Annotated in this window: 88 protein-coding genes, 1 pseudogene and 1 riboswitch; of the genes and pseudogenes, 23 read left to right on the plus strand and 66 right to left on the minus strand. The window is 37.5% G+C overall.

Going from position 1 to position 85,420, the window contains the following annotated elements:
• The 13 genes from ACEN4N_RS01200 to ACEN4N_RS01260 all read right to left on the minus strand — a co-directional run.
• Positions 1-217: transposase (locus ACEN4N_RS01200; protein WP_407089156.1), on the minus strand; the 217-nt coding region annotated here is incomplete at its 3' end.
• 182 nt (positions 218-399) lie between these two features.
• The gene (locus tag ACEN4N_RS01205; RefSeq protein ID WP_407089335.1) at positions 400-1,032 is read right to left on the minus strand and encodes a V-type ATP synthase subunit D; all 633 of its coding nucleotides are present in this window, start codon (positions 1,030-1,032) and stop codon (positions 400-402) included.
• 6 nt (positions 1,033-1,038) lie between these two features.
• Positions 1,039-2,439: a V-type ATP synthase subunit B gene (locus ACEN4N_RS01210; RefSeq protein ID WP_138404713.1), complete on the minus strand. Its 1,401-nt coding sequence runs from the start codon at positions 2,437-2,439 to the stop codon at positions 1,039-1,041.
• The gene (locus tag ACEN4N_RS01215; protein ID WP_138404714.1) at positions 2,423-4,201 is read right to left on the minus strand and encodes a V-type ATP synthase subunit A; all 1,779 of its coding nucleotides are present in this window, start codon (positions 4,199-4,201) and stop codon (positions 2,423-2,425) included. Before ACEN4N_RS01215 ends, ACEN4N_RS01210 begins: the two co-directional genes overlap by 17 nt.
• Positions 4,202-4,213: 12 nt before the next feature.
• Complete coding sequence (locus ACEN4N_RS01220; protein ID WP_138404715.1) at positions 4,214-4,525, minus strand: V-type ATP synthase subunit F; 312 nt, start codon at positions 4,523-4,525, stop codon at positions 4,214-4,216.
• Complete coding sequence (locus ACEN4N_RS01225; RefSeq protein WP_138404716.1) at positions 4,515-5,519, minus strand: V-type ATPase subunit; 1,005 nt, start codon at positions 5,517-5,519, stop codon at positions 4,515-4,517. The genes ACEN4N_RS01220 and ACEN4N_RS01225 overlap by 11 nt, the downstream gene beginning before the upstream one ends.
• 12 nt (positions 5,520-5,531) lie before the next feature.
• On the minus strand, positions 5,532-6,098 hold the full coding sequence (locus ACEN4N_RS01230) for a hypothetical protein (protein ID WP_138404717.1): 567 nt from the start codon (positions 6,096-6,098) through the stop codon (positions 5,532-5,534).
• A gap of 38 nt (positions 6,099-6,136) precedes the next feature.
• Positions 6,137-6,613 (minus strand): V-type ATP synthase subunit K, encoded by a 477-nt coding sequence (locus ACEN4N_RS01235; protein WP_138404718.1) that lies wholly within the window; start codon positions 6,611-6,613, stop codon positions 6,137-6,139.
• Between the two features lie 14 nt (positions 6,614-6,627).
• A complete protein-coding gene (locus ACEN4N_RS01240) occupies positions 6,628-8,601 on the minus strand; it encodes a V-type ATP synthase subunit I (RefSeq protein WP_407089334.1) in 1,974 nt (657 codons plus the stop codon).
• A complete protein-coding gene (locus ACEN4N_RS01245) occupies positions 8,549-8,914 on the minus strand; it encodes a hypothetical protein (protein WP_407089333.1) in 366 nt (121 codons plus the stop codon). The genes ACEN4N_RS01240 and ACEN4N_RS01245 overlap by 53 nt, the downstream gene beginning before the upstream one ends.
• A 300-nt stretch (positions 8,915-9,214) precedes the next feature.
• Complete coding sequence (locus ACEN4N_RS01250) at positions 9,215-9,622, minus strand: YccF domain-containing protein (RefSeq protein ID WP_138405451.1); 408 nt, start codon at positions 9,620-9,622, stop codon at positions 9,215-9,217.
• A gap of 101 nt (positions 9,623-9,723) precedes the next feature.
• On the minus strand, positions 9,724-10,476 hold the full coding sequence (locus tag ACEN4N_RS01255) for an esterase family protein (RefSeq protein WP_197104277.1): 753 nt from the start codon (positions 10,474-10,476) through the stop codon (positions 9,724-9,726).
• A 3-nt stretch (positions 10,477-10,479) separates the two neighbouring features.
• The gene (locus ACEN4N_RS01260) at positions 10,480-11,661 is read right to left on the minus strand and encodes an acetyl-CoA carboxylase biotin carboxylase subunit family protein (RefSeq protein WP_407093540.1); all 1,182 of its coding nucleotides are present in this window, start codon (positions 11,659-11,661) and stop codon (positions 10,480-10,482) included.
• Positions 11,662-11,834: 173 nt separating this feature from the next.
• Positions 11,835-11,908: riboswitch (Fluoride riboswitch) on the plus strand.
• Positions 11,909-11,952: 44 nt separating this feature from the next.
• On the opposite strand from ACEN4N_RS01260, the gene ACEN4N_RS01265 reads away from it, so the two are divergent.
• From ACEN4N_RS01265 to ACEN4N_RS01285, 5 genes are all read left to right on the plus strand, one after another.
• Positions 11,953-13,134 (plus strand): cation:proton antiporter, encoded by a 1,182-nt coding sequence (locus tag ACEN4N_RS01265; protein ID WP_407093541.1) that lies wholly within the window; start codon positions 11,953-11,955, stop codon positions 13,132-13,134.
• A gap of 139 nt (positions 13,135-13,273) precedes the next feature.
• Positions 13,274-14,011 carry a methionine ABC transporter ATP-binding protein gene (locus tag ACEN4N_RS01270; protein ID WP_407089330.1) on the plus strand — a complete coding sequence of 246 codons (738 nt, stop codon included), beginning with the start codon at positions 13,274-13,276 and terminating at the stop codon, positions 14,009-14,011.
• A complete protein-coding gene (locus ACEN4N_RS01275) occupies positions 14,004-14,690 on the plus strand; it encodes an ABC transporter permease subunit (protein WP_338487782.1) in 687 nt (228 codons plus the stop codon). Before ACEN4N_RS01270 ends, ACEN4N_RS01275 begins: the two co-directional genes overlap by 8 nt.
• Before the next feature lie 30 nt (positions 14,691-14,720).
• Entirely contained in the window at positions 14,721-15,620 is a 900-nt protein-coding gene (locus tag ACEN4N_RS01280; protein WP_407089329.1) for a MetQ/NlpA family ABC transporter substrate-binding protein, read from the plus strand.
• Positions 15,621-15,816: 196 nt separating this feature from the next.
• Entirely contained in the window at positions 15,817-16,776 is a 960-nt protein-coding gene (locus ACEN4N_RS01285; protein ID WP_407089328.1) for a DUF697 domain-containing protein, read from the plus strand.
• 54 nt (positions 16,777-16,830) lie between these two features.
• Here ACEN4N_RS01285 and ACEN4N_RS01290 read toward each other — a convergent pair whose 3' ends face one another.
• A complete protein-coding gene (locus ACEN4N_RS01290) occupies positions 16,831-17,265 on the minus strand; it encodes a DUF2188 domain-containing protein (RefSeq protein WP_407089327.1) in 435 nt (144 codons plus the stop codon).
• 111 nt (positions 17,266-17,376) lie between these two features.
• On the opposite strand from ACEN4N_RS01290, the gene ACEN4N_RS01295 reads away from it, so the two are divergent.
• Positions 17,377-18,018, plus strand: a complete 642-nt coding sequence (locus ACEN4N_RS01295; protein WP_407089326.1) for an NAD(P)-dependent oxidoreductase — start codon at positions 17,377-17,379, stop codon at positions 18,016-18,018.
• Between the two features lie 52 nt (positions 18,019-18,070).
• Here ACEN4N_RS01295 and ACEN4N_RS01300 read toward each other — a convergent pair whose 3' ends face one another.
• The 6 genes from ACEN4N_RS01300 to ACEN4N_RS01325 form a co-directional block, all read right to left on the minus strand.
• The gene (locus ACEN4N_RS01300; protein ID WP_407093542.1) at positions 18,071-19,147 is read right to left on the minus strand and encodes a serine hydrolase domain-containing protein; all 1,077 of its coding nucleotides are present in this window, start codon (positions 19,145-19,147) and stop codon (positions 18,071-18,073) included.
• A 125-nt stretch (positions 19,148-19,272) separates the two neighbouring features.
• Positions 19,273-20,052 (minus strand): formate/nitrite transporter family protein, encoded by a 780-nt coding sequence (locus tag ACEN4N_RS01305; protein WP_407089324.1) that lies wholly within the window; start codon positions 20,050-20,052, stop codon positions 19,273-19,275.
• Positions 20,053-20,226: 174 nt separating this feature from the next.
• Positions 20,227-20,652, minus strand: coding sequence for an acetyl-CoA hydrolase/transferase C-terminal domain-containing protein (locus ACEN4N_RS01310; RefSeq protein ID WP_407093566.1), 426 nt, complete (start codon positions 20,650-20,652; stop codon positions 20,227-20,229).
• Entirely contained in the window at positions 20,598-20,870 is a 273-nt protein-coding gene (locus ACEN4N_RS01315; protein ID WP_407089323.1) for a hypothetical protein, read from the minus strand. The genes ACEN4N_RS01310 and ACEN4N_RS01315 overlap by 55 nt, the downstream gene beginning before the upstream one ends.
• Positions 20,871-20,886: 16 nt before the next feature.
• The gene (locus ACEN4N_RS01320) at positions 20,887-22,068 is read right to left on the minus strand and encodes an acetyl-CoA C-acetyltransferase (RefSeq protein ID WP_407089322.1); all 1,182 of its coding nucleotides are present in this window, start codon (positions 22,066-22,068) and stop codon (positions 20,887-20,889) included.
• 350 nt (positions 22,069-22,418) lie between these two features.
• Positions 22,419-23,321, minus strand: coding sequence for a LysR substrate-binding domain-containing protein (locus ACEN4N_RS01325; protein ID WP_407089354.1), 903 nt, complete (start codon positions 23,319-23,321; stop codon positions 22,419-22,421).
• A 209-nt stretch (positions 23,322-23,530) separates the two neighbouring features.
• Between ACEN4N_RS01325 and ACEN4N_RS01330 the strand changes: the two genes are divergently transcribed.
• Positions 23,531-24,736, plus strand: coding sequence for an acyl-CoA dehydrogenase family protein (locus tag ACEN4N_RS01330; protein WP_407089321.1), 1,206 nt, complete (start codon positions 23,531-23,533; stop codon positions 24,734-24,736).
• Between the two features lie 23 nt (positions 24,737-24,759).
• Complete coding sequence (locus ACEN4N_RS01335; RefSeq protein WP_407089320.1) at positions 24,760-25,230, plus strand: MaoC family dehydratase; 471 nt, start codon at positions 24,760-24,762, stop codon at positions 25,228-25,230.
• Positions 25,231-25,278: 48 nt separating this feature from the next.
• Here ACEN4N_RS01335 and ACEN4N_RS01340 read toward each other — a convergent pair whose 3' ends face one another.
• Genes ACEN4N_RS01340 through ACEN4N_RS01355 form a run of 4 tightly spaced genes read right to left on the minus strand, consistent with a single transcriptional unit; the run spans position 25,279 to position 28,066 of the window.
• Positions 25,279-25,713, minus strand: coding sequence for a GNAT family N-acetyltransferase (locus ACEN4N_RS01340; protein ID WP_407089319.1), 435 nt, complete (start codon positions 25,711-25,713; stop codon positions 25,279-25,281).
• Between the two features lie 40 nt (positions 25,714-25,753).
• Positions 25,754-26,992, minus strand: a complete 1,239-nt coding sequence (locus tag ACEN4N_RS01345) for an ArgE/DapE family deacylase (protein ID WP_407089318.1) — start codon at positions 26,990-26,992, stop codon at positions 25,754-25,756.
• Positions 26,993-27,016: 24 nt separating this feature from the next.
• Positions 27,017-27,562, minus strand: coding sequence for a TIGR01440 family protein (locus ACEN4N_RS01350; RefSeq protein ID WP_138404590.1), 546 nt, complete (start codon positions 27,560-27,562; stop codon positions 27,017-27,019).
• Positions 27,563-28,066: an ECF transporter S component gene (locus ACEN4N_RS01355; protein WP_138404591.1), complete on the minus strand. Its 504-nt coding sequence runs from the start codon at positions 28,064-28,066 to the stop codon at positions 27,563-27,565.
• Between the two features lie 168 nt (positions 28,067-28,234).
• On the opposite strand from ACEN4N_RS01355, the gene ACEN4N_RS01360 reads away from it, so the two are divergent.
• The 3 genes from ACEN4N_RS01360 to ACEN4N_RS01370 all read left to right on the plus strand — a co-directional run bounded on the left by ACEN4N_RS01360 (position 28,235) and on the right by ACEN4N_RS01370 (position 29,784).
• Entirely contained in the window at positions 28,235-28,645 is a 411-nt protein-coding gene (locus ACEN4N_RS01360; protein ID WP_407089317.1) for a VOC family protein, read from the plus strand.
• An 84-nt stretch (positions 28,646-28,729) separates the two neighbouring features.
• Positions 28,730-29,233 carry a hypothetical protein gene (locus ACEN4N_RS01365; protein WP_407089316.1) on the plus strand — a complete coding sequence of 168 codons (504 nt, stop codon included), beginning with the start codon at positions 28,730-28,732 and terminating at the stop codon, positions 29,231-29,233.
• Between the two features lie 221 nt (positions 29,234-29,454).
• Positions 29,455-29,784, plus strand: a complete 330-nt coding sequence (locus ACEN4N_RS01370) for a DsrE family protein (RefSeq protein WP_138404593.1) — start codon at positions 29,455-29,457, stop codon at positions 29,782-29,784.
• A gap of 603 nt (positions 29,785-30,387) precedes the next feature.
• Here ACEN4N_RS01370 and ACEN4N_RS01375 read toward each other — a convergent pair.
• The 3 genes from ACEN4N_RS01375 to ACEN4N_RS01385 all read right to left on the minus strand — a co-directional run bounded on the left by ACEN4N_RS01375 (position 30,388) and on the right by ACEN4N_RS01385 (position 32,374).
• The gene (locus tag ACEN4N_RS01375) at positions 30,388-30,564 is read right to left on the minus strand and encodes a hypothetical protein (protein ID WP_407089315.1); all 177 of its coding nucleotides are present in this window, start codon (positions 30,562-30,564) and stop codon (positions 30,388-30,390) included.
• A gap of 113 nt (positions 30,565-30,677) precedes the next feature.
• Positions 30,678-30,890, minus strand: coding sequence for a histidine phosphatase family protein (locus tag ACEN4N_RS01380; protein WP_407089314.1), 213 nt, complete (start codon positions 30,888-30,890; stop codon positions 30,678-30,680).
• Positions 30,891-30,979: 89 nt separating this feature from the next.
• The gene (locus ACEN4N_RS01385; protein ID WP_407093543.1) at positions 30,980-32,374 is read right to left on the minus strand and encodes a 6-phospho-beta-glucosidase; all 1,395 of its coding nucleotides are present in this window, start codon (positions 32,372-32,374) and stop codon (positions 30,980-30,982) included.
• 209 nt (positions 32,375-32,583) lie between these two features.
• Here ACEN4N_RS01385 and ACEN4N_RS01390 point away from each other — a divergent pair, with 209 nt between their 5' ends.
• Positions 32,584-33,468 (plus strand): MurR/RpiR family transcriptional regulator, encoded by an 885-nt coding sequence (locus tag ACEN4N_RS01390; RefSeq protein ID WP_407089312.1) that lies wholly within the window; start codon positions 32,584-32,586, stop codon positions 33,466-33,468.
• Positions 33,469-33,500: 32 nt separating this feature from the next.
• Here the strand turns inward: ACEN4N_RS01390 and ACEN4N_RS01395 are convergent, their stop codons facing one another.
• The 5 genes from ACEN4N_RS01395 to ACEN4N_RS01415 all read right to left on the minus strand — a co-directional run bounded on the left by ACEN4N_RS01395 (position 33,501) and on the right by ACEN4N_RS01415 (position 37,812).
• Complete coding sequence (locus ACEN4N_RS01395; RefSeq protein ID WP_407089311.1) at positions 33,501-34,364, minus strand: ROK family protein; 864 nt, start codon at positions 34,362-34,364, stop codon at positions 33,501-33,503.
• Positions 34,365-34,385: 21 nt separating this feature from the next.
• Positions 34,386-35,339, minus strand: a complete 954-nt coding sequence (gene manA / locus ACEN4N_RS01400; RefSeq protein ID WP_407093544.1) for a mannose-6-phosphate isomerase, class I — start codon at positions 35,337-35,339, stop codon at positions 34,386-34,388.
• A gap of 293 nt (positions 35,340-35,632) precedes the next feature.
• A complete protein-coding gene (locus ACEN4N_RS01405) occupies positions 35,633-36,625 on the minus strand; it encodes a YhdH/YhfP family quinone oxidoreductase (protein WP_407093545.1) in 993 nt (330 codons plus the stop codon).
• 7 nt (positions 36,626-36,632) lie between these two features.
• Entirely contained in the window at positions 36,633-37,436 is an 804-nt protein-coding gene (locus ACEN4N_RS01410) for a CHAD domain-containing protein (protein WP_407093546.1), read from the minus strand.
• Between the two features lie 199 nt (positions 37,437-37,635).
• The gene (locus ACEN4N_RS01415) at positions 37,636-37,812 is read right to left on the minus strand and encodes a hypothetical protein (protein WP_197104304.1); all 177 of its coding nucleotides are present in this window, start codon (positions 37,810-37,812) and stop codon (positions 37,636-37,638) included.
• 206 nt (positions 37,813-38,018) lie between these two features.
• Between ACEN4N_RS01415 and ACEN4N_RS01420 the strand changes: the two genes are divergently transcribed.
• Positions 38,019-38,318, plus strand: a complete 300-nt coding sequence (locus tag ACEN4N_RS01420) for a YkvA family protein (RefSeq protein ID WP_407093547.1) — start codon at positions 38,019-38,021, stop codon at positions 38,316-38,318.
• 401 nt (positions 38,319-38,719) lie between these two features.
• Here the strand turns inward: ACEN4N_RS01420 and arcA are convergent, their stop codons facing one another.
• The 16 genes from arcA to ACEN4N_RS01500 form a co-directional block, all read right to left on the minus strand.
• Complete coding sequence (gene arcA / locus ACEN4N_RS01425) at positions 38,720-39,952, minus strand: arginine deiminase (RefSeq protein WP_407089306.1); 1,233 nt, start codon at positions 39,950-39,952, stop codon at positions 38,720-38,722.
• 75 nt (positions 39,953-40,027) lie between these two features.
• Positions 40,028-40,336, minus strand: a complete 309-nt coding sequence (locus tag ACEN4N_RS01430; RefSeq protein ID WP_171031310.1) for an AzlD domain-containing protein — start codon at positions 40,334-40,336, stop codon at positions 40,028-40,030.
• Positions 40,326-41,042: an AzlC family ABC transporter permease gene (locus ACEN4N_RS01435; RefSeq protein WP_407093548.1), complete on the minus strand. Its 717-nt coding sequence runs from the start codon at positions 41,040-41,042 to the stop codon at positions 40,326-40,328. Before ACEN4N_RS01435 ends, ACEN4N_RS01430 begins: the two co-directional genes overlap by 11 nt.
• 384 nt (positions 41,043-41,426) lie before the next feature.
• The gene (locus tag ACEN4N_RS01440; RefSeq protein ID WP_407089304.1) at positions 41,427-42,593 is read right to left on the minus strand and encodes a M20/M25/M40 family metallo-hydrolase; all 1,167 of its coding nucleotides are present in this window, start codon (positions 42,591-42,593) and stop codon (positions 41,427-41,429) included.
• A 10-nt stretch (positions 42,594-42,603) separates the two neighbouring features.
• Positions 42,604-44,214 (minus strand): peptide ABC transporter substrate-binding protein, encoded by a 1,611-nt coding sequence (locus ACEN4N_RS01445; protein WP_407089303.1) that lies wholly within the window; start codon positions 44,212-44,214, stop codon positions 42,604-42,606.
• Between the two features lie 307 nt (positions 44,215-44,521).
• On the minus strand, positions 44,522-45,856 hold the full coding sequence (locus tag ACEN4N_RS01450; protein ID WP_407089302.1) for a GntP family permease: 1,335 nt from the start codon (positions 45,854-45,856) through the stop codon (positions 44,522-44,524).
• Between the two features lie 121 nt (positions 45,857-45,977).
• Positions 45,978-47,489 carry a class I adenylate-forming enzyme family protein gene (locus ACEN4N_RS01455; protein ID WP_407089301.1) on the minus strand — a complete coding sequence of 504 codons (1,512 nt, stop codon included), beginning with the start codon at positions 47,487-47,489 and terminating at the stop codon, positions 45,978-45,980.
• 36 nt (positions 47,490-47,525) lie between these two features.
• On the minus strand, positions 47,526-49,574 hold the full coding sequence (locus ACEN4N_RS01460; RefSeq protein WP_407089300.1) for a 3-hydroxyacyl-CoA dehydrogenase NAD-binding domain-containing protein: 2,049 nt from the start codon (positions 49,572-49,574) through the stop codon (positions 47,526-47,528).
• A gap of 42 nt (positions 49,575-49,616) precedes the next feature.
• The gene (locus tag ACEN4N_RS01465; protein ID WP_407089299.1) at positions 49,617-50,864 is read right to left on the minus strand and encodes a thiolase family protein; all 1,248 of its coding nucleotides are present in this window, start codon (positions 50,862-50,864) and stop codon (positions 49,617-49,619) included.
• Between the two features lie 97 nt (positions 50,865-50,961).
• On the minus strand, positions 50,962-52,179 hold the full coding sequence (locus ACEN4N_RS01470) for an acyl-CoA dehydrogenase family protein (RefSeq protein ID WP_407093549.1): 1,218 nt from the start codon (positions 52,177-52,179) through the stop codon (positions 50,962-50,964).
• A 45-nt stretch (positions 52,180-52,224) separates the two neighbouring features.
• On the minus strand, positions 52,225-53,805 hold the full coding sequence (locus ACEN4N_RS01475; protein ID WP_407093550.1) for an acyl CoA:acetate/3-ketoacid CoA transferase: 1,581 nt from the start codon (positions 53,803-53,805) through the stop codon (positions 52,225-52,227).
• Between the two features lie 64 nt (positions 53,806-53,869).
• Entirely contained in the window at positions 53,870-54,727 is an 858-nt protein-coding gene (locus ACEN4N_RS01480; protein WP_407093551.1) for a 3-hydroxyacyl-CoA dehydrogenase family protein, read from the minus strand.
• A 190-nt stretch (positions 54,728-54,917) separates the two neighbouring features.
• Entirely contained in the window at positions 54,918-57,125 is a 2,208-nt protein-coding gene (locus ACEN4N_RS01485; protein ID WP_407093552.1) for a helix-turn-helix domain-containing protein, read from the minus strand.
• A gap of 171 nt (positions 57,126-57,296) precedes the next feature.
• Complete coding sequence (locus ACEN4N_RS01490; RefSeq protein WP_268951509.1) at positions 57,297-57,428, minus strand: hypothetical protein; 132 nt, start codon at positions 57,426-57,428, stop codon at positions 57,297-57,299.
• A gap of 161 nt (positions 57,429-57,589) precedes the next feature.
• The gene (locus ACEN4N_RS01495; protein WP_407093567.1) at positions 57,590-58,099 is read right to left on the minus strand and encodes a MepB family protein; all 510 of its coding nucleotides are present in this window, start codon (positions 58,097-58,099) and stop codon (positions 57,590-57,592) included.
• 135 nt (positions 58,100-58,234) lie between these two features.
• Positions 58,235-58,660 carry a GNAT family N-acetyltransferase gene (locus tag ACEN4N_RS01500; protein ID WP_407093553.1) on the minus strand — a complete coding sequence of 142 codons (426 nt, stop codon included), beginning with the start codon at positions 58,658-58,660 and terminating at the stop codon, positions 58,235-58,237.
• 338 nt (positions 58,661-58,998) lie between these two features.
• On the opposite strand from ACEN4N_RS01500, the gene ACEN4N_RS01505 reads away from it, so the two are divergent.
• On the plus strand, positions 58,999-59,940 hold the full coding sequence (locus ACEN4N_RS01505; protein ID WP_407093554.1) for a nuclease-related domain-containing protein: 942 nt from the start codon (positions 58,999-59,001) through the stop codon (positions 59,938-59,940).
• A gap of 346 nt (positions 59,941-60,286) precedes the next feature.
• On the opposite strand, the gene rpsI is transcribed toward ACEN4N_RS01505, so the two are convergent.
• Both rpsI and rplM read right to left on the minus strand, forming a co-directional pair.
• Positions 60,287-60,679, minus strand: a complete 393-nt coding sequence (gene rpsI, locus ACEN4N_RS01510) for a 30S ribosomal protein S9 (protein ID WP_218930972.1) — start codon at positions 60,677-60,679, stop codon at positions 60,287-60,289.
• A 15-nt stretch (positions 60,680-60,694) separates the two neighbouring features.
• A complete protein-coding gene (gene rplM / locus ACEN4N_RS01515) occupies positions 60,695-61,138 on the minus strand; it encodes a 50S ribosomal protein L13 (RefSeq protein ID WP_197104314.1) in 444 nt (147 codons plus the stop codon).
• A gap of 190 nt (positions 61,139-61,328) precedes the next feature.
• Here rplM and ACEN4N_RS01520 point away from each other — a divergent pair, with 190 nt between their 5' ends.
• Entirely contained in the window at positions 61,329-61,859 is a 531-nt protein-coding gene (locus tag ACEN4N_RS01520) for a transcription repressor NadR (RefSeq protein ID WP_407093555.1), read from the plus strand.
• 26 nt (positions 61,860-61,885) lie between these two features.
• Here the strand turns inward: ACEN4N_RS01520 and ACEN4N_RS01525 are convergent, their stop codons facing one another.
• Both ACEN4N_RS01525 and ACEN4N_RS01530 read right to left on the minus strand, forming a co-directional pair.
• Positions 61,886-62,290, minus strand: coding sequence for a hypothetical protein (locus ACEN4N_RS01525; RefSeq protein ID WP_407089289.1), 405 nt, complete (start codon positions 62,288-62,290; stop codon positions 61,886-61,888).
• A 42-nt stretch (positions 62,291-62,332) separates the two neighbouring features.
• Positions 62,333-62,737: a hypothetical protein gene (locus ACEN4N_RS01530; protein ID WP_138405549.1), complete on the minus strand. Its 405-nt coding sequence runs from the start codon at positions 62,735-62,737 to the stop codon at positions 62,333-62,335.
• A gap of 163 nt (positions 62,738-62,900) precedes the next feature.
• Between ACEN4N_RS01530 and ACEN4N_RS01535 the strand changes: the two genes are divergently transcribed.
• Together ACEN4N_RS01535 and ACEN4N_RS01540 are read left to right on the plus strand one after the other, a co-directional pair.
• A complete protein-coding gene (locus tag ACEN4N_RS01535) occupies positions 62,901-63,461 on the plus strand; it encodes an ECF transporter S component (RefSeq protein WP_407089287.1) in 561 nt (186 codons plus the stop codon).
• 51 nt (positions 63,462-63,512) lie between these two features.
• Entirely contained in the window at positions 63,513-64,781 is a 1,269-nt protein-coding gene (locus tag ACEN4N_RS01540; protein ID WP_407089286.1) for an NAD(P)/FAD-dependent oxidoreductase, read from the plus strand.
• 74 nt (positions 64,782-64,855) lie between these two features.
• Here the strand turns inward: ACEN4N_RS01540 and ACEN4N_RS01545 are convergent, their stop codons facing one another.
• On the minus strand, positions 64,856-66,409 hold the full coding sequence (locus tag ACEN4N_RS01545; RefSeq protein ID WP_407089285.1) for a LysM peptidoglycan-binding domain-containing protein: 1,554 nt from the start codon (positions 66,407-66,409) through the stop codon (positions 64,856-64,858).
• Between the two features lie 175 nt (positions 66,410-66,584).
• Positions 66,585-67,058 carry a peptidoglycan amidohydrolase family protein gene (locus tag ACEN4N_RS01550; protein ID WP_407093556.1) on the minus strand — a complete coding sequence of 158 codons (474 nt, stop codon included), beginning with the start codon at positions 67,056-67,058 and terminating at the stop codon, positions 66,585-66,587.
• Between the two features lie 260 nt (positions 67,059-67,318).
• On the opposite strand from ACEN4N_RS01550, the gene ACEN4N_RS01555 reads away from it, so the two are divergent.
• Entirely contained in the window at positions 67,319-68,149 is an 831-nt protein-coding gene (locus ACEN4N_RS01555) for a hypothetical protein (protein ID WP_407093557.1), read from the plus strand.
• 43 nt (positions 68,150-68,192) lie between these two features.
• Here the strand turns inward: ACEN4N_RS01555 and galU are convergent, their stop codons facing one another.
• Entirely contained in the window at positions 68,193-69,092 is a 900-nt protein-coding gene (gene galU / locus ACEN4N_RS01560) for a UTP--glucose-1-phosphate uridylyltransferase GalU (RefSeq protein WP_407093558.1), read from the minus strand.
• 165 nt (positions 69,093-69,257) lie between these two features.
• On the opposite strand from galU, the gene ACEN4N_RS01565 reads away from it, so the two are divergent.
• Positions 69,258-70,580, plus strand: coding sequence for a nucleotide sugar dehydrogenase (locus tag ACEN4N_RS01565; protein WP_407093559.1), 1,323 nt, complete (start codon positions 69,258-69,260; stop codon positions 70,578-70,580).
• Between the two features lie 231 nt (positions 70,581-70,811).
• Positions 70,812-71,690 (plus strand): YsnF/AvaK domain-containing protein, encoded by an 879-nt coding sequence (locus tag ACEN4N_RS01570; RefSeq protein ID WP_407093560.1) that lies wholly within the window; start codon positions 70,812-70,814, stop codon positions 71,688-71,690.
• Between the two features lie 483 nt (positions 71,691-72,173).
• On the opposite strand, the gene ACEN4N_RS01575 is transcribed toward ACEN4N_RS01570, so the two are convergent.
• The 9 genes and pseudogenes from ACEN4N_RS01575 to ACEN4N_RS01615 form a co-directional block, all read right to left on the minus strand.
• Entirely contained in the window at positions 72,174-72,539 is a 366-nt protein-coding gene (locus ACEN4N_RS01575; RefSeq protein WP_407089278.1) for a DUF956 family protein, read from the minus strand.
• Positions 72,540-72,545: 6 nt separating this feature from the next.
• On the minus strand, positions 72,546-73,496 hold the full coding sequence (locus ACEN4N_RS01580; RefSeq protein ID WP_407089277.1) for a PTS system mannose/fructose/sorbose family transporter subunit IID: 951 nt from the start codon (positions 73,494-73,496) through the stop codon (positions 72,546-72,548).
• Positions 73,497-73,511: 15 nt separating this feature from the next.
• A complete protein-coding gene (locus tag ACEN4N_RS01585) occupies positions 73,512-74,321 on the minus strand; it encodes a PTS mannose/fructose/sorbose transporter subunit IIC (protein WP_407093561.1) in 810 nt (269 codons plus the stop codon).
• A 17-nt stretch (positions 74,322-74,338) separates the two neighbouring features.
• Positions 74,339-75,313 (minus strand): mannose/fructose/sorbose PTS transporter subunit IIA, encoded by a 975-nt coding sequence (locus ACEN4N_RS01590; protein WP_407093562.1) that lies wholly within the window; start codon positions 75,311-75,313, stop codon positions 74,339-74,341.
• Between the two features lie 256 nt (positions 75,314-75,569).
• Positions 75,570-76,658, minus strand: a pseudogene (locus tag ACEN4N_RS01595) (glycoside hydrolase family 1 protein); the annotation flags it as partial.
• 79 nt (positions 76,659-76,737) lie between these two features.
• The gene (locus ACEN4N_RS01600) at positions 76,738-76,896 is read right to left on the minus strand and encodes a hypothetical protein (protein WP_407089273.1); all 159 of its coding nucleotides are present in this window, start codon (positions 76,894-76,896) and stop codon (positions 76,738-76,740) included.
• A gap of 276 nt (positions 76,897-77,172) precedes the next feature.
• Positions 77,173-79,356: a glucose PTS transporter subunit IIA gene (locus tag ACEN4N_RS01605; RefSeq protein WP_407093563.1), complete on the minus strand. Its 2,184-nt coding sequence runs from the start codon at positions 79,354-79,356 to the stop codon at positions 77,173-77,175.
• Between the two features lie 239 nt (positions 79,357-79,595).
• Positions 79,596-80,660, minus strand: a complete 1,065-nt coding sequence (locus ACEN4N_RS01610; RefSeq protein WP_407093564.1) for an acyltransferase family protein — start codon at positions 80,658-80,660, stop codon at positions 79,596-79,598.
• Between the two features lie 73 nt (positions 80,661-80,733).
• Entirely contained in the window at positions 80,734-81,321 is a 588-nt protein-coding gene (locus ACEN4N_RS01615; RefSeq protein WP_407090945.1) for a YdcF family protein, read from the minus strand.
• A gap of 136 nt (positions 81,322-81,457) precedes the next feature.
• Between ACEN4N_RS01615 and ACEN4N_RS01620 the strand changes: the two genes are divergently transcribed.
• Entirely contained in the window at positions 81,458-82,069 is a 612-nt protein-coding gene (locus ACEN4N_RS01620; protein ID WP_138404881.1) for a DUF2179 domain-containing protein, read from the plus strand.
• Positions 82,070-82,091: 22 nt separating this feature from the next.
• Complete coding sequence (locus ACEN4N_RS01625; RefSeq protein ID WP_407090944.1) at positions 82,092-82,949, plus strand: fructosamine kinase family protein; 858 nt, start codon at positions 82,092-82,094, stop codon at positions 82,947-82,949.
• 44 nt (positions 82,950-82,993) lie between these two features.
• Here ACEN4N_RS01625 and ACEN4N_RS01630 read toward each other — a convergent pair whose 3' ends face one another.
• Complete coding sequence (locus tag ACEN4N_RS01630) at positions 82,994-83,167, minus strand: tautomerase family protein (protein WP_338487665.1); 174 nt, start codon at positions 83,165-83,167, stop codon at positions 82,994-82,996.
• Positions 83,168-83,387: 220 nt separating this feature from the next.
• Complete coding sequence (locus ACEN4N_RS01635) at positions 83,388-84,626, minus strand: mechanosensitive ion channel (protein ID WP_407090943.1); 1,239 nt, start codon at positions 84,624-84,626, stop codon at positions 83,388-83,390.
• Between the two features lie 253 nt (positions 84,627-84,879).
• Between ACEN4N_RS01635 and ACEN4N_RS01640 the strand changes: the two genes are divergently transcribed.
• Positions 84,880-85,420, plus strand: a 541-nt coding sequence (locus ACEN4N_RS01640; protein ID WP_407093565.1) for a transposase, incomplete at its 3' end; no start/stop codon positions are given.

Genomic DNA, 85,420 nt, shown 5'->3' on the forward strand with positions numbered 1-85,420 from the left:
TATTTAGCATGAGGTCCCGTTCGTAATAGCCATTCCGCTGATCTTTTCGTTCCGAAGTCCGTTCATAGTTCTCTGCTTTAATGTAGCGATCACGTTCAACTTCCATATAAGCGTTAAAGACAGTGACAGCTAATGATTTCATCATCGCATTCATATCGCTATTCATGACTGCCTCTGTTAATTCTTCTAAATTTAAGGTAATATTTAATTGAGCCATAATAATCTTCCTTTCAATGTTTGTCTGTCAACTACATTGTACCAAAGAGATTATTATGGTTTTTTACTTTTACACAATTATATGGGCTTTATCGTCGCGACACTCCACGACGCCCCGCGACCCATAAATCCCTCATAAAACAAGAAAAAACCCACCGATCTGGTGGGTTTCCTCTTTTATAACTAATCTTCTTGATCGAAATCTTTGATTTTCATCAGACGTGTAATTTCTGCCCGTTCGTTTTCGTCAAGTTTCATTTGAATAGTTTTGATTGTTTCTTCCAAGTCTGGAATTGTTCGTTCGTGTAAGGCATTTACTCGGCGTCGCGTTCTTTCGATTTCATTCGCCAATAATTGACTCGTCTTTTCAAGTTCAGCGAGTTTTAACATTTTAGGTAGAACATCACTGAATTCTTGTAAAGTTTCATCTAAGTCTGCGTTCGAGTTGATGTAACCATAGTTCAGTGACTGATCATCTTGGTCATCTGAACTGAAGTGCATTTTAGGCACCTTTACACTCATCATATTTTCCTTACGAACATCTACCGTTACATCGTATTGAGGGACTAAAGAAATCTGTTCTAAATATTCCTCATGCAGTAAAGCTTTTGCCAAGGAAAAGTTTTGCATTCCTTTTTTCAGGTGGCCCTCAACTTCTTGACGATAGGCATTGTTCTCACGAATTAATTCGATAAAACTACGCATTAACCCGTCTTGTTTGTCTTTTAAGACATCATGCCCGCGTGTTGCTAATGCTAAACGGTCTTTCAGACGAGCAAGTTCCATTCTTGTCGGATTAACGTTTAGTTGTGCCATCGCTTATCACCCTTCCTCAGTCTTTGGTAAGTACTGATCCAAGTGTTCCTCACTAATACGAGTTAATTCTGTACGTGGCAAGATACCTAATAAGTCCCAACCAATTGCTAATGTATCTTCAATTGTTCGGTTTGTGTAGTAACCTTGGTTCACGTAACGTTGTTCAAATTCATCTGCAAACTCTAAGTATTTCAAGTCACTGTCCGTTAAGGCAGAGTCCCCTAATACAGAAGCTAAACTTTTCGCTTCTTTACCTTGAGCATACGCAGAGAAAATTTGGTTCATAGTAGATGCGTGGTCCGCACGTGTCTTACCTTCCCCAATCCCGTTATCTTTCAGACGTGATAATGATGGCAAAACATCTACTGGTGGTTCAATACCTTGGTTATACAACTCACGAGATAATAAAATTTGTCCCTCAGTAATATAACCGGTTAAGTCAGGGATCGGGTGAGTGATATCATCTTCCGGCATGGTAACAATTGGAATTTGAGTCACTGATCCGTTAGAACCTTCGATACGACCTGCACGCTCATAAAGTGTCGCTAAGTTTGTGTATAAGTAACCTGGGTAACCACGACGTCCCGGCACTTCACGTCGTGCTGCTGATACTTCACGTAATGCGTTCGCGTAGTTAGTCATATCTGACATAATTACAAGCACGTGCATGTCTTTTTCAAACGCTAAATATTCAGCGGCTGTCAGAGCCATACGTGGTGTTGCGATACGTTCAATAGCTGGGTCATCCGCTAAGTTGATAAATACAACTGAACGGTCGATCGCACCAGTTTCAGTAAAGTCATTAATGAAGAATTCTGCCTCTTCGAAAGTAACCCCGATAGCTGCGAAAACAACCGCGAACTTCTCATCTGAATTGACTACCGACGCTTGACGTGCAATTTGTGCAGCCAAGTCTTGGTGAGGAAGTCCAGATCCAGAGAAGATTGGTAATTTTTGACCACGAACTAATGTGTTTAAATGGTCAATCGTTGATACTCCTGTTTGAACAAATTCGTTTGGATACAGACGTTTAACCGGGTTAATTGCTTGCCCGTTAATATCTAATGATTTCTCAGGAATTAAATCTGGTCCACCATCAGCAATTCGTCCCATACCGTCAAAACGGCGTCCAATAATATCTTCAGACACATCTAATGTTAATGGGTGTCCTAAGAAACGGATTTTTGTATCCATTTTGTTGATTCCTGCTGAACCTTCGAATAATTGAACGACAGCTTTATCGTCTTTAACTTCTAGTACTTGGCCTCGACGTGTTTCGCCGCTACCTAATTGAACATCTACAAGTTCGTCGAATTTTACTCCTTCAACGTCTTGAACCGTAATTAACGGATCGACTATTTCAGTAATACCTCTATAATCTTTTAACACGTTAGACCTCACCTCCATCTTGCATCACTTGTCTTAACGTATCATCAATCGCTTTACGAATTTCTGCGTAAGGCGCTTCTGTGTTATCTTCGATATATTTCATACGTCCGATACGCTCTCTTAAGTTAACTGTTCCATTTAAGATACTGTTAATTGAAGCTCCAAGCTCTAAAGTCTCGCGACCTTTCTCTTCAAAATAAAGAATTGTTTGTAACATTTGAGCTTGTTTCTCTAAGTCCGTAAATGTATCCACATCATCATAAGCGTTTTGTTGTAAGTAGTCTGTACGAATCATTGCGGCTGTTTGTAATTTCAAGCGGTCTGTATCTGATAAAGATTCAACCCCTACTAAACGAACAATTTCTTCTAATTCAGACTCATCTTGTAGTAAAGCACGCGTATGTTTAACCATTGAATCCCAATCGATTCCTAAACGGTTACCCATAATAATATTCATATCTGAAGAATATAATGAGTATGATGTTAACCAGTTTACTGATGGGAAGTGACGACGGCGAGCAAGCGTTGCATCTAGTCCCCAGAACACTTTCGCTACACGCATTGTGTTTTGTGTTACTGGTTCAGATGTATCTCCTCCGGGAGGTGATACCGCTCCAATCGCTGTGATGTCCCCTGTACGTTCTGGTTTACCTAAAGTTTCTACTTTACCAGCACGCTCGTAGTATTCTGCAAGTCGACTACCTAAGTAAGCTGGGTAACCTTCGTCCCCTGGCATCTCTTCTAAACGACCTGAGATTTCACGTAATGCCTCTGCCCAACGAGAAGTTGAATCCGCCATAACGGCAACAGAGTAACCCATATCACGGAAATATTCTGCGATTGTAATCCCTGTATAGATTGACGCTTCACGAGCCGCAACCGGCATATCTGATGTATTGGCAATTAAGATTGTACGGTCCATAATTGATTTACCAGTATGTGGGTCAACTAGTTCTGGGAATTCGTTAATAACCTCTGTCATCTCGTTTCCACGCTCACCACAACCGATATAAACAACGATGTCCACGTCTGCCCATTTAGCAATCTGATGTTGTACAACAGTCTTCCCTGCACCGAATGGTCCAGGAACGGTTGCTGCTCCACCTTTAACTACTGGAAATAATGTATCAATGACACGTTGTCCAGTAATTAATGGCTCATCAGGTGTACGTTTACGTGCAGTTTTACGTCCTTCACGGATTGGTGAAGATTGAATCATGTTAAATTCTTTCACTTCACCATTTTCTAATTCAACAGTGTATAAAGTATCTTCTACTTTGAATTCACCATCTTGAATTGATTTAATTGTTCCTTTTGTACCTACAGGTACCATAATTTTATGTGAGATAACATCAGTTTCAGGAACTTCACCGATGATATCTCCTGATTCGACCATGTCTCCAACTTCAACATTTTTTGTAAAATTCCAAATTGTTTCACGATCTAAAGCTGGTAAGTGAACTCCACGGTCTAAGAATGAATTATTTGATAATTCTGCTAGTTTTTGTAGTGGTCTTTGAATACCATCAAACATTCCAGCAATTAATCCAGGTCCTAATTCAACTGATAATGGTTTTCCTGTAGGTTTTACAGGCTCTCCAGGACCGACCATTGAAGTCTCTTCATAAACTTGTACGTAAACATTTTCGTTACGAATTTGGATAATTTCACCAACTAAGTTAGCGTCACCAACGTAACAAATGTCACGAATTTTTGCGTTATCTAAGCCCTTTGCGACTACCAAAGGACCAGATACTGATACGATTGTTCCAGAATCCAATAATAATACCTCCTATAGAATATTTTGACCGACGGCTTTTTGCACATTTTCTTGAACGCGCTGTAAACCGATACTTTCAGAATCACAATCACTTGGGATTAGAATGAAGGCCGGCATGAATTCATCATCATATTTTTTAATAATATCTGGTATTTGTTGTGCCAGATTTTCAGTAATAAAAATCACACCGTAATCATCTTTTATGATATCTTTGACAACTTGACGTCCTTGTTTTGCGTCTGTTGTATAAAATACATTCATTCCTAACATCCCGAAAGCGTAAACTGTATCTTTCTCTCCTACGATAGCGATTTTATACTGCATAATCTAATCTCATCCTATCTCTAACAATATCTGATTCAATGTTATTAATTTTACCTGTTAAAACCAATCGGATATTCTTCACTTCAATCTCTTTCGCACTAATGAACGCTAAGACAGGTAACGGACCAAAAACAAGGAATCTTGCTTGTTGTAAATACGTTTCCGTTGCATTATCTATTGCTTGTTCAAAGCGTCTTAAGGAGAATTTTCCTTGATCATCCATTGCTTCAGCTACAATATCACGGTAATCAGGTGAGTCTGAAAAGACACGAATCGCATTCTCCATCCCGCCTTCAGCCACTTCAACAAAGTAATCTGTTGAAATCGCTCCTTCGTTAGTGATTGTTGCTTGTAAGTGTGTTCGACCACGATCATTAGCCATCGCTCTAAAGAATATCGACATATTTGTATTATCAATTAACTTTTCAATATAACGTGTTACGTCATGATCGGCAATCTCTTCCGATAATCGCTTCAAATGATGGACGTAAGCACGGTCTACGAAAATATCAATATCATTCAACCGAGGTGTCTCCGCAAATTCAATTCTTAGATTGTTGATGTTTTGCATATACCATTTTGGTAAAACATCCGATTGTCCTTGAGAAACCGCACGGCGAAATTCATAAATGGGATATAGCCCGATATCAATTAATGTTTGGTCAAAGTCTTTACCCGTAAGTTCTTCTTTGAATAACACTTTGATATTGTGATAAGCATAGCTTAAAGTCATTAATTCTGAAAGTACGGGACTTGGCGATTGATCCATAATCCATTGGTAAGTTTCTTTCAACTCATCCATTAACATATCGTCATACTCTCTCGTTTGAATCGCTTCTTCCATACCATCACGGTAACCGGTGTCGGCTAATACTCGAACAGCATCCTCATAGGTTTTGGCTGATAACATTCGGTCATAGTCACTTTGCTTTAGGAGATTAGTCTCTTGTACGCGAACCGTTGTATTCAACGGTCCATATGAACTATCTTGCATGTAATCCACCTCCTATGATTTTTTGAAAATTTTATCAACGATAAGTGTTTGTAAAGAACTCGCCTTCTCTTCCACTAAGTTATCGAATAAATAATTGTATTCTATACTTCCTTGGCGTAGGACAAAGCCTGCTTTGTCAGCGACTGTCTCATTAGAAACTGTCGCATTCACTTGAAGCGAGTTATTTAATAAGTCACGTGTTTTTTCACCTAAAACAATTTCGTATTGTTCAGGATTTGAATAGTCATTTAGAACACTTTTGATGAATTTTGTTGTTGTTTCAGCATCAAGTTGTTCAAATGAGTGCTTCACTTGAGCAATATAATCGCTTATAATTGCTTGCTTTGTCTCTAATATTTGGTCCCGTTTCTTTAAACTTTCACTGTTAAGCGAAATGTCTAATTGATGTTTGCTCTCTTGTTCAAGATTAAATTTACGTTTAACAAATGTTTGTTTTAGATTTTCTTTTTTAGTTTCCGTTTCGGCCGCTTGCTCTTGTTCGTAAGCGTGGACCGCTTGGTCAACCTTGGCTTGTTCTCGTTCGATAACACTCTTGGTTAATCCATTAATGTCAGCCATCTACTCACTCCTCTCTTGTCTACTTGTAAAAGCAGTAATTAAACTAATAAGAACATAAGTAGAGAAATTACGAATCCTAGAATAGCGTATGTCTCAACCATCGCTGAGAATACAATCCCTTGTGTAGAGTTTTCTGGTCTTTGTGCAATGATTTGCATACCTGCAACTGAAACGCGCCCTTGTGCTGGTCCTGAAGTCAGACCTGTGATTGCTACTGGTAAAGCACACATAACATAGTGCCATCCTGTTGAAGTATCCATTCCAGCATCTAATTGTAATAACATTAATAAACCAATTACGAATCCGTATAAACCTTGTGTCGCTGGTAATAGTTGTAAAACTAATGCTTGTCCAAATAATTCAGGTTTTTCTTTAACTAAAGCTGCAGCAGACTCCCCTGCGATACCTACACCACGTGCTGATCCAATCCCTCCAAAGACTGTCGCAATTGCTGCTCCTAATCCTCCAAATACTAGACCAATGTTTTCTCCGAATAATGTTTGTAGAAATTCCATTTTATTAATTCCTCCTATTTATTGTTATAATTTTTTTGAATCCAAACTTCTTTTTCAAGTGGGCTTAAAGGCTTGAATGCTTTTCCACCTGTTTCATAAAACTTACCAAAGAACTCAACGAATTGCAGACGCATTGAATGCACGTAAGCTCCTAAATAAGTAATGAAGATATTTAGGGCATGTAATGCCAAGAATAATAATATTCCGACTGTGAAACGTACAAACGGCGGTAACAGTCCTACGATAAGATTAAATGCCATACCTATATTCGCTCCCGCAACGGCTAAGGCTGTTAAACGTGTATAACTGACGATATCACCAATCATCCCCGCTAAATCAATTAAACCAAAAGCCCCTTGTCCGAGACCAATCAGTGGGTTTTTCGCTACAATCATATTGACAACAATCATTCCAATCACATTCCCAAGTAATAGTACTAAACCAATAGTATTTAAAAGAGGAATTTCAAGAATGAAGTTGATCGCTAGTATTGCCCCACCAATGAGCATCAAAATTTGTTGTAGTGCATCTAAATAAGAACTACCATAATCTTTTTCTTTCAATGTTAGATAGAACTTTAATGAATAACCCACTAACAAATGAACTAAACCTAACGCAACAGAGAATATCATCACTTCAATAACTTGTGATGATAAATTCATCACACCAAATGGTAGTGAGAATCCAAAGAAACTTCCAAAAAATAAGCCAACTAGAATTGTTCCAACTGACATATAGTTAAATGATTTCAAGGTTTTTCTCATACCTGGGTTTAATTCGAAAAACATAATGGGTATGAATGTTGCGATAAACAGTAATAATCCGTACCCTACATCTGCACTCATTAATCCAAAGAATAACACTTGAGAAAATGAGAAAAACGGTGTTGGGTCGATTGAGTTATACTTCGGTGTTCCATATTGAAGAGTTAAAGTTTCAAAGGGTGTACTAAACGCACTATTCTTCAACTTCACTGGAACTTCATCTAAGTTATCTTCTTCAGGATCAACATCATATGTAAAGATTGCAAGGTTGTCTTCACCAATTACATGATTAATATTCACGATATTATCTGATACTTCGTCTGCATCCATCCACCCTTTAAGAATAAATAAATGAGAACTATCTAGTAATAATTGACTCGCTTTCTCACGTTCGATTAAGTTCGCATAATATTCTTGAGCTAATTTTAAATTACTCAATAATTGACGATTAGATTTGAAACGCTTCACAAGTTCGGATTGCTCTTCGATCATTCTTTTACGTGTACTTAGTACCTCTTGAAGTTCTTCTTTTGGTAACTTATCGTACTCGTAATCTAATTCAGTGAAATTCGAACGTCTGACGACTTCTTGAACATCCTCTTGATGTTCTTTAGAAAACACAATCGTGTAACCGCTTGTATCTTCAGTGTAGTATACCTCTTGAACCAATACTTCATCAGTAACGTTCATTAAGTTGTCTATGAATTCAGTTGAATCTTCAGTATCAATCGAACCAACAACGACATCAAAATGCTTAAAGTCATCAGACTGCTTAAGTGAGAAGTCTAAGTTAGTCCATTTTCTAAGAAAACGTTCCTTCTCTTCAAGTTCTGTAATCGCTTGCCTTAACTGTTCCAACTCGGAACGTTTTTCGCTAACCAGTCTTAGCAGTGACTCAAGATTCATTGAATTTACTTCTGTTTCAAGTTCTTGCAGCGAGTAAACTTTACGTTTCTCTCGCATTCGTTTGATAAAAGACGGTTGTGATCCGTATTGTTTCAGAAATTCTATTGCGTCTTCAATCTTATTTAGAGTGTAACGATTCAGTTTTGAATCTTCTGAATTCAATGACGCACCGTCAAAGAAGATATCAAGATCTGCTTCCTCCACTTCTTCAAAAGGGACGATTTCAATTCCTTTTAATTCTTGAAGGGATTCGAGTAATAATTCTTTATTCGCTTGCTCCGCGATGATTGTTACCCGCTTCATGACTGAAATTGCCATATTGACTCATAACCTCCTTTATTCCAGCTTGAATGAGTTCTCCTTTATGAGTTTGATAATCATCTTGGGCATGTCGCCGATAATTATCCACTTCATAATTCACTCTTTCACGGACTTCGGCTAATTCTTGATTTCTTTCTTGCTCCAATTCAGAAGCAACGCCATCAAGCGACTGCTCTAATTCTTTGCGATAAGTTTCAATTTTTTCTTTTTCATTTTCACGAATCGCTTCTTTTTTATCCGCTAATTCTACTTTCATAGAATCAATTAAATTTTCAGCTTCTCTTACTTTTCCAATTATATCCTTGCTCAATTTTTACTCACCCCTAACATTTTTAAGTATATCATAAAAAATGTTCACACCCTAGCCCTATGCGGAAAGTTACCCCTTTTTTCTGAAAAAAGTCGCGTTCCTTCCTATTTAAATATTATTTAATTTTACTTGCTAATTTCTGTCCATTATGTGAATTATTCTGACATAGCTCTCTGAATCGACGTCATTTTGTATTTTTTAATTATACTTTTATATTTAACTAAAAATTTAATCGTATATCAGATGAATTTTCATTCATAAAAAAAGAAGCATTCTTACATGCTTCTTCAACTTCATAACTTATCTTGAATATGGAACGTCGGTTCTCATCACTACTTGTTGGCGTTCATTGTGGATTTCTGCACCAAATGGGAAGAGTGCGAGTTTCACTAATTTGAACTGTTGTAAGCCAAATGGAATCCCAATAATGGTCACACATAATATTAAGCCACTAAATAAATGCATAGCTGCGATTTCAATTCCGCCAAAAATAATCCATAAAATATTCATAAGGAAACTTCCCCCACTATTACTGTGGTAAACTTCACGTCCCATGGGCCATGCAGATAGACTCGCAATCTTAAAACATTGAATCCCAACTGGAATTCCAATAATTGTTATACACCAGAGCAAACCAATGAAGCCCCAGGTGATAAAATTAATAAAGCCTCCAAAGATAAACCAAATTAAATTACCTAAAAATTTCATATATAATCAATTCCTTTCAACTTGTACTTCCTTACAATACTAAGTATATACGAAATTCTGCCTTCTGTTATCATCCTTGAGACGTAATTTTGAAAGAATTGTTAAACAATTCCTAAATCTTCTAATGTTGAAAAGAAGTAATATATTTGCTGACGCCAGTCATGCCAATCATGGGCAACATCATGTCCCCAATAGTCAAACCAGCCTGGAATTCCTTTAGCATTGAATACTTCATCTAATTTACGTGTTGCTGTGACGTGCGGTCCTTCCCAATCGCCTTGACCAACTGAGACAATGAATTGATTCTGTCGGTATTGATCTAAGAACCATGGATCAGACATATTCCACAAGAAATCAATCGGAGAATTCTCATAAGTAGCAATATCGCTACCAAATTCGCCGGTAAAGTATCTCGCATCATAAACACCACTTTGTGAGATGGTTAGTCCAATAATATCCGGATGTCTTAAGGCAAACAGCATTGAGTGGAAGCCACCCATACTGCAACCAGTCGCAATCATCTTCCCGTCCCATTGTGATTCATGTCGGACTAAGGGAATGAACTCATGCACTAAATACTTATCATACTGATTATGTGCTTTTGCCTTATCGTGTGCTGATTTACCAGTGTCATTCCAAGATTCTGAATCGATACTGCTCACAGTATAAAGATGAATTTGTCCTGATTCGATGAAACCACTTAAAGTTTCTACCATCTTAAAGTCAGCATACTCATCCTTACTCCCACCACTTGATGGGAATACAATCACTGGCGTACCGCCATGCCCATAACGGTTAAAATACATTTCACGGCCTAAATGCCCACTATAATGACTTCTTGCTTCAAAATGCATTGTTTACGCCTCCTGTCTTTGAGCGATGGTTTTAAGCATTTCATTAATTTTCTTTTCTGATGGCGACTTCATAATAAATCCTATATCTCCCATTGCTTTAGCAAAAACACCTGGAATTTGTACAATGTTTACTAATTCTTTACTGTACTTATCTTTAATTTCTTCATTCGTAAACTTATAATTTAAATGATTTTTTCGTGAGACATAAATCACATGATATGGTCGTGTAATTTCTGCTTCAAATCGATTATCTTTAACAAAATTTGCATATTCTTTAAAAATATCAAAATCATTCGCATAGTTGAACATATCGATTGTAGCGCCTCCGGGTGGTCGGCAGTTCACTTCTAATCCATATAAAGAACCATCTTTTAATCTAAAGAATTCAAAGTGGAAGAAACGCTCTTTTATTTCAAAGGCTTTTACACATTTTTTACCGAATTCAGCAAGATCCGTAGGTATCTCTCGCTTAATATGGTAATACATATCTGTATCTTGGGTAACAATATCTAAGATAGGTTTATCATTGATTAAAGTAGATGAGAAGACGATATTTCCATCCCGGTCTGTTAAACCATCAAAGGTTACAATTTGTCCATCAATGAATTCTTCCATAATGTAAGGCACCTCTGGTTGTTTAACCTTAAAGAATTCATCTAGTTCTTTTTCGTTTTTGACTTTAAACGTATCGTTTGCACCAACACCAGTATCTGGTTTAATAATGACTGGATACTTTAGACTTTTAATTAGTTTTTTCGCATCGGCTTTATCTGATATGACACGGCCTTTAGCTACAGGTATCTTTAGTTCACGAAAGACTTCTTTCATCGTTGATTTATATTTAATCAAGCGAATATTGCGATTATTATAACCGAAGACATTGAAATCTGTCCGCAACTTTGCATCAAGTTCTAACCAGTGCTCGTTATGCGATTCGATGCGGTCAATTTTACCGTATTTAAACGCAAAGTAAGCAACAGCTCTATACATTTGATCATAATCATCCATATTATCGACGCGATAATATTCTGTTAAACTATCTCTCAACGATTGACTCAAATTCTCATAAGGTTCATCTGCAATACCTAAGGTATTAATGCCTTTTACCTTTAAACGAACTGCGAATGTTTCAAAGTTCGATGGAAAATGAGGTGAAATCATGACAAAATTTATTTTCTCGTTCATACCAATGCCTCTTTTCTAAAGTTGATTTCTCATCATTGTTATTGATTTTACTTATAAAAATTATACCATATTAATGAGAATAACTCTAATTCATTTTTAATCTTCTTGCTATATTATTTTACTGGATCGAAAGTATTGACCGTATTAAATTTAGGTGTATACTTTAGATAAATATAATATTTGGGAATGAAGGGCTCCCTTGCCTACGGGCAAAACCGTCTTAAAGACTAATGACTTCTGCATGCTTATTTGAGTGTGTAGAAGTCTTTTTTATATTATTGGAGGGATAAAATGTTAGTAAGTGTAGCGTTGATATTAGTGAGTGGCGTTGTCTTGGAGTATACTTTAAAGAAGCTAAAACTCCCTGCTTTATTAGGTTATTTAATAGCCGGAATATTATTAGGCCCTTTTGGTTTAAATCTTGTTGATTCAGATTTATTACGATTAAGTCCTGACATTCGTCAAGTCGCGTTGATTGTTATCTTAACTCGCGCAGGTTTGTCATTGGATATTAAGCGACTGTTAGAGGTGGGTCGCCCAGCTATCATGATGTGTTTTGTGCCGGCAACCGTTGAGATTATGACTTCGATGATCTTTGGACCTTTGTTTTTTGGCTTTTCTTTAATCCAATCTTTATTGATTGGTGCAATATTAGCAGCGGTCTCTCCAGCGGTAGTCGTCCCACGCATGGTAGATTTAATTCAAACGCATCGGGGTACGAAAAAGCAAGTGCCGCAAATGATATTAGCGGGTGCTTCTTTAGATGATGTCTTTGTTTTAGTTTTATTTTCAGCCTTTTTAACGATTGCTTTAGGAGGTTCTGTCTCAGCTTGGACATTTATGCAAGTGCCTGTTTCAATTATTGCAGGAATTTTTGGCGGGGCAGTCCTAGGTTATTTATTGAATGTCTTATTTGTTTACATTCAATTGAAGCGTGTATTTCAAGTTATGATCCTCTTAGCAAGTGGGATGGTATTGATGCGTTTGGAAACAGTTTTTACAGGTTTATTTTCAGGAATTCTTGCGGTCATCGCAATGAATATTATGATTCGGGCTCAATCTGAAAAGTTATCTAATGACTTATCAGGTTCTTTTAACCAAATTTGGTTTGTCGCTGAGATTTTTCTATTCTTTTTAGTCGGTGTGAGTGTCAATCCGGCAAATGCTTTGTCTTATGGATTCTTACCGATACTCTTTATCATTCTTCTCTCTCTGTGTCGCTTATTTATTGGTGTGAGACTTTGTTTGCTTAATACACCTTTTAATAAGAAAGAGAAGAGATTTGTACTCATGAGTTATTTACCTAAAGCAACGGTTCAAGCTGCTATTGGGAGTGTGCCTTTAGCAAACGGAATGGCTGGTGGAGAATTGATGTTAACTCTCGCAGTCTTGTCAATCTTAATTACAGCGCCCATTGGAGCCATCGGGATGGATTATTTCGCACCGAGATTATTGACAAATGACAGTGAATAAACAGTTTCGGTCGTCTGTTTTAGGATAGAGAACATTTTCACAATATATTCCGCGATAATAGGGCTTTATTCTGTTTCAATTTAAATATAAATCTGTTACAATGAAAACAATTACAAGAATCAAAGGTGGTGGATAATTTTTGATTGAACTCGTGAATACAACGAAGCGATTTGAAGGAAAATCTGGCTCGTTTCTCGCAGTAGACAATATAAGTTTAAGCATTAAAGACCAAGAAGTTTTTGGTGTGGTCGGAGAAAGTGGTGCAGGAAAATCAACCCTTGTGCGTTTTATTAATGCTTTAGAACGCCCAGATAGTGGACATGTTTTGGTCGATAATGTTGAGGTGCTGTCTTTAAGTAAAGGAGAACTTCAATATTTCCGTAAAGATATTGGGATGATTTTCCAGCAATTTAATTTATTAAATAATAAGACTGTCGCTGAAAATGTACATTTAGCGCTTGAGATACATCCATACGATGACCCTTTGTCGGTGGATGAAGTTCTAAGTTTTGTAGGACTCAGTGATAAAAAGGATCACTACCCTAGCCAATTATCGGGTGGTCAAAAACAACGGGTTGGTATCGCGCGTGCTTTAGTGACGCGTCCGAAAATATTATTATGTGATGAGCCAACGTCTGCTTTAGATGCGAAGATGACGGATGAGATTGTGTCGGTATTAAAACGTGCGCACGCTAAATTCAATATGACCATTGTGATTGTGACCCATGAACTTGATGTGATAAAAGCGATGTGTCACCGCACGGCTATCTTAGAGCATGGAAAATTGGTTGATGTGCTAGATATTAAAGAATCTGATTATATACCAGAAGCTAAAAGTTATCACGACCGAGTGTTGGAGGTGCTAACAGATGACTGAGTCGATTCAAATATATTTAGATCGGGTGATTGAGTTCGCACCGAGACTGATTGAGAGTTTGCAAGAATCGGGTATTATGCTGAGCTTGGCATCAGTGGCTGCTATCTTTATTGGTATTCCTTTAGGTACCTTGCTTTATTTAACCGCTCCTGGTAAGCCGAGTGAGAACCTTTGGATTTATCAGATTTGTAATATTTTCGTGAATATTGTTCGTTCGTTTCCGTTCCTACTACTTGTCGTTGCAATGCAACCCGCTATTCGTGCCTTGTATGGCCGAGCAACTGGCGATCCCATCGCAGCGTCCTTTCCAATGATGTTAATTGCAATCGCACTTTATGCTCGCTTTGTGGAGCAGTCGTTATTAGAGATTCCTAAAGGTGTCATCGAAGTGGCTGACGCTATGGGCGCTTCTACGAATCAACTCGTAACCAAATTCTTATTTGTCGAGTCGAGAAGCTCACTCATTATCGGTTTTACGACCGCCTTTGTTAGTTTTATCTCTTACTCAACGATTATGGGTGTTGTAGGAGGAGGTGGAATCGGCGACTTTGCGATCCGATACGGTTATCAGCGTTACGAGACTGATATTATGTATACGGCCATCGTAGTGATTATCATTTTTGTACAAATTATTCAATGGTTAGGTTTAAAATTAGCTAAGAAATTAGATAAACGCTAGAAGGCGTATTAAATTTAAAGGAGAATGTAAATGTTTAAAAAAAGTTTATTAGTTAGCGCGTTAGCATTATTAGTTGGAGGTTTTGCTCCAGCAGCCGAGAATGTGTCAGCTCAAGAAGAGGAAAATGTATTAAAAGTTGCTTCTCACTTACCTCCAATGACTGATGTCGTTGAAATCGCTAGTGAAGTTATTGCAGAACCATATTCAATCGAATTAGTTGAGGTTTCTGACAACATTCAATATAACGAAGCTTTATTAAATGATGAAGTCTACGCAAACTTTGCTCAACACGAGCCATTCGCTGAAATTTTTAACGAAGAGCGCGATGGAGACTTAGTTGCAATCCAACCGGTTTATAATGCAGTGGTTGGTTTCTACTCATCGGTTTACGATTCAATTGACCAAATTGAAGATGGTGCTGAAGTAGCAATTCCTTCAGATATTACAAACGAAGGTCGTGCATTATTAATTTTAGAAGATCATGATTTAATTTCTTTAAATGATGAGGCTGGTTTATTCCCAACTGTTGAAGATATTGAAGAGAATCCTCATAACTTAGAATTCACTCACATTGACTTATTAAATTTAACAGGTGCTTATGAAGATGGGATTGAATTAGTATTCAACTACCCTACTTACATCGCAAGTATTGATTTAACAACTGATGACGCATTAATCTTAGAAGACGAAGATGATAATACTTATGCAATTCAACTAGTTATTCGTGAAGGAAATCTTGATACTGACGCTACAGAAGCACTTCAAGCCGCTTTTACTTCTCCAGAAGTATTAGAATTCCTAGATGAATTAGCTGCTGAAAAACACCTTGCGCCAGCGTTTAGCTTAGATGGCGAAGAAGATGCGGATGAAGATGATGCAGAAGACGCAGATGAGGATAGTTCTGAGTCTGAAGAAGAGTCTGCTGAATAATTTGATATTTTTTACACAAGCAGTGCTTATTGAAAAATAAGTGCTGTTTTTTTGTGGTGTGGTGAGGTTGGTGTGTCCCTGACTTTTTCTCAGGGCCATATTTTTCTCATTTTTTTGAAATATAAGTCTCTGGGCTGATAGTTTTATGGTATATTTACTGTAAAATAATTATGATAACATTGAAAGGACTGATCTTATGACAGATTGGTGGAAAGATATTAAGCGCGTCCTAATGGGGCTTGCCGCTGTATTAGGTTTACTATTCATCGTATTCGTTATTAATCAATTTATATTACTTTATCAATTTCTATCCTTACTTCATCCGATACTTGCTATTATTGTATTGAGTGTCATTGGAATTGGCATTCTATATTTCATCTATTCGATGACAAAACAATTAATGAAAAGTCCGAAAGTATTAGAATTGGAAGATGATGCGACGGAAGAAAAGTATGAGGAGTACATTGACAAGACGCTCGATTTATTAAAGAAAAATCCTCGTCTGGTCAATCTTGAAGTCGATGAGGAATTGCCGAAACAAGAACAAGTAGAGTTGTATTTTAAAGAATTAGATGAATTATCGATGCCTCTTATCAAGCAAAATGCAAATGCGATTTTCCTAAGTACGGCGATTTCACAAAATGGTTCCCTAGACAGCCTCGTTGTTCTATTCTCATTACTGAGAATGGTTTGGCAAATTGCGCGAATTTATGAAACACGCCCGTCCCTTGCCAGCTTAGCCAAGTTATATATGCAAGTGGCGAGTGTTGTGTTAATGGCGCGCACCATTGAAGATGCAGATTTAATTGAGTATCAATTAGAACCACTGATTACAACCATCGTTGGTGAAAGTATTGCCTCAGCCATCCCTGGTATGGTACCCATCGCTAATCTGGTTGTGAGTTCATTAATGGAAGGTGCTGTAAACTCATTCCTGACTATGCGTGTTGGTATTATTACCCAAGATTTCCTCGGACATATTCGCCCTACCGACAAACATAATATTCGTCGCTCTGCTTCATTGCAGTCAATGAAATTTATGGGATCAATTATTAAAGACAATAGTAAAGTGGTCGTTAAGACTGTTGGCAATGCTGTTCGTAAAGCAAGTGTTGGAACAGCTAAACGTTGGTTTAACTTTGGTGAAAGTAAATAGTGTTTCAAAATAAAAAGGATTGTTGCCAACGCATAGGCAACAATCCTTTTTTAACTAATCTTGTTTCATTCCATCTTTTGTATAACTAATCACGTTTTCATCACGATTCTCGGCGATTTCTTTGGCGCGCTCTATCGCGTCTGATTTTTTATCAAAGGTGTCACTCGCTCTTTCGGCGTCAACCGTCTTCACTTTCCACTGTTCATCTTCGTAAAAGACTTCAACATCATTATCTAACAAATCCGGATCGGCGCTACTTGTATCGTGGTCATCGTCTTTTTGTGGATTTGCTTCTTTCTCAAAGGCGTCGCGTTCGCTTTGGCTTGCATTGTTGTACCAATCTTTTCCCTCATTAATCGCAATCGGGATGGCACGGTCGTCTTCATAACCACTCTCTTCGAGGGCATTCGCAATGTCGATAATTTTCTTTCTCAACAACTGTTCAAAGTTTTTCAATGAGTCTGGGTAATCTTGCATATTCCAAGGCATTGTCACCACTCCTTCTCTTTTACCCCATTATACAACTCAAAATCGCACAATCCTATTAATTGCATTTGAATGTATTTCCCAACTATAATATATAGTAAAGGGGAGATTTATATGAAAATAGCTATTATTGGTGCAACAGGGAAAGCTGGAACAGAGTTATTCAAAGAAGCAACAGGACGTGACCACGAAGTCACTGCTGTAGTTCGAAACGCTGAAAAAGCCGCAGACCTTTTAGGTTCAGATGCGAATACAATTGTGAAAGATGCCTTTGATTTGACTCGTGATGATTTACAAGGCTTTGATGTGATTGTCAATGCGTTTGCGACTGCTCCTCAAACTGCATATTTACACGTTGATTTAGCTGCAAAATTGGTTCACTTATTCCGTGAAACAACGACCACTCGCCTGTTCTTTATTCTAGGTGCTGGTAGCTTACTTGATGAAAATGATGAGTTGTTTGTCGAAACGATTCGTCAAGATCCTAATTCATCTGCCTTTATTAATGTCCCAGAAGCGCAACTTCAAGAGTTAAACTTCTTACGTGATGTAAACGATGTAAAATGGGTTGGTGTATCTCCAGGGGCTCGACTTATTGAAGGTGAGCAAACAAATTACACGTCAGGAATCGACCATATCTTACAAAATGATAATGGCGAATCAATCACAACTTACAGTACGCTTGCGAAAGCAATTATAGATGAGGTTGAAGCACCTAAGTATCATAAACAACGATTCACAGTTATTAATAAATAAATATAGAAATAACCGCCTTGAGGCTAGACCACAAGGCGGTTATTAATTTGTGTTATAAAGCTTCTAACTTCTCCATCAGTAACAAACTTCCGAGTAAATTTGACGGAATTCCTTGATCCATCGCAACATTGGATAGAACGACAACACCAACACCTTCCGCTTTATTAAAGCCAATGTAAGAGGTGTAACCACCGGTTCCTCCGTCATGCCAAATAATATCCTCCTCTTGATTGAGCATCCATTGATAAGCAACGGCATCAATTCGAATTCCTAAATCGCCATTGTCACCTGAAGTGGCATTCACTTCACTGAGCGGATCATGAGACGCTTGAATTTCAGCATTCGCTTCTGAAAGTTGCAAGTCCAAGTAACTTAACATGTCCTCGATGTTTGATATTAAAGCCCCTGCCGGGACATATGCTTCCGTGTCTTTTGACCAGCACCAGTTATTTCCTAATGTCGTTTCTTCCTCAAATAAATACGTCTCTTCTAGTCTTAAGTCTTCACTTAGATAATTTTCCAGTAACACAGCATAATTTTCCTCGTAAATACTTTCCAAGACCAGTCCTAATACACCGGCATTAAAATTCGAATATTGAAAAGCTTGCTCGCCTACTTTTGTCGTATTTTCAGCAACTTCTTCAAGCATCATCTCGCGTGTCACACCATGATATGGGTTAGCGCCTTGTGTTAAATTATCAATGATGATTTCATTTTCAAAGAAAGTGGGGTATCCGGATGTATGAGTCAGTAATTGTCGGATGGTTGGGTAGTCAGTATCTTCCGGTAGGTTTAAATACTCACTGATTGAGTCGTCGATGTTTAATAAACCCTCTTCAACCGCGCGAGCAACTAAAGTACCGGTAAAAGTTTTAGTGATCGAGCCGACTTCATAAGCATGTATTGGCTTTGACTCATCTATACCCTCCTTTGTATAAACTTGAAAGTCTGTTTGACCCTTTTCTATATAACCGATGGTAATAATAGCGTCGTCACTGGCATTTACGGCTTCTTCAATCACACTATCAAAGCTCGGTCGGTCTTGAGAAAGGCTAGGCACTGTTATTAATGCAGAAAGCAGAACGATAGTGGCTAGTCCCCATTTGATGAACCGTCGGTTTAATTTCATTATAATAAACTCCTCTAATTTAAGTCATTGAATCTGTCATCTATTATACTGAAACATCTTAGTATTATAACCCTTTTTGCATAAAAAAAGATTCCTGTACTGTGACAGAAATCTGAGTATTTATATTAGTCTAAGTAATTAGTTTTCGTTGAATCTAACCAAGCATAACCTAAGCCCATGATGAGTCCTCCGCCGATATAGTTAGCAACAAAGACGAGTAACCAATGCATGATAACATTACCGAATGTGAAACTGTCAATAACACCTGGATTTGTGAACATAACTAATGAGAATCCACCAAAGTTTGCAATCACGTGTTCGAAGCCAAAATAACAAAAGATAAAAATAATTGCTACGACAAATAAAATTTTAGCGCTTGTTTCCTTAATTCGAACCGATCCAATAATGGCAATATTCACTAGAATATTCGCGATGATTCCGTCGAAAAACATGGCTCCGTATGGTTTGGCTAGCTTTTTTTCAATCGCATTATACATATAATGTGTTGCCTCTAAATTGCTAAATAAAGTGGTGCGACTCAACATAAAAGCAATTGCCATACTCCCCAGTAAATTAAATAACGTACACACTAGCAAAATACCCACTGCAGACCGCGCTGGAATCGCTTTGCGGTATGTGGCATTTGTTAAAAACATCATATTAGATGTGGCTAATTCTCCATTGAGTAAGATAATCGTCACTAAGCCCCATGGGAAAAGAAGCGCATAAATGGCCCGACCAATGACTGGATCAATGCCACTAAAGTGGTTGGCAGCAATAAAGGCCACCGCTGATCCTAAGGTCAAATACATTCCTGCATACATCGCCCTCACAGCATATCTTAGAAATTCTGAACGATATAAAACCTCTTTTTTCTTAGCAACGTCATCGATATAATTATTCATCCTAATCTATCTCCCCCATAAATTTTACACTACTACTATAGCACATTTTTTATGAGATAGAAGCAATTCCATAAAAATTATTTATGAAAATTTCGAAATATTAAAAGCCACTGAGGACTTAATCACAGTTTCATATCCGTGATTCAAGTACCTAAATGACTTTCATAATATATATTAAACAATTGCAGCAACTGATTCTTCAACTTCTAAGTAGCCCATTTCAATGGCTTGTTGACGTAATTCATCTCTAAATTTTGGATGAGCAATATTAATTAATGCTTCTGTACGTTCAAAAACTGTCTTCCCTTTCAATTGTACTGCTCCATATTCTGTTACGACTGTATCAATATCATTTTTTGTCGTTGATACGGGTGATCCTGCGTGGAGAACTGGCACTATCGTTGAGATTGAATCATTCTTGGCTGTTGAATAAAGGCATATAATTCCTTTACCTGCCTTAGATAAGCGAACCCCTTTTGTAAAGTCAGATTGGCCACCTGTAGAAGAATAATAAGTATCTTGAACACGTTGAGAGTTACATTGTCCTAAGAAATCAACTTGAACACTTGAGTTAATAAAATACTTGCCAGTGACGGAAATTGTTTAGAAACGATTTGAATTACTTTTATAAAGGTGTAAAAATCCTCTGTCTCTGATTCTTGAGAAAGTAATAATCGAAAGATGTCACGCTTAAAGAAGTAATCAACATACTCTGTAGGAAATTCTTCCGTCGCATCATAATGCTTTGTTACTCGAGCTAACTCATCATTCGTGTATTGGGTAATTTCTTCTAATAAAGCATGAGACTCTTTCGACATTACACATTCTCCTTTTTTATGGTCGTTTAACGATTAAGGCAATCCCTTGCCCGCCACCGATACATAATGTAGCGAGCCCTGTTTTAGAATCACGTTTTATCATTTCGTGTAATAATGTCACAGTAATTCGTGCACCACTTGCCCCAATTGGGTGTCCTAGAGCGATTGAACCACCATTGACGTTGACAATATCTGTATCTAATTCTAATTCTTTAATCACACTTAATGCTTGTGCCGCGAAAGCTTCATTCGCTTCAATTAACTCAATGTCCTCTAAGCTCATATTTGCTTTAGCTAATACTCGGCGTGTAGCTGGGATTGGACCTGTCCCCATAATTTTTGGATCTACCCCGCCACTTGCGTAAGCGACGATTGAAGCTATTGGTGTTAAACCTAATGCTTCTGCTTTTTCTTTTGACATCAAAATAAGTATCGCAGCACCATCGTTGATTCCAGATGAATTACCTGCAGTAACAGATCCGTCTTTTGCGAAGGCTGGACGTAATTTCCCTAAAGATTCCATCGTTGATCCAAAACGTGGGAATTCATCAGTATCAACCATCACTGGTTCACCTTTACGTTGTGGAACGGCAATTGGAACGATTTCGTCTTTGAAACGTCCAGCTTTGATTGCTGCTTCTGCACGGTTTTGACTTGACACGGCTAACTCGTCTTCCATTTCACGAGTTAATCCAAATTTTTCTGCGACATTCTCAGCTGTCACACCCATATGGATATCATCAAAAGCGTCTATTAAACCATCTTTTAAGATAGTATCAACAATTTGACCGTCTCCCATACGTTTACCCCAACGTTGGTCGTTTAATACGTAGGGTGCTTGACTCATACTTTCTGTTCCACCCGCAATAACAACTTCATTGTCTCCGGCTAGGATTGATTGTGCTGCTAAAGCAACAGTTTTAAGTCCTGATCCGCACACTTTGTTCACTGTAAATGCAGGAACTTCTTTTGGAATACCTGATTTAATAGCGATTTGGCGCGCAACGTTTTGTCCTAATCCTCCACTAAGTACATTTCCTAAGATCACTTCGTTAATCTCTTGAGGGTCTAAGTTGATGTCTTTAATACTTTCTTTCACTACTTGTGTTGCTAAATCCACAGCAGAAACATTTTTGAATGCTCCCCCAAAGCTTCCGATTGGCGAACGACGTGCTGATACAATTACTACTTCTGTCATTTTGCTTCCTCCATTTTTATATATGTCTTAGTTTCATTTATTAAGCGTTTACAATTATAATTCTAATGCTTGCATCGATGAATTTCTAACATACTAAATTTATCGTTTCTATAAGCTCGACTTATATCTCATTTGAAGGGCTTATTGATACCCATTTTGTGTGTTGGGGTTTGTCGGGAAATTATAGTTTTCATAAAATTTTTGTATAGAAAATGTGGGATGGAGGTCAGTAGTTTGAGGTCATATAGTGTCACTTTTCGAGGATGTTCAATCACAAAAAAATAGCATCAGCAAGATCACCTCACCAACACTATCTTAAAATTAATTATTGTTCGTCTAACTTAAATTCATTACGCGACAGGTTGATAGAAGAAGTCGAGCATATTTTCAAGCAGGATTTCTTCAACGTCGCTATAAGGTTTTTTCTTAGATCGACATAATAAGACGTTAAATGGTACGAAATCATGGAAATGCTTCACCGCAAATTCAACGCTACTCAAGAAACGATCTACTGGCTTTGGTAGGATGGTTACGATTTCATTATTACGCGTCGCTTCGATTAAATAATCCCATGAAGCAGACGTAAACATCACATCATTGGGCACATTGTTTTCGGTTAATTTACTTTTTACTTGCAAATGCGTTGTAAAAGTATCATTAAATGTCGCTAAACTATAAGGCTTTAATTGCGACCAGTTCAACAAATCATCAGAAGCTAAAGGATGGTTCACATCCATAAAGGCTGTCATTTCATTAATGTCAATCACATGTTGTTCGAAACCTTTCAGGTCTAAGTTCGTCGGTTCAATTAAAAATGCGAAATCAAGATCGTTATTAATCAACATATGTCTGAGATCATTACAGCCACCTTCGGTAACTTCAATGCGGATGTCTGGATGTTCTAACACAAAGTTTGGTAAATACGTTGAAAAGTAAACTCGCAATATTAAAGATGGAATGCCTAGTCGAATGGTTCCTTTTTGTTTAGAAGCCTCTCTTCTCACTAGCTCTTCCATCTCTATACTTTTTTGCGTAATATCTTGAGCATAGCGATATATCTTTTCTCCACTTTCAGTGAGTTCATCTAATCGTCCATTTTTTCTTTTAAATAGTTCGACTTCTTCTTCTTTTTCAAAATTTGTAATGAATTGGCTCAAAGCTGATTGACTAATGTGAATCTTCTTTGCAGCTAATGATAAATTGCAACCACATTCGACAATATTTATGAAATAATTCATTTGATTTATATCCATTCTCATAAAAATTTCAAACTCCTTTTTGCTTACATAAGATAGGTTACTTCTTTTTTAATCGCTTGTAAACGCTTATTTTTAAAAATATCATAAGCTGAGCTAATACGATGTTTAATTATTAGTAATTAGTAATTCTTCTAAAGTGGTTATATTATAGACTTGTAAGCGTTTATATACAAATTAATTTAACCAAAAAAGGAGCAATTTTTATGACAACAAAAGCAGATATCGTAAAGGAATTATATCCAGAAGATTTATATGGATATGCAGAAAAATTAACTGATGGCGAAATTGAAGTATTGCAAGAAGTTCGTGAAGCTTTAGAAACTCACGTACGTCCTGTCATCGCTGAGTACTGGGAGAATGCCGATTTTCCATTTGAGGCATTTAAAAAAGTTAGTGATGTTGGAATTATAAATAATCCAAAGTTATATGTTGGCCGTGAAGGGAAACGTAAGCCAAGTGAATTATATACGGCTTTCTTATACTTAGAACTAGCTCGTTTCGATGCATCCATCGCAACTTTCTATACTGTTCATGGCGGCTTATGCTACAACACAATTTTAATCGGTGGAGACGACCGTCAAATCGAAGAATTCGCACCTAAGTTAGCTTCATTTGAATGGCAAGGTTGTTTTGGATTAACTGAACCGGATCACGGTTCAGATATTGCAGGTGGCTTAGCAACAACCGCTCGCCGTGAGGGAGACAACTGGATTCTTAATGGAGAAAAACGTTGGATTGGAGGTGCGGATACTGCGGATGTTATCCCAATTTTCGCACGTGACGTTGAAGATAACCGCATCAAATGTTTCATCGTTCGTAAAGGTGCCGAAGGTTATGAGGCTAACCCAATTCCACACAAAGGGTCTTTACGCGCAATCCGTAACGCACACATTAAATTAGAAGACGTTGTTGTGCCTGAAACAGACCGCTTAGCTAACATTAACGGCTTTGGTGATGTTGCGAAAATCTTAGTCTTCACTCGTGCAGATGTGTCTCATATCGCGACGGGTGTGACAGCAGGTGCTTTCATTTCAGCATTAAAATACGTTAAAGAACGCGACCAATTCGGAAGAAAATTAGGTGGCTTCCAATTAGTTCAAGAAAAATTAGCCCGTATGCAAGCAAACGTTGTTGCTAACATTGGCTACTCAGTGCGCTTAGCTGAAATACAAGAAACAGAACGTCCATCAATGTTAAATTCGTCTCTAGCAAAAATGCACAACTCACTGACAATGCGTGAAACTGTTGCAATGGCGCGTGAAGTTTGTGGTGGTAATGGTATTACCCTAGAATCTGAAGTAATGCGTTTCTTCACAGATGCAGAAGCTATCTACACTTACGAAGGAACTCATGAAGTGAATGCTTTAATCGTTGGCCGTGAGTTAACAGGTTTAGGTGCATTTACATAAAATTAAAAAAATGTGGGGTAAATATGAATAATAAAATATTCCGTTTAGAAGATTTAAAGATTGGAGACAAAATAGATTGTGGCTCTTATCAAATAAGTCGAGAGGAAATCATTGATTTTGCACAAAAATATGATCCTCAGTTTTATCACATTAATGAAGATAAAGCGAAGAACTACCCGTTTAAAGGTTTAATTGCAAGTGGTTGGCACACAGCATCTATTGCTATGGGGATTATAGTTCGATCATTAAACATTGAGCACGGTATGATTGGTTCGATGGTCAACCTATCTTGGCCAAATCCAACTCGACCGGATGATATTCTATACGTTAAAACTGAGATTCTGGATATCAAGCCTTCTAAATCAAAACCATATCAAGCAGTCGTAGAAGTAAACTGGATTGTAAAAAATCAAAAAGATGACATTCTTCTAAAAACAAAATCGACAACACTTATGTTCTATGAAAACCCCAGAAACCATTCGAAAAATCCTTAAGCAAAAAGTCCTAGAAGAGATCACTCTTTTCTAGGACTTTTTCTTTAGTTAATAATTTGGTAGGCGTTTGTATAAAGCATATTTAGTCAGACCACGTCTTGGGTAATCATTCATTGAACCTGATAATGTGTAACCTAATTTCTGATAGAAATCTAAGGCTTGATAACTCAAGGTTGATAAGGAAACAGTATGTACTCCAATCGATTCAGCATACTGCTCCATTTCCTTTAATAACCCTGTTCCAATTTGTTGACCACGATACGCTTTTTCTACAGCTAATGCATTCACATGCGCTGTCTCAAATTGTTTTGTAAAGGCGATGCCGCCTGCAAAACCAGATTCATTCACGGCTTCAATCGCATACAGTTTAGATTCTAAATTCTCATGTTCTGGATAATTTTCTAACGTATGCGCATCTATTAAGGTATCTATCTTCACAAGAGAGACCTCAGGAATTTGTGCTTGAGTGTATCTCATCGTCATAATTCATTCACCCTCCATTGAATTTGTACGCGTCGTTCAATTATTTGCCTTCAGCAAATTTTGTAATCAGTTCAATATAAATATCCACAAAGTTAAAATAAGCTTCCTTACTCACGTATTCATCGAGTTGATGGGCAGAACTTGTCTGACCTGGTCCAAAGACAACAAAGTGGAAGTCTTCGCCTTTATCAATCAGTAAATTCGACGCGTCTGTGACACCAGTCGTTGGTCCAACCAGTAGGTCTGTACCTAGTTTATCTTCCCCAATTTCTTTTGATAATGTCGCTAAAAGATTATCACCTGTCGTAATAATTGGTGGTAAATATAGTAACATCTCAAGAGAAAGTTCTGCTCCTGTCCCTTCATACTCTGCCAATACTTGATTGAAAATATCTCGCATTTGTTCGTTATCAAATTCTGTCACCGTTCTCGCATTGAAGTAAGCTTCGGCTTTGTCCGGTACTGAGTTAATTTGTGAGCCACCGTTGAACAATGTATTAGTTAAGACCGCTCTTTTTAGAAGATCTGCTAAATCTTTATTTCCTTCGGTGTCATCTTTAGACCCACCAAAATTTTCAATGACGGGAGTAAAATCAAAGCTTGAGAAATCAGTCTCTTGATTCACACTCTCAAATGTTCCAATGACGTGTTCAACAAAGCCCATTAATGGTTCAATCGCATTCTTACCAACTTTTGGCATGGAACTGTGAGCCGATTTCCCGCGAGAAGTTACTTTAAAGTTCATTGATCCTTTGTTGGCAATGTTTATGACATCACCTGTTGGTTCAGCAATAATCATTGCTTCAACGTCATCCATGTAGCCATTTTCACGTAAATATTTTGACCCGAGTTGCGTACTTTCCTCACCCGCAGTCACTAATAAGCGAAGCGTTCCTTGAGGTAAGGCTTCGGCTTCTTTGATTTCAATCATCGCAATGACAAGTGCTGCTAATCCTGCTTTCATATCCGCAGTCCCGCGTCCATATAGTTTATCGTCTTCTTCAGTTAAGACAAAGGGATCATATTTCCAATCAGCAGCGTCCCCTTCTGACACTACATCCATATGACCTGAAATTCCAATCAGGGGGCTACTGCTTCCGAATTCAGCCACTAAATTGGCGCGTCCTTCATCGACTTCAATCACTTCTGCTTCAATCTGATGTTTATTTAAGACGTCTTTTAAATAAGTTGCAACTTCGATTTCATTTCCATTAACTGATTTAATCGCAACTAAATCTTTTAATAGTGATATCTTATCTTCATTTGAAAAAATACTCATACATTCCACTCCTTAATATTTTCCTTAATTAGCGTACTGTGCGCGAGGTCCCCCAATGAATTTTGGTCGAGTTCTTAAAGCTGTGACATGGGCTGAGCCTAATCCCTTAATGCTTGGGCGCACGGGTACTTGGACATGTTTAACATGCATCCCAATTGCCGTATCTCCAATATCTAAACCAGCTTGTGCAACAATATGTTCAACGACAACTGGATCCGTAAAGTATTTAAAGGCTGCCACCGAGGCTGCACCTCCAGCATTTAAAGCTGGTACAACAAACACTTCGTCTAAGTCAGCTTGCTTTGCAAAGGCGCGTTCAACAACAAGCGCTCTGTTCAAATGCTCGCATCCTTGAACGGCTAAATTAATTTGATGCTGGTCTAAATACTCTTTCAGTGTTGAGACAATGAGTTCGCCGACTTCTTGACTGGAATTTTTCCCAATCATGCCTCCAACAACTTCACTTGTACTACACCCTAAAACAAAAGTATTCCCTGCTTGTAATTGGGCTGCCTCTAGTACATCTTCTACAATTTGAATTAAATCATTCGTTAACTTATCAGTGTTCATTTAATTACCTTCTTTTGCTGGATTAAAACTTGTTTTCTTAAGACCTTTTAACATGGCGATCGTGACTAAACTTCCAAAAACTGTCTGAACAAGATTCCCTGGAATTGACGCCATCGCTGCTGGCCAAGTATATAGTAACATGGTTGCTAAGAAGTAGCCGACAATCATGCTCGCACTTCCAAGTACTAAGCTCATACTTAGTTTAAAGGAACTTGTTAATTTTTGATATAAATATCCAACTAACAATCCTTGAATACCATGGATGATGATTGAGAATAAAGCCCATTGAGGTGCGCCAGTTAATATATCAATAAGTCCACCACTCAATGCCCCAACCCAAAAGCCACCTGCGGGACCAAGTAAGACTGCACTTAAATATATACCCGCCTCACATAATGTAACAAATCCGTTCATTGCTGGAACCGGAATAATCACTAATAGGGAAATAGCAGTCGTTAAAGCAGTTAACAACGCGATTTTAACTAAATTATTTGTTTTAAACATTCCCATTCACCTCACTTTGTATTCTATTATTATAATACAAATTTGACCCTTTTTATACGCTTATTAGAAATTAATTAGAAACAGTCGCTTTCATTGTTCGACTGATTGTATTATTTTGTTTTGATATTTTGGAGTGGTAAAATAAAGAAAACATTAGGAGTGTATATTGTGAAAAACATTATCCCATCATTATGGTTCTCAGATAACAATTGTGAAGAAGCGCTTAATTATTATGTTTCTATTTTTCCTAATTCAGAAGTCACGTCCATCGAATATTATCCGGATGAGTCTTTAAATGAACATTTTAAAGGCATGGCTGGCAAAGTTATTAATGCTGAATTTGTATTGAATGGCCAGAAATTTATTGGTCTAGATGGCGGTCCGTATTTCCGATTTAACGAAGCAATTTCATTTACGATTGCTTGCGAAGATCAGGAGGAGATTGACTACTACTGGTCAAAAATATCTCACGTTCCAGAAAGTGAGCAATGTGGTTGGGTTAAGGATGCGTACGGTCTTTCTTGGCAAATTATCCCGAGTCACTTAAATGAATTGCAACAAACTTACGCTCAAATTTAAACCTAGATGAATACGAAGAAAATTATTATAAGCAACTTGGAAGCAGCAGTTTTGGAAAACTAAATTTTATCACTGGAGGTAACTATGCAACATCATTTAACTATTCAAGAAGCTATTTTTACTTTATCAAATTTTAATAAACAAATTGACCAACTTACTTACCGTTTCCGCTCAAATTTCTTTGGACCGGTGAAAGTGGACGGTAAGCCAATTGCCCATGATGATAAAGCTAAATCGAATGAAGAAGAATTGGTAAAATACAAACAACTGATTACCGACATAAGCGCTTTGCGTCACGCCATTGCACAGGCAAATAATGAACTTATTGTAGAAAATCATAGTGTCACTTATCAGCTCGAATGGGTTCGTCAAACGCGTTTACTATTGACGCAACTTGAGAATTTAATTCAGCGCCAAGAAACACGCGTTGAGACGGGTGTTGGCGTGGTCGAATATAGTGCTTATAATGAGTCATCGATTCGCGAAGACATTGACCGACTTACGAAAGAAGTTAATAAAATTTCTTCTTTAATCGATCAATCGAATGCAAACTCTATGATTTCAATTGATTTACTCACTGAGATTTAACACTTTTGGTAGAGTCTTTGTGTACTTAAAACTAGATTGAACGGTTGCGACTGACGATTAATTTAATATTACGATTAAAGTTTAACGATTAAAAACCACTGCAGCTGATAAATATAAAGACTCGATGGATTGTTTACGCAATCAAAAACTTTTTGCCGGCAGAAGTTTTGCCTTTACACGCTGGTTTATTTCTATTTTTTCAAAAGTAAAGAGGTGAAACGATGAAAAAAGTCATATTTCATGCTCACGAATTAGAGGATTGGTCAAAAGTTATTGCTAGTGCTAGAAATGCCTTAGCTGATTTAGTTAACGTTGATATAGTTATTCTTGGAAACGGACCTGCCGTTCAAATTGTTAGTCACCCTGATATTGCTTCGAAAGCTGAGCCTTTGTTAGAAAAAGGTGTTACTTTCGAGTTATGCGGACATGCTTTGGCTGCACAAGAATTAACACAAGAACAAGCAGAAGCTATTCACTTTACATACGTCCCAAGTGGCGTGGTTGAACTGATTGCCCGCCAAGAAGACGGCTATGCATATATACGCGCATAAATAACAGCCCACCCTATTCAGTATTGATACTGAGTGAGGTGGGCTGGTTTTTTGGGATTGGTTGTTGGATTCGTGTCCCTGAGGTTTTTTCAGGGACACGAATTCACCCACTTTACAAATTATAAAACCTAACCTCTCCTAAATATATGAAACGAACTTAATAAAACGTTTAGTACTGGGATTCCGTACTCTAAAATATAACTCATGATACGGTAAAATCGAGTATAAATTTTCATTAGCATTTTTCATTATAAACGGACAATGCATACAAAATATACAATGATAAATTGAATAAGACTAAGTTATATAATACAAGCATAACTAAAGCCACTGTCCATTGATTATCAGCTGAAATTAAGACCGTTAAATAACAAATGTAAGACAATGCACTTGTGAACTCTGCCCAACTAGACACTACACCTATTACAAATAAATGAACAGCTGACAAATTCTTTGACGCAAGATCTATTTCCTTATCCTTAATCTCTGCTTTATTATTTCTCGCTGAAAAATAGTGATAAAACGATAAATGATTAGCATCACACCTAGAACATTTAGTGTAAGCGGGATTAAAAATGGGTAGTTCGTCTGCGCTGATTCAAATTAATTTCGGATAATTTGAGCAATACCAAAGTAAAATAACAGCCCAAAAATATAAGTCAAGATTGAATGCTTTCTTTTCGCGGTAGATTGTAATACAAACTGTTGTGAAATAGCAATTGGATTTAAACTTTCAACCAAACCAGTACCAATCCTAATACCTAATAATGATAAAAACATATTCCTTCCTCCTTAAAAAACAAAAAAGAATAGGCATCCAATTATGTACACGTTGGCCTACGTACAAAAATGAATGTCTATCCGACGATATTTTTATATTATTTTATTTCATTCTACTTTAGCACATCAATTCCTTGAGTCAAATATATTTTCGTCTTATAAGCCACTGTAGTCATGATTGATGACATCAATGTATTTAAACTGACCTTCATGGTATTGAAAGTCCAAAGCTGAGCAATTAGTGGCGAATCAGAAGCACCTTGGATCACACCTCGTAAGTTGAATAATGTCTGCCCATGTCGCATCATATAGATTGTTTGTCCCATTACAACAGCTCCTTCCATTCTCCTTCAAATATTATATTAAAATAACCTCTTGAAGTATAAAATAATACTCCATGAGGCTCCAAACTTGTTTAATTCGACTCCATCAACTCATCTACATACTCAACCACCTCGGGTTGTTTTGCTTCAATCTCTTTAATTTTTTCGGCAAATTGTGGTAAGTGTTCTTTGTGCGCGTAAAGTAATTCATCCAACACACGTTTGGCTGTATTTCCTGCTGGTACTAAAGGATTGATCGTAAAGGCGTGTAAAGCTGCACCGTAGTTACCCTCAACCGCAGCACGAATGACTGTCTCCTCCATTCCTTTCATCAACTGTAACATTCCTCTAGCTGCTGGCATGAAGCTTCCCCAGTTGTAAGGCATGGCTCCGTGAGAGGTAATTTCCGCTGATACTTCAATAATTGAATTATACGGTAAATCAGCAATTGCACCTTTGTTCTGTGTCGAGACAACCATTTGAGTGCGTTTGTCATTATAGATTGACGCAATCACTTCACAAGCCGCGTCACTATAATACGTTCCCCCACGTTGTGTTAATTCTTCCGGTTTGTAATCTAGTTCAGCATTTTTATACAGTTCGAACAAGCTTCTTTCTGTTTCTTTCACTACTTGCGCACGCGTTTCCCCATTTTTAAATTCTTCAATTGAATGCTCTAACATAATATCTTCAGAATAGTAGTAATGGTGGTAACCGCAAGGTAGTAGTCCCAAGTCTTGAATTTGATCGACATTATAACCTGCGTCGTGAATATTTTTTAGTGCGCTTTCAGGTGCATCCTCATCCTCTTTGTATAACAAATCGATGACTTCTTTTGTGCGCTCATTCCCAGCTTTATCCCAAACCCGGTGCCAATGAAAATGATTAATCCCAGCAAATTGAAAATTTAATTCTGCTTGTTCCACATTTAATTTCTCAGAAACATCCATACAGTGAGTAATCGGAACATTACATAAACCAATCGTGCGTTTCCAACCGAATTCATTAATCGCTGCTTCCGTTACCATCCCAGCTGGATTGGTGAAGTTGATTAACCAAGCATTTGGGCATTGTTGTCGCATATCTTCAATAATTGAACCAATCACAGGAATTGTACGCATCGCCTTAAGCATCCCACCGGCTCCATTTGTTTCTTGTCCTAAAATACCGTGTGACAATGGAATCCGTTCATCTTTCACACGCGCATCCAGTAGCCCTACACGAAATTGTGTCGTCACAAAGTTTGCATCTTTTAAGGCATTGAAACGGTCTAAAGTTAATGTCACTTTCCAGTCTAATCCGGCCGCTTTAATCATTCGCTTAGCCATTTCGCCAACGATATTCAGTTTTTCCTGCCCCGCCTCGATATCCACCAGTACGATTTCTTCGATTGGCAATTCATCTTTTCGTTTAATATAACCTTCAATGAGTTCAGGCGTATAGCTTGATCCGCCACCGATTGTTACAATTTTAATCCCTTTAGCCATAAAAAATATAGCCTCCTCTATTTGTTTGTAAGGTTAGCTTAACCCTGCAAGTAAACCTTTACAACAGCGTGAGGTCAAGTAGTATGCCTCGTCACAAATCAATGGTCTTTTCACATTTTCCTTGTGTAAGGGTGACACAAAATATACTAAATGTTGTGAAAATCACTCAATTCCTATATGATTAAATAAAATGAAGTTAGGAGACTATCATGCTAATTATCGAACAAATGAAGTCTGAACATTTTTCTGATGCCGAACAAACCTTAGTCGACTACATGACCGAAAACCCACAGTTACTGGAAAACATGACCACCACTGCTCTAGCTCAAATAACACACGCGAACCCGACAAGTTTAATTCGTGTAGCGAAAAAGCTCGGCTTTAAAGGTTGGACCGACCTAAAAGATGCCTATTTAAAGGAATGGCACTATTTAAATAGTAATTATAATTCCATTGACGCAAACCTCCCATTTGAAAAGCAAGATAACTTACTTTCTATAGCCAATAAGCTAGCCACCCTTGAGCACAATACGATTCAAGATACGCTTTCTTTATTAGATTATCAAAACTTAATGCGAGCTCAAGAAAAATTATTGAAAGCCAAAGAAATTAAAATTTTCGGAAGTCATACAAATGCAATGATTTCACAAGATTTTGTCACTAAAATGCGCCGAATTAATCGAAACGTGTCGATTGCATCGACGTATCACTACATTGATTACGAAGCTTACCATTCAACGGAAGACACGTGCGCCATCGTCATTTCCTATACGGGAGAGAATGATATTATGCTAAAATGCATTGACATGTTGCGTGAACGCGGCTCATCCATTATTAGTCTGACAAGTATTGGCGACAATACGATTTCTAATTTGAGTGACGTTACTTTACATATTACAACACGGGAAAAGCTCTATTCAAAGATTGCGAATTTTACTTCCAACACATCAATTATTTACTTATTAAATTTACTTTATGCAATGGTATTTACACACGATTATGACGTCAACTTAGAACATATTATTGAGGTCGGGCAAATTTTTGATTCGCGTCGCATTAGTTCTGACATTATGCGAGAAAATAAGACTCAGTAACGGAGCCGAAATTCGGTCGTTACTGAGTTTTTTTAATTTAATATTTTCTGAGCTAATAATAGACAACCTGTTATTCCAGCGTTATCTCCTAAACCAGGTGTTTGAACGTACTCGGCCATCGGTGGTAAAGCTAAGTAGCCGGCCATTAATTCTTCTAATTTTGCTTGAATCATAGGTAGTAGATGGGCTTGCTTCATTACGCCTCCACCTAAGATAATTCGCTCCGGTGATAAGACTAGCGAATAATTCATCAAGGCTTGAGCTAAATAATAAGCCGTGAACTCCCATGCTTTATGGTCTTTAGGTAAATCAATCCCTTTTTTACCAAATCGCTTCTCGATAGCAGATCCACTTGCGAGTCCTTCTAAACAGTCACCGTGATAAGGACACGAGCCCTCTCCCGTATCTTCAGGATGTCTTTGAACTTTGATGTGCCCCATTTCCGGATGAGAATACCCATTGAAAATGCCGCCATTAATGACCGCGCCCCCTCCAACTCCTGTACCAATCGTTAAATACAAACTGTTTGGAATATCTCTGCTAGCTCCTAATTTGTACTCGCCATAAGCTGCCGCATTCACATCGGTCGTCCAGTAAATGGGTTTACCAAACGCTTTTTTCAAATAGCCTACAAAATCAAATTGGTTCCAACCTGGTTTAGGTGTAGACGTAATGTAACCATATGTTTCTGAAGCTGGATTGACGTCAATCGGACCAAAAGACCCAATCCCAAAGCTGTCGACGTCGTATTTTCCAAAAAAATCTACTACGGCTTCCATGGTTTCTTCCGGAACCGTTGTGGGAATCGACAGTCGTTCAATAATATTTAATGCGTTATCTGAAACAGCGCAGACAAATTTAGTGCCACCTGCTTCAATTGCTCCTAGTAATGTCATATTTAATCACTCCTATTTGAATTAATAAACTGGGTTTGATGCGATTAAGGTTAAGTTGCTCCCTTTTATTTGGATGTCAGATGCTGAAGCTGGCGTTACAAAGGAATCTCCTTTGGTTAGTGGGTAGGTTTTTCCATTCACAATGAGTTCCCCACTGCCATCGATCACCGTTGCTAAATAAACAGTGTTAGAGACAGGAATTTCTAAGTCGCCTGTCGCATCCCATTTGAAGACTTTAAAGTAATCATTCGTTAGAAAATGCGTCATCGCGCCACCCTCTTGTTGGCTCACTTCTGCCACTTGTTCAGGGTCTTGATGAGGAATCAGCGACACATCAATAGATTGTTGGATATGTAAATTACGTTGCTTCCCTTGATTGTCAGTACGATCGTAGTCATACACGCGGTAAGTGGTGTCTGAACTTTGTTGCGTTTCTAATATCATGACACCCCCACCAATGGCGTGAATCGTTCCATGTGGCACATAATAAAATTCGCCCGGCGTCACTGGCACTCGGCGCAGTAACTCGTCCCAGCGCCCTTCTTCAACCAGTTGCTGGAACTCTTCTTTGGACTCCGCATTATGTCCATAAACGATTTGCGCTCCAGGCTCAGCATCGATAATATACCAGCACTCTGTCTTACCTAATTCACCTTCGTGCTCTTTTCCGTAAATATCATCTGGATGCACTTGAACAGATAAGTCTTCTTTCGCGTCCAGTATCTTCACTAATAATGGAAAGACATCATCATTTAATTCGCCAAAGAACTCACGGTGCTCTTCGTAAAATTGATCAAAGGCCATACCTTTAAATTCATCCGGCGATTCAATGGTCGAAACGCCATTTGGATGCGCACTAATTGACCAGGCTTCACCAATACGGTCGCTTGGTAAATCGAAGTTAAATTCGCTTTCTAACTTATTGCCACCCCAAATTTTCTCTTGTAAAACTGGTTTTAAAAAAATTGGCTCCACTAAAACAGCTCCATTCTCATTAATTATATTTGGATTTCGAACACGCTCTCATCTGCTAATATTATCATAATAGTTGTTGAGTTGAAAATATTTACTGGATAAGATGTTTAATTAATTTCCGCTATGCTGGCGGAAGCAGGTCTTGGGATTTGGGGCTGGCTCAAGTCAAATAGCAATTTCATTTAGCTTGAGTTAGGCTATCTAAAGACAAACCGCACATCCATTTGGCTTGAGTTGCATTTTCAAAAAAAGAGAACCATAATTTTCTCAAATTACGGTTCTCTATGTAATCTCTAATTCATCTCTACAATTGTTCGACCAACGTGTGAACCTTCTTTTAAGGCGGTGATTGTTTCAGAAACGTCATCTAGTTTAATTGTTTTCGCGTTTAAATTATCAACAACATTCCATGAATCCGCCAAGTTGTTCCAGATTGTTTCGCGTTCTTCTTGAGAAGCGTTGACTGAGTTGATCCCTAGTAAGTTAATGCCTCTGAGAATTAATGGCAAGACGGTTGTTTCTAATTTTACTCCCGCCGCATTTCCGCATAAACTCATGCTTCCCTTTTCTTGAATTTGCGAGATGAGAGTTGCGGCAACATCGCCTCCGACGGTGTCTAAGGCGTAGTCGTATTTTTGAGAAGCAAGGGCTTTTTTCTCGCCAATATCATCTGCCCATAAGATTTGATGCGCGCCAATATCTTTAACAACTTTTTCCTGATAGTCTTTACGGATCATTGCTGTAACGTTTTGGTAGCCGGCTTTGACTAGGATGGCTAAGGCAATACTCCCTACGCCACCGGAAGCTCCAGTGACTAAAATTCGTTGATCCAATTTCGGATCCATACCATGCTGTTCAAGTGCTCGAACAGATTGGGCTGCTGTGAAACCAGCTGTCCCATAAGTCATAGCATCTTTTAAAGTTAGATTTTCTGGCACCGGAATGATCCATTCAGAAGGCACTTGAGCATATTGGGCTAGGCCACCCGTGTGATTCACACCTAAATCGTATCCTGTAATCAGTACTTCTTGTCCAACTTCAAAAGATTCATCTGTCGTTTTAACAATTTCTCCACTTAAGTCAATCCCTGGAATCATTGGGTAGCGACGAATCACGCCACCATTTGCTTGAGTAGCTAACATATCTTTATAATTCAGTGATGAATAGTGAACTTTGATTAAAACTGAACCTTCGTCTAAATTTTCTTGCTTTATTGATTCAACTTCATAACTTACGTCGTCGTTTTCTTTTCGTACAACGAGTGCTTTAAATAAATCCAATTTCATTCTCCTTTTATTCGGTGACTATTATTTTTTCTTGAGCAATATCACGAATTTGATAGAATAACTCTCTCACATCTTTATCCTCAACCTGATCAGCAAAGTCTGTTAATAAGTCGTAATTCACATGCACATCAGTCACTTCACCAAACTTATCTTGAATGGCTTCGGCTGCTTTTTTATACGGTTTAGTTTTTTTGGATGTTATATTTTTATAGTATTTTGCTGCATAGCGATTTTTCTTAGCATCTTTTCGAATATCATGAACCGTTTCATAATCTTCGAGATCCACTTCTTCATACGCTTTTTGCAATTTATCATTCTTTTTCTCTAAGCGTTTAGCAACATATTTATCCCAATCAAAATCTTTATCCAACTCTAATTCTTCAAGCGTTTCTTTAGTGGTTGTTAACGCGTCTTTGACTAGTTCAACATTCGTCACGTTAAATATGCGACGCATTTCTTTCCGGCGTTCTTTGCCTAATAAATTAAACGCATCATAAAAATACTCACTTAAATCTGGTTGTTCTAAAGCAACTTCTTCAGTAAATTCAGTCAATACATCGAGTTCGCGAATAGGTCCAAATACTTGCGCTGCTTCGCGAAGCGGCGCATTCATTGAATCATACGTCTCTTCACCGATAATCGGTTTGATAAAGTTCAATAAACCACGCAATTCTCTTATGCTCACTCGCAAATCATGTGCTATATCGCTATCAAAAGGATTATTAGAAAAATCCACGTACCGCGCTTCAATGATACTCAGTCGCTCCAGCAAAATATTTTTTACTTTTTTGTCATTCGATTCACCTCTCACTCTTTTTTTAAAATTGTTTTTCGATATCTTAAGTATAGCACTTACATCCGCAGAGCTAAAACAATATACTGTGCACAGGTGTTGTGTGGATATGTTGATAAAATGAAAAGTTATTTGCAAATTATGAACATGTGCATAAGTATTTTGATTAAAAAAATTCGCTTGTGCCATATAATTATACACAAACGAACTTAAGTAATTAAATTTCTTCAAAAATGACCGCACAACGGCCTTTTTCATCCATATCACTGACTTTTATAATTGTTAAACCTTTTTTATTCGCGTAATCGGCAATTTCTTGGTACAGCTTTGTCATTTGTGTTTTAAACACGCCACCATTCGCATCAAAATCTTCTACAATATATTTCCTTGCCATCCTTTGCCTCCTCAGTTTATTTGTTACTGCTATTTTAACACAAATACTATGGTACAATCTTTTATCACGCTTTTCTGAGAAAGTATTTTAAATCAATTCTTATTTTCTTGGCATAATCTTGTCACAATTAAATATCATCCTTAAGACTGATATCCGAATCAATCCTTAGCGTTATAATGTATATAGTCAAGAAAGGGTGTGTATTAATGAAAGCAAATAAAAATTCAAAAACAACTTTAGGTAAATTTGTCAAAGCCTTATTCAAAAAAGAAACACCACTATATATTAAAGGTATGGTCGGTGTCGCCCTAGCCTATACGATCTTCCCCGTGGATGTCCTGCCAGATATCTTTGGTCCCTTAGGTTTTGTTGACGACGCGGCAGTAATTGGTGTCTTAACTACGGTTGCGATGACTTTATTTGATAATTTCTATGAAAAACAAACTGGAGTGTCGAAAGTCGACCCTCAACACAATATTAAATATGCAGAAGTCGTGAATGACTAAATTCAATTATAATAAAAACGAGTATCGCTTGCTGTTTGCATGACAGTGGCTATACTCGTTTTTTATTATTTAATTTTCCAAACTAAGATGGACTATATATGTTGTAAGGTTCTATTCTTAACCTTTATATAAAAACTTAGTGGCGTAAATACAAGTACTAAAATAATTCGTACGTATTTTTCAATCATTTCGTTAATCATCGAAAGTGCATTTAATGCAGACATTATGGCGATACCAATTGTAAAAAAAACACCGATTAAAATACCTGTTCCAAGCAATCAAGTTAAATGTGGTATATAAACACCAACATTATCTTCACCCGCTACGATGGTGATGAAGAATGTATGGGTTTGAATTTTATTAAATCGTTCAATGACCATTTCAAACTCCAGTGATATGAATTAAAACCGCTCTCGGTAAATCGGCATCGACATACAACGCGGTCCGCCTCGACCACGGACTAATTCACTTCCTTGGATTTTATGTAATTTAATTCCTGCTTCTTCAAGCAAGGCATTTGTAACTGGATTACGGTCGTAAACAATTAACTCGCCTGGTGCAATCGCCAATGTATTGGCCCCGTCATTCCACTGCTCACGCGCCGCAGCTACTGGGTCTTCACCCCCACAACGAATAAGTGTTACTTTCTCAATGTTGAGAGCTGCTTCTAATATCTCTTCTAATGGAGCGGTTTCCTCTTCGATTTTCACTTCGCCGTCTTGACTTGTAATCGTATACACTTTTAATTGGTCTTCTATTTCAGGATGAATCGTGAATTTATCGTAATCAACCATCGTAAAAACTGTATCTAAATGCATGAACTTTCGGTTACTTCCAATGAGAAAAGCCAGCACTTGGCTGTAATCTGTATCTTCAAAGACATTTTTTGCAAGCTTCTCAATAGAACGCGCGTCCGTTCTCTGCGAAATCCCAATCGCTAAGACATCCTCAGATAGCACTAAGATATCTCCACCTTCAATATAAGTCGATTCATCTCGGAAATAATACAAAGGGACGGAGTTATCTTTGACAACTGGATGATATTGGAAGATATACTTTCCATATATTGTTTCTCGTTTGCGCGTCTCAGAATACATATGATTCAAAGAAATTCCTTGCCCGATTGTCGCGAAAGGGTCCCGAGTAAAGTATAAACTCGGCATCGGATTAATTAACAAAGGATAATCTCTATCCAAAGTATCAATCAAAGTTGTACCTTCTTCAACCTTGACTTCATCTTTTCTAAATCCTGTCATTGTCTTGAGTATCAGCTCGTAAGAATCTTCAATCGCTGTCAGCTTTTCTTTAACAGCATGGTAATGAGCACCCGGTTCTAAGCCTGATTCACTCAACCATTCCTCAATAAATTCTTCTCTCACATTCCCATTGTCAATAGCTTCTGCAGCTAATTTCTCTAAGTAAAGTACTTCGACGCCATTCTCTTTTAATACTTGAGCAAATGCATCATGTTCTTTTTGCGCCGCCTCCAAATAAGGTATGTCATCAAATAGTAACGCTTCAAGATTAGCTGGAATTAAATTTTCTAATTCAATACTTGGGCGATGTAATATTACTCGTTTCAACCGACCAATTTCTGAATATACTTGAATTAGCATGCTTGTCTTATCAGTCATCGTCTCTTCCTCTCTCAATGCTATATCGCTATCTTACCAGTTTGATGAAAGAGAGAGAAATGATTCAACTATCACTTAAATTAAAATCAATTCCACGATAAAAACAAGCATACAACTTGTGACTGCCACTTGAATTAAATTAGCGCCTCGCCAAGACATTAAAATGGCACCAACTAATGCTGCCAGTCCAGATAGAGGTGTCTGCGTCACTTGTAAAATAGCTGGGAAAGTCATAACTGATAAAGTAACATATGGAACATAATACAAAAACGACCGAATAAATGAGTGTTTAATTTGCCCTCTAGCTAAAGTCATTGGAATGACTCGCATCATATACAGTACTGCTCCACTGAGGAGTAGATAAAAATACACGCTATTCATCATGGATCACCTCATCTTCAATCGGATATCTAATTGCTGCAACACTTGCGATAATTACTGTCAAAACGATCGTCACGATTCCAGACGAAAAACGTTCCACAAGACCAATAACATCAGCAGTAAAACTCGCTACATAAGAAACAACAACGAAAAAAGCAATCGTCCGATTCACTTTTACTGAAGGAATAACCGCAGCAATAAACATCCCATACAAAGCCACACTTAACGCACTCACAATACTCAACGGGAGTATATTTCCAGCGATGACACCAATAAAATTCCCAATCGCCCACCATAATAGTGATGTCATCGTTCCATAGTAGTAGTAAGGTTGAACGAATTTATTATCCGCTATTGATAGTCCGAATAACTCATCAGTAATACCTAAACTAATTAAGAAGCGGTGTCTCATTGGGATATCTGGATGAACACGTTGGCTCAATGCTAAACTCATTAAAATGTATCGAGCATTCACAACAAGCGTGACTAATACCACTTCCACAAAAGGTGCATTCGACTCAAACAAGCTATACACAGCATATTGCCCAGCCGACGCATTTAGTAATAAAGCACTTAAGAATCCTTGTAATGGAGTAAGGCCAGCATTTCTCGCCGCAATCCCTAATGTAAAAGCCACCGAAAAATACCCAATGGCTAAAGGAATCGAATCCTTTAAACCATCTTTAAAATAATCAACATTTCGTTTCACACTCTCACCCTACCTATCTCAATCAATTTGATTGTCATATTGGTATTATATTATAGTTGGGTTAAAAAGCTAGCTAGCATTTAAAAGAGTTTGATTGTTTGGTTTGATTAAGGCGGTTAACTACCATATGGATTCTGGTATGGGAGGATAGACTTCGTTAACTAACATTTGTACATTCACAGTATATTAAATTGAGTGGAATAAATAAGTAAGTAAGGCCAATTGCCTCGCACTATGATTGCGAAGAATTCTAGGACTCGTTCAGAAAGATAAGATTAGTGTGAAGTGACCCGCATACAGAAATTAGTTTGTCCCGAATACACCAATCTATTTTTCTAAAATAAAAGAAGCCAGACAATTAGTCTTGGCTCCCAACAGCTCTTATTAATATGCAATAATACCGCTGACTGCTAATACTGCTTTACTTACCAATGATTCTAAATCAGCTTTTTCATCCAACGTATGCGCGCCAGACCCAATAATCCCCATACTACATAAGGTCGGCACTCCAGCTACAACCCCAAGTGATGCATCACTCACGCCTTCACTTTTATTTTTTATTAAATCTCCATAACCACAATCAGATCCAATTCTTATAAAATGATCTGCAAATTGTGCGACTGCCGGTGTAAATTCCATCGCGTCTAGATAAGATTCTATCTCGTAACGTGCAGTTGTGTCTTGAATGTGTGAATTACCGACTGCTTCTTCAAGGTCTCTGATTATTTCATCTTTGGTTGTTTGATTAGAAAAACGCGCAGCGATATTGGCTTTAGCGTGAGCGGGAATTGTATTGGTACTCACGCCGCCTTCAATCAGCCCGCAGTTAATCAGTTTGCCGCGCTGGATATCAGTTTTAGATTCCAACTCAATTATTTTATAGGCTAATTCAACGATAGCACTTCGTCCGGTAGCAGCACCGCCCCCTGAGTGGGCACCGATCCCCTCCACTTCTATCGTGACCATCGCTCCACCTTTTCGACTTACTCCGATATGTTCGCGCTCTGTAGCGGGTTCAAAATTCAACATCATGCTTGCACCAGTCAACTCTTCTAACATGACCTCACGCGTATTTGAATTGCGGTGCAATGTTTCCTCGTCTCCTATAAACAACATCTTGATTGGATGTTTCTTATAACCTAGATGAATTAATGCTTTCAATGTATAAAGGGCAATTACTAATCCACCTTTCATATCCGCAATGCCAGCACCTTTAGCAAAGCGGTCGTCCACCATTCGAAAACCATGCTCACTTAAAACCCCTGGTTGAAATACCGTATCCATGTGTCCACTTAATACAATTGGTGCGTCGTTTTCAACATCTTCAGGTGTATAAATACTGACAATCGTACTACCAGCATACTCCATCTCAACCGTGCGAGACACTAGCCCAAGTTGATCAAATTCTTGCTTAAAAATTTCTATAATGGCGTCAACACCTTCAGGTTGATCCGGCCCACTTTCAATATTAACGAGTTGTTTAAGCAGCGACACCATCTCTTCATGCTGCGCTGTCAAATAGTCTGTAATTTGTTTGTATAGTGTTTTCATTGAACTGCTCCTATTCTACATAAACATCTTTAAGCTGAATCACACCAATCGTATCCATCTCCATATTATGTACGTTACCTCCAACGACAAATGCATTTGTATAAAAATACAAAGGAACAATAGGCATGGCATCAACAAAAAGCGCTTCTGCTTCTAATAATAAGTCTTCTCGTTTTTCTAAATCGGTTTCTACTCTTGCTTTTTCGACTAGTTGTTGATAATTCTCATCTTCCCAGCCGGTATGATTACGTCCATTGTTTGTCGAATAATATTGCTCTAAAAATGATGCGATATCAGAATATTCATAACCTTCTCCGCGTCGACCTAATTGGTAATTCAATTCACTCATATTAGATAAATGAACTTGAAATTCTGTCGTCTCTATCTCAACGTTGATACCTAACTCTTCTTTCCATCCAGCTTGAACAAATTGTGCGACCGCTGAATGTTCTTCGCTGACATTGGTTGACATCGAAAGTTGTAATTCACTTGGTTCACTTAAACCTAACTCTTCTAATCCTTTTTCTAGATGATTACGCGCTTGATCATAGTCAGCATCCTCAATATATGCTACATCTTGAGTCGCGTTTGTTGCGGTCGGCCCAACAATTCGCAATGCTGCTGTTTGATTTGCTTTTGTCACATTAGCAATTAGCCCTTGTCGGTCCACGGCCAAGGCGAGCGCTTTTCGAATATTAACATTCGATAAATGAGGGTCATTTGTATTCATTGCATAATTATAAAAAGCTGCCATATCTGACATGTTTAAATCACCTGATTCTTTATGTATATCAATCATCTCAGGTGAAATCGTATGGAAAGGCATCCCTAAGTAATCTAAGTCACCGTTTAAATACATCGTATTAGCCGTCGCCATAGATTCCACGACTTGAACATATACCTTATCAAGTCGAACCGTATCACTGTCCCAGTAATTTGGATTCTTCTCAATCGTGTAATCACTTTGATGATTCCATTCACTTAGCATGAAAGGTCCATTATTGATAAATAATTCGCCAGCATTTTGAGCCCACTCTGGATGCTGGGATACAATCTGTTCTGGAATCGGGTATAGCTCAGGTAATCTACCCGTAAGCTCTAAAAACTGTGGCATTGGTTCAGTTAATGTCACTTCCAGCGTTAGGTTATCCACTGCCACGACTTGAACCTCTTCAACTGCCCCTTCACCTTGATGATAAGCTTCTGCTCCTTCGATGATATAAAGTTCACCTGCACCAGGTGAGGCAACCTCGGGATTCAAAACCCTTTTCCATCCATATTCAAAGTCACTAGCAGTTAAAGGTGTCCCATCACTCCAGTTGGATTCTCTCAGATGAAACGTATAAGTTAATTGGTCTTGACTGACATCCCAACTCTGAGCAACACCTTGTTCTACATCCCCTTCGATTGTCGGACGTGTCAGCCCATCAAAGATATTCGCAATTAATGCGACTGAATTTTTATCCGTTGCTAATCCCGGATCAACTACGGGTTCATTCGCTGTTGCTAAGTTCAATATCTGTTCCGATTCTGTTGCAGTCGTCTCCGTCGAAGTAGCAACCGAGAAAACAAGACCAATGAGCACTAATAGACTCACTCCATAAGCAATTTTACGTTTCATCTTTCCACCCTCTATTATTATTATTCAATTCCAAAGAAAAACCCGCCTAGAAAAAAATCTAAGCGGGTTCTCTAAAATAGATAATAATAGACTATTATTCTATAAACTCGCATAGATTTTTAAATCTATGCGAGCATGACGAATCAAGCTTCACACAGATGAAGTTGTACTCCACCAGAAGCTTACTGTAAATGGATTCAATTGTAATTGTGTTAAAGAATTCATTTGGATTCGTCCTTTCGTTGGTTATTGTTGATTATAATATACCACATTTATTTTAATTAACAAGATATATACTCATTTGATTTTAATATAATAACGCCGATACAATCAATACAGCAATCAGTGCAAGTAAATGTCCACCGTTTATAATAATAAATTGGTGTTTAAATCCGCGTCTAATTGATAAACCTGTTAAGTTATTGAACGTAATTGTTACACCAGATTGTGGTACTGCCGTTAATGTCGCTGATGCTATAACAGCAACTCGGTGAATAAGTTCAGGACTGATTCCCATTTCTAAGTAATTAGGCGCAAAACTTTCCATTACAATACCTAACGCACCAGAAGATGATCCCGTTATACCTGCGAGTAATGATGATGCGACAGCTAAGCCGATAATAGGATTACCGGGTATAGCCATAATCATATCTTGGATAATAGCAAATCCTGAGGCACTCGTTAATACGGAACCGAAAGCCACCGAACTCGATGTAGAGAAGGCTGGCATAACTGATCCGGCCGCACCATTACTAAGCACAGTGTTTTGAGATTCAATGTACTTATTATATAACACTGCACTTAAGATAATAGCTACTGTTAATGCAATTAAGATAATATGTGGTACTTTACTAAAGATTAATATAATCGCAATTAAACTAATAATTGGCGTTAAACTCAACATAACACTTGGTAAATTACCTTCATTCACTTCAGCTTCTTCAGGCAAATCAGCTTGCTTACTATCGCCTAAGTAACTGTAAAATGTTTCGTTTTTTCGAATGCTTTTATTTAGCTCAAATTTCATATAACCAAGTCCAAACAAAATCATCACGATAGTTGCTACGATACTCAAGAGAGGAGCAGATGTTAATGTTGTTCCTAAAGCAGTCGTAGGGACGGCGTTTTGAACAGATGGTGCTCCAGGTAACATTGACATAGTAAATGTCGCCATACCGAAGAATAATGGAATCGGGAATAGTTCCCAGTTAATATCCATTCGTTTGAATATCGGTCTAGCTAATGGTACAAGCGCGAACATCACCACATACAAACTAATTCCACCATAGGTTAATATAGCAGCAATCAATGATAGCGCTACCATTACTGCGTATTTATTTTTAAGCCCAACTTTGCTTAAAATAAAATTAGCAATGGAGATCGTTGCATTACTCTTCTCCATATACTGGGCTAATATCGCCCCCAACAAGAAGATAGCAAAGTTATTAATTAAGAAGCCAGCTAACCCAGCCATATAAGATTGTTCTGGTCCTATTAGACTAGCAAAAATATCCATCCGATTCGTTAAAATAACGATTAATGTGGCAAGTGGAGCCGCAATAACAATATGTAAACCTCTAACAGCCATCACAATAATAGCTATAATTGCAACTACAATACCTAAAATTCCTAGGGTTTCCATCAGAAACCTCCTTATTTAGTTTTCAAAACAAGCAGGGATTGAAGAGTCATATCTATATCAACCCCTATTTGTTCTAATTAAAATTAAACGCATCATGTTACCTTCGTATTCTATGAATTACTTAAACTTTCTGTCCTTCAACTGCTTCTAGAATCATCTTAGTAATTTTAGGTTTGTCGATTTTACCAACTGAATTTCTCGGAAATTCATTGAATTCTAAGTAAAACTTTGGAACCTTATGTACTGCTAATCGAGTCTTGCAATACTCTGCTAGGATCATTGCTGCATCTACACTCGGTTCATTGAGTATGACAGCTGCAGCTACAGATTCTCCCCATTTTTTATTAGGATATCCTACAACTATGACATCATGAATCAGTTGATGTCGAATCACGACCTCTTCTACTTCAGATGGGTAGACATTTTCCCCACCAGTAATTATCATTTCTTTCTTACGACCAACAATAGAATAGTTACCTTCTCCATCCACTTTCGCAAAGTCACCGGTTCTAACATAATTATTAAAAAATGCCTCTTTGGTAGCTTCTTCATTATTCCAATAACCACTGAACGTATGATTCCCTGCAATAAGTAACTCACCAATTTCACCCGGAGCTACCTCTTCATTTGATTCATCAACGAGTAAAATATCACTAAACATAATGGGTTTTCCAACAGATCCTCTTCTTGTAGAAGCTTCTGCTGGTGCTATCCAAAAATTATTTGGTCCAGCTTCTGTTAAACCATATGAATCAATCAAAGGTAAATCGGCATTATTAAAAGCATCATAGACATCACTTGACATCGGTGCGCCTCCAGATACAAATAAATCAACTGATGTCATCTCAGAGATATCTATTTCTTGTGTATTCATTAAATCATAGTACATTGTTGGAACCATGAAAATTTTCGTTGGTTGATATTCTTTCACTAACTCAAAAGTGAGTGTTGCTTCAAATGTCGGCTGAATAATAAGCTCACCTCCAGCCATTAACAGCGGTGTAACCAAGCTAAATAATCCGGCTGTATGGAACATAGGCGAGATTGTTATCGTTCGATCATCTTTCGTTATTCCCCAACTTGGTAAAGAATTCAATGCATTGCTAATCATAGCTCGGTGACTAATCATAGCCCCTTTTGGCTGCCCTGTTGAACCACTTGTATAGATAATAACTGCTGGATCTTCTTGTTGAACTGGATAATTTCTGAATTCTGTTGTCTTATCATTATTTACGATAATGTCATATTTAACACTATCCACGTCAATCAATCTAAAGTGTTCCGTTTGATAATAAAATGGATATCTAAAGTCTGACTCATATGCAACGATTACTGGTTGATTATTATTCAGTATAGACATTAATTCATTTTCTTTTAATCGCCAATTTATAGGCGTAAATATCGCACCTATTTTAGTACAAGCAAAGAGAAAATCTAGATGACTTATACTGTTTTGAGCAATGAGAACTACCCGATCACCGTATCCTACATCTTGTTGCCTTAAATACGTAGCTAAGTTAACCGCTCTTTGATTTAACTGTTCATAACTCCATTTTCTATTAAGTTTCGGATCCACAACAGCATTGCGGTTTGGTGTTAAATTTGCTCTTCCAGCTAACCAATCAATTTTCATTGCAACGAATCCTCCTTATTTTATTTTTTATACATTTTATTTAAACTTGCTGAAATCTGCACGTTTTCCAGCAATCGTTGCTTTTAAGCCTACTAAAGCTTCTTCAGATTTAAATATGTCAGATAAGCGTGATAATTCATAATCGATACCATCATCAATAGATAAATTCGTTTGCTTATCAATAATAAGTTTAATCTCTTTAACTGAGTTTGGTCCTTTAAAACCAACAGTTTTTGCCGTCTTTTGTGCAAACTCTTCAGATACACCATCAGCAGCTTCACCTGCTAATGTTTTTTCAATATTTTCATCCGAAAAGGCTGTTAGTATTTCTTGGTAATCTGTAGGTATTTCACGATCAGCGTACTTATCAAATTGTCCTGCTTCAACTAAATCGCTAATCGCTTGGTTGATTTCAGCTGGCTTCACTAAACTAGATACAATTCCTAATTCATGAGCTTGCTGAGCTGAAATGCCGCGTCCTGTTAATACATAGTATTTTGTTAATTCTTTACCTAAGTGTTTGTTGAAACGTAACATTCCACCGTAACCTGGGTAAATTCCTAAGCCACTTTCTGGGAAGCCGAATGATCCTTTATCAGTTGCAATAATCGCTTGAGTAGATAAAGCTAATTCAGATCCACCACCAAGTGATAGGCCATCTAATACTGCGATCGTTAATTTATCTGACGTTTCGAAGCGTCTGAATAAATCATGTCCTCTTGCAGTGAAGCTTACAATGTCATCTACTTTGTCGTTTTGTGCGCCATCTAAGAAGAATTTCAAGTCAGCTCCTGCAACGAATGCTTTACCTGCTCCTTTGAAGACAATCGCTTTAACAGAATCATCTGCTTCAGCTTTGTTAAATGTTTCTTCCAGTTGTGCAACCACTGTTGGATTTAAAGCGTTCATCGCTTCTGGACGGTTAATTGTAATTGTCGCAATGCCATCTCTTACTGCTAAATCAATGTAGTTAAAGTCAAATGGTTCACCTGATTCAGCTTGTTTACTTAAGATTGATGCAACTGGGAAACCAGGTCTAGAATCACTGATTTCTTTCACCATTTCATATGTTTCTTTCACACCATATTGGTTAGCTAATTTGAAAGGTCCAATCTTCCATCTTAAACCTACCATCGCTCCACGGTCAGTATCTTCAATTGAAGCAACGCCTTCATCAACGAGAGCAGTTGCAGCACCGATGGATACACCTAAAAGACGTCTAGAAATTGTTTCGAATTTCGACTCATCGACGTCACCATCTTCGACATCCCAAAGTTCTTTAGAGTTTACTTGATCTTCTAAAGTTTTTGGTGGTGCATAGAATTCACTAATTTCAGCAGCTAAAGTATTTGCTGAGTGATACGCAATTGGGATACCTGACGCATTCATTAATGTGAATGGTCCCATGCCAATCTTAAACGTTTGCTCTGCAGCTTTATCAATCGTTGCTTTATTTGCAACACCTTCTTCATAGATGCGTACACTTTCTGTTAACCATGGTACGAAGAATCTGTTAACAGCGAAACCTGGTGAGTCTTTAACTGTAATGGCTGTTTTATTATGTAAATCAGCGAAACGATTGGCAATCGCAACAGTTTCTTCACTTGTTCCTTCATGTGAGATAATCTCTAATAAGCGGTTCTTAGCTGGATGGAAGAAGTAGTGCATTCCGATAAAGCGATCTGGACGGTTAGTCACTTTTGCTAAGTCACGAATATAGAAACTTGATGTATTCGAACTTAGAATTGCTTCTTCTTTTAAGATGCCATCTAATTTTTGAAGTACTTCTGTCTTCACACCCATATCTTCAAAGACTGCTTCAACAACGAAGTCGATATCTTTTAAATCATTATAGTCAGTTGTTAATGTAATTAAATCTAATGTTTCTTTCACGTAGGCTTCAGTGAAGACGCCGCGATCAACACCTTCATTTAACATGTCTTTAATTTTTTGTAGTCCATTTTCAACTTGCTCTTGTGTCACATCTACTAATGTCACTGGAATACCTTCTTGAGCAATCTTTTGGGCAACTCCTGATCCCATTGTTCCTGCTCCGATAATCGCAGCTGTAAATTGTTCACTCATTCTTTCACTCCTCAAATTTAAATCAAATGATCTTTTCTAAAATTATTTATTGTAGTTTCCGTTCTCTAATAATAGTGCGATACCTTGTCCTCCACCGATACAAGCTGATGCAATCGCATAGCGAGCGTCTGGCCGGTTCTTGAATTCATATAATAATGACGTAATAATACGTGCACCTGACATTCCTAATGGGTGTCCTAAAGCAACTGCACCACCGTGTGGGTTAAAGTTGTTTTTGTAGAAATCAGAATCTTCTTCAATACCTAATTCAATTAAACATCCGATTGTTTGAGCAGCAAATGCTTCGTTAATTTCTAAGATATCAATGTCTTCTTTTAAGTCTAAGCCTTGACGTTCAAGTAATTGGTTAATAGCGTAAACTGGACCAAGTCCCATATATTCAGGTTCGCAACCAGCAATTTGATAGTCTACAACTTTTGCCATAACTTCTAAGCCTTTTTCTTCAGCTACAGATTTAGTTGTAAAGATTTCGAAAGCCGCTCCATCGTTTAATCCTGAAGCATTACCAGCTGTTACAACGCCATCTTTTTCAAAAGCTGGTCTTAGCTTAGCTAAGCTTTCCATACTTGTACCTGGACGAGGGTGACCATCTGTTTCTACAGTTGTAACTTTCCCACGACGACCTGGTACATCAACTGGAACGATTTCCTGAGCGAAGCGCCCATCTTCTAAAGCTTTAGCTGCTTTACGTTGAGACTCAACGGCGAATTCATCTGAACGTTCACGTGTAATTGAATACTTACGCGCTACGTTCTCAGCAGTGTTACCCATATGCCCAACTCCAGAATCTTTACCAGATGCAGAACGGTGTCCTTCTAAGTTAGCATCAATAAGAGTTTGATCTCCCATTTTAAATCCATCGTACCGAACTGATTCTGGTAAGTAGAATGGAGCTCGAGATAAAGATTCTGCTCCTCCAGCGGCAATCATCGTTTTGTTCGATAATAATAATTCTTGTACTGCAGAAACGGCAGATTGAATACCTGATCCACAAATTCGATTAATTGTCATCCCTGTCATGGCTTTAGATAAGCCGGCGTTGATTCCGATAATATTCCCCAAGTTATTCGTTGTTTGTGACCCTGTAACGTGTCCAACAATAACCTCTTGAATATCCTCTTTAGCTACATTAGCACGCTTAATTGCTTCTTCTAATGCGATAACTCCTAAGTCTTCAACTGGAACTGTTTTTAAGTCTCCTAAATACGCTCCTACAGGTGTACGCGCTGCTCCAACGATTACAATTTCTTCTTGTTTTTGCTTTAACATGTTTTTCTCCCTTTCCTAGTACAATGATTCGATTATTTTTTAAGAAAAGCCTTGTATAACGAACATATACAAGGCTTTAAATGTCAGTCTTAATGGCTTAAATAAATGCCCCGATACCTGTGTAGTAACGTCCAATGATTAATGAATTCACTTCATGTGTTCCTTCATATGTATACATACCTTCAATATCAGCGAAGAATCTTGGAATATCATATTTAAGTAATAAGCCATTTCCTCCAGCAACTTCTCTAGCTAATGCTGCTGTTTCTCTTGCTCTTAATCCATTATGTAACTTAGCCATTGATGACGCTTCTTCTTTATAGATACCTTCTTCTTGTTGCTCAGCTAAACGGTAAGCAAAGGCTAATGTCGCTTGTGCGTTCATTGCCATACGAGCTAATTTCTCTTGAATTAATTGGAAACTAGCAATTGGTTTTCCAAATTGTTCACGTTCACGTGTATATTTTAATGCAGCTTCAAATGCTCCTGCTGTTGCTCCAGCTAGTAACCATGCTACGTCTGAGCGTGTATTACGAAGGATTTTAGCAACGTCTTTCCATGAGTTAACCTTTTGAGCACGTTGAGACTCAGGTACTTTTACATCTTTCATAATAATCTCCGCATTTGGCATCGAACGGAAAAATGCTTTCTCTGGTGTAACAAAGGTCTCTACTCCTTCTGTTTCTCGTGGAATATAGAACATTTTAACTTGACCATCTTCAGTATCACGTGCAAATATTGCTAACATATCAGCAATTGATGCGCCTCCAACCCACTTTTTGTGACCGTTTAGTGTCCACGTATCACCGTCACGTGTTGCAGTTGTTGCCATTCCTCCAGCTACGTCTGATCCGTGATCTGGCTCTGTCATACATAATGCTCCCCAGTTATCAAAAGAGCGGACACCTGGCATTAATTCTGCTACCTGTTCTTCACTACCACCTAAACGAACACATTCATGGTATAATCCACCATTTTGTGTATAGAACGTTCCTAAAACTGGGTCAGTTTTTGCAATGGTATACGAACGGAATCCACGGAATAATTGAGAAATATAACCATCTTCGCGGCCTTCTAATAGACGAGGATCGTCCATTAAATTTAAGTCTAAAATTTTCTGTACTTCTTCTAATGGGAACGTCGCATCATGCCAATGCTTTACTAATACAGGGTGTAAGTCATTTTTTAATACTTCTTCTAATTCAGCTAAAACTTCTTTTTCACCCTCTGTTAATTTTGATGAATAGTTATATAAATCTGAATAGAAAAACTTTTCTTCTTGAAAATCTTTATCTGCTCTTGACTCTTTAACCATTTATAAGTCCTCCTAATGTTTTGTGCTTTGTATCTTGAATATGTATTATGCCTTCAAACTATTTTCTTTAATAATGTCTTTTAAACCGCCCCAATTTTCTTGGAAAATATCTGGGTTCATTTCTTTTAAGTCTTCTGAAATTAAAGATTCAAATTCCATGTAATCTAAAATGTCTTTCTGAACATCTACACCTGGTGCGTATTCAATTAATCTGATTCTTCCATCATGCAAATCAAAAACTGCTCGCTCTGTTACATATAGAAGTTTTTGTCCATTTTCAGTAGCGTACTTACCTGAGAAACTGACTTGCTCAACCTTATTAACAAATTTCGGTCCTTTACCTTGATCAGTAATAACTAATTTTCCGTCTTCAATGTGAGCTTTTCCACCAATTGTAAAGGATCCAACGAAAACTAAGTGATGCGTATTTTGCGAAATGTTAATGAAACCACCTGGGCCAGGTACTTTAGGTCCAAATTTTGTTACGTTATTATTTCCTTCTGCATCAATCTCACCAATACCTAAAACTGATAAATCCAGACCGTTACCATCATAGAAATCAAACTGGTTTGCCATTGGTATTGATGCTTCAGCGTTGCGTGCACCTCCGAAGTCTAAGCCACTATTTGGCTTACCACCCCATAATCCCATCTCTAACGTTACTGTATATTGATCAGCTACACCTTCTTCATTTGCAACAGATGCAACCATATCTGGTGTTCCAATACCAAGGTTAATTAATGAATCTGGAGATAATTCCATTGCAGCACGACGTCCGATAATCTTACGTGTCGTTAACGGTAATGGTTTCTCAGTTCCTAATGGTACTTTTACATCGTTTGAGAACTCTGGATTAAAATACGTACCCATTGTTTGGTAGTGATATTCTGGTTCAGATTCAACGATATAATCAATTAAACCACCTGGAACAAGAATTTCTTTAGCATGAAGTTGACCATTTTCAACGACTTTTTTAACTTGAGCAATAACTATACCGCCCTTGTTTTTAGTCGCCATAGCTAACTCAAGTTGCTCTAATTTACATGTCTCGTCTTGTACGTTTAAGTTCCCGTTCTCATCAGCGTATGTACCACGGATGAATGCAACGTCAATATCGAAATCTGGATATTTTAGCCACTCTTCTCCATCGAATTCAACTAATCGAACTAGCTCTTCAGTCGTCTTTGGTGTTGATTTAGCACCTTCTAAACGCGGATCCACGAATGTCTTTAATCCAACTTTTGTTAAGAAGGGTTTCCCACCAGCGATTGATCTATATAATTGAGTGAATACTCCTTGAGGGAATAAGTATGCTTCAAGTTTATTGTCTACAATTGCTTTTACTGTGTTTGGAGATGATCCAACATGTCCTGCAATGATACGTTTTAATAAACCATCTGCTAATAGGTGGTCTGCACCTCTTCCAGGTGTATTATTACCAATTCCACATGACCACATGAATGTAATGTCTTTTGGATGTTGTTCCTTTTCGTAACGTTCTTTCACTCCGACTAATAATTGTTCTGGTAATCCTCCTAGCCCAAAAGTCGCAGTAGCCAGTAAGTCGCCGTCATTCACTAATTCTGCGGCCTCTAAATAAGAAATCACTTTATTTTTTTTCACCATTTAGATTCTCCTTTTAATGTTTTTATTCTTTTAAACACTCAATCTGAATTCACTTCAATTTAAATTAGTCGTAATCGTAGAATCCTTTACCTGATTTCTTACCGTTACGTCCTGCTCGCATCATATTCTTCATTAATAAAGGCGGAGCCCAACGGTTATCCGCAAACTCTTTTTGGAAGTACTCCATTACAAAGTATCCGATATCTACACCAGCATAATCTTGTAATTCAAAAGCACCCATTGGATGGTTTAATCCGTAAAGCATTGCTTTATCGATATCTTCTTTCGATGCAATACCTTCTTCTAGGACTTTAATGGCTTCGATAAATTGTGGAATCATGATACGATTCACAATAAATCCGGGTACGTCTTTTTTCACTTCTACAACTTCTTTTTTAGCACTTTCAGCTACTTGGCGTAACGTTTCGACTGTTTCATCTGATGTCTCTAATCCACGAATAACTTCAACTAACTTCATGATTTGTGCTGGGTTAAAGAAGTGCATTCCTGCTACACGTGATGGATTTTTTACAACAGATGCAATCTCAGTGATAGACATTGATGATGTATTTGTTGCTAAGACAACATCTTCACGTACAATTTCATCTAACTCTTTAAATACTTGTTGTTTAATATCCATATCTTCAATGACTACTTCGATCACTAAATCAACATCTTTCATATCTTGTAGAGAAGTTGTCGCTGTAATTCGATCTAGAACCTCTTGTTTACCTTCTTCTGTTAACTTCCCACGTTTAATACTGTTATCCATGAATTTGTTAATTCTATCTAAACCACTTTGTACGTATTCTTCTTTAATATCTCTTAAAATAACTTTATATCCATTCGTAGCCATTACATTCGCAATACCTGCTCCCATTGCTCCTGCTCCAACCACTCCAATTGTTTTAATATTTGCCATTTTACTTCCGCCTTTCATATCGGTTATCTTATTTATACTCATATAATACCTTTAACTGAAAGCGGTATCATTGTAGGTTATGCGGAAAAAAATTTTGATTTTTGAACACTTTGTAGGAAAACGCTTTCAAAACGGTCAAAGAGATACAAAAAAGCTTCGCTATTAAAGCAAAGCTTATTCTATAATCATCTTATTTAAAAATATCATTTCCATGAAGTTCATATAATTTATATGCTAAGACAAGATTAAATCGTTCATCGAAATTATCAAGTTCAAGATCTAAAATTCCTTGAATCTTTTCTAGACGGTAATTTAACGAACTCCTATGAATGTATAATTCACTAGCTGTCGCACTCACATTACCATTATTCGCTAAAAAGACTTTCAATGTGTCGAACAAATCAACTTGTTGATTATCTGATAATTCATATAACTTTTTTAGATAATTATTAACAAACAACTCAGACGCTGGATTCTCCTTGACCCAATTAAGTATTGTGTAAGATCCCATTTGGTCAAAAAAAGCATATGGTTGTTCAAATTCAGATTTTAGTAAAATATTCGTCACTTGTTGGGCTTTTTGATAATTTTCATAATATTGACTTGGTATTTCAGCAATCCCACCGATTCCAATGACAAAGTCTATCGCATATCCATTTTCTTCTATAGAACGCTTCAAGTAATTGTATTGATTCTCCCAGTAGTTTTTCGAAATTTCTTTAGTTACGGGCGTAAAAATCACTAATTGATCCTCGATAACTGCTGTAATGACCTTACTATTATAATTTGTAATCAATACACGCATAAGATCAATATGTTTATTGGTTTTTGCCTTTTCTTCAATGATATTCTGAGCTGAATACTCTGGTAAGCTTATTCTTAAGATTGAAATTCTATAAGGCATATACAAATCCCAGTTAAATAAATTGGCATATTCTAAAATGTCCTGTACATCCTCAATAGATTTGTACAACAAACGCTCTACAAATGATCCTTTTATTTGTTCTTGAGCATTGATTGCAATTTTTTGTTTTGTAAATTGTAAAGAATATACGTTTTTAATCATATTAATAGTCAAGGCTAGGAGTTCCATGTCAAAATTATCTGGCAAAGCAATTCCAATATAAGCATGTATTTCTTTACCATCAGATATTGGCATACCATCAAAAATATAATCTTCATTAATAACAAAATCAAACGTCACTTGTTTTAATGTGCGATTCTTTCTAGCGTACATTCCAGCTTCTTTAACTGCTTGCTTTGAAAATACATCATCATCGTGTAAGTAAAAATCTATCACATTGAAAAAGCGATCATATAAGATGATACTACTATTAAGTAGTTCCCCTAACTTCTCATTCATTTCTGTAAAGCCATCTGATTTTATTGTAAATTTCATCATTTCTTGTTGAACCTTAAGCATATTCTCTAATGCTTTCTTCTGTTCTTTCTCTTTATTAATCAGTTGCATATTTTCATAGTTAGCTGAAAAGTAATTTCCAAATATTTCTAATTGATCTAAATCATAGCCAGTATAGATGTGCTCTGAGTCTTTCTCAGCATATAAAACGCCAATTAATTCCATATCTACGGTTAAAGGAACCGTTATTGAATGGTGACCCACTCGCTCTACGTTTGGAAAGTATGTATTCAATAAATTATCTTCGGTTAATTCGATAATACTATCTTTCTTTACATATCCATAAGTTGCTGGTTGCATAATTAAACTGTTCTTTTCTTCATTAAAGAGATAAATAGCTGCAGAATTTGACTGTGATTCCCTTCCACTAAATCCTGTAACAATCGATACAAGTTCATCCACTGTTGTATCATGATCCTTTTGATTAGCTATTAGGTGCATATCAAACATTGATTTTCTTTTATGTTTGTTTCGATTAATCAAATCTAATACAATCGCTACATACTCACCTAACTCATCAAAGTGGCTTCGCATCTCATCATATAGTATCGTATCTTCTTGGTATCCTACAATAACGAGACCGTGAGCTATATCTTCATCTGAGATTGGCATTGTAAACCACGTTGAAAAATTGTTGTCGTCAAAATAATTTCTTAATACCGAGTCGTGTGCTAATAAATCATTTTCTTTTGTCATACTTCCTTCTAATAATAATGGATTAATATCTTTAGCTGGAAATAATACATCGAGCTTAGAAGATTCTTCTCCACTCGAGTTCATTACTAATTGATCTCCTTCGATTATTCCAATTGCGACAACATCGCAATTGAAAACATTCAAGAATGAATCCGTTATATACTTTAATACTTCTTCTCGTGTATCAATTTTCAACATCTTTCGACTTAACTTGCTCAAGTGAACTGTTAATGAGTCTATAAATTTGCTTTTATCTTGCTCAATCACTTCATGTTCTCCCATTCATACTTCCTCCTAGAAACCGCTATCATTTCATTCAACTTTATTGTAGCATATTCAATAATGGTTTAGGTTATTTCTTTTCCACCCTCAACTTCACGTCATTTTTCGCATAAAAAAATACCTTCCTAATCTATAAGAGGTATCTTTCTGCACGTGACAGGGATATTTAGCTTACTTATTAAATATCTTTGGCCCTTTACGCATATTTTTTATATTATTTTTTGGCTCGGCCATTTTTTTAGATCTTCCGCCACCAACCTGTTTCTTTTTAATAATCTCTAACATTTTCTCTTTTGAATTCATTCTTCCACCGCCTTCATCTTTTCATCTACACACTCTGTTTATATTAAGGGTTTATAGTTTGTTGTTTCATTCGCAGAACTCATCTCGTGACGCCACTGACCTCTGTCTATTTTCACAATGAATCATTTTACCTGATAAATTGTCAAGTAACAACTTTTTATTTAAACGGAATACAGTCTCATCAATTTTTCAATATCTAATTTACCTGGGTCGCTCATATCAACGAAATAAGGTAGCTGCCATTCCTGTGTTTTTGTCGCTTGATTGCTAGTCGGTATATCCCAACTAGGGTAAACTCTTAATGCCATTTTCCCTTTTGTAGAGCTTGAAATGAGGATGCTTTGTCTGAAAAGCTCTTCTTTTGGTAAAATGAATTGGCCAAATTCATTTTCACTTTTAAATACCGTAACAACTAATAAATCAGGTGCCGCCGAGTGTTTATAAGGTTGGTTTTTATCATTATCATCTTTTTCCCAAATGGCAACAAATTGACCTATTTTTGTTAGTGTAATATTTGCGACTCTAAAACGGACTGATGTTGAAGATACTTTAAAGATACCTGCTCCGTACTTAGCATTTTGTTTCTCTTCTTGGATTGATGAAATCGCAATGCCGTTTGGTTTATAAATCTTTTCATTTATATATGATAATGCTGTGTAAAAATCTTTCATTGACACACTTGCTTTACCTCGTTCAGCAGTGATGGTCTATTCTGCTTAAACTATTTTGATGCGAATTTATATTACAGACAATAACTTCTATCAGCGATTAAGACACGATTACTAACTTCTTACACGATAAGTTATCTATGATTTCTCCCACCTATAATAAATAAACGATAATAAGTGTCCATTCATTTTAAATTCATCTTTGGCTGTTTCAATATATTGAAATTCATTTTTCTCTAAGATTTTTCGGGATGCTATGTTAATTGTAGTTGTCTTCGCTGATATCTGTCTGACGCCTAACTGATTGGTGGTATCTAATAGTATCCTCAACGCCTTGTTAGCAATTCCTTTTTCAGTATATGCTTTCCCCACTCTATAGCCGACATGACCACGCCTCTTTGGTTGTTCGATATCCACTAAATTCATTCTTCCAAGAACTACACCTTCTTGATTCATAATTAAATAAAAATAAGATAAACCTTGATCTTGTTCGTCGATTAAAGCTTTGTTTCTTTGTATAAATGTTTCTAAGTTATAATAATCATCCCCACGGCTCGGAACCATTTCTTCAAAATAACCTTTGTTTTCAAGTTCAAATTTAAATAGTTTTCAAAATGTTTCTCTTGTAATTTCACTAACATAATATTTGACATAATTATCTCCAGTTCAATGATTCTAATGTGGTGTACTCATTCAAGATTGCTTCTATCCAATATTTATAGAACTTTTATTGATTGGTCTAGCAAATAAAGCTACTCTCCCTTTGCCTAACACAGTTGTATTAATTCTAACACATAACGAGTATTAGTCCTTTATTTCGTTAAACATTTTTTATAAATCGAAAAATAAATTAATGGAATCAGGCAAAAATTTTGTATATATATATGGAGGTGTAACTATTTATGAAAACATTACAAACACAATGGCTTATGGTTATGAATGAATTTAATCAGTTAGATGCTTCAGAAAAATATAAATTACACATCGGTTTATTAGGCAATATTGGTGAAGGACAGTTTAAAAACGATTGGATTCCTAAATATTTGCACAAAGATGCATATGTATTCAAAGACTTTTGGTTTAATGTGTTTGATCAATACCATCAAATTGATTTTGTTATCTTTAATCACAAAACAATTGAACTTATTGATATCAAGAATTTTGAAGGGTCGCTGCATTTTGAAAACGATAAATTTTCCGTCAATAATAATGAAGTACTTCGCAACCCCTTATCCAAAGCGCAGGAACATGTCCGCTTTATTAAAGAGTGGTTATATCGGAATAATTTGCCTGAAGTTCAGATAAATGGAAATTTAATATTTATAAATCAACATGCTAGTTTAAGTGGTGTACCAAATACTGAGATCAAATGCATGATGCCAAATGAAATACGGAATTACCTTCGTAATATCCAAATTCACCCTCGTTCACATAAATCTGAACGGATTATAAATGCCTTTTTGAAAAATGATTTGGAATGCCCCTACTTGCCGCCAATACTGGATAAAAAGTTGATGCACCGCGGTTGGAAATGTCCTGTTTGCCAATCACGCGAATTCGATAATGGAAATAGACATTTCCTTTGCTCTTGTGGTAGCTCTTTTTCAAAAGAGAAGTTTGCAGTTGAAGAAATTTGTAAATATGGTGTTTTGTATCACCATAAGGATATTTATTTGTCTGAGTTAACTGAGTATTTTGATGGACTATTTAATAAGTCGTTTTTGAATAGCTGTCTTCGCCGAAACTTTACAAAATACGGTAGAGGTTACCAAAACCCACGTAAACTCATTGAGTATTACCAACCTAATAAGATATATCGTTACAAAGATAAAATAGTTAAGTAGTTTTGTGTTCTTGAGAGTTTCTCAAGCGCACGTTTGAGCTGATTTGTGTCCTTGAGAGTTTCTCAAGGACATGTTTGGGCACTTTTGTGTCCCTGAGGATTTCTCAAGCGCACGTTTGACTGCTTTTGTGTCCCTGAGGATTTCTCAAGCGCACGTTTGACTGCTTTTGTGTTCTTGAGAGTTTCTCAAGCGCACGTTTGACTGCTTTTGTGTCCCTGAGAGTTTCTCAAGCGCACGCTTGACTACTTTTGTGTCCCTGAGGATTTCTCAAGGACACAGATCTATATTTCCACAAAAAAAGACACCTTCCAATTGGAAGATGTCTTGAACATATAATATATAAATATTAACGTTTTGAGAATTGTGCACTCTTACGTGCTTTTTTACGTCCTGCTTTTTTACGTTCAACCATACGTGGGTCACGAGTCAGTAGACCTGCTGATTTTAATGTTGGACGGAAGTCAGGATCAACATTTAATAATGCACGAGCGATACCGTGACGGATTGCTCCTGCTTGACCTGAAACTCCACCACCGTGAACATTTACTAAAACGTCGTAGTTACCTAACGTTTCTGTAGCTGCGAATGGTTGTTTCATTACTTCGTGTAAGTGAGGGAATGGGATATATTCTTCAAGTGATTTGTTGTTAATGTTGAATACACCTGTTCCTGGCACTAAACGTACACGAGCTGATGCGTTTTTACGGCGACCTGTACCTAAATATTCTGCTTTAGCCATTTAAATTTCCCCTCCTTAAATTAAGTTTGTGATGTCTAATACTTCTGGTTGTTGAGCAGCATGTCCATGCTCAGCACCACGATAGACGTGTAATTTAGTTAATTGTTTACGTCCTAAACGGTTATCAGGAATCATACCTTTTACAGATAATTCGATTAAACGTTCAGGTTTGTTTTCACGTAAATCACCAGCAGTGTTAGATTTGATTCCACCTGGGTGACCTGAGTGACGGTAGTACATTTTGTCAGTTGCTTTCTTACCTGTTAATGCAACTTTTTCAGCATTGATTACGATTACGAAATCTCCAGTATCTACATGTGGTGTATAAGTTGGTTTGTTTTTACCACGTAAGATTGAAGCCACTACAGTTGATAGACGCCCTAATGGGATATCAGTTGCATCTACAACTACCCAGTTGCGTTCAGTTTCATTTTTCTTAGCCATATATGTTTGACGCACGTTATTTTCCTCCATTTATAAATCTAGTTGTTTACATTACTATTGAGTTTCCGGGGCTCTATAGTGGTGGTAAACAATACCGTCAGTTATTGTACTATGAAACACCCCAATTAGTCAAGCAAGTTTCGGTAATTATTTTAAATATTCTATGTGGTATACTACAATTAAATATTTGATTGGAGGAAGGCTTATGAAAGCAATGGATAGACGTGAAGAGATCGTATCAATACTGGAAGAAGCAACGGCGCCAATAAAGGCAACAGAGTTGGCAAGTAAATTTGCAGTAAGTAGACAAATTATCGTAGGGGATATTGCCCTACTACGGGCACGGAATATCGAAATTATTGCGACCAATCAAGGTTACCTTCTTGCTTCAGCGATGAAAGCAGCTGCATCTGGCAGATACCGCGGTAAGTTAGCGTGCCTTCATTCTGCCGAGCAAACAGAGGAAGAACTTCAAATTATTGTTGACGCAGGTGGAGCCATTGAAGATGTCGAAGTTGAGCATCCTATATATGGTGTCTTAAAGGCGTCACTTCAGATAAATACGGATGATGACATTCAAGAATTTGTTCAGCAAATGTCGCAGCATGAAGGTGAAATGTTGAGTACTTTAACGAATGGAATTCATATCCATACCATTACAACCCCTTCAATTAAAGAATTCGAGCAAATTAAAGCGAGTTTGAAAGCTGCTGGTATCTTACTTTCGGAAAATTAAAAACCGCCTTGAGGCGGTTTTTTTGTCTAATCGTGAACACTTGAAACGGTTAATTCTTCAAATTCTGCGTCTTCACTCGTTTCTGGCAGAGCTTCAATCGCTTCTAAAATATTTGCATAGCGGTTAATTAAACGTTGTTGTCTTTTGACACCACTCACGGTTGGTTCACGGTCAACTTGCTTTTGTAATTCTCTTTGTAAATCTTCTAATAAATGTTGGCATACTGTAGCTTCGCCTTCTGGTGCATCTTCAATCATTAACATGACTTGGTCTGTACCTAGGCCAAGGATATGTCCTGCTGCCGAATTGTTTCTAGAAATTTGGTCATAAAAATTTTGTAGTTGTGCTTTTGATTTAACATTTCTCTTTTGAAAGCCAAGTTCACAAGCTAAATTTGAATTCGCTTGTCCCTCATAAGTTAATTGTTCCATTTATATATATATCGCTCCTTTTGCTTAGTTTTTATCCGCTTATTAACATGATAATTTTTCAGCAATTAAATCACGATCAACGATTTCGTCGCTTGTTTCTGGTAAAGCTTCAATCGCATCAATAATTCGATCGTATTTATTAATTAGTCTTTGCTGTCTTTTTACAATGTCGGATGATGGTTCACGTTTCACTAGCTTCCCTAATTCAAATTGTAAATCTTCAAGTAAATGTTGGGTCACTGTTGGATTCTCTTCGGGTTCATCTGAAGTTAATAGAATAATTTGTTCTTCATCTAGTGAGATGACATGTCCAATAGCTACCCGACTAATTGACGCCTGATCGTAAAACTTTTGAATTTGTTTTTTGGAAAAAATAGGTTGAACTGAAAATACTTTTTCGCATGTTAAAGTCGGCTCCGTTAATGGTTCATAAGCTAATTGTGGCATGAACATCACTCCTTTTCTATATAAAGTATACCCTTCTCTAATAAGAAAATAAAGTTCTTCGATTCAAAGAGGTATTTGAATCACCTCTAGCACTTTACAGGTGTCTTGACACCTGGCGTCCCGTTACGATATAATGACGAAAAACTTTCCGAGGAGAATCATCATGACACAACAAAGACAAAACACCCGCGATTTAGTGATTGCAAGTTTATTAACGGCACTGGGTATTTTAATTCCTATGATTATGCCTATAAAAATTATTTTAGGTCCTGCTTCATACACACTTGGAAGTCATATCCCAATTGTTATGGCTATGTTTCGATCACCAAAGATTGCAGCCATTGTTGCTGTTGGGACTACTTTAGGTTTCGTTGCAGCTGGCTTCCCGATCACGATTGTTCTTCGTGCCCTTTCGCATATCGTTTTCGCGACAGTCGGTGCGCTATATTTGAAGAAACTATCTAACACTTTAGTAAACGTAAAGTCACGAACGCTCTTTAGTTTCTTTGTAAATTTAATTCATGCAATCGCCGAAGTGATTGTGGTTTATCTCTTAACTGCAGCTGGCGTGAACGCAACGTCAGATAATTTTATATTTATTTTAATCATCCTAGTGGGGCTAGGAACGTTAATTCACGGGATGGTTGATTTTGAAATCAGTTATCAATTTACTAAAACTCTTGAGAAACGCACACGCTTAAATTTTGCACAAATCGAACTTTAATAAATATTTTCTGTTATAATGACCAAGAAATATATAGAAGTAGGTGGACATATGACAGATTATGATGTAATCGTTATTGGGGGCGGATCAAGCGGTTTAATGGCAACTATTAACGCTGCTCAACAAGGGGCACGCACTTTATTAATCGAGAAAAATCCTAAATTAGGACGAAAATTGCTTTTATCCGGCGGCGGTCGTTGTAATGTTACGAACCGGACGACGCGTGAGGATCTAATCACACACATTCCTGGGAATGGCAAATTTTTATATAGTGCTTTAAATCAGTTTGATCAGGAAGATATTATCGCATTCTTCAATCAAGCAGGTGTGGAATTAAAAGAGGAAGATCATGGACGCATGTTCCCTGTGACTGACCGTGCCCGTACGATTTTAGATACATTAGTGGATATTATCAATGACTTAGGCGTAACAATTCGGATGAAAGATCCGGTTGATTCATTAATTTATGACCGCGAGACACAGCGAGTAAAAGGCTTGACGACCGTTGCTGGGGAGACAATCACAGCGAATTCAATTGTACTTGCTGCTGGTGGTCGCGCTTATCCAAAAACGGGCGCAACCGGAGATGCTTATGCTTGGGCAAAAAAAGCTGGCCACTCCATTGAGCGTTTATATCCAACAGAGGCGCCCCTCTTATCCGATGATCGAATTATTTCGGAAAAATTACTCCGCGGTGTGTCACTGCGCGATGTGAACGTTACAGTTTGGAATGGGCCGGTGGGTGAAAAAGCTATTGTGAATCATCAAATGGATATGATTTTTACACACTTTGGTTATTCAGGACCCGCCATTCTGCGTTGTAGTGGGCACGTGAACCAATACTTACACGCAACGGGTGAAGAGTTATGTCATTTATCGATTGACTTAGCACCAAATGAAACTTTAGAAGAGATGAAGCAAACTGCTGAAGAAGCGCGTGAAAAGCAATTAACAAATATTCTAAAACAGTGGATGCCGGAGCGAATGGCAGAAGTTGTTTGCCTTCTAGCAAATATCGATGCAACGAAACCTTATAAACAGCTTGTCCACAGTGAAGTGGATGCTTTATGGAAGACAGTCAAAACCTTCCCATTAACGGCAACGGGTTCACAACCGATTGAAAAAGGCTTTGTGACTGGTGGCGGAGTGTCGACAAAAGAAGTTGATCCTAAAACAATGGAATCAAAATTCATGCAAGGCTTATTCTTCTGCGGTGAGTTATTAGATATTAACGGCTATACAGGTGGCTATAATATTACAGCTGCTTTTGTTACTGGAACGATCGCAGGTCAATATGCTGCTTGGGGAAGCTTTGCTTAAAAAATTTCACATTCAAAAAAGCGTCAGGAAGATAAACACTTCCTGGCGCTTTTGCGTTGTTATGATTCATTGTATTACTCAGCAGATTCTTCAGTTGTTGATTCGTCCGCAGCAGCTTCCTCCGTAGATTCTTCAAAAGTTTCTGACACTTCTCCAGATTCAACAGGTTCAATACTGTTTGTTGTTTCATTATCTGTTCCAGTTGGATTTGATACGATTAACGTACCGTTAACAATCGTTACTGTCTCAGGAATACCGTTCCACTCACGTAATTCTTCTAAAGTAATTTCGTATAATTCAGCCACTTGTTCTAAAGTTTGGCCAGGCTCTACTTCATGAGTTTCTGGACGTGGATCTGATACAACAATCATGTCGCCTTCAACGACTTCGTTTGATTCTAATTCATTCCATTCCATAATTAATTGCTCAGTCGTGTTGTAATCCATTGCGATTGTATAAAGGTTTTCACCTTCCGCAACTTCATGCACTTCTGGAATTAATGCAGGGTTAGAAACAAATAGTTCTGTCCCAACTAATAGACTATCATCTTCTAAATTGTTCCAGTTACGTAAACTGTCAGCTGAAATGCTATATTGCTCAGCAATACGCCATACGTTGTCACCTGTTTGAACAACATGTGTTTCTGGACGTGCTGCTTCTGGTAAATCAGCTAAGTTAATTGTTCCAGTTTCGTCATCAGTTGCTTCTTCATCTTCGCTAGAAGCATCAGATTCTTGTGATGATTCTTCTGTATCCGTTGGAGTTTCTGTCGGTGTTTCTGGTGTTGGCTCAGGTGTTGTTTGAACTGGTCCACCTGTTGGCACCACGTAAATGACGTCTCCAACATCTAACCAGTCAGATGTTAAACCGTTCCACGCACGTAGTTCGTCAACGGTTACACCATATGTTAAAGCGATACTTGATAAGATATCACCTGATTGAACAATATGGGCACCATTTTGTGCATTTGCTTGTGTCCATGCTGGAGGTGCTTGATAATCAACCGGTCCGTTAGGTACTGAAATTTTATTTCCCGCGATTAGCCAGTCAGTTCCAAGACCGTTCATAGCCATTAATTCTGAAACGCTCACACCGTAAACGGCTGCGATACCTGATAATGTGTCTCCAGATTGGATTGTATACGAATTATCATAGCTTTGACCGTAATCATAGCCATAGTCATAATCGTAAGCTGGTGTTGCATTTGAAGGACCATAAAGGACAAGTTGGTCACCAACGTCTATCCAAGTACTTGTTAAGCCATTCCATGCCATTAATTGATCAACTGTCACACCGTACATATAAGCGATACTTTCTAAGTATTCGCCTGCTGATACTGTATGGACACCTGATTGAGCTCCAGTATAGTAACCACCGTTGTCAGTTACGCCACTACCTGATGCCGGAATAGATAAAGTCATTCCAACATCAATCCACTCACTCGTTAGGCCGTTTGCTGCCATAATATCGCCCGCTGTGACACCATATTGTCTTGCGATTCCCCATAGCCACTCACCGTTTTGGACAGTGTGTGTAGATTGAGCTATTGCCGTTGAAACTGGTGCTAACGCAATAGCGGATAATAATAGTAAAGATTTTCCTAATCTTTTAATTTTATTTAATTTCATGTCACTACGCTCCTTCTTGTTCTAATAAGACACTTCAATACCATTCTATCATCAAATTTCTAATCAATAAAGAAATTACAACCGTTTTACAAACTTGTAATTATAAAGAAACAGTTCTTATCCCTTTTATTCGTAAATTTCTCATAATTCGTTTATTTTCATTAAAAAGTTCAACTCATCTAACAAAAACTGTTTTTCCTGAAATATATTTCCTCGGTTTAAAATCTGTATCAATCGGTTCCGCTAAACGGTACCATTTAACTGAACGATTGGACCAACCATGATTGGTAGTCCGAATGATGCCATCAGCATCTTCAATACAATATATAACATTATGAAAGTCCAAAGCAACACCTGTATAGGCATGTTCAGATAGGTGTTTTCGCTTAAAACCAGCGATAAAGATATCGCCAGCTTGGATTTCATTTCGTTTGATTTCGTGTAATAAGACATTATCTAATTGAAGTAGTAAAGACATCGAACCAAGTCCCGAGCCATAAGGTAAGAACCCCCCCGCTATGAGTGCGCTAAACATAGCACTGGCACTATCGTAACTATCTGGTCCGCAGCGCTTTTCTTTAGAATTTGCATAAGTGACTTTTCCTTCATGATCTAAATACCATTGTATAACTGCTATACGACTAGCCAAAGCTTTACCTCCTTACTTCGTTTTTTAATACTTTTATAATAACATGAATTAAGTTAGTTACCACGGATTTACTATTCACCCGTATTATAATGCCATAAGAATATTATCTTATTCTACTTTGAAAGCGGTCTATTTTTATTTACATTAACTTTACATATTCTTTACATAAATTTTATTGATAAAGCATTAAAATATGCTATATTTATTTTGTTATCTATTATTTTTATAAAGATTTATTACTTCGAAAGGAACCTTTTTAAATGATTCATTTCATGCCTCAAAACGAGTCTGACTTTCCTATTAACTATTATTTGGAGAAAGCGACTGAATTAGATCATAGTGCCCTCAGTCAATTAGAAATTATATATGTAATGACGATTCGTCACTTAAACTCCACCTTTGGAAGTTTAATCATAGACCGAAGTGGTCAGTTTTATAAAAGTAAATGGTCTACAACCCGTTTAACAGAAGAGTTTTTCTCAACATTTGGTTATAACTATCAAAGATGGTCACAATTTCTAAAGTCTACATTCAATCGACCAAGAACGATTTTTCCATATGTAAATAAAAATATGGTGTTTATTCGTCTAAGAAATCCTGAAAATAAACATTCTGACTGGGTAAATATCACATTAATAAATGATTTACATATCCAGACACAAAAAGACGATCCAGTTAAAATCCAGACGATTCAATTTATGTTTGACTTGGCTAACTATTCAAAACTAACTATTTCACTTAACAATCGGCTATCACTAGTAATGTCACAAATCGGCTACGCTTTTCAGCTCGTAAACTTTTGGTATGATTTCCAAGTCGAGATGAATGAAAAGGATTTAATCTTTGAACCCACTCAATTACAAACCTATATTGGTAATCCTGCTTTCAAGATTTTCACCAAGACACGCGTCCCTTACAAAGACCGTTTGAAAGCTAGGATAGATTTGGCTCAATTCATAAAATACAATCAAATACACGACTACTTAAAATCCACAACTCAGCGAAAGCATGAGACTTATCGTACTCGCTTGTCTTTTGCACACATGCATCAACAATTATTTAAACCTTCTATTAGAAATAAAATTAGATAGAAAAATAGCTAACTTTCTTGTCTGAAAGTTAGCTATTTATTGATTACTCGTTACTGTCCTCAGCTTCTAATTTATCACTTAATTGGATAATGTATTCAGAGAATTCTTCAGCAGTTTCCGGATGCTCTAAGCCATATTCAAGACTCATCTTCATATAGCCAACCTTATTTCCAACGTCATAGCGTTTCCCTTCAACTTTTTTTGCAAAGACTCTTTGCGTTTTATTTAGTTGATCAATGGCGTCAGTCAATTGCAATTCATCGTCGACACCGGGTGCTATCTTTTCTAATATATCGAAAATTTCAGGTGTTAGAATGTAACGTCCCGCGATAGCTAAGTTACTTGGTGCTTCTTCGGCTGCTGGTTTTTCAACAAAGCGAGACACACTGTAAACTGTATCGTCTTTATCGTCTTGGCGGTCCACTTTGATCATGCCGTATTTGGACGTTAATTCGTCTGGCACTTCCACGACTGCTAAGTTCGCTGATCTATTTTTGTCATATAAATCCATCAATTGCTTCGTCACTGGTACTTCACTATGCATAATGTTGTCGCCTAACATCACGACAAATGGCTCATCATTAACAAAGGCACGTGCGTGTCCGATAGCATCTCCTAGTCCTTTTGGATAGGATTGACGCACAAAGAATAAGTTTTCTTTTGTGGTATCTTTGACAATTTTTAATAAAGCGTCTTTTCCTTTGCTTTCTAAATTGTCTTCTAACTCAGGATTTGAATCGAAATGATCCTCAATTGAACGTTTATGTTTACCAGTAATGATTAAAACTTCTTCAATCCCAGAAGCAAAGGCTTCTTCAACAATAAATTGAATAATGGGTTTATCGACAATCGGTAATAATTCCTTCGGTTGTGCTTTTGTCGCTGGCAGAAAGCCCGTTCCATAACCGGCTGCGGGAATGACTGCTTTACGAATTTTCGACATATTCAAACCTCCTCTTTCTCATACAGATATAGTATATCTAATTTGATTTTAGTTTACCACCGGTTCGGTGGTGTTTATATAATTTTATATAGAAGTACAGATAACTCAACAATCAAATCATTTTCTGTTATAATATCCAAGATATAATGAATAGAGGAGAAACACATGGAGATATATAACAAATTACTAAATAAAGAAGCAAAGCTAGCTGTGATTGGCTTAGGCTATGTTGGTATGCCCATCGCAATTTCTTTCGCAAAACAAATTGATACAATTGGGTATGATTACAATCCTAAGAAAATCGAACTTTATAAAGAAGGCGTGGACCCAACTAAAGAAGTTGGTGATGACGCGATTAAAGAAACGGATTTAGAATTTACGAATGATGCTGCTAAATTAAAAGAGGCTTGTTTCTTAATCGTCTCAGTTCCGACACCGATAAATCATGACAAAACGCCTGATTTAACGCCTGTGACAAGTGCAACCCGCACGATTGGACACAACCTTTCTAAAGGGTCTATCGTCGTTTATGAGTCAACTGTGTACCCTGGCGTGACTGAAGATGTCTGTATTCCAATTCTTGAAGAAGAGTCTGGTTTAACACATGGTGTGGATTTTGTTGTTGGATACTCACCTGAGCGAATTAATCCAGGAGATAAGGTCCATACACTTGAAACCATTACAAAAATCGTCTCATCATCGATTCCAGAGTATTTAGATGAAATCGGAAAAGTGTATGAGATCGTTGTTAAAGCGGGTGTGCATAAAGCCCCTAGTATTAAAGTCGCTGAAGCTGCGAAAGTGGTTGAGAATTCACAACGCGATATTAATATTGCTTTTATGAACGAATTAGCTCTTGCTTTTGACCGTATGGGTATTGATTCTAAAGACGTGATAGATGCTATGAATACAAAATGGAACGCCCTAGGTTTCACCCCTGGACTAGTCGGTGGACACTGTATTGGCGTAGACCCTTATTACTTTGTATATCAAGCTGAGAACTTAGGCTACCACAGTCAAATTATTTCAAATGGTCGTCAAATTAATGATGGCATGGGTGAATTTATTGCCGATAAACTAATTAAAGAATTAATCCGTACGGGTAAAACACCGATTGATTCTAACGTAGTTATCCTTGGTTTAACGTTTAAAGAACACACTCCGGATACACGTAATTCAAAAGTGAATGACATTATTATACGCCTCCGTGAATATGATATTAACCCTACAATTGTAGATCCATGGGCGAGCGCGGAAGATGCTCAAGCTGAGTATGGTGTATCATTAACTGATTTAGCTGACGTTAAGGATGCTGACGCCATTCTTTTAGCTGTTGGACATGATAAATTCAAAGCTCTTTCTTTTGAAGAAATCACTGCCCTTTTTAATCAAGATTTAGCAAATGATAAACGCATCATTTTAGATGTGAAAAGTATCTTAAATAAAGAAGATTTTACTGAAGCTGGCTACAGTTTCTGGCGCTTATAATAATATTAAAATCCAGTGCATTTTGCGCTGGTTTTTTTTTTGCATTTTTCCAAATTTTATAATTGTGTTCTCTGGTATGTTCGTCTTATTCATTATTTTTATATAGATAAATTGATATATTATCAAGCAAAACAATATCACTTTATTGAGTCGTTTCACTTTATATTTACATCATTTTTGTTTTATACTTAATGCATAGAACAGTTTAAAAAATAGAAAGGAAGTTGTTTTATGGTTAAGAAATACGTTTATGGGGTTTACCCTACAGTCGTTGAAGCAGAAGATGCAGTCGCACATGTTATTAATCAAGGCGTTCCTCGCGATAGCGTCGCTCTAGTTGGATCGCAAGCACATGCATATGATGGCGAAGCAGAATTTATCTCTTATGGTGAATTGTTGGACGAGCAACATGAAGACAATCGTGGATTCTTTGCAAAATTATTTGGCTGGGACGATGACGACAACGATGAAGAATTTGAAAACGTTGATTTAACACAATACGAAGACTCATTAAGTCGCGATGAACTATTAGTGTTAGTTGACCAAGAATTTGAAAGTCAACTTCCTGCCTTTAATATAACTGAAACACGTGAAGTAAGAACAGATGACTATGTTTCTGATACGACGGCAACTGATACAGTCAATACTGAAACTGCAGCATTCTCTGGAGCAGTAGGAACATCAGCTGGTTTATCAGAAGATACACCTGAAACGACTGAACCAGATCATGATTACGACGATGTGAATGTTGAAGATAACGACTATGAACCACATATTGTTGGTGAAGAAACTCATATCGAAGCTCATGGTGAGCCAGTCGGAGAATTCGCTCCTGACGCTGATACAGAAACTGATACTGAAGCAGAACGTATTCGCCTACATGAAGAACAAGTACATGCTGAAGTACGTAAAAAAGACATAGGTGATGTGTCAATTACTAAAGAAGTCGTTGAAGACACTGAAACGATTGAAGCTCCAGTTGAGCGCGAAGAGATTCATATTCGCCACTCAGCACCATCGGACACGACCGAAAGTGTTGCTGACGGAGATGCTTTCCAAGAAGAAGAAATCGTTATTCCAGTTTCAGAGGAAGAAGTTGTTGTAGACTAAGAAACAGTAGCTACTGACGAAGTTGAAGTTGAGAAAACAACTCATACTGACCGTGAAACTGTAACGGAAACAACGCGTCATGAAGAATTAGAAGTCGATGACGAAACTGGTCGAGCCAATGACGAAGATACTAGACTATAATAGATTATTTGAAGCAATTCAAAATGATTGTCGAGGGGCTCAATGCTCCTCGGCTTTTTTTTTGAGTAAATGTAGACCAGTGTGGCATCGAGCGCTCCAATCTTTTTCGAATACATGTTTGTGAATTTATACTGGACGTATGAACGTGGGCACTCAAAGACATACCCCTTTCATTCGTGGACTCAGGTTATTTCTGTGATTTTAATCGTAGACAGAGTAGTAAAAAGTTAAAGATTTTACAGATAATCCGTCATGAGTGGATATTTTTAGTGGAATGAACAAAAAAGAACTTATCCTACAACAACTTCTTAAAGCGAGTTGCTACAGAACAAGTTCCTTTATTTATTTCTTGAATTGGCCTAATACTTTACTGATATTACTTTTACTCGCTTGAAAAACGTCGCGTTCAAGATACTTGCGCATGTATTTCAAAGTATCTTTCGCATCATTGACCACAAACTCAAATAATTGTCCCTCATCAGTCGCGATTGTAAATCCGCGGACATAACACCCGCCGAATAACATTTGCACGAAGATATTTTCAACAGAGGTCCAAGGAATTTGAATAAAGCCTGGACCTTTTTCTGAGCGAAACTCAATGCCCTTCTCACCCATTAAAAATATACCAGATTTGGGAATAATTGGATTCAACATTGCGTTGGCACGTGTAGTATATTCCACCGTTGCATTTAAAAAATCAACTGACATTTAAAATTAACCCATAATTCCAACAGAATATAATGCAATACCTAGAACAAAGATTCCTCCAATAATTGCGATTGGGCTTACTTTCTTGCGGAGTAGCCAGATACATGCGAATGTTAGAATTAGTGGCATAAGTCCTGGTAATAGTTCATTTAATACATCATTCAAGGTCATCGTCGTTTCAGTCGCGACGTTCGCTCCTGATTGGACTTGTAAAATGAGATCCCGAATCGTGTCAACGGACAAAGCATTGCTGTTCGCTTGGTCCGTCAATGCTTGGAAATCGACCATTGTATCCTGGCTATTTTCCACTTGAGATAGCACTAAGGGGAAGTTCATAGTTGTCCATCTTGGCACTAACACTCCCATAATAAACATTCCTAGAATTGATGCCCCTTGAGTGATTTTTTGTAAAATACCTCCACTCAAGTCTTTCGTGATTTCATTCCCTGATCTATAACCTAATTCTTGTGTGTACCATAAGAATAGGATACGGATAATATTCCACGCTAGGAAGAAAATAATTGGTCCAAAAATACTCTCAGATAATGCCAGTGATGCCGCAAAAGCACCTAATACTGGTCTTAATGTTCCCCAGAATACCGGGTCTCCCACTCCCGCCAGAGGTCCCATCATCCCAACTTTCACACCTTGAATTGCTTGGTCATCAATGTCTGTTCCGTTTGCTTTTTCTTCTTCTAAAGCAAGTACGACCCCAGCAATTGGCGCTTGTAAGTACGGATGAGTATTAATGAATTCTAAGTGACGTTGAAGTGCAGCACTTCTATCTTCTTTTGTTGTATATAATTTTCGAATCGCAGGAATTAAGGCGTATACCCAACCAACGTTATGCATCCGCTCAAAGTTCCAACTTGCTTGTATAAAAGTCATTCGCCATGACACGCGCATCCGATCCGCTTTTGTTAATGTTATACGTTCTTTTCTTACTTCTTCAGTCATTTTATACCCTCCTATCTAATAATCTTCTAAAATGTCATCTAAAGCAGCTTCGACTGAATTTCCACCACCGCCACCACCTGAATTAGCGTTAAACTGTGGTGCAATTGAGATGTAAACTAAAGCGATACTTAAACCAATAATACCCATCGCAATTAAATTCAGTTCAGTAACTGCTGCTAAAGCAAATCCCATGAAGAAAAATGGCCATGAACTTTTCGACGCCATCATATTAATAACCATTGCATAACCTACCGCAACAATCATTCCACCGGCAACGTTTAGTCCACCAGTAATGACATCTGGAATTGCATTCAGTGCGTCTGTAACTGTTTGAGCTGAAACCATTAAAATTAAACCAGCTGGAATTGCTACACGTAAACCTTGTAACATTAAAGCCATGATATTGGCTGATGCTACACCATTAATATCTCCTTCTTCTGCTTTACGGTCAGCATAATGAGATAAACCTACCGCAACCGTTCTGATAAAGATAGTTAACACTTGCCCGGCAATTGCTAACGGAATCGCTACCGCAATCCCCTCACCCATTGAAGCTCCTTGGACTAAAACTAAAATCCCAGAAACAACGCCGGCTAAAGCCGCATCCGGTGCCATCGCTGCCCCAATATTCATCCAACCTAAGGCAATCAGTTGTAATTGCCCACCTAATAAGAGTCCTTCAGCTAGATTACCTGTAATAAGTCCGATTAACGTACATGTAATAATGGGCTGATGTAATTGGAACTCGTCCAGAACACTTTCAAACCCTGCAAAAAGTGCCACTATAATAATAAGGACAACTTGAATTAATGAAATGTCTGTCATTTTAAATCCTCCTCAATCTATATTAAATTTTCTTTCTTAAGTAGCCGTTCAAGATTTTGGGCTGAATCCGCCGGTACTTTACGTACATCGAATTTAACGCCTCGATCTTTTAGCTCCATAATTGTCTTCACGTCATCATCGTCAACGGAAACTGAGTTATTAATCATGACTTTTCCTTTTGTATGTGCCATGGATCCTAAGTTCACTTCATCAATGTCAATTCCTTGATTAATTGCTTCCAACACATCTTGTGGCGTTTCAAATAATAGAAGCGCTCTTGTACCACCAAATCGCGGATCTTCATTGATTTCTGCTAATTTAGCAATCGGAATAACGTTCGCCCGAATTCCTGGAGGCGCCGCTTGTTTAATTAACGTCTTACGCATCTCGTCATTGGCCACCTTATCTGATACAACAATGATTCGGGTTGGATTCACACTTTTTACCCAACCAGTTGCCACTTGTCCATGTAATAGACGAGTATCGACTCTCGCCAAGACGTATTTTATCTGACCGTCTCCAATCACCGTTCCTGGCTCTAATTGCGCTGCCCCGCCTGATTCAGAAACAACTCCCGCTTCTATCTCAGGGGTTAACTCATCGGGTCGAACGCGAATACCACTTTGCTCCTGACCAAGAATGTGTGTCGCAACTTCGTGTGCTTTCTCCGTTCCCATCCGTGTTCCTAAAGCTTCAAGTAACATCGGCAAATTCATTCCAGACACAATCGCAGCTCTTTCTGACATCTCCTCAAATAAAATATTCGCTTGATTAAACGGTGTCCCTCCCCAAAGGTCGACTAAGAATAAAATCTCTGCGTCTGAACTATATGACGAAATAGCTGTCTCCAACTTCGCTTTCAAATCTTCCGGCCCTTCCTCTGGCATAAAAGTCACAGTTTTAATCTGATCCTGCTCTCCAAAGATCATCTGTGCTGATTGTAATAGTCCTTCAGCAAACTTTCCATGACTCGCCAAAATAATACTTACCATCTTTCTTCCTCCTCTACTCAATAATGCATTTCATAGAAATTATACCACTCAGTATAAACGGTTACAAAGGTTAGCTAGTAAATTATGAATAATTATTCATAAAAGTTTGGTGGATTTTGCTTGGAAATAAGTGGGGTTGACTGGGTGGGCTGTTTAAATTGTGGAATCGAGCACTCAAATTGTTTTCGAACTTTCGTTTCCGTATTTTCCCATCAAAAAAGCCACCTACTCTAAAAAGTAGATAGCTTTCTTGAATTTATTTGTATAAACTTTCGCCGTTTGTCGAAATCACTTCTTTATACCAGTCAAATGACTTTTTCTTGTAACGGTTTAAAGTACCTGATCCGTCGTCATTGCGGTCAACGTATATGAAGCCGTAACGTTTACTCATTTCTGCTGTTGAAGCTGAGACTAAGTCGATACAGCCCCAAGTTGTGTAACCCATCAACTCAACACCGTCTTTGATTGCCTCACCAACTTGTTGTAAATGTTTCTCAAGGTAGTTGATTCGGTAATCATCTTCTACTGTCATCTCTCCGTCGGCACCTTCAACTAAAATATCCTTAGCACCTAAGCCGTTTTCTACGATGAATAGTGGTTTTTGGTAACGATCCCAGAAGTCGTTTAGCACAATGCGTAATCCAGTTGGGTCGATCTGCCATCCCCATTCAGAACTTTCTAAGTACGGGTTGTTAACACCACCGAGTAAGTTACCCACGCCGCTATCATATTCTTCAGGATTAGCAGCTATAGCGGTACTCATATAGTAACTAAAGGAGATGAAATCCACTGTGTTTTCCTTTAATAATTCTGCATCACCTTCCGCAAACTCAATCTCGATCCCTTTTTCTTTGAAGAGACGTTTAGCGTAACCAGGATATTCGCCGCGAACGTGAATATCTGAGAATAAATAATTACTATTCTCAAAGTGACGCGCTGATAGGACATCTTCTGGGTTCGGTGTCATTGGATAAGCTGGCATCGCGAGTACCATACAACCAATCTGGAAGTCTGGATTAATTTCATGACCAATCTTAGTTGCTAAGGCACTCGCCACTAATTCATGATGCACTGCTTGATATAGATCCTGCTCAGATAAGTCTTCTTTCGGTGTATTTATTCCACCACTCATAAACGGTGTATGAAGCACTGAGTTAATCTCGTTGAATGTTAACCAGTATTTTACTTTATCTTTATAACGGTTGAATACAGTTGTAACATAACGTTCATAGAAGTCGATTAAATCACGATTAGCCCAACCATTATAAGTGCGCGCTAAGTGAAGTGGCGTTTCATAATGAGATAAAGTAATTAACGGTTCAATTCCATATTTTAGACATTCATTAACTCCTCTTTTTAAATTAAAACGAATTGCTTAAATGCATTATATAAATCGTCATCTTCAGGAGCACCTGCCACGTAATCTAATCAGACATGGCTGTAATGCCATCACCGCCTCTTCCCATTGCCACAACTTTTTCCTCCAACAAGATATCCAACGCCGTCTGTTTATTAATTCCAGTTAAAGCAATATCTCCAAATGAAGCTTTTTCCAGGTTATGAACTTGATATAGATGCACCACATAAGAATCCTTCTGGAAATTTATAACGACCCGATCCTTTCTTCCTTAAGTAATTTAAATACTTGAAATATTTAAGCTATAACCTTTGATTAGTGTGCTTTATTTAATAGAAGCGGAAGAATAGGATTGAGTTGTTCCTGTTATTTGCCTTAGCTGGATGAATGAATTTAAATTCTTCCTGTTAAACGCTATCATCCCTAACAAGGCAAAGAAACCGCTAGTACCTTTTCCGATACTAGCGGTTTCTTTTTAAACTTTAGTTATTAATTCCAATCATTAATCAATTGTAATTAACTCGTCACCTGCGTTAACTGTTTCTAACTCAGAAGCAGAGACATCGTTATAGTTTGCTGTGTTTGTTACAACAACAGGTGTAATTGTTGAGTAACCAGCTTCTTTAATTAGATCGATATCGAATTCAACTAATTTTTGTCCAATAGTTACTTCTTCGTCTGCATCAACTAACACATTGAAGCCTTTACCATCTAAATTAACTGTATCAAGACCGATGTGAATTAAGATTTCAGCGCCAGCTTCAGTTTGTAAACCAATCGCATGACCTGTTGGGAATACAGTAACAACTTTACCATTAACTGGTGATACAACTTCACCAATTGTTGGCTCAATTGCTGCCCCTTTACCTAATGCTTCACTTGCAAAAGCTGCATCTGGAACATCTGTTAAAGCAACCACACGACCTGTTAATGGACTTGCGATTCCTTCAACTGTTTGTTCAGTTTCTTCTTTTGCTGGAGTTGCTTTTGGCTCTTCATCCACAACTACTTCTGCTTCTTGAGAAGTAGCTTCAGTGACTTGAATTTCACCTTTGTTAACACGGTTAATATAATCTTCTAAGTCAGTCGCAATTCCACCAACTTGAGTACCATAGATAACTTGTACAGATTTACCACTTACAGTAACTCCAGCAGCTCCTGTACGACGTAATTGTGCTTGATTCACTTGCTCACCATCTTCAACTGTTACACGTAGACGTGTTGCACAGTTAGTAAAGCTAGCTAAGTTGTCTTGTCCACCAAGACCTTCTAAAATTTGTTGTGAGCGTAACTCATCTTCAGTTAATTCACCTGTAGATGAAGTGGTTGTTGTTTTAGCCGTTTGACCAATACCATGCTCTTCACGATACTCATCTTTACTACGTAAACGAGTTTCTTCTTCATCGTCTTCACGACCGGGTGTTTTTAAGTCGAATTTCGTAATCGCCCAGCGGAATAGGAAGTAGTAAACTAGACCCCAAATAATTGAATAAATCGCTAAGATAATCCAGTTAGTTCTCTCATTACCCGGTAACATACCGTATAAGAAGAAGTCTAGGAAACCAGCAGAGAAGGTAAACCCAACCCCGATATTTAATAATTCAACAATAACAACCGATAGACCTGCTAATACCGCATTCACTCCGAAGTATAATACAGGTGAGGCGAATAGAATTGCGAATTCAATCGGCTCTGTAATACCTGTTACGAACGAAGTTAATGAACTTGAGAATAAGAGTCCCTTAACATCATCTTTACGTTCAGGTTTAGCTGTATGGTACATTGCTAATGCTGCAGCTGGGAAACCAACTAACATCATTGGGAATGCGAATGAGAAGTATTTAGCCGCTCCTGGACTAATAACATCACCATTTTGTAATTGAGCGAAGACAATGTTTTGCGCTCCGTTAACTACTTCACCAGCAACCTCAATAGAACCACCCATAGCTGTTTGCCAGAATGGTAAGTAGAACACGTGGTGTAAACCGAATGGAATTAATGCACGGTATACGTAACCGTAGAAGAACCCACCAATTGGACCAGATCCTGCGATTGTCTCACCTAACCAAGCAATTCCTCCACCGATGAATGGCCAAACGAAGGCTAAGATTGCACCAACGATTAAAGCAGCAACGGTTGAGATAATTGGAACAAAGTGAGTTCCCGCGAAGAATGATAAAGCATCTGGGAATTTAACACGGTAGAATTTGTTGTGTAAGTAAGCAACAACTAAACCGATAATAATCCCACCGAATACTCCTGTATTCAATGTTTCTTCAAAACCTAAGACTGAACCAACTAAACCGTTGATCTCTTTTAACGACTCAATGTCACCAAAGTTTGCCAACGTACTAGTAATTGATTGATACATGACTAAGTAACCAATAACGGCTGAAAGTGCCGCAACCTCTTTACGGGCAGTAGCTAAACTACTCGACACCGCAATTGCGAATAACAATGCCAGATTTCCAAAAATAATGTCTCCAACATCAGTCAAGATACTTAAGATCCCGTTAAGGATTGTACCTTCGCCTAGAATACTTTCTAAGCCCCACTGTGCAATAAATGCGTCCCCAGTAATGGTTGCACCAATACCAAGAAACAGACCAGCTACCGGTAATAAAGCGATCGGTAACATGAAAGATCTACCTAATGTTTGCATTAGGTTAAAGAATTTTCCGTTCATAAAAAATGATTCCCCTTTCGAAATATTTACAAAGATAGATAAAACCGTACCAATTATACCATTTTTAATATTATGTACAACTGTTAATGTAATGATATTTCATTGAAAATGCTACTTTTTTTGTAAATAAAATGTGATTACGGAGAGGTCAGATGATTTTTTACTTACTTTTAGCGAATTCAATCGAAAATATGGAATTAACAGCAAAAATCATCAGATAACCCAAAAACACATCGGATTTATGAATTCGATGTGCTCTGAGTTAAATCTATTTTATTGTTTGGTTTGTTATTGCCTTTAAATTTGAAACGCAGTTTCTTTAGCCAATTTTGCATCGGTTCCAAATAAAAGCGGTTGAGTGGCATATATAACAGAAGTGAAAAGACAACTGCGAATAATGTAATCAATACAACGCGAATGGGAAGTGAGTGAATCTGAAGCTCGGGAAAGACGAACAGTAATAGTCCGTATACATTAATACCTAGGGCATGTAATAGGTATATCTGATCTGAATAATCTCCTAGCTTCGCGATGACTGTCTCTTCTCCCTTATATCGGTTTAAGAATGCGATCACTAAGTAAATCGTTGGAATAAATAATAATTCAATATATTCTCCTTGGTAGAAAAAGCCAAAAGTAACAACATAGACAAATATCCAACCCATTAAGACACGCCAGTTATATTTCCAGTAATCCCCTTGCACCCCTACATAATAGCCGATACTTGTATACATTAAGGCTTTTGGGAAGCCTCCGTAACGTAATATATCAGTTAACAGACCATTTTGAAGACAGTAAAGTGACACAAGATATAAGACAAATACACTTAAGATTAAGATTCTTGGTGAGTTGATTATCTTATTTAAGCCATACAGGCACGAGATACCTAGAAAGCTCGCCCATAAGTACCATAGATGGTAAGATCCAATCGTTCCTTGCGCAAATTGTCGCCACGTTTTAGAACGGAAGATGATCATCACAGCATCTATGACAGGCTCTTCATACAGCCAAGCTTCGAGGCCTGCCATGAGCAAAGACACCACGTAATAAAATAATGAAATAGAAATAAATAAACGCAAAACACTGCCTGCGTACTTTAACATATATTCATTTGTTCGGCTTGACAATATATAACCTGTAATTGCGAAGAACAAAGGTACAGCGTAATTAAATATAGCGCGAGGCCATTGTAGTTCAATCAAAGGTTTATTATATGCTGAATCGATAAATGCAAATACATGAATGAGTACTACTCCAATAGCAGCAACAAACTTCACCTTATCAATATTGTAATTTTTTGACATGTAATCCCCCTATTCAATTTTTTAGAAAATACATAATACCGCTTCTAGATTCTAAAGTCTAAAGAAATGACTATTAATCTAAATCCAAGAAGTGATATAAGCCAAATAGGTAACCATAATATTTGTAAATTTCACGACGCCCTGCACTGCGAAGACCAGGTGTATCAAGATAAGTAATGACTTCACCCTCGTTCGTATAGACGTAAGCTGAAATATAAGTTAGATCAAAGTCATAATGACGGTTTACTCGCTCATAAATCATGCGTGTCCGTCTCGTATGGTAATCAGATGTGACGACCAAAGCAGAGTTCCAACCATTTTCTTCCATTAAATTTAATGTATTTACTGCATTTGTGTAAGTACTTGTTGCTTCATTTTCAGCGATAATCTGATCTTCTCTCACACCTGCATTTTGATAGTGAGGTAAAAGATTTAAGTTCTCTCCATAAAGAGGTGAGACAATAATTCGGTCGGATAGTGAATAACCATCGAGTAATAGTCGGCCAGCTTGATCTTCGCGCCCATCTCCACCTTCAGGGACAATAATCACATCGCTGGCTACAGGGGTGTCTCCAACATCTAAATTGAAGTAGAGCCATACAGCATGCCAAGACCAAAACAATACAATCAGAACTGCTAATTGCTTTAACCTTTTCTTCATAGTTTTACCTCTTTTCAAATGATAACTTATTTTATCATAACCTATAAATATAGCTACAAACAGCGAGTTAATTTACATAAAATTTAATTTACTGTAACATTTACTTTAGAGATTATTAAAAGGAGGCCTTTGATTTATGAACTGGCTTGTATTAGGACAAATTTTTGCCATCAACTTAGTTTATATTATGCTAAACACGATTCGAACATTACTGACGATGCGAGGTTACCGGAACCTTGCTCCGATCTTAGCTATTATCGAAATAACGATTTACACACTCGGCTTGTCAATGGTGATGTCATACATTGAGGAAAACATCATGTACCTCATCTTTTACGCTTTAGGTTTTGGCGTTGGGATATACTTAGGTATGTTAGTAGAGAACCGGATTGCTTTAGGTTATTCAGTAATGCAAGTATTCACAGAAGACGACAACCATGTGTTGGCAGATTCTTTAAGGGAACGTGGCTATGGGGTGACAATTCAACCTGGTTACGGACGGAATGGAAACCGGTTAGTCTTAACGATTCTCACGCCACGTTCTACTGAGAAAGCTTTGCGTAACACAATTAATGAACTAAACCCGAACGCATTTTTCATCTCATATGATGCAAAATACATTCACGGAGGCTTCTGGACGAAACATATTAGCCCACCACAAATCATTGAAGAAAACTTTGAACAAGACCAAAAAGAAGGCTTTGAAACGCCAGATGAGGTTATCACTAAAAATGAATATATTGAATAATCAAGAAGGAGGCGCTTATTCAATGAGTCATAACTGGAAAGATGTATTACCTATCGATTCAATTCAAGAAATCATCCCTGTATCAGGAGGCGATGTAAACCAAGCCTTTCGAGTGGAAACAAATTCTAAACCTTACTTCTTACTCGTCCAAGCGGGGCGCAGTGCAGACTTTTATACAGGTGAGATTGCAGGCTTAGAAGAAATGGCTAAAGCTGGAATCACTGTACCGCAAGTGATTGATTCAGGTGAAAACCAAGGTGATGCTTATTTATTACTTAGCTACCTCGAGGAAGGTCAAAATGGGAGTCAACGTGAATTAGGAAGAATGGTTGCCCAATTGCATCAGTATCACTCTGATGACGGCTTATACGGCTTTGACGCTCCTTATGCAGGAGCTGACATTCAATTCGATAATTCATGGACTGATTCTTGGCTTGAGCTTTTCGTCGAAAGACGGATGGACAAACTTCACAGGCTACTTGTGGATAACAATAAATGGAATCAACGTCAAAGCGATACTTATCAACAAGTAAGACAAATTATGGTGAATGAGTTAACTCGACACAAAAGTGACCCGTCATTATTGCATGGTGACTTATGGGCAGGTAACTATATGTTCTTGTCTGACGGTAGTCCTGCTTTATTTGACCCCGCTTCTATGTACGGTGACCGCGAATTTGATTTGGGTGCGACTAAAGTATTTGGTGGCTTTAATTCTGACTTCTACGCTACTTATGATGAAGCTTACCCACTTTCTGAAGGTTCAGAATTACGCATCGAGTTCTACCGCCTTTACTTATTAATGGTTCATCTACACAAATTTGGTGCAACCTATGAATCATCTGTTGATCAATCGATGAGCATCATATTGAATGCATAAAAATACCCCTTGAGACCTGAAGTTCTCAAGGGGCATTTGTGTCTTTAGTAGTCTTTTCCACTGTAAAAGTCTTCTTTAGCCATATCTTCAAAGATGACGCTAATCGCTTCCTTATTCGCATAGCCTTGCTCAATCATCGATTCAATGATTGCTTTTGCTAAAGTTTCTTTCTGTTCTGGTGTGCGTCCTTCTTTAGATTGAATTCGTACAAAAGGCATTCTAATCCCTCCATTGTTGTTTTAGTTTATTATACTCTTTTAGGACAGTTTTGTGCAAAAGATAGTGTTGGTAAGTTTAAATTTAGGAATTTGTTTAGATTCTTCCAGTTAAACACTTCAGCTGGAAGAATTTTTTTATATTTCTCCAGTTGAACATCCTACTACACTATTTTGCACAAAAAAGAAGCCGACTAAAGTTTAGCCGACTTCTATCAATAGTTTAAATTGTATGGTTGTTATTATCTTCAGCTTTGTCAATCTCTTCGTCAATGGCTTTATCCGCTTTGTTTAATTGGCGAGCCGCAAAGTCGCGTCCACCTAAACCAAAGGCTAACGCTACTGCTAGACCAGCTGCACCAAGGATAATAATGAATCCAGCATTAACAATTGTTTGAGCGATATGTAATTGTTCTAAGATCATGAATGCTCCTAAAATGATAATCGCGTAACGGATGACTTCACCAAATAACTTGTTACCAGTTGCTTTTGAAATAAAGTTAGCTAAGATGTTTCCACCGATTAATGCAACTGCTAAGATGATAATCGCGCTTAATACTAATGGGATGTAAGCAATGATTGCTGCACCAATGGTATTAAGAACTTCTAAGTTTAATACAGAAATTGCTTCAACTAAGAAGAATAACATCAACACACCTTTAACAACTGCTGCTGTAATGTTTGAAATTTTAACGTCAGAAACTTCTGAACGGAAGTTTAAGTAACGTGAGTATTTATCAACACCTGTTGTTGCTAGTAAGTTTTCAATTAAGTCACCTAATAATTTCGCTACAACACCACCAATAATTAGTAATACAGCAGCTGTAATGATATTAGGAATAGCACTTAAGATTTGATTTAGTACTGCTACAATCGGTTCTGAAATTGATTGAATACCTAATGTTTCAAGTGCTACAGTTAAAATTGGGATAAAGATTAACACATAAACAACTGTCGCAAGTACTTCTGCAATCTGACCTTCATTGACATCAGCACCTGTTGTACTACCCGTTAGTTTTGCATACCATTTATCAATGTTTAAACTTAATAATAGGTTGCGAACAAGCTTTTTAACGAACTTACAGAAGTAAGCACCAGCGACTAGAATAACAATCGCTGTTAAAATGTTCGGAATATAGCTAAAGAATTTATTAAACATGTTCACGATTGGGTCCATAACGCCACCCACATTTAAACCGTTTAAAATTCCAGGTAAGAAGAATAACAATGTCGCAAAGTAAACGATTGATCCAACCGTTTCAGTATACTGCTGACCTTCCTCTTCTGTCTTAGCCATGCCCCATGATTGTGTACGGCGACTAAAACCAACCTTCTCTAGTCCTTTAATTGTTAGACGTTTAAGTCCCCAAGCAAGAATTAGAGCTAAAACTAATAGTAATAGTGTTCCGATAATTCCTGGTAACATTGCGCCAAGTGTCGCAAAGAATGATGAAAAATCCATATAATTTCCTCCTAAAATTTTTCTAATTTATATTACTAGTATATCATCTGACATCATATTGTAAAATGATATACCTCGTATAATGATAAGTATTCATTTTACTTCAAACAAAAAAAGTTACTTTGTTATATAAATATAACAAAGTAACTTTCCTTATTCGAGAGTGTAAAATATCTTGTGTAAATAGAAAAAAGGAAGCCCCTTCTGTAGAATAGAGTTACCACACTACATTCACAGAAAAGAGGACTTCCCTATGAACAATCTTACTACAGATATCTTACAGACTCTAGCCACAAAAGGTGATTTAAACGAATGTTTTCGTTCTCATCTAGAATTGGCCGTAAATACACTCTTAAGAACGGAATTGACCGTCTTTTTAGATTATGAGAAGTATGAGCGGATTGGTTTCCATTCAGGTAACTCTCGCAATGGCACCTATGACCGTAAGGTCAAAACAGAATATGGTGAACTTAAGCTACAGATTCCACGTGATCGTAATGGTGAATTTAAACAACAGACGCTTCCTGCATATAAAAGAACCAATGAGACGTTGGAAGAAACGATTATTCATCTCTTTCGAAAAGGGATCACGATGTCTGAAATTGCCGATTTGATCGAGAAAATGTATGGTCATCATTATACGCCGCAGACGATGTCCAACATGACAAAAGTCTTTTCTGAAGAAGTCGCTGCTTTTAAAAAACGTCCACTAAATGATCATTATGCCGCTATTTATCTGGACGCTACCTACATTCCCTTGAAACGTAAAACAGTAGATAAAGAAGCGATTCATA

The organism is Ruoffia sp. FAM 20857, assembly GCF_045528645.1.
Lineage (GTDB): Bacteria > Bacillota > Bacilli > Lactobacillales > Aerococcaceae > Ruoffia > Ruoffia halotolerans.

Bases quoted from the DNA above. Each gene is read 5' to 3' on its own strand.
- ACEN4N_RS01230 (WP_138404717.1), bottom strand. From the start codon at position 6,098: ATGGCTGACATTAATGGATTAACCAAGAGTGTTATCGAACGAGAACAA.
- rpsI (WP_218930972.1), bottom strand. From the start codon at position 60,679: ATGGCTAAAGCAGAATATTTAGGTACAGGTCGCCGTAAAAACGCATCA.
- ACEN4N_RS01525 (WP_407089289.1), bottom strand. From the start codon at position 62,290: ATGGAACAATTAACTTATGAGGGACAAGCGAATTCAAATTTAGCTTGT.
- ACEN4N_RS01260 (WP_407093540.1), bottom strand. From the start codon at position 11,661: ATGAACGAGAAAATAAATTTTGTCATGATTTCACCTCATTTTCCATCG.
- ACEN4N_RS01565 (WP_407093559.1), top strand. From the start codon at position 69,258: ATGGAGATATATAACAAATTACTAAATAAAGAAGCAAAGCTAGCTGTG.
- ACEN4N_RS01265 (WP_407093541.1), top strand. From the start codon at position 11,953: ATGTTAGTAAGTGTAGCGTTGATATTAGTGAGTGGCGTTGTCTTGGAG.
- ACEN4N_RS01545 (WP_407089285.1), bottom strand. From the start codon at position 66,409: ATGAAATTAAATAAAATTAAAAGATTAGGAAAATCTTTACTATTATTA.
- ACEN4N_RS01495 (WP_407093567.1), bottom strand. From the start codon at position 58,099: ATGAAAGATTTTTACACAGCATTATCATATATAAATGAAAAGATTTAT.
- ACEN4N_RS01255 (WP_197104277.1), bottom strand. From the start codon at position 10,476: ATGCATTTTGAAGCAAGAAGTCATTATAGTGGGCATTTAGGCCGTGAA.
- ACEN4N_RS01305 (WP_407089324.1), bottom strand. From the start codon at position 20,052: ATGAATAATTATATCGATGACGTTGCTAAGAAAAAAGAGGTTTTATAT.
- galU (WP_407093558.1), bottom strand. From the start codon at position 69,092: ATGTCGAAAATTCGTAAAGCAGTCATTCCCGCAGCCGGTTATGGAACG.
- ACEN4N_RS01280 (WP_407089329.1), top strand. From the start codon at position 14,721: ATGTTTAAAAAAAGTTTATTAGTTAGCGCGTTAGCATTATTAGTTGGA.
- ACEN4N_RS01605 (WP_407093563.1), bottom strand. From the start codon at position 79,356: ATGAACGGAAAATTCTTTAACCTAATGCAAACATTAGGTAGATCTTTC.
- ACEN4N_RS01465 (WP_407089299.1), bottom strand. From the start codon at position 50,864: ATGTTAAAGCAAAAACAAGAAGAAATTGTAATCGTTGGAGCAGCGCGT.
- ACEN4N_RS01630 (WP_338487665.1), bottom strand. From the start codon at position 83,167: ATGCCTTTTGTACGAATTCAATCTAAAGAAGGACGCACACCAGAACAG.
- ACEN4N_RS01285 (WP_407089328.1), top strand. From the start codon at position 15,817: ATGACAGATTGGTGGAAAGATATTAAGCGCGTCCTAATGGGGCTTGCC.
- ACEN4N_RS01570 (WP_407093560.1), top strand. From the start codon at position 70,812: ATGGTTAAGAAATACGTTTATGGGGTTTACCCTACAGTCGTTGAAGCA.
- ACEN4N_RS01440 (WP_407089304.1), bottom strand. From the start codon at position 42,593: ATGAAAACACTATACAAACAAATTACAGACTATTTGACAGCGCAGCAT.
- ACEN4N_RS01610 (WP_407093564.1), bottom strand. From the start codon at position 80,660: ATGTCAAAAAATTACAATATTGATAAGGTGAAGTTTGTTGCTGCTATT.
- ACEN4N_RS01355 (WP_138404591.1), bottom strand. From the start codon at position 28,066: ATGTTTAAAACAAATAATTTAGTTAAAATCGCGTTGTTAACTGCTTTA.
- ACEN4N_RS01380 (WP_407089314.1), bottom strand. From the start codon at position 30,890: ATGGGACAAACAATCTATATGATGCGACATGGGCAGACATTATTCAAC.
- ACEN4N_RS01210 (WP_138404713.1), bottom strand. From the start codon at position 2,439: ATGGAGGTGAGGTCTAACGTGTTAAAAGATTATAGAGGTATTACTGAA.
- ACEN4N_RS01295 (WP_407089326.1), top strand. From the start codon at position 17,377: ATGAAAATAGCTATTATTGGTGCAACAGGGAAAGCTGGAACAGAGTTA.
- ACEN4N_RS01590 (WP_407093562.1), bottom strand. From the start codon at position 75,313: ATGGTAAGTATTATTTTGGCGAGTCATGGAAAGTTTGCTGAAGGACTA.
- ACEN4N_RS01395 (WP_407089311.1), bottom strand. From the start codon at position 34,364: ATGACATTACTAGGAGCAATTGAAGCAGGTGGCACTAAATTTGTCTGC.
- ACEN4N_RS01460 (WP_407089300.1), bottom strand. From the start codon at position 49,574: ATGAGTGAACAATTTACAGCTGCGATTATCGGAGCAGGAACAATGGGA.
- ACEN4N_RS01500 (WP_407093553.1), bottom strand. From the start codon at position 58,660: ATGGTTCCGAGCCGTGGGGATGATTATTATAACTTAGAAACATTTATA.
- ACEN4N_RS01475 (WP_407093550.1), bottom strand. From the start codon at position 53,805: ATGGTGAAAAAAAATAAAGTGATTTCTTATTTAGAGGCCGCAGAATTA.
- ACEN4N_RS01330 (WP_407089321.1), top strand. From the start codon at position 23,531: ATGACAACAAAAGCAGATATCGTAAAGGAATTATATCCAGAAGATTTA.
- ACEN4N_RS01635 (WP_407090943.1), bottom strand. From the start codon at position 84,626: ATGGATTTTTCATCATTCTTTGCGACACTTGGCGCAATGTTACCAGGA.
- ACEN4N_RS01450 (WP_407089302.1), bottom strand. From the start codon at position 45,856: ATGGAAACCCTAGGAATTTTAGGTATTGTAGTTGCAATTATAGCTATT.
- ACEN4N_RS01365 (WP_407089316.1), top strand. From the start codon at position 28,730: ATGCAACATCATTTAACTATTCAAGAAGCTATTTTTACTTTATCAAAT.
- ACEN4N_RS01575 (WP_407089278.1), bottom strand. From the start codon at position 72,539: ATGTCAGTTGATTTTTTAAATGCAACGGTGGAATATACTACACGTGCC.
- ACEN4N_RS01345 (WP_407089318.1), bottom strand. From the start codon at position 26,992: ATGAGTATTTTTTCAAATGAAGATAAGATATCACTATTAAAAGATTTA.
- ACEN4N_RS01315 (WP_407089323.1), bottom strand. From the start codon at position 20,870: ATGTCGAAAGAGTCTCATGCTTTATTAGAAGAAATTACCCAATACACG.
- ACEN4N_RS01405 (WP_407093545.1), bottom strand. From the start codon at position 36,625: ATGAAATTGGATTTATTTAAAGCACTCGTTGTACGAAAAGAAAACGAC.
- ACEN4N_RS01540 (WP_407089286.1), top strand. From the start codon at position 63,513: ATGACAGATTATGATGTAATCGTTATTGGGGGCGGATCAAGCGGTTTA.
- ACEN4N_RS01615 (WP_407090945.1), bottom strand. From the start codon at position 81,321: ATGAAGAAAAGGTTAAAGCAATTAGCAGTTCTGATTGTATTGTTTTGG.
- ACEN4N_RS01580 (WP_407089277.1), bottom strand. From the start codon at position 73,496: ATGACTGAAGAAGTAAGAAAAGAACGTATAACATTAACAAAAGCGGAT.
- ACEN4N_RS01490 (WP_268951509.1), bottom strand. From the start codon at position 57,428: ATGAATTCAAAAGAGAAAATGTTAGAGATTATTAAAAAGAAACAGGTT.
- ACEN4N_RS01205 (WP_407089335.1), bottom strand. From the start codon at position 1,032: ATGGCACAACTAAACGTTAATCCGACAAGAATGGAACTTGCTCGTCTG.
- ACEN4N_RS01480 (WP_407093551.1), bottom strand. From the start codon at position 54,727: ATGGCAAATATTAAAACAATTGGAGTGGTTGGAGCAGGAGCAATGGGA.
- ACEN4N_RS01415 (WP_197104304.1), bottom strand. From the start codon at position 37,812: ATGGCAAGGAAATATATTGTAGAAGATTTTGATGCGAATGGTGGCGTG.
- ACEN4N_RS01535 (WP_407089287.1), top strand. From the start codon at position 62,901: ATGACACAACAAAGACAAAACACCCGCGATTTAGTGATTGCAAGTTTA.
- ACEN4N_RS01275 (WP_338487782.1), top strand. From the start codon at position 14,004: ATGACTGAGTCGATTCAAATATATTTAGATCGGGTGATTGAGTTCGCA.
- ACEN4N_RS01520 (WP_407093555.1), top strand. From the start codon at position 61,329: ATGAAAGCAATGGATAGACGTGAAGAGATCGTATCAATACTGGAAGAA.
- ACEN4N_RS01585 (WP_407093561.1), bottom strand. From the start codon at position 74,321: ATGACAGACATTTCATTAATTCAAGTTGTCCTTATTATTATAGTGGCA.
- ACEN4N_RS01430 (WP_171031310.1), bottom strand. From the start codon at position 40,336: ATGATGAATAGCGTGTATTTTTATCTACTCCTCAGTGGAGCAGTACTG.
- ACEN4N_RS01240 (WP_407089334.1), bottom strand. From the start codon at position 8,601: ATGGCAATTTCAGTCATGAAGCGGGTAACAATCATCGCGGAGCAAGCG.
- ACEN4N_RS01625 (WP_407090944.1), top strand. From the start codon at position 82,092: ATGAGTCATAACTGGAAAGATGTATTACCTATCGATTCAATTCAAGAA.
- ACEN4N_RS01390 (WP_407089312.1), top strand. From the start codon at position 32,584: ATGCTAATTATCGAACAAATGAAGTCTGAACATTTTTCTGATGCCGAA.
- arcA (WP_407089306.1), bottom strand. From the start codon at position 39,952: ATGACTGATAAGACAAGCATGCTAATTCAAGTATATTCAGAAATTGGT.
- ACEN4N_RS01340 (WP_407089319.1), bottom strand. From the start codon at position 25,713: ATGACGATGAGATACACTCAAGCACAAATTCCTGAGGTCTCTCTTGTG.
- ACEN4N_RS01470 (WP_407093549.1), bottom strand. From the start codon at position 52,179: ATGGTTAAAGAGTCAAGAGCAGATAAAGATTTTCAAGAAGAAAAGTTT.
- ACEN4N_RS01375 (WP_407089315.1), bottom strand. From the start codon at position 30,564: ATGTTTTTATCATTATTAGGTATTAGGATTGGTACTGGTTTGGTTGAA.
- ACEN4N_RS01235 (WP_138404718.1), bottom strand. From the start codon at position 6,613: ATGGAATTTCTACAAACATTATTCGGAGAAAACATTGGTCTAGTATTT.
- ACEN4N_RS01555 (WP_407093557.1), top strand. From the start codon at position 67,319: ATGATTCATTTCATGCCTCAAAACGAGTCTGACTTTCCTATTAACTAT.
- ACEN4N_RS01530 (WP_138405549.1), bottom strand. From the start codon at position 62,737: ATGCCACAATTAGCTTATGAACCATTAACGGAGCCGACTTTAACATGC.
- ACEN4N_RS01320 (WP_407089322.1), bottom strand. From the start codon at position 22,068: ATGACAGAAGTAGTAATTGTATCAGCACGTCGTTCGCCAATCGGAAGC.
- ACEN4N_RS01455 (WP_407089301.1), bottom strand. From the start codon at position 47,489: ATGAAAATTGATTGGTTAGCTGGAAGAGCAAATTTAACACCAAACCGC.
- ACEN4N_RS01370 (WP_138404593.1), top strand. From the start codon at position 29,455: ATGAAAAAAGTCATATTTCATGCTCACGAATTAGAGGATTGGTCAAAA.
- ACEN4N_RS01225 (WP_138404716.1), bottom strand. From the start codon at position 5,519: ATGCAAGATAGTTCATATGGACCGTTGAATACAACGGTTCGCGTACAA.
- ACEN4N_RS01445 (WP_407089303.1), bottom strand. From the start codon at position 44,214: ATGAAACGTAAAATTGCTTATGGAGTGAGTCTATTAGTGCTCATTGGT.
- ACEN4N_RS01420 (WP_407093547.1), top strand. From the start codon at position 38,019: ATGAAAGCAAATAAAAATTCAAAAACAACTTTAGGTAAATTTGTCAAA.
- ACEN4N_RS01325 (WP_407089354.1), bottom strand. From the start codon at position 23,321: ATGGATATAAATCAAATGAATTATTTCATAAATATTGTCGAATGTGGT.
- ACEN4N_RS01350 (WP_138404590.1), bottom strand. From the start codon at position 27,562: ATGAACACTGATAAGTTAACGAATGATTTAATTCAAATTGTAGAAGAT.
- ACEN4N_RS01505 (WP_407093554.1), top strand. From the start codon at position 58,999: ATGAAAACATTACAAACACAATGGCTTATGGTTATGAATGAATTTAAT.
- ACEN4N_RS01250 (WP_138405451.1), bottom strand. From the start codon at position 9,622: ATGAAATTTTTAGGTAATTTAATTTGGTTTATCTTTGGAGGCTTTATT.
- ACEN4N_RS01620 (WP_138404881.1), top strand. From the start codon at position 81,458: ATGAACTGGCTTGTATTAGGACAAATTTTTGCCATCAACTTAGTTTAT.
- ACEN4N_RS01220 (WP_138404715.1), bottom strand. From the start codon at position 4,525: ATGCAGTATAAAATCGCTATCGTAGGAGAGAAAGATACAGTTTACGCT.
- ACEN4N_RS01385 (WP_407093543.1), bottom strand. From the start codon at position 32,374: ATGGCTAAAGGGATTAAAATTGTAACAATCGGTGGCGGATCAAGCTAT.
- ACEN4N_RS01300 (WP_407093542.1), bottom strand. From the start codon at position 19,147: ATGAAATTAAACCGACGGTTCATCAAATGGGGACTAGCCACTATCGTT.
- ACEN4N_RS01290 (WP_407089327.1), bottom strand. From the start codon at position 17,265: ATGCCTTGGAATATGCAAGATTACCCAGACTCATTGAAAAACTTTGAA.
- ACEN4N_RS01335 (WP_407089320.1), top strand. From the start codon at position 24,760: ATGAATAATAAAATATTCCGTTTAGAAGATTTAAAGATTGGAGACAAA.
- ACEN4N_RS01485 (WP_407093552.1), bottom strand. From the start codon at position 57,125: ATGGGAGAACATGAAGTGATTGAGCAAGATAAAAGCAAATTTATAGAC.